Origin of the sequence: Acinetobacter sp. 1294243, from assembly GCF_000588015.1 — a bacterium.
GTDB classification, from domain to species: domain Bacteria; phylum Pseudomonadota; class Gammaproteobacteria; order Pseudomonadales; family Moraxellaceae; genus Acinetobacter; species Acinetobacter pittii.
The window spans coordinates 57,672-140,088 of the sequence record NZ_JFXG01000012.1 but is presented as its reverse complement, the minus strand read 5'-3'; the positions used below and the strand labels follow the sequence as shown (position 1 = coordinate 140,088).

Here is an 82,417-nt window from a genome sequence, read left to right as displayed (position 1 = left end):
TAAGGTACACCAACCTGACGAGAAAGAAGGATGTGTTCACGAGTTTGTGGCATTGGACCGTCAGTCGCAGCACACACAAGGATCGCGCCGTCCATCTGAGCAGCACCAGTAATCATGTTTTTAACGTAATCGGCGTGGCCCGGGCAGTCAACGTGCGCGTAGTGACGAATTGGAGAATCGTATTCTACGTGTGAAGTATTAATTGTAATACCACGTGCTTTTTCTTCAGGTGCTGAGTCGATTTGTGAGTAATCTTTCGCTTCACCGCCGTAAGTTTTTGCACAGATAGTTGCAATCGCAGCAGTTAAAGTTGTTTTACCATGGTCAACGTGACCGATTGTGCCCACGTTTACGTGTGGCTTATTACGTTCAAACTTGGCTTTAGCCATGATGATCTTCCTTTATAAACTACTCATGGAGGGTCACCCCATGAGCACTTGGTTTTTAACTAAGAAATTAGTTTGGGCTTATAGTAATCGAAAGATTACTCGTCGTCACCTTTTTTACCGCCAGCTTGGAATTTAGCGATGATGCCTTCAGCCACGTTACGTGGAGTTTCAGCATATTTAGCAAATTCCATAGAGTAAGTCGCACGACCTTGAGACATAGAACGCATTTGAGTCGCGTAACCAAACATCTCAGCAAGAGGAACTTCTGCACGAATTGCTTTTGTTCCACCAGGAAGATCGTCCATACCTTGAACCATACCACGACGACGGTTTAAGTCACCCATGATATCGCCCATGTAGTCTTCTGGAGTTTCTACTTCAACTTTCATGATAGGTTCAAGAAGGATAGGATCCGCTTTCATGAAACCATCACGGAAGGCATAAGAACCTGCCATTTTGAACGATAATTCGTCAGAGTCGACGTCATGGTAAGAACCGTCGAATAATGTCGCTTTAATACCAACAACAGGGTAACCAGCTAATACACCATTCTTCATACGTTCTTGAATACCTTTGTCAACCGCGCCAAAGAATTCTTTAGGTACTACACCACCAACAACTTCTTCAACGAATTGGTATTCTTTACCAGCTTCTTCAACATCAAGCGGTTCAAGACGTACATATACGTGACCAAACTTACCTTTACCACCAGTTTGACGTACGAACTTACCTTCTTGTTCAACAGACTTTTTGATCGTTTCACGGTAAGCAACCATTGGTTTACCAATGTTAGCTTCAACACCGAATTCACGCTTCATACGGTCAACAATGATGTCAAGGTGAAGTTCACCCATACCAGCAATAATTGTCTGACCAGATTCTTCGTCTGTACGAACACGGAACGATGGATCTTCTTTAGCCAAACGACCTAAAGCGATAGACATTTTTTCTTGGTCTGCTTTAGTTTTTGGTTCAACAGCCAATGAAATTACTGGCTCTGGGAATTCCATACGCTCAAGAGTAATGATGTTTTTCTCATCACATAATGTATCACCAGTTGTAACGTCTTTAAGACCTACACACGCTGCGATATCACCTGCACGGATTTCATCAAGATCTTGACGTTCGTTCGCATGCATTTGCACGATACGACCGATACGTTCACGCTTAGCTTTAACTGGGTTATAAACCGGATCACCTTGTTTAAGAACACCAGAGTAAACACGTACGAATGTTAAGTTACCTACGAATTTGTCGTTCATGATTTTGAACGCAAGTGCAGAGAACGGAGCTTCGTCAGATGCTTCACGAGACGCTTTAGTTTCGTCTTTGTCGTCAAGGATACCTTCGATCGCTTTAACTTCTGTAGGTGATGGTAAGAATTCAATTACAGCATCCAACATACGTTGAACACCTTTGTTCTTGAACGCAGAACCACAAAGCATTACTTGAATTTCAGAAGCTAATGTACGAGCACGTAAACCAGCGATGATGTCTTCTTTAGAAAGATCACCTTCTTCTAGGTACTTGTCCATTAATTCTTCAGAAGCTTCAGCCGCAGCTTCAACCATTTTTGTACGCCATTCGTTAGACGTATCAACTAGGTCAGCTGGGATATCAGCATATTCAAACTTCATACCTTGAGATGCTTCATCCCAGATAATCGCTTTCATTTCGATAAGGTCAACAACACCCTGGAATGTATCTTCAGCACCAATTGGCACAACGATAGGAACAGGATTACCACCTAAACGAGTTTTAACTTGCTCAACAGCACGGAAGAAGTTTGCACCAGTACGGTCCATCTTGTTCACGAATGCTAAACGAGGCACTTTATATTTGTTCGCTTGACGCCATACAGTTTCAGACTGAGGTTGTACACCACCTACAGCACAGTAAACCATGCACGCACCGTCAAGAACACGCATAGAACGTTCAACTTCGATTGTGAAGTCTACGTGTCCCGGGGTGTCAATTACGTTGATACGGTGTTGTTCGAATTGGTTACCCATACCAGACCAGAAACAAGTCGTAGCAGCAGAGGTAATTGTAATACCACGCTCTTGCTCTTGTTCCATCCAGTCCATTGTTGCTGCACCGTCGTGTACTTCACCAATTTTGTGAGATACACCTGTGTAGAACAAAATACGTTCAGTTGTAGTTGTTTTACCTGCGTCAATGTGCGCAGAAATCCCGATGTTACGGTAACGAGTAATTGGGGTTTGGCGAGCCATGATGTCTACATTCCTAAATGTTATATTTAAAACAGGACGCACCAATTAAATTGATGCGCGCGAATATCCAAACAGGCAACTTAAATACCTGCAAAGCCCCCACTTTGATAGAGAGCAATGTTGAATCGAGCTGCTGTACGCATGAATATTCTCCTGAATAAGGCCTGTTTTATCCGCTTAGAAACGGTAGTGAGAGAAGGCTTTGTTAGCTTCAGCCATACGGTGCACATCTTCACGTTTTTTGATTGCTGCACCTTTACCTTCAGCTGCATCAAGCAACTCACCAGCAAGACGTAAAGCCATCGTTTTTTCAGAACGCTTAGCAGCAGCATCTACTAACCAACGCATAGCTAAGGCAGTACGACGGGATGGGCGCACTTCCATAGGTACTTGATAAGTAGCACCACCAACACGGCGTGCTTTTACTTCAACCATAGGACGAACTTTTTCAAGAGTAGTCTCGAAAAATTCAACTGGGTCTACTTTGTTTTTTTCTTGAACGCGTTCTAAAGCACCGTAAACGATACTTTCTGCAATAGATTTTTTACCATCTTGCATTACGTGGTTCATGAATTTAGCGATTGTTTGGCTGCTAAATTTTGGATCTGGAAGGATCTCACGAGCAGCGACTACGCGACGTCTTGGCATTTTAATACACCTAATAATATGACACTTCAGGATGATCCAGCAGTTTGTACAAGTGTCATGTACACGACGCTGGCCTTACTATACGTCGCTTGAATTACAAATCTATGAAGAATTCAAACAAGCGAAACGCTAAAGGGCTTATTCGACTAGTTTCCTAGAATTACTTCTTAGGACGCTTAGTACCGTATTTAGAACGTGATTGATTACGATCTTTAACACCAGCACAGTCTAATGAACCACGAACGGTATGGTAACGTACACCCGGTAAGTCTTTAACACGACCACCACGGATAAGAACAACACTGTGCTCTTGTAAGTTATGGCCTTCACCACCGATGTAGCTAGATACTTCAAAACCTGAAGTTAAGCGAACACGGCAAACCTTACGCATAGCTGAGTTAGGTTTTTTAGGTGTAGTTGTATAAACACGTGTACAAACACCACGACGTTGTGGACAAGCCTTCAACGCAGGAACTTTGGATTTTTCAACCAAAGTCGTACGACCCTTACGGATCAACTGATTCGTTGTTGCCATATGGCAATTCTCCCGTTATTAAAAAACCTTAAAAAGAAAATACCTCTTTTTAAGGGCACATAATTGTAAGCCAAGATGCAAAAATGGTCAACACGGCAATACTTACCAAATGTTGACCATATCAATGTTTGACAGCACGATTTACAAATTTAAATAGAGGCTATTTTTACTTTTTAAACCTTCACTTTGTAAGCGTATTGTTAAGAGTATTTTTTATCTTCTAATATCTCGTCATCATCCTCTGGTGTTAGAGCAGGCTTTTGTTCAGTATGCTCATGTTCTGTCACATGTTTGTCAGCAAGTTTTTCTAAGCCCTTATGAACATTTTCCTGAACTTTCTCTTCACTTTTTTCGCTTTCTGTAGGTTTTAACACAATAGATACTTTCGAGATTACCTCGTGATTTTCTACTTTATGATGATGAGCAGCATGAATATTGCCATCTTCGCCTACATTTAAAAGTCTTGGGCTTGCTTTTTGAATGAGTGTAACCGCAGCATAATAAGCCTGTAGTGGAGATAAATGCTCACTTGGATGTTCGTTTAAATAATGTCTTGCAGCTCCAAAAATTGCCTGAGCTTTATGTCCTACATCTTCTTGTAATTTCCAGCTATATACTGCACTTAAAACAGCCCCTGCAACTGGAGTAAACTTACCAAAAGCTGAAAGTTTAGGAATACGATTTAACCATTCCCATTTAAACTCCCCTTCTTCATCTGTTAGCCAGCTCTTTAAAGTATCTATATCTGTGGTTGAACCTAATACTTGCTGAAATTGATGAATATCTTGAGTTTCCAACATATTTCGCAATGTTTTTAAAGCCAACAAGAGAGTTTGTTTCTCTGCAATCAGGCTAATGTCAACTTCTTTAAAAATAAACTCAACAACATCTTGGTCTGCTACCTCCAGCAGATCAAAGCCATGTGACCTTCCTGTCTGGTAAATAGTTCTTAAAACCAAAACCAATGAAACTGGAATATCTACAGCTGCACCAACAACGCCTGATACACCTGTAATTGCACCTTGTACAGTCGCAATGAGCTTGTTTTGTTCTATAAGCGCCTGACTTAGACGTTGAGAACGACCTGTATCTTTAGTTAATTCAAATAAATCTTTAGCACCGGCTTCTTCTAGGATTTTTTCAGTTAAGGTACTTTTTGAACTAAAGTCATTTAACCAATTAAATAAATGGCCTGAGATTTTTTCATCCCAATCTGGCGAAAGAAATGTAGCAACACCATTTACTTTTTTAAAATGTCGACCAAATACCTGACGTGTGACTTTTGGTAAATGTTCTCTTAGCATTTGTTGAGGACTTTCATATTGCTCAACTTCAAATGGGCTTTTTGTTCTCGATCTACCTTCAACAGTTTTTCCAGTTGGGATTGGTTCAATTACCTTACTGACGTCACCTGATTGGTTCTGTTGCAAGATACTCAATCCTGTAGAACTGAGCTTTTTAGCCACTCCGAAGACCTGAGAAAACAAATTGTCAGATTGATTATTATTAAATTTTGTCATCAAGTACCTCGATTTTTTAATTTATCTAATTAGAGATAAATACTAGGTGGAATGTGGATTTATCTCAACTTGAATGTGTGTATTTTAGTTAACCCTAAATGCAACATACTATGTATTTGGTTATTTTTTTTAAATGTAAAATTGTCATAAAGATTTGCCATAAGAAATAAAAATCCTTTCTGCTATCATGTTAACAACGAAAAACATGAGTCCCGTTTTCTTACAGCTATATTCTCCTATTCATTTTCATAGCTGTTGAACACGATAGACTCTTAAATATCACCATAAAGGGACCTGTAGATGAAACGTGTTGTAATCACTGGTATGGGTATTAACTCATGTATCGGTAACTCTTTAGAAGCAGTTACTCATTCACTTCAAAATGGAATCTCCGGGACACGTTTTAACCCAACTTATGCTGAACTCAATTTTAAAAGTCATGTCAGCGCTGCTGCAGAACAAGACTTTGATAATATCGACCGTAAATTAAAACGCTTCATGGGCGTATGTGCGATGTATGCATACAACGCTGCTGTAGCTGCAGTTGAACATGCAGGCCTTACTCCTGAACAACTTGCTGGTAATCCACGTTATGGTATTGCAGGTGGTTCAGGTGGTGGCTCAACTGCTTCTGTTGTTGAAATGACAGAATTATTAGAGACTAAAGGCGCACGTAAAGTGGGTCCATTCTTCGTACCACGTAACATGTCAAACACCATTACTGCAAACGTAGGTGTTGCATTTAAACTACAAGGTATTTCACATACTATTACAAGTGCTTGCGCAACTTCTGCAGATGCAATTGGTTATGCGTACAACTTAATTCAACTTGGCAAACAAGACCTTATGCTTGCTGGTGGCGGTGAAGAAGATCACTGGTCTCAAAGTTTATTGTTTGATGCAATGGGCGCACTTTGCTCGAAATATAACGACTCTCCAGAAACAGCATCTCGCCCATATTCAGCAGACCGTGACGGCTTCGTTATTGCTGGCGGTGGCGGTTTCGTAGTACTTGAATCACTTGAGCATGCGCAAGCACGTGGTGCGAACATTTTAGCTGAAGTAGTAGGTTATGCTGCGAACAGTGATGGCGCGGACATGGTTGCTCCAAGTGGTGAAGGTGCTACACGTTGTGTATTAATGGCACTTGAAGAAGCTAAGCAACACGGCGTAGAGAAAATTGACTATGTAAATACACATGGTACTTCTACTCCAGCCGGTGACATTACAGAACTTAAAGCAATGGAACGTGCATTTGGTGAAGGTAACGTACCTCCTCTTAGCTCAACCAAATCTATGACAGGTCATAGCTTGGGTGCAGCTGGTGTACAAGAAGCTATTTACTCAGTGCTAATGATGCAAAATGACTTTATTGCACCAAACATCAACGTGACTGAACTTGATGAAGGCGCAAAACCTTTTGATATCGTACTTGAAAAACGTGATGCAAAATTGAATACTGTAATGAGTAACAGTTTTGGCTTTGGCGGTGTTAACGCTTGCCTTATTTTCAAGAAGTGGGATGCATAATCCCACCTAGGATTATCGATGGATGCACCTTCTGATGCTTTTTTGTGGGTAAAAGCATTACATATTATTGCCGTGGTTTGCTGGTTCGCTGCTTTGTTCTACTTACCACGTCTATATGTTTATCATGCTATGAGTGAAGATGCTGCAAGTCATCAACGCTTTGAGGTAATGGAACGCAAGTTGTATCGTGGAATTATGTGGCCTTCGATGATTGCTACATTAATTACCGCCCATTTCCTTGTAGAGTGGGGTGATGCAACTCGACATTACCATCAAGCGACTTGGTTTTACCTCAAAGTTGGATTAGTGGCTTTATTAGTGATTTATCATTTGGTATGTGGCTATTATCGTAAAAAGCTCATCGGAAATGCTCACTATAAATCACATAAGTTTTGGCGCTTCTTTAATGAAATGCCAACCTTAATTTTATTTGCTGTTGTGATTTTAGTTGTTGTAAAGCCTCAGTTCTAACTGGGGCTTTTACTTTTCTTATCTAAGAAGTCTTATATTCACAATAATAAAATTATGAAATTCATTTAAAGTTTTATGAAAACAGAACTATAAACTAATGAATAGCCACGGCTCTTTATTTAATAACACATGATCTATACTATGCTAAACAAATAGATGAACTCATTTAATGGCAAAGCTATGCTAACTTTTAGTGCCCTTAAACGCTTAATCCATACACAATTTATTCTTCTTATACTTTTTATTTTCCGTCACTTAAAAAACTATCCGATTAGACATTTGTCTGCTCAAGAAAAATTATTGGCACAAATGGTTTTCGGCGACATGCTCGATTGTGAACGGCCTAAAATTATTGCTACGCGCTACCTCCCTTGGCAAAGTTGCGGTATTTTCATGGCCCCAAATGGGAATATTTATGTCAATCCTGCTGATTACAGCGAAAATTACGCTCTAGAGTCTAAGTTTATGCAGGGTATTTTTATTCACGAACTCACCCACGTCATGCAATATCAAAAAGGCATTCATGTACTATTTAAAGGTGCTTTATTACAATCAGCCTATTACCTCAGCTTTAAAAGTTACAATCCCTACAAATATACCTACCACCCTGACAAGGCATTTAGTACGTATAATATTGAACAGCAAGGCGAAATTGCACGCGACATTTGCTCTGGGAAAATCCCAAATATTATCTGTTCACCTCAACTTCATTTGTAACTAAATAATCAATCTCGCTGTGAACGTAACATTTTTTGCGTAATGTAAATAAGAATTCTTATAAATCAGAAATACTTATCTAAACTATAAAAGTGGGCTTATTCAATTCAAATTATTGAAAAAAATAGAACAGACTTATTCCAAATTAGCTTGTGATAAGGCAGTATACAAACAATAAAAATAATGAAGCCTGTTTCTATTCTATACAGAAAATCTCGTTATTTTTACGCAGAAAATATGGGATTGGTATATATTATTGATCTTGACATTTTTGTTTACTATTTTAATTGTTTACTATCGTATCATACACATCGTTGAAAAATTATATCCATAAAAATCAACACCGTGTGTATCTATATTCGTTATGATCTAGGATTAGGTTTGAATGAAAAGTTTTAAAGTTGCCCTTGCTCAGTTTTCTCCGCATATTGGCAATATTGACTCAAACACCCAAAAGATGATTGAGCAAGTAAATCAGGCGAAAAAACAAGACGCTGACCTGATTATTTTTCCCGAGCTTTCTGTTATTGGTTATCCAGCTGAAGATCTATTGTTACGTCCAAACTTAAATAAACGTATGCAAAAGGCTTTTGCACAACTTGCCGAAGTTAAAGATATTGTTATGGTTTTCGGGTTCGTAAACCAGACAGAAGATGGTCAACGTTATAATTCTGCTGCTGTCATGAAAGACGGTCAGGTTTTGGGTGTTTTTAACAAACATAATTTACCAAACTATGGCGTCTTTGATGAAAAACGTTATTTCCAAAAAGGGCATCAGCATTTGGTGTTTGAATATCTTGGACATAAGTTTGGTGTATTAATCTGTGAAGATATCTGGTCAATTAATACGGTTAAACAGTTGAGCCAATTAAATGTTGATACAGTTCTTGTACTCAACTCATCACCATATGAAGTCGGCAAACCACAACACCGTATACAGACCTTAAGTGAACTTGCAAAACAACTTCATCTAAATATTGTTTACGTTAACCAAGTGGGCGGACAAGACGATTTAATTTTTGATGGTACAAGTTTTGTCAGTAATCAAAATGGTGAGATTGCTTTACAAGCACCGAGCTTTAAAGAAGATATTTATATTGCTGAATTTGACCGTGATACAAAGTTATATAAAGTCACTGAATCTGCTCCTGCATTAGAAACATTTGCAGAAATCTATCAAGGTTTAGTCATGGCAACTCGTGACTATGTAGAGCGCTCAGGCTTCCCAGGTGTGATTCTGGGTCTTTCTGGTGGTATCGACTCTGCCCTTACACTTGCGATTGCTGTGGATGCAATCGGTGCAGAAAAAGTGCAAGCTGTAATGATGCCTTATACTTACACTTCTCAAATTAGTGTAGAAGATGCGGCTGAACAAGCTCGCCGTATGGGTGTGACTTTCGGTATTGCTGAAATTCACTCAATCGTAAATAGCTTCATGCAAACGCTGTATCCTTTCTTTGGTAATTCACCAGCTGATGCAACTGAAGAAAATTTACAAGCGCGTGCTCGTGGCACATTGCTTATGGGTTTATCAAACAAGTTTGGTAATTTAGTCCTTGCTACAGGGAATAAATCTGAACTTTCAGTTGGCTACTGTACGCTTTATGGCGATATGGTTGGTGGCTTTGCGGTTCTAAAAGATGTTTATAAAACTATTGTATTTGAATTAGCAAAATACCGTAACAGCTTAAGCGAAACCCCTGTGATTCCTGAGCGTGTGATTACCCGCCCACCTTCAGCAGAACTTCGCCCAGATCAAAAAGACCAAGACTCTTTACCAGCATATGATGTATTGGATGCCATCCTTTACGCATACATTGAAGAAGATTTAGGTCAGGCCGACATTATTGCCAAAGGTTTTGATAAAGAAGTTGTTGAAAAAGTCATCCGTTTAGTTGATCGTAATGAGTACAAACGTCGTCAAGGTGCGATTGGCCCGAGAATTACCTCTCGTGCATTTAGTCGCGAACGACGTTATCCGATTGTCAACGGTTGGACAGCGAATGACTGAGCAGAAAAACTCATCAAAAACTACAGCACTTGCTCAAGCACTTTTGCTTGAGCAGGTGGAATTTTTCAAAAAACAATTATCTATAGAAAACTCACCTATTTATTTCCAGCAGTTCATTCAGTTGTTTATGCAACATGCTGACGAAATCAAGCTACATGAAGTTGTTGATTTAGAGCAACTACAAGCCGTTGTGAAACGCTATGCTTTTGAAATGCAGCTAGGTGCTGGTTTACTTGAGTTTATTGGGGAAATCGCGCAGCGTATTTATTTATCTGCTATGAAGTCTCCAATTCAGTTACAAGACTTGGTCTCTGACCACCAATTTGAAATGTGGCTTTCTAAATTTTTAGAAATGGAACATATTCCTCATTATCTTAATCAGTTTTTAAGAACTAGCCCTTCTGTACAACAGCTTTGCCAATATATTGCAACCTCGACTCTAGAACAAAAATTACCAAAACTTCTAACTGCATCTAGAGTAGATGACTACCATTTTGAATGGCAACATAAGCTCAAAAAATTCTCTTTTTTACAACAACAACGCCTCGAGCATAAACTTGAAACTTGGATTGCCAGTTTTATTCATGAGCAACTTACAGAATTAAGTCTTTTATCGAGTGAAGATTTAGAAAGTCTAGTACGTCATGTTTGGGAAGATATTAGACATAAAAAAATGTATGAATTTATGAAACAGCTCACTCCTCTCGATGTAGAAGAGTTCTTTGTTTTAATTTACGAATACTGGAAAGAATTACGCCAATCGCAATTTATGCAAGATCTGATTTTGTATGGTGTCGAAGTTTTTTATGACTTTTATAAAGATCAGAGTTTATTTGAAGTATTAAGTGAGATTGGATTAACCGAAAGCGACTTACAAACAGAAGCTTTACGTTTTTATCCGAAGGTTATGGATGCCTTTAATGAACACGGTATTTTAGAACCATTACTTCAAGCGCTTTTAGCTCCTTTTTATCAAAGCTCAAAAACACTCGATATGATTGAAAAACATTTTAATGAGTAAAAAATAGATAAAAAGAAACCACGCAGGAGCGTGGTTTTTAAAATGGTGGCTATGACGAGACTTGAACTTGTGACCCCCGCATTATGAGTGCGGTGCTCTAACCAACTGAGCTACATAGCCGTAAACTGTGTGCGCATTATCTATAGTTCTGTATAGCAGGTCAATAGGTAAAAACCCTTAATGCCCATCAATTGAACAAATAAGATTCAGATCATCATTATTTGTTCTTTTTTTAGCATTTTTTGCTTTAAACAATTGATCGGCCACAGAAATATATTAAAGATCTAATACTAGTTTTTTACCTTTAGCTCTCGACACACAAATCATCATGCTCTTCTGTGAAGCCTTTTCTGCATCACTTAAGTATTGATCAAAGTGATCTGCTTCGCCTTCTAAAATAGCAGTTTCACATGTACCACAAACCCCTTCTCGGCATAGACATTCCACATCAATATTTAATGTTTCAATAGCTTGTAAAATCGTCTGATTACTTTGTACTTCAATTTCTTGATTAGATTTGGCAAGTACCACTGTAAATGCTTCACCATCTTCAGGAACTGTTGAGGCAAATTGTTCCCAGTGAATGTATTCATCGCGGTAACGGTGCTTATTACAGCAATCAATCACAGCATCAATCATGGGTTTCGGTCCACAAACATACACATGTGTGCCTTTAGGTTGTGATGAAATCAGTTCATCCAGCTTCAATGAGCAACCTTCTGAGTCAACATAGCTAAATACATGTTCTGCATGTTTCTGCTTTAACTCATCTAACAAAGCCGCATGTTCAGGCGAGCGATAAGCATAATGTAGCTCAAAATCTGCACCGCGTGCTGCAAGCTCATCCATTTGAGGCAAGAATGGTGTAATGCCAATTCCACCTGCAATTAAAATATGTTTATTCCCTGTTTCGGCTAATGGAAATAAATTTTTTGGTTCTGAAATCTGAATTTCACAGCCTTCATTGCATTGATCATGCATAAACACTGAACCACCCTTACCTTCCACATCTTTACGAACGCAGACTTGGTAAGTCGATAGGTCTTGTGTACAACTCATCAATGAATATGCATTTGAAAGCTGTTCATTCATTTTGACAATAATATGGCTTCCCCCACTAAATCGAGGAAAGTTCTGCCCATCTTGACGTTTGAACGTAAACCGTTTGATTAAAGGGGTTAGTTGCTCCACATGAGTAACAACCGCTGGGAACATTTCATAATGACTAGCCATATTAGAATCCTTCTTTTACCACATATTCTTGTTGTTAGGGCTTATCCTTAAAGCCCTAAACACATGTATTTAATGGTCATGAATTCTTCAAGACCATACTTTGAGCCTTCACGCCCAACACCTGATTGTTTCACACCACCAAATGGTACAACTTCATTTGAAATTGCTGTGGCATTCATACCGACCATTCCATATTCAAGCTGTTCTGATACTCGCCATAAACGTGAAATATTTTCACTATACACATAAGCAGCCAAACCAAAGATCGTGTCATTTGCTTGAGAAACGACGTCTGCTTCATCTGTAAAGCGAATAAGCGGCGCAACTGGACCAAAAATTTCTTCTTGGACAATTTCCATTGTACGGTCTACGTTCGTTAGAACCGATGGCTCATAAAAGGTTTGTCCTAAAGCATGCTGCTTACCACCGCAAGCCACCTTAGCGCCTTTGCTCACTGCATCATCAATCAACTGCTGTGCTTTTAACACTGCTTTTTCATTAATTAATGGGCCAATTTGCACGCCATCTTCAAGCCCATTACCAACTTTAAACTTTTGTACTTCTTGTACAAACTTCTCGGCAAAAGCTTGATAAATATTGTCGTGTACATAAATGCGGTTAGCACAAACACAGGTCTGGCCTGCATTACGGAACTTGGCAAAAATCGCACCTTGTACAGCTTTATCTAAATCGGCGTCATCAAACACAATCAGAGGAGCATTTCCGCCCAACTCAAGCGCTAATTTTTTAATGGTACTTGAGCACTGCTGCATCAGTAGGCGTCCCACTGGAGTTGAGCCAGTGAAGGTCAATTTTTTCACTTTTTCATGTGAAGTAAATACCGAGCCAATTTCTTGAGACTTACCAGTAACGACGTTAATCACACCCGCTGGAATACCTGCTTTTTCTGCAAGCTTCGCAATCGCTAAAGCACAATAAGGCGTTTCATTCGCTGGCTTAATCACGACCGTACATCCAGCTGCTAAAGCCGGTGCTGCTTTACGGGTAATCATGGCGATTGGGAAATTCCACGGCGTAATCGCAGCCACCACACCCACAGGTTCTTTACTGATAATAAAGCGCTGCTGGTTATTGACGGTTGGAATCACATCACCATAAATACGCTTGCCTTCTTCGGCAAACCATTGAATAAATGATGCAGCATAACGCACCTCACCTTTCGCTTCTGCCAGAGGTTTTCCTTGTTCAATAGTCATAATTAAAGCAAGTTCATCGGTATGATCGAGAACTAGTTTGTACCAAGCCAATAAAATATCTGCACGGTTTTGAGCGGTCAAAGCCTTCCAGCTTTGCAAAGCAGTATAAGCAGCTTTAACTGCTTGTGTAGCTTCAGCCGCTCCCATATTTGGAATTGTGCCAATTTCTTCGCCTGTTGCTGGGTTAGTCACTGGAACCGATGCATTGGACTGTGCAGCTAGCCATTGTCCGTTAATATAGGCTTGTTGCTGAAATAATTCTGTGCTTTGTAAACTCGACATATTATCTTCCTAACTGAAGAATCAGGTGTAAGTCATCTTTACACCTGAATAAATCCATTTGTTTTATTTGTGATGCTGCGCCACTAAATGCTGGAAGTAAGCAATACCATGCTCACTGATACCAGAGCGTTGCTTGTCGGTCATAATACGACCTTGACCACGATAACCACGTGATTTCAAACCACGTTGTACGCTTTCGACCAAGTTCAAATCTTCAGGACGGAATACATTGCGATACCACTCAATTAAGTCTTTCTGATCTTGAGTGAGTTCTTCGTTCGTGAAGTAAATATCGTAATGCTGCAAAGTCGTTTCTGCATCTACTGGGAACTCATAGATCACAGTCATGAAATTGCTGCCCGGTGGTACATTGAACATCGTGCAAGGCCAAGTCCAGAAACCGTGAAATTCAGGATCTGTTACTGATGGATCAAGCTTAAATGACTTCTCAGATGAGCGAGCAAAGCCATATTGCAATGTCCAGTTCTGATGTGTGGTATGCCAATATTTATCAACTTGTACGGAGTCAGCAAAACCAGGATGCGCTGGTCCACAGTGATAGCACTCTAGATAGTTATCAACAATCACTTTCCAGTTTGCTGGAGTTTCTGTCACAAAACGTGCTGCCAGTTTCAAATCTTTAATTACGCTACATGCTTGATTTAAACGCTCAGCAAATTCCGGAAGTTGGTCTTCTACACAAGTCGCATTTTCATCCATATTAATGAAAACAAAGCCTGCATATTCCTCAACTTTTAAAGGCACCATGCTTGAATTTTCTTTGTCAAAAGATTCGACATGGTCACAGTTACGCGCCAAGGCTAAGCTACCGTCTAGCTTAAAAGTCCAAGCATGATATGGGCAAGTAATTACATTTTTTGCTTTACCACTGCCACTTAAAAGCTCGTGACCACGATGTGGACACACATTATAAAACGCACGTAAAACGCTATCTTTACCACGAATGATGACAATATTTTCACCAATTACTTTACGGGTAATATAGTCATTCGGTTGTGCCAATTCACTGCCATGTGCAACACAAATCCAGCTTTTAGCAAAGATTGCTTCTTTCTCATGCTCAAATACTTGCGATGAAGTATAGAAAACTTTAGGGAAAGTCCATGCAACATCTGGGTTTGCGCAAAAATCTTCAGGTAATTTTTCAACTGCACTCATGTTATTACTCCATTAAATTCTTTTCGTCCAAATGACTCGATATTAAATTCATATCTTTTCGACACTGCCAAACATGCGACGTATCGCACTCAGCATGTTTTGATATAACTGTTGAACTTCAGGACAGTCACGCATCAGACGTAAACTGCCATGTAATAAACCTTTGCCTAAATGGAACTCGTTAGGGATACCTACTTGTTCCAATTTTTGGGTAAGGAAATAACCGTCATCACTTAAAGGGTCATATTCTGCAACCGCCACAAAACTTGTAGGCATATCTGAAAAATCAGTTGCCAATAAAGGTGCTAGACGTAAATCCTGCCAATCTTGTGAATTCGGTGCATACTCCTTTAAATAAAAATGCATATCTTCCGTTGTGAGTAACGGCGCATGGGCATGCTTTTGTGCGGCTGGTGTATCAAGTGCTGTAGTTAAACACGGATAAACCAAAGCCAGACCTTGAGCTTGTAAACCACTATGCTGTAGATGCACTGCAAGGGCTGCTGCTAAGTTACCGCCTGCGCTATCGCCTGCTAGAACGATATTTTCACTATCAATCTGCCAGTCAGAACCATGTTGTTTAAGCCATTGATAAACTGCTAAACAATCTTCAAAAGCTGCTGGAAAGCGATGCTCTGGTGCCATGCGGTAATCCACACCAATGACAACTGCATTTAGGTCCTGACATAAATAACTGGTAATAAACTCATGTGAATCGAGTCCACCGACCATCCAACCGCCACCATGTAAATACAACACACATGGCCAACCAGCTTCAGGTCGTTTAGTTTTTGGTGAATAGATGCGAACAGGTACAGGATGCTCTGCATTTGCAACAACTCGGTCTTCTACTTCGATCTTGCCATCACGAGGCAAAGTGTAGTGTCGACACATCGCGTCATAGGCCGCGCGGACTGAGTCAATATCTGCATCTGCTGGTGAATAAATGCTGCTCCAATACACAAGGCTTTGCATTTCTTCACTTAAAACATACGTGGTCTGTTCACATGTAGTCATTACCGTTCCCTCTAGCTGGTTTTTCTGTCCAGTTTGATTGAGCTTGCAAGCTCAAGCTGCATCCGTTTTGCATGTTCATCTTGAGTCTGGTTTAAACCAATTTCCACATCATCATAACCTTGTTGCTCAATTAAATGTGATGGGACTTTGGCATAATCCTGAATCAACCATTTCACTAAACCATAGGTTTGAATCAGAATAATCACAATGAATGGTAAAGCCGTCACAATAGTTGCTGTTTTCATTGTGTCTAAAGGTGCCTTACTAAAGATCATGGCAATTGGAACCAAAGTCAGCATGACACACCAGAACAGACGTGCGTTTGGCGATGGATCTTGCCCTTCACTTAAACCGCGTGTACATGTTGCTGAAACCGCATACCCAACCGCATCCATATGTGCTGCCAAGAACACCACCATAATGCCGAGGAAAATCCACATCATCAGCTTTCCAGCAGGTAATAGGCTGAGCAATTGACCAATTGCAACCTCACCACCCTGTTGGCTTAAGATTTGCGGTACATTTACAGCCCCATGAATAAAGCTATAAACACTGTAGTTTTCAAACACACCAAAGATGAACCAAAGACCAACACTGCCACCAATCACCATGGCAAAGATCACTTCTTTAATAGTACGACCTTTAGAAACACGTGTTACAAACAGTGCCACACCCGGTGCATATGAAATCCACCATAACCAGTAGAAAACAGTCCATTCACGAGTAAACTTGCCATCGCCCATTGGGTCGGTAAACAGACTCATATCAACAAAGTTGGTTGCCATTAACCCGAAACTCATTAATGAGTTATTCAAAATGAATTGCGTTGGACCAAAACAAAGTACATAAATCGCAAATAACACCACACCTAAGCACACCATGTGACTTAAACGTTGCATGCCCTTGTCCATACCTACATACGAACTTAGTGCGAATAGAACCGAAACACCCAAAATAATGATGACCTTGGTCATAAAGGTATTTGGAATACCCGTGAGCTGAGACAAAATATTGGTAAATGTCACGGCAGTGAGTACTAATGAAATCGTCAATGCACCAAACATGCAAAGCAAGAACATAAGATCGACTAAACGTCCAACCACGCCAGTTGATTTAAAGCCTGTCACAGCTTCAATCACAGAAGCCAAACTTAAGCCTTTGTTTTTTCTAACATGGTAGCTGTAGCACAAAGAAATTGATGCCAAAGCATAAATTGCCCATGCACTTAAACCTGAGTGAAAAAACGAGTAAGCCACGCTATATTTCAATGCTTCTGCTGACTCAGGCGGTAAGCTCAAACCCGGAGTTTGATAATAATAAGCCCAGTCCAGAAAGCCCCAGTACAATGTAGAAGACCCGATACCCGACAAGATGAACATAAAAATCCATGACATCGTGGTGTATTGAGGCTTTCCTTCACCTAGTTTGATTTTGCCGTATTTACTAAAAGCTAGACCAAAAGTAAAAATAATAGCTAAAAAAGCAAACAGTAATACTGGGGTGGTAAATACCGATGTCGTCCACTGCATCCATGTTGCAGCAATCTTTATCGACTCTTGCGAATAAATCGCCAAACCAGCAACTGAAATAAATACAAACAGTAAACTGGTTACGGCAAGAACTTTATCCGTATAAATTTTTGTGTTTTGATTATCCATATCCATACATCCATTTTTGGATGGCGTTATTCCATAGCGAACACGTCCATTTTAATTTGGGCTACACATGATGCAATTGCATCTCCTACCTCATAAGTTTTTGCCTGACCGCCGATATCGGCTGTCTTTGGCCCATTAATTAATACATTCTCAATCGCCTGCATAATGTCCTGACCTGCTTGAATGCAGCGTTCATCATCTTCGCCAAAGAATTCGAACATCATGGCACCTGACCAAATCGCAGCGATTGGGTTGGCAATTTGTTTACCGTAAATATCTGGTGCCGAACCATGTACAGGTTCAAACAATGAGGGGAATTTTCTTTCTGGGTTTAAATTTGCCGAAGCAGCTAAACCAATAGTTCCTGTACATGCCGGGCCTAAATCGGAAAGAATATCACCAAATAAATTTGATGCTACAACCACATCAAAGCGTTCAGGTTGTAAAACAAAACGAGCTGCTAAAATATCAACGTGCTGTTTATCGGCCTGAATTTGTGGATATTGTTTTGCCATCGCATCCACACGTTCATCCCAATAGGGCATGCTGACCGCAATACCATTAGACTTGGTCGCTGCTGTAATTTTTTTCGCGTCACGCTGATTTGCAAACTCAAATGCATAACGCAAAATGCGATCTACACCATGACGTGTAAATACAGCTTCTTGTAAAACAAACTCTCGATCTGTTCCTTCAAAAGCCTTACCACCAATGGCTGAGTATTCTCCTTCACTGTTTTCACGGACCACGTAGAAGTCGATATCGCCCGGTTTTTTACCTACTAGGGGACATTTAACACCCGGCATTAAGCGCACTGGACGTAAATTCACATATTGGTCAAAACCGCGACGGAACTGGAGCAGCGAACCCCATAGTGAAATATGGTCAGGTACTTTATCTGGCCAGCCTACAGCGCCAAAATAAATTGCATCATAGCCCTGCAAAGTTTCAAACCAGTCATCTGGCATCATTTTGCCGTGCTCAAGGTAGTAATCGCAGCTTGCCCAATCGAAAGCATCTAACTGAAGCTCAATACCATGCTTCTCTGCTGCTGCCTTTACAACCTTAATGCCTTCTGGTAGAACTTCTAAACCAATGCCATCGCCTGCAATCGTGGCAACTTTATATCTTTTTGCCATAAGCTTCCTTCACACCTTCGACTAATATCCTTGTATGGCTTAAACATGATGTTTTAAGCAAAAATGATCAACAACAGAACTATCACTCCAATGGACACGGATCGTGAACAATCTACCTAACCTATCGGATTTAAAGGTTTTTTGCACAGTCGCCAAACTAAAAAGTTTTGTCGAATCTGCTGAGGAACTAGGGACTTCGCCTGCTTTTATTAGCAAGCGAATTAATATTTTAGAAAACACGTTAAGCTGCAAACTTTTTCATCGCAGCACGCGTCACGTTAGTCTGACAGAAGATGGCAAACTCATCCTTGAGAGAGTTTCAAATATTCTTGAAGAATTTGATGAAGTCTGTGAACTGGTAAATAACCCACTCAGTACGCCTACCGGTCGTATGGATATTATTAGTAGCTTTGGTTTTGGCAGAAAGCATATTGCACCAATTCTGTCTAAATTAATGATGCTTTATCCAAAACTTCAGATTCATTTTGACACCATCGACAATACCAAAGACTTGATTCAACACAGTATTGATTTGGATATTAGAATTGGTAATGAAATTGCGCCAAACATGATTGCGAAGAAGTTAGCTTCTAATTTTCGAATTTTATGCACAGCACCGAGCTATTTACTTAAACACGGCGTACCAGACAGCATTGAAGACTTGCAAACACATGATTGTTTGACGATTAGTGAGCGTGATCAATCGTCTGTGCTATGGAAATTTAGGCATGCTTCTGAAGATGTCTCAGTGCATATCAAACCACGTTTTGTTTCGAATAACGGCGAAATTATTCATCAACTTGCCATAGAAGGCCACGGGATTATTTTCCGATCAATTTGGGATGTTGCAGATGAATTAATTACAGGTCAACTCCAACACATTTTGCCCGAATATTGGCAAGATGCTGATGTTTGGGCAGTTTATCCATCACGACTCAAAAGCTCATCTAAATTACAAACCTGTATTTTGTTTATTCAAAACGAATTGCTCAATCGTTTACAGCATGTACAAAACCTAAGTCGTGGACAACTCATTTCACCAGCCTTCAAACGAGATCCACCACCTGAAAAAGTCTTTCTATAAAAAAGCCCTAAGTGAAGTGTATTCACTTAGGGCAATAAATCGCTTTTAAATTTTAAAAATAATATCCGATTGAAAGATAAAATAATTTATCCCAATCATTACTGCTACCTTGTGCAAGGCCATCAGCCCCACCACCAACCATTGGATCATTTTTACTCATAATGTATTCACCCTGAATACCAATGGCTTTGTAATTAAAATAAACCCCTGCAATTAAGCGTTCAGAGTCTTTATAACCATTCTCATCTTTAAAGAAGCGGCTATGAGAGATATAAGGTTTAATATTTTCAAGTTTGTGAAATGGCTGAGCAAAGGTATAGTTGATTTCATTGACCAGATATTTGCCTTTATTAGCAACTTGATATGGATAGTCGAACGCACCAATCGTTGAACTATTAGGGAATAAATCGTCGCCATTCGTGACATCTTGCTTGCCCGCTAAGAACATCCATTGCCATGCTTGATATTGTGTTTGAGCAAAAACGTTCCATGACTTGCGGTGTCCATCTTCGTCTGTTCTTTTATTTTCTAAATCAGAGTACCAAACTGAACCACCTAACTCGGTCGAAAATTTTTGAGCTTTATCAAGTTCAAATTTTCTAGATCCTCGAGCAATCCACATATTCTTTTCTTCGATATTAGTACCTGTGGTTAAATCATCAGCTTCCACAAAGTTACCACTGTATCTGCTTGAGTCCTTTGAAGTTCCCTTATAATTTCCGCCATCAGTGGGATAGAATCCTAGGGTCAAATTATATTTATCATCTGCAAATTTATATTTAATCCCCAGATTATCGATATCTTCTAAACCGACAGTATTTAAAAGAGTTTCGTAATAGCTACTTCCCCAAAATTCGCCAAAGCCAAAATCAACGGGTTGTAACCCTGCCGTGATTCTCTGCTGATCAGATAATTTATAACCTACCCAAGCTTTTTTTAGAAAAATCGCATCACACAAGCGATCATATTGATAACAACGGGCATCCGCACCTGCAATCCAATCTGGATTTTCATAACCTAGCACTAATTTAATATCAGTTAATCGCCAATCATCATTTTGAGAACCTTCATTTGCATCAACTACATAATCTTTATGCAAATAGCGGGAACGTACTGCGCCAGAAATTTTAAACTGACCAGAATCTAAAGTTGGATCTCCCCAACTTAGATCAGCCGCAGAAGCCTCTACTCCCGCCGTTAAACTTAAAATTCCTAAAAATAATAATGACCTTTTCATGTCTTCAACATCCTTGTTAAGTGTTATAAGAACATGAAGAAATTGATCTAGACAAACAATGCCATAACTATAAAGTCGGTCTTTACAAACTGTGTTTAATCAAAAAATGAGCATAAAAAAAGACCACGCAGGAGCGTGGTCTATAAAATGGTGGCTATGACGAGACTTGAACTTGTGACCCCCGCATTATGAGTGCGGTGCTCTAACCAACTGAGCTACATAGCCGAAAACTGTGCGCGCATTATCTTAACTTCTTTAACGCACGTCAAGAAAAATTTTAAATAAAATGAGGTGAAGTGAGCCTATAAGCCGGGTTCTGTCGAGGATGGTCATTCCTCTAGGCGCACAATCACTCATACGCTCAAGCGACCTACCCGAATCCAGTACGGGCCGTACCTCAGGATTCCTATTTGGTCTTGCTTCTGGTGGGGTTTACCATGCCGTGAACTGTTACCAGACACGCGGTGCGCTCTTACCGCACCCTTTCACCCTTACCTCACGAATGAGGCGGTCTACTCTCTGCTGCACTTTCCGTCGGCTTTCACCGCCCAGGCGTTACCTGGCACCCTGCCCTATGAAGCCCGGACTTTCCTCCCCTGCTTCAGTCACGAAGACCTCCACAGCAGCGACCATCCAGCTCACTTCAGGGGCGCATATTAACAAATTTATTTACTAATTGCTTGTGCTTTTTTGAGCAATTAATTTTTTGTATTTGTCGAATAGCTCATCTTCCGTCTCCACATGCTGCGGATCTTTAGGAATACAGTCCACTGGACAAAATAACTGACATTGCGGTTGGTCATGATGACCAACGCATTCAGTGCATAAATCCGGATGAATTTCATAAATCACTTCACCCATGAAAATAGCTTCATTTGGGCAAACTGGTTCACAAACATCACAGTTTATGCATTCATCGGTGATATATAACGACACTTTACCAACCTTGTTGATGTTTACGTTCAAAGGCCTCAACCACAGCTTGCGGAACAAACTTGGTTACATCCCCTTTTAAACGAGCAATTTCCCGAATCAATGTCGAAGAAATAAATGAATACTGCTCAGATGGCGTTAAAAATACTGCTTCAAAATGTGGGTCAAGTTGACGGTTCATATTGGCAAGTTGAAATTCATATTCAAAATCAGAAACTGCTCTTAAACCACGAAGTACTGCTGTTGCCTTCTGCTCTTTGAAAAAATTAACTAGCAACCCATCAAATCCGACAAATTCAACATTTGATAAATGGCTGAGTGATGTTTGGGCCAGTTCAACTCTCTCTTCTAGACTGAACAAAGGGTTTTTATGATGTCCAATTGCAATTGCTACTACAACCTCATCAAACATTCTTGATGCTCTAGTAACTAAATCAACGTGTCCATTCGTGATGGGGTCAAATGTTCCAGGATAAATTACACGCGTTTTAGACATCCGCTAGTACTCTAATTGTATTGTGAACCTATTTTAGCAAAAGTTATACATGAGGCGAAATATTGACGTGCAGGAAAAACTTCACCTTAGCATCAGTTTACGGCACAATAGGGGCAATTGTGGAAGTTTGAATTATGGCGAAAGCAACAGTAGTGAAAAAACATAATGGTGGAACCATCGCAAAAAACAACCGTGCCCGCCATGATTATTTTATCGAAGAAAAATTTGAAGCTGGTATGTCTTTACTCGGCTGGGAAGTAAAGTCTTTACGTGCTGGTCGCATGAGTTTGACAGAAAGTTATGTCATTTTTAAGAATGGTGAAGCGTTTTTATTTGGTGCACAAATTCAACCGCTCCTTTCAGCATCTACTCATGTAGTACCTGAAGCTACACGTACACGTAAATTATTATTATCACGCCGAGAACTAGAAAAGCTAACAGGTTCAGTTAACCAAAAAGGTTACTCATGTGTTCCTTTAGCATGTTACTGGAAAGGTCACTTGGTTAAACTTGAAATCGCGCTTGTGAAAGGTAAACAGCTTCACGACAAACGTGCGACTGAAAAAGATCGCGATTGGCAGCGTGATAAAGCTCGTATATTTCATAAGTAATTAAATAAAAAGCCTCTTTTTAGAGGCTTTTTTATATCGCGGAATTTATTAATTTAATCTATATAAGAGTCCAGCAATATATTCGCCAAACCATTTAGCTGTATCTAAATCACCTTGTGGAGGAGTAATTTCAACAGGTGCATTATCTGACTGCGTCATTAAACCTAAACAACTCGATAATCGATTTAAATCTTTTTCACTATGCCCAGTCGTCATTAAAGGTAAACCTGACCAAAGCATGCCATGTTGCATCGCAAAAATATTTAATTGTTGTAATACCGCTAATTTATCGCCGCTTAGACCACCTGAGTTTGCAAAGCCAGCTGCAAGTTTGCCTTGCCACAAACGCTCTTTCCAACGTTTAGAAGTACTGTCCATAAACTTTTTAAAGTCGGCAGTCATACTTCCCATATAAGTAGGCGAACCAAAAATAATACCATGCGATGCATCAAGCGCATCCCAATCAATATGTTCAATATTCATTAAATGTACTTTTACACCCATCACCTCTGCCCCAGCAGCAATAGCGGAAGCTACCTTCGCGGTATGACCATATGGACTGTGGTAGACAATAGAGAGATGTTTTTCAGGCAAAGACATAAGATTAAAATTTTGAGCGATTTTTTCTATTTTATCATTTTATTAACACTTGCTAAACCTTCATCTATAAATATGAAATATAAGGTTTTCACTAGTACATACTATAGAAATATTTTCAAATTAAATAAAAAACTCTCCTATTTTTAATAAATATAAAATAAGAGAGTCATTTAAGGAAGTTATCAAAACTTACATAAAAACAAACGTAGCCATACGTCCTGTCTTCGCATCACGACGATAAGAAAAATACTCATCACCCTGTTGATAAGAACATTGATCTCCACCTAAGACTTGCTGTACACCTAGACTTTGCAAAATAAAACGAGCAATGGCATATAAGTCTGCATGAAATTTATTTGGAGCCACGCCCTCAACAAAAGCTGTTTCCAACTCTGGATATTTATCACAAAAAGCAGTTTTTACTTCGGCCCCAATTTCAAAACAAGGTTGACTGATTGCAGCTCCTAACCATGCCCAAGTTGGAGGATTTTGCATAGCCGTAACTGTATTTTCAATAATGCCACCTGCTAAACCACGCCAACCCGCATGCAAATTAGCAACTTCACTGCCTTCGGCATTTCCCAACACGACAGGTAAGCAATCAGCCGTCATCATCATTAAAGCATGGCCTTTTGTTTGGGTGACCAAACCATCGCCAATTAAAGCTTTAAAAGGAATTTGTTCATTTACAGTATGGCAAATCGTACTATGCGTTTGAGTCATCCATGTCATTTTTTTAACACCAAATTTCGCAAACTCATCTAACAATATCATTCGATGCTGTTGAACACGTTGTGCCTCATCTTTGACATGTAAAGCCAAATTAAAGCCAGATAATTCAAGTTGATCCGTTGGTAATGCCAAAGGATGTTGAACACGTGTCTGCCCTACAAATACGCCTTGAGGTAAACCTTGAACAAATTCCATATGCACGTCCTTAATATGCAGCGTTTTCTGAACGCAACACATTCACTAAATGTGTAAAATCTTCAGGCCACGGCGCTTCAAACAGCATTTCTTCACCAGTACGAGGGTGTTTTAAGCCCAATTTCGCTGCGTGCAATGCCTGACGTTTAAAACCACGTAAAGTTTCAATGAGCAACTCAGATGCACCAGCTGGCACTCGTACACGGTTCATATAAACCTGATCGCCAATCAAGCCATAACCAATGTAACTAAAATGCACACGGATCTGATGTGTTCGTCCTGTTTCAAGACGAGCTTGTACACGAGTAAAATCCTTAAAGCGTTCTTTTACATTGTAGTGAGTTACCGCATCTCGCCCACCCGGTAAAATTGCCATTTTCACACGGTCAACTGGGTGGCGTTTGATTGGTTCATCAATCGTACCGCCAGCAATAATATTTCCATAAACAACCAAATCATATACACGGTAAACCGTTTTATTTGCCAACTGTTTACTTAAAGAAAATTGAGCTTCTAGGCTTTTAGCGACAACCAGTAAACCGCTGGTATCTTTATCAATACGGTGTACTAAACCAGCGCGCGAAAGTTCTGCCAATTTTGGGAAATGGTAAAGCAAAGCATTCACTAAAGTTCCAGAACTATTGCCTGCTCCTGGATGTACCACCATGCCCACTGGCTTATTAATGACTAAAATATCATCGTCTTCATAGACAATATTAAGTGGAATATTTTCAGGTTGACTCGTCGTCTGGGCTTCGAGCTCTACTTCAAGCGTAAGTAGCTCTGTTCCTTCACAACGGTGCTTAGGCTTGACAATGTTACCATTCACCAACAGATGGCCATCCTTCAACCATTGCTTGAGCTTTTCACGCGAAAACTCGCTCCACACCAAAGCTGCTACCTGATCGATACGTTGTCCCAGATAGGTTTCATCTAGCTGAACTTGCAACGATAAACGTGTTGCAGTTGTATCAGAAGTATGGTTATCTGCATCCTCAGAATCTTCAAGTAAATTGAAGTCGGTTTCAGAGAAGTTTGTGTTTGAAGATTGTGCTGAAGTCATTTGATCATTGAGATAAAAGTGGTTTAATAGCGCAATTGTAGCTCATTGCCCAACATAACAGAGGAGTTTTTATGTCGCTACCACGTTATAAAATTACGATGCTTGCCTTATCTTTAGGCGTAGCGTCTGCATTTGTGGGCTGTAGCAGCAATCCAAGTAAAAAAGAAGTGGTCGATACTGGCCCTCAATCTAGTGAACAAGCTTACTTCGAAAAGGCCCAAAAGTCGCTTGACCGTGGTCAATATCTTGATGCGACCAAGTCTTTAGAGGCAATCGATACTTATTATCCGACTGGACAATACGCTCAACAAGCACAACTTGAACTTCTATATTCGAAATTTAAACAAAAAGATTATGAAGGCACCATTGCCTTAGCAGAACGTTTTATTCGTTTAAATCCTCAACATCCAAATGTGGATTATGCTTATTATGTTCGTGCTGTTGCCAATATGGAGCAAAACTACGACAGTTTGATGCGTTATACCTCTTTGCAACAGTCACATCGTGATGTGAGTTATTTAAAAGTTGCGTATCAAAACTTTGTTGATTTAATTCGTCGTTTCCCAAGTAGCCAATATTCTGTCGATGCTGCTCAGCGTATGAAATTCATTGGGCAAGAACTTGCCGAAAATGAAATGACTGCTGCCCGCTTCAACGTTAAACGTAAAGCTTGGATCGCAGCTGCAGAACGTTCGCAATGGGTGATTGAACACTATCCACAAACACGTCAAATTCCAGAAGCTTTAGCCACTTTGGCATATAGCTATGACAAGTTAGGTGATAAAGCTACTTCGCAACAATATATTGAAGTTTTAAAACTTAATTATCCAAGCCTTGTGAAAAAAGACGGCACAGTTAACATGCGTGCTGCTCGTAAAGAAGGTAACTGGATCAACCGTGCAACTTTAGGTATTTTCGGTCGTGAATCGACTGCTGCAACGCCAGAGAGCACAACTGAAGCAGAAGCTCCAAAACGTGGTTTCCTCAACCGTGTTAGTTTTGGTTTAATTGGTAATTCAGATAAAGAAGAAACTGAAGCACCAGAACAAACACCTGTTGAAGCTCCTAAGTCTGAACGTAGTTGGACAAACCGTTTAAGCTTCGGTTTATTAGACAAACCTGAGTCACAAGCAGCAGAAAATACAACTGTTGCACCAGCTGTAACCTCTACTGAAGCTTCAACTGATGTTCAATCAGATGAGGCAACACAAGGTGCGGATGACGCTGCTCAATAAGTTTAAGCTTTAAAAAACATCAACAAACAGGCAAGTGATATCACTTGCCTGTTTGTTTTTATAAAATATTAAAATATTTATTGGGCATATCTCGATTCATCATGTCAGAATATTCTGACTCACTGTCTCATCAAGTTTTAATACGGTTATCTGAATTATGGCAATTCCACAACATACGATTGATCAAATTCTAGATCGCACAGATATTGTCGATCTGATTGGTCAGCGTGTGAAATTGAAAAAAACCGGACGTACATATTCCGGCTGTTGCCCTTTTCATCAAGAAAAAACGCCATCATTCCATGTCTACCGTGACAAGCAGTATTATCACTGCTTTGGTTGTCAGGCTAACGGAAATGCAATCCGTTTTCTTATGGATATTGATAACCGAAACTTTATTGAGGTAATGAAAGAATTATCGAGTAGTACTGGAATTGAATTACCCAAAGATAATACTGAAAATAAAAAACTGTCTTATACCCGTCAGGTTACAAAGCCACCTGTTACTAAAACAAATACGGCTGAGCCTGTAACTTCACAGCAGCCATCAGATGAAAGCTACAACACACTTGAACCCGTATTTTTTGATGACCCTTTTGCTCAGTTCGAACAGCCGTTTAGCTTTGATGAACCAGTTCAAGAAGGTAATTTATATGACTTACTGGAAAATGTTGCTCAGTTCTATGAACAACAATTACCTCATAGCCAAAAGGCAAAAAATTACTTTAAACAGCGTGGACTAACCAATCAGACGATTCAATTTTGGCGCTTAGGCTATGCCCCAGAAGACTGGCAACACCTAGAGAAAGCCTTTCCCTATGACATTGACGGCTTAAAACAACTTGGGCTTATCCGCTCGAGCGATAATGGCCGTGATTTTGACCTATTACGTGACCGCGTTATTTTCCCAATTCGCGACCCTAAAGGTCGAGTCGTTGGTTTTGGTGGGCGTGCATTAAATGATGAAATCAAGCCCAAATATATTAACTCGCCAGATTCAGAAGTCTTTCATAAAAATCAGCTACTTTACGGACTTTATGAAGGAAGAAAGCTTAAATCCAGTGATTGGTTAATGGTTGAAGGTTATATGGATGTCATTGCGCTTCAGCAATATGGCATTACTGGAGCTGTAGCAACGTTAGGGACTGCAAGTAATACTGAACACCTTAATATTTTATTTAAACAAAATAGTCGTATTACGATTGCTTTTGATGGCGATGCAGCCGGTCAAAAAGCTGCACGTAGAACTTTAGAAATTGCTTTACCACTTCTTAATGATGGTCGTGAACTTAAATTTTTTGTTCTACCCAATGATCACGACCCCGACTCTCTCATCCGTCGAGAAGGACTCGAAAATTTCCAAAAACTATTACAACAAGCCCCTCTTCTGTCCGATTTCGTGTTTGCGCACTTAACAGGTCAACACGATATCAGTACGCCTGAAGGGAAAAGCTTAGTCATGGGAGAACTCAGAGAACTCACCGAGTTATTGCCAAAACAAGGTTCTTTCCGTTACTTACTTACTCAATCTTTCCGTGAAAAACTCGGACTTGGTAAACGTTTTACCCCACAAATCAGCCACGATGCCTCGCTCTCATTTAACATCCATACAAAAGATGAAGACTTTGCGATTGCAATTTTAATGCATCATCCTTTTCTTTATATTCATTTCGAAGGATTACGGGCTTATATACAGCAAGATGAATTATTGGCCAAAGTACTGGCAATCTTAAACCGTATTTTTGATGATTTACCGGATGATCAAGAGCTGGCAACTTATTATGTGCTTGGTGCTTGTAGTAGTTACTGTCATGAAATCGCCGATATTATGCAAAGAACCAATATTCAGGCATTAACACAGGCACCTGAGGTAGCTGACAAGTTAGCTAAGGAATATTCGCTAAGTCTGCAAGAAAGATATTTACGTCAAAAACTGAAATCACCGATTTCTTTAATTGAATCAAGAAATCTAAGACAACAGCTCAATGAGTTAACAAAACAAATTAGCTTAAAGCTGTTGTCTTAATGTTTTGGCTTACGCTCATGATCAAATACATCCTGTAAATGCTGTTGTAACCATTCAAAATAATCAGGATTTTCTGCTTTAGCAGCTTCACGTAACAAGATAGATGTGGGATGCATAAGTTTTTGCGTCAAACGGTGAGCAAATTGCTGTAACACCTGTTCGGCATTCTCACCATGATGCAAAGCTTCTAACGCATGTGTAAGCTCTTGTTGACTAATCTCTTCACTGTGCTGGCGGTAAGCATGAATTGTACTCCCCGCCTCTTTAACCTTTTGATGCGTAATAAGCTGAGTAGCTAATTGATTAACCATGACCTCTGCTTCAACAGCCGCCTGACGACGTTGAGCAAGGTTCTCATCAATCACACTTTGTAAATCATCAACACCATATAAATAGACCCCATCAAGTGCTTCAACTTTAGGATCTATATCACGTGGTACCGCTAAATCAACCATTAACATTTGTTGGTAGCGACGTTTCTTCAATGCGGCCTTAACATCAGAATAAGCAATAACTTGATATAAACTACCAGTACAGCTCGACACGACATCAGCACGATATAAATTTTCTGCTAATGCTGAAAACTCAATAATTTCAACTTCAACCTGATGTGCAATCTCCTGAGCCAGCTGGTCAGCACGCTCACGGCTACGATTACAAATAATAATCTTCGCGACACCCATTTCAGCCAAATGTTTAGCCACCAAGCTATTCATTTCACCCGCAGCAACCACCATAACAGTAAGCTTTTCAGGCTTACTAAAAACCTGTAAGGCCAGTTGTGCAACTGCATAACCCATTGAAACAGCATGACTACCTACCGCTGTTTCGGAACGTACCCGTTTAGCTGCATAGAAAGCGTATTCAAAAACACTATTTAATTCAGGAGAGACCGTTTGCGCTTCTTTAGACAATGCCAAAGCGCTTTTGACCTGCCCTAAAATTTGTGGCTCACCAAGCATGAGAGAGTCTAGACCACTCGCCACTCGCATTAAATGTGTAATCGCCTGCGTATTCTCGTAACGATAAACATGATGAATTAACTGCTTTACATCAATATTATTGGCATCGGCTAACCATTTTAGAAGGCTTTCGGCGTTTTCTGCCATGGCATAAACTTCTGTACGGTTACAGGTCGAGACGACCACCAAATCCTTTAAGTTTTGGTGATGGCGTTGTTCGGCAAGCAAACGACTTAATCGCTCTGCATTGAAAGCAATTTGTTCGCGGAGTTCTACAGAAGCTGTTTGATGGTTGACACCCAATGCAAAGAAAGACATATCAGATCATCATTTCGCTAAATTTATGCTATTGTGCAACATCGGTGTCATAAAAAGCATTACTTTGGATCAATAAAAATTGCGTCAAATGAATAGCCGTATTAATTTTAACGGTGCTTCGATAAGACAGTATTCTACCACATTCTTGTTGTTAGGTAGCATGTCCTCGTATGTCTATGCACGTCCTGTGCAAGAGACCTATGCCGTTCATTCATTTGATCAGGCCCTAGAGCAAACAATGGTCGCTGAATTTGCTCTAGCTTATGACGATATTCCAAACGCTTTGCATAATTACACAGTGCTCGCAATTAAAAGCAACTCTACATCAATTAAGCAGAGAGCTTTAGACGTTGCACTTGAATATAATGATTTACAAGCTGCGTTAAATATTGCTACTCATTGGGTAGCTCAAGAGCCTAAAGATGTACCAGCTTTATTTTATTTGTCACACATTGCTTTAAAAACGCACGAATATCAGCTTGCTGCTGAGACATTAGATAAAATTTTAAAGATAGATCCCACTGCCGATTTAGAACAAATTTTAGCTAGCATTGCTCCAGAAAATGCGCAAGATCGAGAAGTACTATTAACAGCTTTACGTTCTAGCGCAGAAAAAGACAATCCTTCTATTTTGGCACTCATCGCCAATTTAGAAGCTCAAAATGGCCAATTACAAACTGCGCTAACCAACATTAACAAAGCATTACGTCGACGTCCTAAAGTAACGAGCTTTATTTTAATGAAAGCAAACTTACTTATTGCTCTCAGCGATCAAGAAGGTGCGCTTAAATGGTATGCAAAGTCGAGTCGTAAAAATAAGAAAAATTTAGATATTCGATTAGCTGAAATCCGCTATCTCATACAAATTAACCAATCTCAGCTTGCGTTAGAAAAACTTGAAAAGATTATAGAAACTAACCCTAAAGCTGAAGAAGCCTTATTTATTGCAGGCTTAACAAGTATTGATTTAAAGCAATATGACAAAGCAGAACAATATCTTGTTGACCTACGAAACTCGGCAAAATATCAAAATGAAGCGTATTACTACTTAGCTATTAATGCGGAGCGTAAACAGCATTATGAAACTGCAAAAGCATACTATCGTTTAGTTGATGGCAGTTTATATGTGGTATCTAGACGAAACTTGATCGCAATATATGATAAACAAGAAAATTTACACGATGCTTTACGGTTCCTTACTCAAGAACGAGTAAATTATCCTCAACATGCAAGTTTCTTATATCAAGCCCAAGCTGAAATCTTAAAGAAAATGGGCAATAAAAAAGCTGCACTAAATCTATTAGATGAAGCAATTAAAAACCTACCCGACGACCCAGAACTAATTTACGCGGAAGTTTTATTACTTGATCCATATACGGACCGTGACAAGCTGGACAAAACCTTAAAACAATTATTACAACTTGAGCCCAACAGCCCAACGTATCTAAATGCATATGCTTATACACTGGCACTGCAAAACCGTCGTTTAAAAGAAGCACGTCAGTATGCAGAGCAAGCATTAGAATATGCGCCTGAACAGGCTTCAATTCTTGATACGCTAGGTTATATTGCATTTTTACAGAATGATTATGAAGCTGCGGCGGAAGCCTTAGGCAAAGCGTATGAACTTAGCCATAATATAAATATTGGCGTTCGTTATGCTAAAGCTTTGTATATGCAAGGGTCACTCACTCAATTTAGCTCAGTGTTACAACAACTGAAACAAAAACATGCCAATGATCCACAATTACAACAGCTTGATGCGTTAATTTTACCTACATCTGCAAAAAAGAGTTAAATATATGAGCAAATTTGCCCAACTGTGCACAGCGATCTGTGGATCAAGTGTATTATTTCTAACCGGTTGTCAGCATTTTACTCAACCAAAACCTGCGGTTACCCAACAAGTTCAAGACGAAAAACACTTTAATTTGCAAGGTAAGATTGGGGTTCGTACACCACAGCAAACTGGTAGTGCTTTTTTTACTTGGCTTCAACAGCAAGATAATTTTGATATCGAATTAAGCGGTATTTTAGGCGTTGGAAAAACCCAAATTCAGGGTAAACCGGGCGAAGTAACTTTAAATAGTTCTAAAACAGGACTTATTAGCGCAGCCTCTCCAGAAGAACTTTTAGAGCGAGCAACGGGTTGGCAAGCCCCGATTACACACTTAACGAGCTGGATTTTAGCAAAACCAGCAACGCTAAATGCTCAAATTACGAAAGACGCTGCAAATCGAGTGAGTCAACTGATTGAAGATGGCTGGACAGTTAATTTCAGTTACGATGGTGAACAAACTTTGCCAAACAAACTGGTTTTAAAGCAAGCTCTTGCTGAAGATAAAGAAAACCGTATTACAATGGTCATCCAAAACCGCTAAGTCTAATTATATAAATCTATGATTCGAGTTCCTTCCCCTGCTAAGCTCAACCTGTTTTTACATATTACAGGCCGACGTGAGAATGGTTACCATGAGCTACAAACCATTTTCCAACTGATTGATTTATATGATTGGATGACATTTACACCGACTTTGGGCGAAGAAATCAAAATCGATGGGTTAAGTGAAGTTCGTGCTGAAGAAAACTTGATTTATCGGGCAGCTCAAATACTAAAACCACATGCGAAAAAATTTTGTGGCTTTCACATCAAAATTGAAAAAAAAATTCCAATGGGTGCAGGTCTAGGTGGCGGTTCATCTAATGCCGCCACAACGCTTATTGTGTTAAATCAATTATGGGAATGTGGCCTAAAGCAAGAACAACTTGCGGACTACGGTGTAAAGCTCGGTGCTGATGTTCCAATTTTTATTTATGGTAAAAATGCATGGGCTGAAGGCATCGGTGAACATTTATCATTCATAGACTTAGATCAAAAACAGTTCATTATTTTAAAACCTGATTGTTTTATCAGCACTCAATTGCTTTTTTCACAAAAAACATTGACAAGAGACTCTAAGACCACTAAATTTTGCGCCTATCAGTTAGAACCTTCTAATTTTGGAAATAACTTTGAGCCACTGGCTCGGCAGTTATACCCTGAAGTAGAAGAAGCAATGCAATATTTAGATCAATTTGGTCAAGCAAAGCTTACAGGTACAGGTGCTTGTGTTTTTATTGAAGTAACGAATGAAATGAATATTGATGAAATTCTTAAGTATTCACCATGTAAATCTTACTTGGTAAATAGTTTAAATGAATCTCCTCTTAATCATTTTAAGGTTACACGTTAGGGGCGTCGCCAAGTGGTAAGGCACCGGGTTTTGATCTCGGCATCCGTTGGTTCGAATCCAGCCGCCCCTGCCAACCTCACCTGTAATGATGACTATATTAGGGGCGTCGCCAAGTGGTAAGGCACCGGGTTTTGATCTCGGCATCCGTTGGTTCGAATCCAGCCGCCCCTGCCATCATATATATCATCGAATTTAGGGGCGTCGCCAAGTGGTAAGGCACCGGGTTTTGATCTCGGCATCCGTTGGTTCGAATCCAGCCGCCCCTGCCATTCTCTTATTTTAAAGACAGACTTAATTGCTATGCTTTTTGTTGATTAATCTTGACATTGCATTGCAAAAATATTAAAGTTCTGCCGCATTAGGGGCGTCGCCAAGTGGTAAGGCACCGGGTTTTGATCTCGGCATCCGTTGGTTCGAATCCAGCCGCCCCTGCCATTCTCTTATTTTAAAGACAGACTTAATTGCTATGCTTTTTGTTGATTAATCTTGACATTGCATTGCAAAAATATTAAAGTTCTGCCGCATTAGGGGCGTCGCCAAGTGGTAAGGCACCGGGTTTTGATCTCGGCATCCGTTGGTTCGAATCCAGCCGCCCCTGCCATCTATTTCATTACATACCAACCGCCAAGGGTGCTTCATGCCCAATCTTGTCGTTTTTAGTGGAAATGCTCATCCACAGTTCGCTCAAAAAGTCGTAAGTCACTTACATATCCCTCTAGGTGCTGCATCAGTCGGTCACTTTTCTGATGGAGAAATTTCAGTAGAAATTACTGAAAATGTTCGTGGTAAAGACGTATTTATCGTTCAGCCTACTTGTGCCCCTACCAATGATAACCTTATGGAAATCTTGGTTATGGCAGATGCTTTGCGTCGTGCAAGTGCTGGTCGTATTACCGCTGTTATCCCTTATTTTGGTTATGCTCGCCAAGACCGTCGTCCACGTTCTGCACGTGTGCCGATTACAGCTAAAGTTGTCGCAGACATGCTTACCACTGTTGGTATTGACCGTGTCGTGATGATCGACTTACATGCTGACCAAATTCAAGGTTTCTTCGATATTCCAGTCGACAACATCTACGGTACTCCTGCTTTGCTTGCTGACTTACGTCAACAACAACATGACAACCTTATGGTGGTTTCTCCTGACGTTGGTGGTGTAGTACGTGCTCGTGCTGTTGCCAAACAGATGGGTGACATCGATTTAGCAATTATTGATAAACGTCGTCAAAAAGCCAACGAGTCGCAAGTTATGCACTTAATTGGTGACGTAAAAGATCGTGATTGCGTTATCGTAGACGATATGGTCGATACTGCTGGTACATTGTGTAAAGCAGCTGATGCGCTTAAGCAATTTGGTGCACGTCGTGTAGTTGCATACGCAACTCACCCTGTACTATCAGGTAAGGCTATTGAAAACTTACGTAATTCAGTTATTGATGAACTGGTTGTAACTGATACCATTCCTCTTTCTGAAGAAGCATTGACCTTAGGCAAGATCCGTCAGGTTTCTGTTGCTAGCATGGTTGCTGAAACGATTCGTCGTATTAATAACGAAGAGTCTATCAGTGCAATGTTCGATAGTTTATAATATTGCAGCTTTTTATAAACCCTAGCCTTGGCTGGGGTTTTCTATCACTAAACTGGTCGCAAGTTTAGTCTTTTAAACTTTAATGAGGATTTACTCATGGCAAACTTCGTATTAAACGCTCAAGCGCGTGCTGAAGACAAACAAGGGAAAGGTGCGAGCCGCCGCCTTCGTCGCGAAGCTTTAATTCCAGCTATCATTTATGGTGGCAACGCTGAGCCTGTAACTGTTACTTTAGAACTTCGTGAGCTTGTAAAAGCTTTAGAAAGCAATGCTTTCTTTGAAGAAGTTGTAGAAATCAAAGTGGGCGACAAAGTTGAAAACGTTAAAATCCAAGCGTTACAACGTCACCCATCTAAAAACACTCCTATGCACGCTGACTTCAAACGCGCATAAGTGTTTAAAGGCGTAGATTAGTGTCAAATATTTCGCTAATTGTTGGTTTGGGCAATCCTGGTTCAGAATATGCCCAAACCCGCCATAATGCAGGTTTTTGGTTCATTGAACAGCTTGCAGACAAATATGGCATTACATTAAAAAATGATCCGAAATTTCACGGAATCAGTGGACGTGGTAATATAGAAGGACACGATGTCCGTCTACTTCTACCCACTACATTTATGAACCGTTCTGGACAAAGTGTAGTTCCATTTGCAAAATTTTATCAAATTGCTCCCGAAGCAATTTTGATTGCTCATGATGAACTTGATATGAACCCAGGTGTAATTCGTCTTAAAACAGGCGGTGGACACGGTGGTCATAACGGTTTACGTGACATTGTCCCTCATATTGGTCCAAATTTTCACCGTTTACGTATTGGTATCGGACATCCTGGCTCGAAAGAGAAAGTTTCAGGTCACGTACTTGGAAAAGCACCAAGTAGTGAACAAAGTCTGATGGATGCAGCAATTGATCATGCCCTTTCTAAAGTGAAGCTACTTGTTCAAGGACAAGTTCCACAGGCCATGAATCAAATTAATGCATATAAACCCACTTAAATTGTTGAACAATCATGCTTGCTATCTTGCTTTTTTAGGAGCAAAATGCGCATCAGCCACTTTGCCAACCGCAAAAGCTAAAGATTTCACCATAAGATCTACATCTTAGGTCTACTCAGGAGACGCTAGCCATGCTATCTCGTTTATTAAAATGCAAAATTCACCGTGCAGTTGTAACCCATGCTGAACTTCACTATGAAGGTTCTTGTGCAATTGATGGCGTATTGATGGACTTAGCTGGTATTCGTGAATATGAAGAAATTCATGTTTGGAATGTAACCAATGGCAAACGCTTCACAACTTATGCGATTCGTGGTGAAGATAACTCTGGAATTATTTCAGTAAACGGCGGTGCTGCACATCAAGCAGACGTTGGCGATTTAGTAATTATTGCTACATTTGGTGATTTTACTGAAGCTGAAGCAAATATTCATAAACCACGTTTGGTATATGCTAATCCAAATAATACAGTCAACCACACAGCAAATTGCATTCCTGTTCAAGTTGCCTAATTTATTTTAAGAATAAAAAGCCCGCATTGACGGGCTTTTATTATTTTATAAATCCTTAATAGTTCCTTCCCACCAGTTCTTTTGTTTTTCACAATTTAATGGTTGAAGCTGCTCTCCTCGTAATTCGAACAATATCGCCTCTCCTTCAGGATTTACCTTAAATTCAGCATATTTGGCTTTTTCATAACATTGAGCCAAGCCTTCTGCAAACAAGAAACTGCGAGAGGCAGGATATAAAGCCTGCAAACGATTTTCAGGATTTTTTAAAATTAACCTCTGCCCAGCAAATGAATTATTGATATCTAAAATGGTACGAACTACGCGATTTTGTGAATCCAAAATAACTTTTGCGGGAACGGAAGAGCGATTAAAAATCACCTGTTCCAGAGCCTCACCTTCACTTCCTGCAAGAGCTTTAAGAGATTGTAAATGTAATTCATAAGCCAGTGCCATATAGTCACCTTGTAAAATTGAACGAGGATCAACTGGTTTAAGCTCAATAAAAATACTTTTACTATGGTGCAAATGCCATTCGTTTTTCGCCACTAAGCCTGCAAAAAATAATAGCGCAATAAAGGCAAGAATAAGAGAAAAATACTTTTTCATTCTTTCTCTCCTTTAACAAGATCATTTTTATTTTCACGTTGAAGTAACCAAGACAGAGCCAACAAAACAATACCCGAAATAAAAATAGATGCACTCTTAGCTAGAAAAGTTATTTGTAGGTTGTAATAGAGCTGCCAGAACACAAAAACGAATACTGTTAAGCTCACTCCATACACAATATAATCTTTCTTTTTTAATGCCCACGTTAAAATAATAAGCAGGATGAAAATTTCAAAATATCCCAACACAATAAGTAACACACCAAATATTAAAAAGGCGCAAAAAGTGAGTGTATTAAGTTGTCGATATAAATGAAGAACACTAAAGCAAAGTAACCAGATAGCAGGTAGCAAATATAAAACCCATACCTGCTGATCTATCGAATTTTCTGGTACCACCCCCATAAAAGTATCGAAAAAAGAAGCTACAAGAATTACGACCAGCACGCATAAAAAAATACTACGCTCATATAGAGCTATTGATTTCTTCTTAGGTAAGAGTACCAAACTAAAAACCAAGTAACTGAGCAAAGTTAAATTTAAATAAGTCTGAGTAGAATGTATCGACCACAATGAATGGTCCAGTTGTAACAAATAGATAAAAGCTATGCCATACGTAGCAAGCATTTGAATTAAAATGAAGAACCAATGTGGTTTAAGAAAACAACTGATACATAGAATAAAAATCTGTGCAATTAAAACCCATAGAATTTGATCTGTTTCTGAACCAAGATGAAATAAGAAAGCGGTCTGCCCACTGATAAACAAACAATAGGCAAATTGCCGAAAGAAATAGCTTTGTGATTTCTTTAAAAGAATAAACGCCAATCCAACAAAAACAACTCCAATAACTAAAGAAATAGCTTCCCAAAACACCAGCGTAAAAGCTGCAAGTGCCAAGCCAGCAAGCCAAGCACCAATTGCCAATGGAATGATATAAAAGCGGCTTTGACGAAAAATTTTTATTAAAAGATAGCTAATCAGCGCAAACCAAATAAAAATAATGCCTGCAATCAATAAAAATATGAACTCATTAGAGTCTTTAAATAGGTTATTAATCCCATCTACAAGCCATATGGTTGCGGTCACGCCCAGAACAGCAGCCATTAAACTGGCACATAACTGATCGTCTTTTTTGAAGAAATAATAAAAAGCGATTATTCCTGAAAAGAAGGCAGAAATTAGATAAGGAATATTCTCATTCGATAAATATTGAATCATTCCAATAATCGAAATAACGGCGAACCAAGCGATAAAGACAAACCTTAAAGCACGATATTTCTTTATACATACCCAAAACTCAATAAGGCTTAATAGATTTAGAGCGATTAAATATAAATAAGGAAACTTTTCAGACCAGAAAGTCTGTTTAAAAAATAAAAAAAGTGTAAGTTGGCTGGTAATACAAATTAAAGCAAAGATTCCAATATTCGGCCGATATAACCACGGCAATAAAAGCAATGTCCAAATTAAAAAAAGCAAATAACTGTCTGCACCAGTTTGATAAACCTGTCCAATTACAGCCAAGCTTAAACCTATCATCAAACCACAAACGCTATGTAAGGTCTGCCTAACCCCATCACTTAATGTATCTTTTATGCTGAACCAAGCTGTAACAACTAATATAACGGGCGGGATCGCGAGTTGAATACTGTTTGGAAGCATAAACCAGTTGGCAGCAATTAAATAAAGGATACTTACTGCCATAAATACATAACTGAAAATATGGAGATGCTGAATAAATGAGCTATTGGTTAGAGGATAATAGTCTCTTATCTGCATGAAACACCTATTTTATTTATAATTTTCTATAAAAAACATAGCATTCCATTTTCATATCAACAAGTAAGCTCTTGTTAAAAAGCCTATTTCGATTTATGAAAATGCTTATTCATAAAGAAACTTAGCATTCTATAAAAGCATCTAGCCAATTTTATCAAGCGCGCTATAATAAAACCCATCGCTTCAGGGCGGGGTGTAATTCCCCACCGGTGGTAGAGTTAATTTTTATAAATAGATTAACAAGCCCACGAGCTTAAATTGTGTAATTTGAGCAGATTTGGTGAAACTCCAAAGCCGACGGTATAGTCCGGATGAAAGAAGACGACGAACTGGGATAAATCCGTTTTATTTCAGTGCCAGCCTGTTTTTACATCAGTCCTGAAATGTTCAACCGTATTTTTACGAGAGCGTTTCATTATGTCTAGCTTAATTCAACCAGAACTTTTTTTCTCAGCCCTCTCTCCTGCTGAGCAACGCATTCAACAAGCATTAGAAGATATCCGTCAAGGCAAGCCTGTCTTGGTTATGGACGACTTTGATCGCGAAAATGAAGCAGATTTAATTGTTGCAGCCGAAACTTTAACGGTAGAAACAATGGCACGTATGATTCGTGATGGTTCAGGGATTGTATGTTTATGCCTTACAGAAGAGCTAGCAGACCATCTAGAACTACCACCAATGGTTTCTCAAAACTCGAGCCAGTTTCATACCGCTTTTACAGTGACCATTGAGGCAGCTCAAGGCGTTACCACTGGTGTTTCTGCTAAAGACCGTGTAACAACTATTCAAACTGCTATTAAAGATGGCGCTGTTGCAAGTGACTTAAATCGTCCGGGTCACGTTTTCCCATTACGTGCACGTAATGGTGGAGTCCTTACTCGTCGAGGTCATACCGAGGGAACAATTGATCTAGCAAGACTAGCTGGGCTTAAACCCGCTGGCGTATTATGTGAATTAACCAATCCAGATGGCACGATGGCGTCGGGCATTCAAGTTTTAGCATATGCTCATACTCATCACTTAACGGTGATTACGATTGAAGAACTTGTTCAATACCGCCAGCAACACGGTATTTAAATAAAAAAGGTTTGGCTTTAGATCAAAGCCAAACCTTCAAATTAAAACTTACGTATATTTAAGAAACTTTCTTTTGTGTTGCCAGTTCTTCAACATAGTCCAAAAGCTCAGAAAATTGCTTAATCATTGCTTTTGGCTGTGCTTGAGCAAGTTCCTCTGCTGTTCCGTAACCATACGTCACCGCTACCGCCTCAATACCATTATGACGAGCACCCAAAATGTCATATTGACGGTCACCGACCATTAAACACTCTTCTGGGTTTAATTGCTCATGCTCAAGAATATAATGGATAAGATCAGCTTTATTTGTGCGCTCACCCGTTAACTCACTCCCATAGATATGTACAAAGTATTGACTTAATTCAAAATGGTCCAAGATACGTTTTGCATAAATCGTTGGTTTAGCAGTTGCGACAAATAAACGATATCCTTCTTTTTTTAAAGCGCTAAGCGTTTTGGCAACAGATGGATACACTTCATTTTCGAACAGGCCAACCACCGAAAAACGCTCGCGATAAGCAAGTAAAGCTTGTTCAGCTAAAGCATCATCTTGAGTAGCTAATAATTTTGCGAGTGATGGCTTTAATGGTGGGCCAATTGTCCAATCAATATCTAAATCAGCAGCCAATGGATAGCCTAATTTCTCCATTGCATAGCGAATTGAAGTATGGATTCCAACTTTTGGGTCTGTTAAGGTTCCATCCAAATCAATCAAAATATGTTTTATAGCCATTCAATCATTAACCCAGTAAAGTATTTAATTCAATTGGTCGAGAGTTTAATCAAACTCTCTTATACTAACGTAAATTTAAATTGAAAAGGAAATAACCGTGCGTCCAACCGTACTTTGTTTCTCGGGTTTAGACCCTTCAGGGGGTGAAGTTTAAAAGCCGATATCGAAGCAATTGGACAAAGTGGTGCCCATGCAGCAATTGCATGTACTGCCCTCACCATTCAGAACTCACAACAAGTATTTGGCTTCGAAGCAACCTCAAAAGAACTCTTATTAGCACAAGCAAATGCAGTTGTAGGTGACTTACCCATTAAATGTGTTAAGTCAGGCATGCTTGGCACGACAGATAATATTGCGGCACTAGCTGAATTTTTACGTGCTCATCCTGACTATCAATATGTACTTGATCCTGTTTTAGTCGCAAACAGTGGCGGCTCTTTAGGTGATCAGGCAACTCTCGTTAAAGCGTTCGTTGAACTTATTCCTCTAGCCACAATTATTACTCCAAATACCGTTGAATTACGTGCTCTAACAGGTATTACTGATTTAGATCAAGCCACTCAAAAGTTTTTTGAAATGGGTGCTAAAGCTGTTCTAGTGAAAGGTGGACATGAAGATACACCAGATCATATTAAAAATAGTTTATACATAAATGGTGAACTAGCAGCGAGTAGTAGCTGTCCTCGCCTTGAAGGTGAATATCACGGCTCAGGTTGTTCTTTAGCTAGCTTTATCGCTGGCCGTTTAGCTTTAGGTGATTCTTTAAAAATTGCAGTACAGCATGCTGAAACATGGTTATTCGGTGTTTTAAAAAATGCAGACACCCCTGTACCAAACGGACAAAAGATTCCAAAGCGTTTTTAAAAGCACAAAAAAGGCGCTTAAAGCGCCTTTTTTTATTAACCTCGATTATTGAGGAATACGTAAAACTTGCCCCGGGAAAATCTCATCAGGATCTTTTAACATTGGTTTATTTGCTTCAAAGATTTTTGGATATTGATTTGCATCACCGTAAACTTCTTTCGCAATTTTTGAAAGGTTATCACCAGATTTCACTGTATAAAATTTACTTTCTGGTTCAGGAGTTGCCACTGTCATCTGGTCATCTACTTGAGCCACATGATCAATGTTTCCAACAATAAGAATAATTTTCTCTTTATCTGCTTGGCTTTTTACCTGCCCTTTAATAATTGCAGTATCAGTAGTACCGTTATAGGTTACAGATAAGCCTTCTACCCCTAAGCCCAAACTTTTAATTAAACCTAATAATTTATTTGCAACTTCTTGTGCAGAAGGTTCTGCTGGTGTTGCTGGAGCTGGTTGTGGTTCTGCTGGTGCGGTATTTTTCTTACCAATACCTTTTACAAAATCAAAAAGACCCATCTTTTAGTCCTCATATTATTGTTTATAGTAAAGTCATTAAACTGACCTTTATTGTTATACTTCAAAAAAGTTATACCTCTGCTATCAATTGAGGTTGATCTTGTAAAAATATGTATCTCTTAAATTTTTTCTAAAATAAAAAAAGCCACCTTACGGTGGCCTTCTTTTTATTCAGCAATATGCGAATTAACCAAGTTTTTTAGTTACATAGTCAATTGCAGATTGAACTGTAGTGATTTCGTTAGAATCTTCATCAGGGATAGTGATGTCGAAGTCATTTTCGAAAGACATAACAAGTTCAACTAAATCTAAAGAGTCAGCACCTAAGTCATCCATAAAAGATGCTTCGTTTTTAATCTCTTCAGCTTTAAGACCAAGTTGTTCTGCAACCGCTTGTTTAACGCGTTGTTCGATATCGCTCACAGGAATTCTCCTCATTGCTTGTGGCGTTTAATTTGCCACTAGTTTAATTGAATATAAAAATTTTTAAAAGTTTATACATCGGCGTTAGGCCATGTATAAACCACCATTTACATGTAATACCGTACCGGTAATGTAACCTGCTTTATCACTTGCAAGGAAACTCACCGCATTTGCGATATCTTGTGGCTCACCTAAGCGATTTAAAGCCACTTGATCACTCATTTTTTTGCGAATGTCTTCACTAAGTGCATCTGTCATTTCTGTTGCAATAAAGCCTGGCGCCACACTGTTTACAGTAATTTGGCGGCTACCCATCTCTTTTGCAAGGCTACGGCTGAATGCTTCAATACCTGCTTTAGCAGCAGAATAGTTCGCTTGGCCTGGGTTTGCAAAATGAGCTACAACAGAACTGATATTAATAATTCGACCAAAACGCGCCTTCGTCATACCCTTAAGCACACGTTTAGATAAACGATAAACTGCTTTAAGGTGAATGTTGAGAATGTCATCCCAATCATCTTCAGACATACGAAGCAACAAATTGTCTTTCGTAATACCTGCATTGTTAACTAGAACAAGTACAGGACCATAGTTCTGTTCAATATGAGAAACGACTGCTTCAATCTCATCGAGATTACGCACGTCGAGCGCCAAACCTGCACCTTGTTCACCAAAGCTATCACTTAACTTTTGTGCACCAGATTCAGAAGTCGCAGTACCTACAACAAAATAACCGTCTTGAATAAGTTGCTGGGCAATGGCAGCGCCAATACCCCGACTCGCGCCCGTTACTAATGCAACTTTGCGTTCTTGTGTCATGCAATTTTTCCTTCTGCCACTAAAACAGCATTTAGGGCATCTTCCATTTTGCTCTTACTATCAATAGAAAAAGCTTTTTCAATATTTGGTAAACGCTTTGCGAGGTTACTCAATACTGTACCTGGACCACACTCAACAATGTATTGAATACCTTGGTCTTGTAGAGACTGCATGGTACGTGTCCATTGTACTGATTGGTACAATTGTGCAGTTAATGCCTGACGCAATTGAGCAACATCGTTAGCTATTCCCGCGTTGACATTTTGTATTACAGGAATGGTAGGTAGCTCAATGGCAGTTTGTTCCAAAGCTTCTGCAAATTTCTCAGCGGCAGGTTTCATCAACGAACAATGAGAAGGAACTGACACTGGTAAAGCAATTGCTTTAGCTGACTGCTCTTTTGCCAAAGCCATGACTTCTTGTACAGAAGCTGTACTTCCTGCAATCACAACTTGACCTTGTGAATTATAGTTTGCAGCTTCTACAGAACCTTCACCTGACGCACTCACGGTTTGACAAAGTTCAACCACTTTTTCATCAGCCAAACCAAGGATTGCAGCCATAGCCCCTTGACCCTGAGGTACAGCACTTTGCATGAGCTTGCCACGCAAGTTAACTAATTTAACTGCATCTGCCAAGCTCATAGAGCCTGCAGCTACCAATGCACTGTATTCACCTAGTGAATGTCCTGCAAGGTATTTAGGTGCCAGACCACCTAAATCAAGCCATACACGCCATAAAGCGATACTGGCAGTTAATAACACAGGTTGGGTATTTTCTGTTTGGTCGAGACCTTCGCCACTTTGCGCAATATGCCAAAGATCAACTCCAAGAGCATCTGAAGCTTCTGCAAAAGTTTGCCCGACCCCACTAAACTGTTCTGCTAGTTCAGCAAGCATACCGACTTTTTGTGAACCTTGACCAGGAAACACAAATGCAGTTTTTGTGGCTAAAGCTACTTGTTCAAGACGTTTAGCAGACATAAGAAATCCTTTTTTGGGTTTTCACTCATTTCTGGAGCGGAAATCTAACATGTTATTTATATATTTATAATTGCGAAAAACAACAAAAAAAGGGAGCTTTCGCTCCCATTTTTTCTATACTTAAGCATCACGCTTAATGCATATCATGCAATTATTCAGCATCAGCTGCTTTAGCGAATAATTGACGACCACGGTAGAAACCGTCTTTAGTCACGTGGTGACGACGATGAGTTTCACCAGTTGCTTGGTCTACTGTTAATGCATTCTCGGTTAAAGCGTCATGTGAACGGCGCATGTCACGGCGAGAGCGACTTTTACGGTTTTGCTGAACGGCCATGATGGCTCCTTACAAAGATCGAAAAAATGGATCAGAACAAATTCAGTTGTCTTATCTCACAATTATAACACAAATTATGAGTTAAGTTTACCCTTCAAACCTGCCAAAACATCAAACGGATTATCCCGTTTTTCTTCGACAACATTCTGAATGGTAGGTTGATGTTTATGTTCACAAGCATCATGCTTGGGAGATAAAGGCATCAACAATAACAGTTCATCTTCTAGTAATGCGAGTAAGTTAATCGAGGCAGGCGTATCATAATCGCCTTTCGTCGAAGACTCACTTTCACCTAAAACGATGAAATCAGCATCCTCATCCAAGCGCTCTATCAGTGACTCATCATCCACTAATGCAATATGGAAGTCTAAGACAAGAAGCATTTCAACAGGTTCCAAACAACGTTGGCACTCCATTGGAACTTTCGTGTCCATGTGACCGTCCATCCACACAATGCGATGATATGCATCCATTGATAGCTTACAGTCTATGTTGATCAATTGGTTATCAATTGATCCAACAGCTTCACGAGCGATACGAGCAAAGCGAGACAAGGGCAGTTGACCTGACCATGTAAAGCCTTGTTCAGCCCATTTAAACGGCTCAATCTGTGCCGGAAAGGTATTTGCTGACATAATTAAGGCGGCAATTCTACAAATTCATCGGTACTCTGTCAAAGATTAAGATACAATTTTGCACTTCTTTAGACAGAACTCGGGGTAAATTAAGCAATGCACCTGTTGCAGCCGCAACCTGAAGTTAACACTTCATTACTCGTTTGCACCCATTCAACTCATCAGAAAACCTTTGTACCTGACCTAGTGCAACTCTCACCATGGTCAAGCTCAAAATCGGAGTCTGAGCAAGTTGATTGGCTTATTTTACACTTTAATCACTGGTTTTCCCACCATAATGTGACATTAGTTCGTGGTGATTTTGAACCTGAATATTTTCCAGCGACAAATAAAGAACCAGCCAAGATCCAATTTGCTCACGGTTTCTTTAATAGTGCTTTGCATGAAATTAGTCACTGGTCTATTGCAGGTGAAAAAAGACGTCTATTACCAGATTTAGGTTATTGGTATGCACCTGATGGTCGCACCCAAGAACAGCAAAGTTTATTTGAACAAGTAGAAATTAAGCCACAAGCAATTGAATGGTTATTTGCGCAATCTTTTGGCCGAAAATTTAGAGTTTCACTCGATAACCTTACAGGTGATAGCGGTGATGGCAAACTATTTAAAGATAACGTTTATGCTCAAGTGCAACGTTACTTTTCGGGTGAAGCTAAGTTGCCACGTGATGCAGCAGCATTTATTGGTTTTATTTGCCAATGTACACGTTCGGGTACACCTTTACAATTAAATGAATTTAAACGTGAACTCCTTGATTAATTGACAAAAAAGCTACGTTAATTGCTTGCCTAGGCCATTTAAAAAGCCTAATAATTATTTTTAACACTGGCGTGATGGAGTCTCTAAAATATGATGCATTTACATGTACATCCTGAAAATCCACAGCAACGCCTCATTGCCCAAGCGGTTGAACGTATCCGAGCAGGAGATGTTGTGGTCTACCCTACCGATGCTGCCTATGCGATTGGGTGTCAAATCGGTAATAAAAATGCCATGGAACGTATTGCACAGATTCGTGGCTTAGGGCCTAAACATCAATATGCCATTATGTGCTGTGACTTATCTGATATTGCAACTTATGCAAAAGTTGATAATGCGACATATCGTTTATTGAAAGCGAATACACCAGCTATTACTACATTCATTTTACCTGCAACAAGTGAAGTTCCTCGTAGATTGATGCACCCTAAAAAGAAAACGATTGGTTTACGTATTCCAAGCAACCCGATTTGTCAGGCTTTATTACAAGAACTTGGTGAGCCGCTACTCACCAGTACATTAATTTTACCGGGTCAAGAAGACCCTCTAGATGACCCTTACGATATTGAAAATCAGTTAGATAAACGAATTGATGTATTTATTGACGGAGGTTTTGGTACCTTGACCAGTACAAGTATCGTTGATTTATCGGGCGAACATCCTGAAATTATCCGCCGTGGTGTTGGCGATGTAAGTGCTTTTGAATAAGCACTTACTTTTTTACCAATAGTTTAAAAAAAAGTATTATCACTCAAAAAAATACTCTTTATTTATTTTGGATTTTTTTTACACTTTAGTCGTTAAGTAATTTATTAAAAGACACAATTCATTTAGAATGATTTTCACTATCTGCTGTTCTTCTACTTACAGCTGTCTAGGACTTGAATAACAAGTCTCATGCTTTTGAAAATTCGCGTGGCTTATAATCGTAATGAATCAATCACTTCATCAATCCATGGAAGACGCTCCACACATCCGTGTTTTAGATGAGTGGCATGACAAAATTCCAGAAGATCTCTATATACCTCCAGCTGCATTTGAGATTTTGCTCGAGCGGTTTGAAGGTCCATTAGATTTTTTAATTTATCTGATTCAGAAAAACGGTTTCGATTTAATTCAACTCGATATTGCTCCTATAGCGACTCAATATTTGGCCTATATGGATAGCATGAAATCTTTAAATATCGAGTTGACAGCAGATTATATGGTGATGGCTGCTTTATTGGCTGACTTGAAGTCTCGCCTACTTCTACCAAAACCTACAATTATAAGTATTGAAAAAGATCCTAAGCAGGAGCTTATTGATCGTCTTGAAAGCTATCTACGCATTAAGCAAGCAGCTGAGCGTTTAGGTCAAATGCCAATTCTTGAGCGCGATACATTTAGTGCCAATGTAAGCTTAGGGCATATCTCTCCTGTTTATGAAGGTTACGATATCTCAGCGCTACATGATGCGTTGTTCTGTGTATTTAATCGCCCTGAACCTATTACCCATGTTGTCGCTCAAGAACCTGTTTTGCTCGAAGAACGTATTGCATATATTGAAGAGAAATTAGAGTCTGGTGATGTGTTAAGTTTTAAAGAATTACTCAATCCCCAGCAAGGTCGTATGGGAATGGTTGTTACTTTTATGGCAGTTTTAGAATTGACTCGCCAACAGAAAATTAAAATTATTGCCACTGGTATTGAAGCCCCGTTAGCAATTCAAGGATCTTCAATATGAGTAGTTTTGAACAAAATAATAGTGATTTGTCATTAGCTGACATACATCATGAAGTCTTATTACAACTTGAAGCAATTATCTTTGCCAGTGAAGCGCCTGTTTCAATTGCCCGCTTAAAAGAAGCATTTAACAATCAATATAATAAACAACAGCTTCGTCAGCTCTTGCAACAGCTCGCGCTATTACAACATGGTCGATCTATTGAGCTGATTGAAACAGCACAAGGGTTTCGCTTTCAGGTAAGATCTAAATATCGTAGTATTATTGCGCAAATTTGGCCAGAGCGACCAACAAAACTGTCGCCTTCATTACTAGAAACCCTGGCTGTCATTGCTTATCATCAACCGGTTACCCGAGCTGATATTGAACAAATTCGTGGTGTATCTAATAATAGTCAGATTCTTAGAACACTATTTGACTGGAACTGGATTAAAGAAGCCGGTTTTAGAGATTTACCCGGAAGACCTGCGTTGCTAATTACAACGCCTCAGTTTCTGAATGCTTTTGGTCTAGCCTCTCTAGGCCAATTGCCTCCCCTACAGAACGCCAAGGAAGCCTTTATGGCTCTCGATGCAAATGCACCGAAATCATAAAGAGGTGGACTGTTGATCATTATGTCTAAGGTTGTGCTGTCATGAGTGAAAAATTGCAAAAAGTATTAGCGCGAATCGGATTAGGTTCCCGCCGATATATGGAAGAGGTTATTGCCGCAGGACGCGTGAGTGTAAACGGTCGTGTTGCCCAAGTGGGTGAGCGCATTGAACCAGGCGATGAATTACGCATTGATGGCCGTAAAGTTCAGTTTCAGATTGAAGACGAAATTCGTCGTCGCGTACTGATTTATTATAAACCTGAGGGTGAAATCTGTTCACGTAATGATCCTGAAAAACGCCCAACCGTATTTGATCATTTACCACAAATTGCCAATGACCGCTGGGTAATGGTAGGTCGTCTGGATATTAACAGTACTGGTTTATTACTATTCACAAATGATGGTGAACTTGCTAACCGCTTAATGCACCCATCTAATGAAATCGAACGTGAATATGCTGTTCGAGTAATGGGTGAAGTAACGCCAAAACTACGCCAAAACATGGTCAACGGAGTAGAGCTCGAAGATGGCCCTGCCAAATTCGAATCATTCTCTGAAATTGGTGGTGAAGGTATTAACCGCTGGTACCAAGTTGTAGTAAAAGAAGGTCGTAACCGCGAAGTACGTCGTATTTTTGAATCGCAAGATCTTAAAGTAAGCCGTTTATTACGTACACGCTACGGCACAGTTATTTTACCGCGCGAATTACGTACTGGTCGTTGGATGGAACTCGACAAAACTGACATCGACAACTTAGCCAAATCGGTTGAGTTAAAACCACGTCAAGGTACAGGTTTATTTGGTATGGCAAAACGCCGTACTGATCGTATGACTGAAAAACCAATGGCAGCACGTCGTGGCGGATACTTACGTCAACAACGTCGTGATGATGAAAAAGAAGCTCCTGTTAACACAGGGAACCAACGTAAATCGACTGGTTTTAACCGCGGTTCGAAGAAATTCTAAGCTATTAAAAAGATGTAAAAACCGCTCAAATTTGAGCGGTTTTTTTATAGCCGTTTAACTTAATTCATTTTTGCCAGTTCAATCCATTCAGCTTCGGGAAAATGAATAGCTAAGTAATCTTTCAAATAATTTGAAGTATCTTGAGAAATTAATGGATCTTTTGATTCATCTTTTAGGTTATAAACCAAGGCATGCAACTTCAACCCACGAGACTTAAGCGCTTCAAGACTAAGCAAAGTATGGTTAATACTTCCTAAACGACCAGATGTTACTAAAATAACGGGAAACTGATGCTGAGCAACATAATCAATGGTCAGCAGACTGGTGGTTAATGGCACCATTAAGCCTCCAGCACCTTCCAACAATACGATTTCAAAACGCTCCGCCAATGTTTGGATCGCATCTTCAATTTTTTGAAAATCAATTTCTCGGTTATCAAGACGTGTTGCAAGATGAGGTGAAGCAGGATAACTGAAGATTTCAGGCATGGTTAGCTTGTCATGATCTTCTTGAAACCAGCCCTGTCCCATAATTTCACGATGCTTTTCAATATCCTCAGAAACATCAGCGTTACCTGTTTGAATGAGTTTTTGGGTAATCACTTTTTTACCCTGCTCAGTCCATAATTTTGCTAAGAAACCTGTCGCGTAGGTTTTACCAATTTCGGTATCAATCCCACTCACAAAATAGATCTGACCACTCATTTACTTCACTCTCCGGGCAATACAATAAATCGGATGATATGTTAGGGAATATCCCTCGACACACTTAAACCGATCATAATCTTGATAAAACTGTTGTAAAGTTTGCTTAGTCCAACGATGCTGAGCCGTTGCGGTTACACCTGTTGCTTTTAAATGTTGCAACACAGCTTTAGGTGAATCGAAATAGAGTTGAGTTTCTGATTCTGACAAATGCAAAATCTCAAAACCAGCCTGAGTTAAGGCACTACTCCAATTTTCAACTGACCAGTAACTTAAACCCTGTCCTGTTAATTCTTTAATCTCTAATAAGTTTTTATAGCCAAATGTTGAAAAGCATAACCAACCTCGCTCAGTTAAAGCCTCATTACAACGTTCGAGCAAATGCGGTAAATCTTGCATCCACTGTAAAGCTGAACCTGAAACAATCATATCCAGCTGCTGAGGGAAATCTAAAGTTTCAATATCCCCAATCAACCATTTTAAATTTTCTTGATGACTAAAGTGCTGCTGCACATCTGCATATAGATCATTCAAAATTAACTCTTCAAACTGAAAAGATGTAGCAAGAAGACGAGTTAAATTGCCAGAACCACAACCAATTTCAAAGACACACGACATCGTAGTCGGGCAGAACTGCTGAACTAAACCTGTTAAATTTTGGCAAATCTGTTTTTGAACAATTGCATGCTCTGAATAGCTTTGCCCTGCTTTGGCAAAACGCTGGGCAACTAAGTTTTTATTCAAACTCACAGAAAACTCACCAATTCTTCAAGCTCATGTTGCTGCACCATTGACGTTAAAGAAATACGCAAACGCGAACTGTTTTTAGGTACTGTTGGTGGACGCACAGGCATGGCATAAAAACCACTTGCCTGAACCTGCATCGCTTTATTGATAGCAGCCTGACTTTCTCCAACAATGACTGGAATAATATGGCTGGTGGATGGGCTATCGTAGCCCTTCTGTACAACAGCTTGTTGAAGATATTGGCTAATATTTTTTAAGTGTTCACGTTGAGATTGAGCGAGTAATACTTTCTGAAAAATAAAGTTTGCCCATGCCATAACAATCGGAGGCTGTGCAGTACTAAAAATAAGTGGGCGCATTTTATTAATGAGATAATCTTTAATAATTGGATCGCAAATAATGTAACCACCGACCGCCGCTAATGCTTTACCTAATGTACCAACCAGAAAATCAATTTCCTGAATCACATTATATTGTTCAGCACATCCTAAGCCTTGCTGACCACGAACGCCAATTGAATGCGCTTCATCAACATATAACATAGTTTTAGCAAACCGTTTTTTTAGCTGAACTAAAGCGGCTAAATCCGTCTCATCACCGTCCATACTAAAAATACTTTCTGTGACCACAATGATTCGTTCAATCTTGTCATCATCATGATATTTCTGGAGGAGTTGTTCCAAGTGTTGTAAATCGTTATGTCGATAACGCACATACTGAGCGCCAGATAAACGTATACCGTCAATCATACTGGCATGAACTAACTTATCCGCCAATATTAAAGTTTTACTATCAGCAAGAGCTGGCAAAATACCAATATTCATATGGTAGCCACTATTAAATAATAGTGCCGCGCGACCACCAAATGCTTGGCTTAGGCTATTTTCTAATTGTTCATATTCATCAAAATTGCCCGTTAATAGACGTGAAGATGATGAACTAAAATAGCTACGCTCGATTGGAAAGCTATCTAAAAACTCTTGACGAAGATTGATATCAGCAGCCAACCCAAGATAGTCATTTGAAGCTAAGTTGAGCATCGTTTTATTTTGAATCGTAATAAAACGTCCGTGCTGCACATTTTGGGTAAATTGTCTAAAGTTACCTTGTTGCTTTAACTCATCTAATTCGGCAGAAAAATGATCAAGCAATGACATCTTAATTCGCTCCCTGCATCGTTTGAACAACTTCAACCAATTGTTCGAGCAAATCGCTTAACTCTTGATGCGTGATGACATACGGTGGCATCACATAAACCAATTTTCCAAAAGGACGGATCCAGATTCCGCGGTCTACAAATTGTTGCTGTAAAGTTTTCATATCAACATTAAAGGTGAGTTCTACTACACCAATTGCACCCAGCACTCGCACATCGGCAACATAATCAAGCTGACTTAAAGGCGTTAAATATTGGCTAAGCTGTTGTTCAATTCGCTCAATATTAGCCTGCCAATCTTGCTCAATTAATAATTGGGTACTTTTTAAAGCGACCGCGCAAGCAAGTGGATTGGCCATAAAAGTTGGGCCGTGCATAAATACCCCAGCCTCACCGCGACTAATGGTTTCTGCTACATACTTTGTCGTTAAAGTAGCAGATAACGTCATGTAGCCGCCCGTTAGCCCTTTACCTAGGCACATAATATCTGGCTCAACTTGTGCATGTTCCCAAGCAAAAAGCTTACCTGTACGACCAAAACCAGTGGCAATTTCATCAAAAATTAATAACAGATTATATTGTTCACAAAGTGCTTTCGCCTGACGTAAATATTCAGGATGATAAAAACGCATCCCCCCTGCACCTTGTACAATCGGCTCAATAATCAGTGCAGCAAGGTTTTCATGATTTTGCTGAATAGCTTCTTCTAGCTCGGCAATATCTTCTTGGTTCCACTCTTCATGAAATTTGGTTTGCGGTGCTGCTACAAAAAGACGGTTCGGTAAACTTGTACCAAAAATTTGATGCATGCCTGTCACTGGATCACAGACCGACATCGCATTCCATGTATCACCGTGATAACCAGAACGTGTAGTAATAAAATTTGTTTTTTGTGGTTGGCCTTGTGCTGTCCAGAATTGCACAGCCATTTTCAAAGCAACTTCAACGGCAACCGAACCTGAATCTGCATAGAAAATTTTATCGAGACTTGGCGGCGTAATTTTTAAAAGAATTTTTCCAAGTTCAATTGCAGGATCATGAGTTAAACCACCAAACATGATATGCGACATGTTCTGTAATTGATCTGTCACTGCCTGATTGAGTTCAGGGTGGTTATAGCCGTGAATTGCACACCACCATGACGACATCCCATCAATTAAAGTCTTCCCATCATCTAGTTCAATCGTTGCCCCATAGGCACGTTTAACTTTAAACGTTGGTAAAGGTTGGGTCATTGAGGTATATGGATGCCAAATATGTTCCAAATCAAAATTATCGGTCATCCTCTATACCCTTTTACAGCAATTAAATCTTTCATTTAGCATATGTTAAACCTGTTAAGAATGAAAGAAAATTGCGAGATCAACCAAAGCTTATTAACTTTACTGATGAATTGTTAAAAATTGGCAGATTTCTTCAATTGTTCGATCTACTTCTAGGTATGGAAAAGCATGAGTAGCGCCTTCTAATACTTTATAACTCATGTTTTCTGTCGCGATATCCTTGAAATTTTCACTAATTTTGCAAGGAATGACATTATCTTGCTCGGCAAACACATGAAGCTGCGGACCTAGATAGTTTTTTAAGTTATTTACCAAATTTAGTTGCTCAAGCATTTGCAAACCTTCTGATAGCAATTCACTTGAAGGCGGATTTGCTATGTTTTGCATGCTTATCCAATCTTGTTTAGCCTGAGATGAACCGAGTGTAATTAAATAATAAAAACGCTTTAAAGTGGCTTTCGGGGTTTGTAAAAAAAAAGTCTTAAATTGACTAAACACATCAGCAGGCATAGCAGTCTGCCAATTATCGTTGGTAACAAAACAAGGATTTGAAGCGAGCGTAATTAAAGTTTTAGTTTGCCCTGTTTGTTCATAAAAAGTATTAACCAGTTGAGTTGCTAACTGTCCACCTAAAGACCAACCTATTAATACATCAACCTCAGTAACTAAATCAAGCTGGGCACAATAGTTAGCATCTAAAATATTAAAAATATTAATAAGTTGTGTTTGATAGCCAGCTTTTTCCAATTGCAATTTAAGGGACTGCAAAGGCTCCACTCCTACTCCCCAACCTGTAATTAATAAAATTTTATTTTGTAACTTCATATGCCTGTCCAAAGCCAACTTTATAAGGATTATATAATAATATCGAGTTAAAATATCTTTTAAAATCAATATAAAGAGTAAATTTTAGAGCATAAAATTAAGCATTTATAATGAGTTAATATTCTGAAATATATTGATAAGTAAGACCCGCATTATTCATAGTAAATATACAAAAATTTAATTATCTAAACATTGAAGCCAATCAAAAAACAACATACTCCACACTTCGCCTATAAATCCATTATGCAATGTAATTAATGTTAATACTTATGTTTTTTTATTAAAAAAAATGACTCACCAATTCATTTTAATGCTAGAAGATTAATTATTGATCAAAAAGTATTAGGAAGGCTAATATGAACAGTCAAAACACAATATCTGATGGGAGAGAAAAAAATACATCTTTTGTTACACCCAACGATATTATAAATAACTTATCTTTAGATAAAAATTACTGCTTATTTTTGGATATTGATGGTACATTAGCACCCTTTCAAATTAATCCTGAGCATAGTTTTATTCCACAAACTACCTTAGACGTTATAAAAAAAATTACTAAATTAAATATACCTGTTATTGCTGTAACAGGTCGTGATGTAGATACAGCAAGCAAACTACTACATCCTATTGAAGTTCCAATTGCTGGTTTACATGGTTTAGATATTTATTTTGATTCAGGAAACTATATTCGACCAGATTTAAGCAGTATTAATTTCAAAAATTTAAAACAAGATATTACCAAAAATTGTGATAAATATCCCGAATTATTAATTGAGGATAAAGGATATTCTATTGCCTTACATTACCGTAAAAATCCTAATTTAGAAAATAATGCCATTAATATTATGCAGAAAATTAATCTCAATTATCCTCAATTAAAAATAAATAGAGGAAAATTTGTTGTTGAATTAATTCCAAACCAAGCTGATAAAGGTAGAGCAATTGAAACTATATTAAATCATCTTGATTTACCTGCTGTATTACCTATTTTTATAGGCGATGATTTAACAGATGAATCTGGTTTCACTTACATTAATCAGCAATCTGGCCTTAGTATTAAAGTAGGTCCGGGTGAAACACAAGCAAAATATAGATTAAAAGATATTGATAATGTCGCGGATTTTCTTCTTTTATTTAAAAACAGAATAAAAAGCTTATATGTCAAAAATAGCCAAAATCAGAATGGAGAAAAATTATGTCTAAATTAATCGTATTATCAAACCGGATAAGTATGCCATCGGGTAAAGCTTCAGCAGGTGGTCTTGCTGTAGCTGTACAAGATGCACTAAATGATAGTAACGGCATCTGGTTAGGCTGGAATGGGCAGCAAATTACCGATAGCGAAGCACCAGAATTTGAGCAGGCTTATTCTCAAGGAATTGACTACATTACCTGTCCCCTCACTCATCAGCAATATGCCCAATATTACTGTGGATTTGCAAATAAAGTTCTCTGGCCAGCAATGCATCATAGAGATGATCTGATTGAGTATGATGCAGAAGAGTACAATACTTATCAAAAGGTTAATCGATTATTTGCTCAAAAGCTAAAAGAGCTTGCTCAGCCTGAAGATCTTATTTGGGTGCACGATTACCACTTTTTTAGTGTGGCTCGCTATTGCCGTGAATTAGGCATGCAAAACAAAATTGGTTTCTTTTTACATATACCATTTGCTAGCCTCAATATCTGGCGCAAAATTCCAGTGGGCCGAGAATTAATTCAAGACTTGAGTCAATATGATGTTATTGGTTTACAAACCCAAATCGATCAAAATGCATGTATGCAAACTTGTCTAAATTTACTCGAAGCTCAGAAAATACAAAGTAACAGTATTAGCTACAAGAAACGTCAAATATTAATTAAGTCATACCCAATTGGTGTTCAGCCTGAACTTATACAAAAACAAGCCCAACAAGATTTGGCGACCTCTTCGGTGTTTAATTTTGAAGAAATTCCACGTCAAAAAACTATTATTGGAGTTGATCGTATTGATTATTCAAAAGGTTTACTCGAAAGATTTAATGCATTTGCAACGTTCTTGGAAACCAGCCCTGAATATCATGGCTTAGTTCGACATCTTCAAGTGGCAATCCCTTCTCGTACTGATATTCCAGCTTATCAACGCTTATACCAACGTTTTAAAACCAAGCTGGAGTTAATTAACGAAGAGTTTGCGCATGAAGACTGGAGGCCAGTAGATTGCTGCTATGACACGGTACAACACCATAATCTTATGCACATTTATCGTCATTCAGATATTTGCTGGATCAGTTCACTACGTGATGGGATGAATCTAGTGGCTAAAGAATATATTGCGGCACAAGACCCTGAAAATCCAGGTGTGCTCATTTTATCTAAATATGCTGGTGCTGCTGAGCAGATGTCTCAAGCCTTGATTGTTGACCCACAAGATAGAGCGGCAATGATGGATGCTTTAAAAATGGCTTTAGAAATGTCTAAAGCTGAGCGTATTAATCGTTATCAACAATTGATAGAGGGATTAACATCATCTGATCTTACCCATTGGCGAAATAATTTCTTGGATGATTTAGAAAAGACACCAACTTTACTAATGAAGCCTCAGCGATTATTACAAGATAATTATCAATCTATTTATCAGGTTTTATAAATCTAAATAAAAGAACATCGAGAAATTCAATTTCTCGATGTTCGCTATTTGGTGATTATTATTTATAAATTAATTTGTCTTTACTAATGTAAAGCGGTTAAGTAAAGCAATAATAAATAGTAATACAGCGACGCCTGTTAAAACTGTACTTAAACCAGTCCATTCCCCAATTAAACCGATTAAAGCTGGTCCACTTAATGAACCGGTATAGGCAATTGTTGATACTAAAGATAGTGCTGCTGCTTTAGGCATATTGTTTTGTCGACCAACACGAGAAAACATCACGGGTACAATATTAGAACAGCCTAATCCTAACAGTGCATAACCCAATACAACCACTTGCCACACTGGTGCAGTTACAATAACAGTCATACCAATAGCGGCTCCAATTGCACTATAAGTCACAATATTTTTTTCACCCCATTGCTTAAGCAAGATATGACCTGCAAAACGACCAGTCGTCATGCTAAGCGCAAAGAAAGTGTAAGCTAAACCAGCAAAAGCAGGATTAAGCTGATATTTACTTGTTAAATAAATACCACCCCAGTCCATTGCTGCACCTTCTGATAAAAAGGCGATAAAACACATCATACCAATAAGCAGAATAATGCCATCAGGACGATAAAGTTTTTTGGGCGCTTGAGTGGTATCTTCAAGTGGCTTTTCATCCTGTTCAAAAGACGTTAAACAAGATGGAATCGCAACGCCACCAATAACAAGTAAAATCATAACGACTGATAAAGTACTCATTAGAGGTGAAAGCCCTACTGCCAATAATGCTGTCACAAGCATAGCGCCCGTTAAGCCACCAAGACTGCACATTCCATGGAAGCTAGACATAAGAGCTCGCACACTATGTTTTTCAACAACTACTGCTTGTAAATTGATAGCTACTCCAAGACATCCTGCTGCCGATCCAAAAATAAACAATGCTACGGCCATCGTCACAATGCTGCTCCACATCGTAAGGCTAGGCAATAAAACCATTAACAACATCAATGCCAAAGCAATTAACGGACGACATCCCCAGCGCTTTACTAAAGCACCAGTCGCAGGCATAGCAATCATTGACCCGATACCCATACACAGCAAAAGTAAACCAAAATCGGCATGATTTAGGTTTAAACGCTGCTGTGCAAAAGGAATAAGAGGTGCCCAAGCTGCAGTCGCAAAACCTAAGCTAAAAAAGCTTAGTCGTGTTGCAAGACGCTGTGTACTTAGGAGAGTAGCTGTATCTAAAACAGCAGGTTTGGTAAATAACATATTTCGCGAACTCACCATAAAATCATTGGCGATCCATACCAACCGATTTTCCATAGAAAAACCCTTGCCTCATTAAATTTCTAGGCAAGGGTTTTGTTGGCGAAATTATAAACAATTTCATAAAAAAAACAGGGGGTGTGATACAATTTTTCTGACTTTTTTGTAACTGCCAAAGCCTTATATAGTAAGGCTTTGAATATGTTCAATTTGACAAAATCAACATCTAAGTCAAGACTTCATTTTATTAAAATGAGCCAATAAAAAACCCAGCCTGAGCTGGGTCTTTTTATTAAATTTGAGATTGAATATAGTTTTGTAATCCAATCAACTCAATTAAACGTAATTGCTTTTCTAACCAGTATGTATGGTCTTCTTCAGTATCTGATAATTGTTGACGCAACATATCACGGCTAATGTAATCGCCCTTCTCTTCACAAAGTTTGATACCTGTCGCTAACTTTTCACGAACATGATATTCAAGCGCCAAATCAGCTTTTAAACAAGATACAACGTCTGTACCAACATTGATATCTTCACGGTGCATGTTTGGTTTAGCACCTAAAAACAATACACGGCGAATGATCGCATCAGCATGAGAAGCTTCTTCTTGCATCTCATGATCAATACGTTCATAAATTTTATTTAAACCCCAATCTTCATACATACGAGAATGGATTAGATATTGATCACGGGCAGCCAATTCTCCGCCAATGAGCATATTTAAATAGTCTATGACTTCTGGATTGCCACGCATAATAAATCTCCTATCGTATGAGAACTATTATGGGCAATCTTAAAAGTGATTGCAAAACAAAAAATGGTTAAGTTTATGATTTTTATCAAATTAAAATGAGAAACATACGCATTTGCAGTTTAAGTTATTTAAATTTCCTCTGCAAAAAGAAACGCTTGTCCAATTTATAAGTTCAGACAAGCGTTAAAATATGGCTCAAACCATCAATTTATAAATTTGTAACTAAAATCAATGGTTCTTATTTCGGTAGATCTATTCGCTTAAAGTCTGCCCGTAGCTCGCCATAAGTGATAAGAAATCAGTCTCATTCATAACAGCAATACCTAGTTTTGCTGCTTTTTCTAATTTCGAACCAGCCTTCTCACCCGCAACAACACATTTGGTTTTACTCGATACACTACCGCTTACACGCGCACCTAATGCTTGTAGCATTTGAGTTGCCTGATCACGCGTCATTTGCTCTAATGTGCCCGTTAACACCCAGCTTTCGCCATTTAATGGCTGTCGTGTTGGTGCAGTCGGTGCATCCCAATGAATACCCGCAGCAATTAAGCGATCAAGCACTTCAATGTTGTGCGGTGCCAAGAAAAAGTCAGCAATCCATTCTGCAGTAATATCACCAACATCTGGTGTTTTCTTTAAAGCTTCAACATCAGCAGCTTTAAGCGCTTCCAAAGTTTGGAAAGTATTGGCTAACATCCGAGCTGTTGTTTCACCTACTCCACGAATTCCTAAAGCATAAATAAAACGCGCAAGCGTTGTCTTTTTACTAGCTTCAATCGCATCAATCAGATTTTGTACCGATTTTTCGCCCATTTTTTCAATCCCGAGTAAAGTTTCTCGGTGTTCGTGCAAATGGTAAATATCGGCAACATCTTTGAGCAAATCGAGGTGTAATAAAGACTCTACCCAACGATCGCCTAGGCCTTCAATATCCAGAGCTTTACGTGATACGAAGTGACGAATCGCTTCAATACGCTGTGCAGCACAGTACAGTCCACCAGAACAACGTGCTAAAGCTTCCCCTTCAGGCATTACAACTGGTGAAGCACAAACAGGACAGTTTTCAGGTAAATGTACAACTTCGGCATCAACAGGACGGAACTCTGGCCAAACTTTTTCTACTTTAGGAATAACATCGCCTGTACGATAAACACTCACCGTGTCACCAACACGTACATCTAGGCGATGGATCTCACCAATGTTGTGTAAAGTTACATTGGAAACCGTAACTCCCCCTACGAACACAGGGTTTAAACGCGCTACTGGAGTCAAAGTACCTGTACGCCCTACTTGCCAATCAATCTGATCAACCGTAGTTAATGCAGCTTGGGCAGGGAATTTATAAGCAGTTGCCCAACGTGGTTCACGACTTAAAAAACCAAGTTGTTGCTGTTGCTTTAAGTCATCAACCTTTACAACCATCCCATCAATTTCAACTTGTAAATCTGAACGTTCTTGCTGAATTTGCTCATAACGTTGCTGTACTTCTTGAATTGAATTACAAAGATATTGACGTTCAGCAATTTCAAATCCAAGTTTTGTGAGCCATTGCAGACTGTCATGCATGGTAGTTAAGCCATGATTAGGTTCACATTGAGCGATGCCGTAAGCATAAAATGCTAAAGGTCGAGCCGCAGCAATATTAGGATCGAGTTGTCTTAAACTACCAGCTGCGGCATTACGCGGGTTTGCAAATGTTTTATCGCCTTTGGCTTCCTGTTCAGCATTGAGTTTTTCAAAACCAGACTTTGGCATAAGTACTTCACCACGAACTTCCAGCAAATGTGGAATTTCAAAGTGATCTGAATGTAACACTTTAGGCAAATTACGAATCGTTTTAATGTTCTGCGTAATGTCCTCCCCAGTTTCTCCGTCACCACGTGTAACGCCACGTATTAACACACCATTTTCATACCAGAGAGAAATCGCAAGACCATCAAGTTTTAGTTCGACTTCGTATTGTATTTTTTGATTAGGCAAACGCTCTTCAACACGACGTGCAAATGCAAACAAGTCTTCCTGATTAAAAACGTTCCCCAAAGAAAGCATCGGAACTACATGAGTCACACTTTGAAATTTAGAGAGTGCTTGTCCACCTACTTTTGTTGTTGGTGAATCTGATTGAACAAGATCAGGATATTGCTCTTCTAAAGCTTTTAACTGGTGAAATAAATGATCATATTCACTGTCCGAGATTGTCGGCTGATCCATGACATAGTAGGCATGGTTATGCTTTGCAATCAGTTGAATAAGCTGACGCATCTGTTCGATCACGGAAGTTGTTGCCATTATGTTATTCACCATAAAAAAGGGTGGAAATTTCTCCACCCTGAGCTGCGACTAGATATGTTGCAATTATCGCAACGAACGTAAAAAATTAAAACTAGGCGGTCGCCTGTGCCGGACGATAATCAATCACATGATGACGCCAATGCTCTTTTAATTGTGGCGTAAATTCAAGATTATTCTCATCGTAAACTTTGCCATCAATTTCGCGAGCAATTAAACCTGCAATACTCGCCATCATGTCAAAACCAGTCACGGCTTTACTGTTTGGAAGGGCAAGGAAAAATGCTAACCCTTGAACTTGTTCAGTAGATAGAGTTTCAAGATCAAAACCAGCTGGTCCATTGTCTGTCATACGTAATACAGAGAACATGAGTACACTCGGCTCATCGGTATTTTCATAACGATGGAAGCACGACATTTCACCGTAGCGTAAACCATATTTTAACAGCACTTTAAGCGCTTTATCGCCAGACAATGCACGACGAGGGTTTGGATACACATTTAGCGCAATAATCTGTTCAGCCATCGCTAATGCACTTTCATCATCATAACGTTGCTGTTCATGTAAATGCACATCCAGAATATTACTCTCGCCTTCAAACTCAGCAATTTCGGCAGTTTCAATATTCGGGTTTAAACTCAACTCAGGCTCAGTTTTTTCGCTTTCAGCTTCCAGATTTTCTTTTGCTAAAGCTTCAGCTTCCGGTTTAACAGAAACTGTATCAACCAACTCAACTGAACCATCTTTATGAATGGTAGAGCTTGGTACTGTTTGTTCAGATTTAATTTCTTCTACAGAAGCATTTTCAACAACTGCTTGAGTTTGTTCAGTTTGAATTGCTTTAGCGGGTTCTACGGTCTCAATTTCTGACTGTTTTGTTTCAGGTACTTGTGACGGCGCAGCTTCGCTTAAAGTCGGTTCTACTCGCTCTGCACTAGTCACCGCTACAGATTCAGCTTCAGTTTTCTCAAGCTGATCTCTCACGTGCCTAGGTATAACCGGTTGATTACTATCAGGATTGATATGCAAATCACTGTCTAATGAGGGTTCAGCATGGTTTGGCTTTTTTAAAATCATTTTTAAGCCAATTAGCATAATTATAATGGCAACAACGATGCCAATAATCGTATTGATTTCCATTCTATGACTCCGAAACTAACCCGTATTCTTTTGCCTGTTCTAAATCGACAGTGACTAATTTTGATGTACCCGGTTCAGGCATGGTCACACCCAACAAATCAGTTGCCATGGTCATCGCCAGCTTATTATGTGTAATGTAAATGAATTGTACATGTTCAGAAAGTTCTTTTACCAAATTACAATATCTCTGAACATTCGCATCATCAAGTGGTGCGTCCACTTCATCTAGTACACAAAACGGTGCCGGATTTAATCTAAAAATCGCAAATACTAATGCTAACGCTGTTAAAGCCTTTTCTCCACCGGAAAGTAATGCTAGAGAACTATTTTTCTTACCCGGTGGCCTTGCCATCAGTTTAACACCAGATTGCCAGTCATCTTCAAGACTTAAACTCGCCTCACCACCATTAAAAACCTTTGGAAACAGGTTTTGCAACTCCTGATTGATCTGATCAAAAGTTGTCATAAACAGCTTACGGGTTTCCTGGTCAATGCTTTTCATCGCATCTTTTAATTGAGTTACCGTATTTTCCAAATCTTGAATCTGGTGACTCAGCTCATCAAAACGCTGAGAAACTTCTTCAAACTCTTGTGAAGCGGCAAGGTTAACCGCTCCAATTTTTTCAAACTGTTTCTGTACTTTTTCCAGTTTTTGCTGGTGCTCGGCTAAATCTATTTGTAAGCCTTTTTGGAGTTCGGCATTTAGCTCTTTAAGCTGCTCTTGATAATGCTCACGATCTGACTTGGCTGCTTGCCATGCCAACCGTTTCGCTTCAAGTTGTTCTCTAAGCTGCTCATCTTTTTGTTGATATTGATGACGCTGATCGGTCAAAGTCTGCTGTTTTTCCTGCACACTATTGAGTTCAAGCTGCCATTCATTCCAGTTCTTTTGCAACTTTTCAGTTTGAGCAAATTGTTGCTGAAACTCTGACTCAAGATTTGGTAGCTCTAATTGAATAGGGTCAACAAACTTTTTCGCGTGTTCCATTTGAACTGCAATTTGCTGATATTGGCTCTGCAAGAACGAGATATCTTTTTCAAGCAACTCAATCTGTTGAGTTGTCTGCGTGCTATTACGGCGTAAAATTTCACGTTCTTGTTGCTGATGTTGCAGAGCTTGTTGCTGTTCCTCAAGCTGCTCTGTTAATTCTTCTACCCGAAATTGCAAAGTTTTATAGTCAGGTAAAATGGTTTCAAGCTTGATTGCCAATGCATGCAAATCAATTTCAAGATCATCTTTTTGCATTGCATCTTCTTCAAGCTGCATGTCTAACTGACCAAGTTGATCTTTTAATTGCTGTTTTTGCAGTAAAAATGCTTGTGCTGCGGTTTGTTGCTTGGCAATTTGCACATCAAGCTGTTGTAAGTCTTTTTGCTTTTGTTTCACAACCTGCTGCTTGTGCTGCACACCTAACTGTAATTGCCCTAAATCATCTTTTTGCTGAACTATAATTTGATCTAATACTTGTAATTCTGGTTGCTGCTTTTGAAGAGCTTGTTCAATTTCATCTAGACGAATACGGTGGCTCAGCATACCTTGTGCACTTTGACTTTCGTCATCATACATAAGGGCAATCACCCAATCCTGCCCGACATGATAGCCATCTAAAGTCAAAACAGACTGGCCATGTTGCAACTGCTTTTGCTCATTTAAAGCTTGAGTCAAATCTTGTGCAATCGCTACATTTGCAAAGATTGATAGCTGTGGCGATGCAATCCACTCATTTAAACAAGCCAAGTTACCTTTAAATTTACTTGTTTGCTCTGAAGGTTTTAGCTGGCGAGCAACTCCTTCTTGAAAGACTTGTTCAGTCTCAAGAATATGAGCTTGTAACCATTTTGCTAAAAACTTCTCAACAATCTGCGCATGTGGTTTACCTTGCTCTGTTAACTCTAGAGCCTGCATTAAACGTAGCGTATCTTGGTTTTGCTTTGGATTTTGTTTAGCAACAAGCTGGCTTAGGTTTTTCTGCTCTGATAATAAAACTTGGATTTCTGTTTTCAGCGATTGCTGCTGATTTTTGCTTGACTGATGTTGTTGTTGAGATTGCTCTAAATGTAGCAACTGTTGCTCAATTTCAGTTTCAAGCATCGAAATTTCACTACGCAACTGCTGTTGTAGTTGCTCAAGCTCACCCTGCCCATCTTCATAAACATGCGATTGAATTTGGTTTGCTTGATGCTGCAAAGTTTCTTTTTGCTGCTCAATACGCTGAACATTTTTACCCAACTGTTCAATTTGAGCTGACATCTGCATTTTTTGCTGCTGTTGTTTTTCAACCTGAGCTTTTACTTGTTCAAACTGTTGTTGTGCTTGTTTCTGCTGAGATTGTAAATCAGCAAAGTTTTGTTCAGCCTCCGTTGCTGTATGCTCAACTCCAGCTAAAGCTTCTGTTTGTTCTTCTAGCTGATTATTCAGTGTTTCAAGTTGCAATTCAGAAAGCTGTAAACGTTCTTTAGTTTGGAATCTTTGCTGCTCTAACTGAACGAGAGTGGTACTATTTTGCTGGTATAGACTCTGTTTTTGTTCAAGAGTCATTTTCAGCTCAGATAGTTTCTTTTCAGCTTGTTGCCATTCTTGTTGTAGCGGTGAAGATTGCTGAATAAGTCGCTGAAACAAAGCACTGGTTGCTTCTAAATCATGTTCAATCGTGCTTAATTCTGAGCGAACCAATTTAAAGGTTTCACCCAATTCATTCATTTGAACGGTATATTCTTCTTGTAGGCGTACACTTTTCTCTGCCTGAAAAGATAAAATTTCAATTTTAAGCGTACGAATCTGGCTTTCTAAAGTTTTATATTGAACCGCTGCTTCCGACTGACGTTTAAGCGTTTTAAGCTGCGATTTTAACTCTAGTGCAATATCGTCTAAACGTGAAAGGTTTTGCTCTGTATGTTCAAGATGCTGCAAAGTTTCACGGCGACGAGCCTGATAACGAGAAACACCCGCGGCTTCCTCAATGAACACACGCATTTCTTCAGGCTTGGCATCAACCAAGCGGTTAATCATGCCTTGCTCAATGACCGCATAAGAGCGTGGTCCTAAGCCTGTTCCCAAGAAAATATCGGTAATATCACGGCGGCGACAACGTGTACCATTCAAGAAATATTCTGATTTACCTTCACGCGTGACCTGACGGCGAACAGCTAACTCATTATAAGCATTATACGATCCGCCCAACTTTCCATAAGTATTATCAAAGCGTAGCTCAACACTGGCCACACCAACGGGTTTACGTTTGGAAGTTCCCGTAAAAATAACATCTTGCATGCTACCACCACGGAGCTGACGAGCGTTTGACTCACCCATCACCCAGCGGATTGCATCGATTACATTGGATTTGCCACAACCATTTGGACCAACCACTGCTGTGCGGTTAGCCTTAAAATTTAAGGTTGTACTATCTGCAAAAGATTTAAAGCCGGAAAGTTTTAAACTGCTTAAACGCATAATGCCCTAACTAGCGGCGTGAGCGTCTTGCCCAAGCCAATTCAATCTGTTTCATTCGTGTCAGCGATTCCAACACAAGGTTACGTAAGTGTCGACAAAAATCTTCCATAAATAAAGCGGCTTGTTGTGATTTTCGGATTAAAATTGCATCAGTCACGAGTTTAAATAATGCAAATGCTTCTTGTAGTTCCCGCTTAGAGGTATTTAAGGTCAAAAAATAACTGCGACGTAATGAAGGTAATAACTCTTTATAAAATTTCATTAGATAAGGATTCCCCACCATATCTTGCTGTTCAGCTAAATATTGGAAGACTCCATCATAAAATTTTTCGATATCACCTGCTTTGACATGCTCAAGAAGTTGCTCTAATAGCAACTGTAATTGATCTGCTTCATGCGCACGCCATGTTTCGCTCATGCGTTGTACAATATGCCCCAATAACATCATATTTGTATCAAACAACGCTTTAACTTGTTGTGCAGACATTTCTGAAACAATTGCCCCACGGCGTGGAAAAATCTCAATTAAATGAGTACGCTCTAATAATAACAATGCTTCACGAACTGATCCTCGGCTAACGTCAAGTTCTTTGGCAATACGTAGTTCTTGAATACGTTCGCCTTCTACTAGCTCGCCACTAATGATCTGTTCGCTAATATATTTGACAATTTGCTCAGAAAGACTTTCTGTCTCTTCGAGATTCATAAATCACCCGCTACTTTTTATATGCATTAATCCATGCTTTTCTTTCGCATCCTTGTTTTTAACTGATCCCATCGATTAAAAACTATGTCATTGTCTGACAATTTTATTGCATTTTAAGCCAACTCATTTAAAAACAACACCAAAATCAGATGAATAAAAGCTTGGAACGCTCTTATATTTTATAAATAAAAAAAGCTCGAATTCCTAAAAATTCAAGCTCTTACACCGCAGTCTTATAAATTTGAGATTTTAGTCTCTAGTGCATAATGCCTTTATAAATAAAATAACTACCCACCACGACTAACAAACAAGCAAAGCATTTTTTTAACATCTGCGGCGACAACGCATGAGCAACCTTTGCTCCAAACTTCGCCGTGACAAAACTCATGACACTAATGCCAATAAACGCATAGATATGTACGTAACCAATCGTGTTAGGCACTGAGATTTGTTCTTTTGCACCAAACCACATAAAGCCAATCGCTCCAGCAACCGCAATTGGTAAACCGCAAGCGGCAGAAGTCGCGACTGCTTTTTGCATGACCACGCCATGACGGTTTAAGTATGGAACGGTTAAACTTCCTCCCCCAATTCCAAAAATTGCAGAGGCAATACCAATTCCTCCACCCGCCATGAATTGCATAGGGGTTGTAGGAAGCTGACGCGTTGGATCAACAACTACATGTGCTCCTTTAAACATCCGATAGGCCATCACAACCGCAAAAATACCAATAAGAAGTTGCAAATGCTGGCCAGACATCAGGTCAGCAATCCCCGCCCCTAAAAATGAACCCAACACCAGTCCAGGAGCTAAATTACGAAAAACAGGCCAAAGTACTGCACCCTTTTTATGATGAGCTGAAACAGAACTAAAAGACGTTACGATAATAGTTGCAAGCGATGTTCCGACTGCAATATGCATGATTACCGCTGGGTCATAGTGCAATTGGGTAAAAACGACATAGAGGATTGGTACAATAATTAGTCCACCGCCTACCCCAAACAATCCGGCAGTAAAACCAGCAATTGCGCCAATGAGTAAATATATGATTAACTCCATAAATGTTTTACCACTCTGCTCATATTCAACATGGATTTAGAGACTCGCCAACTACAACAACTTTTAAGCGCAAAAAACCAGCTTCCAGAAGTGGTTTTATTAAAAGCAACCACAACTTCGACCAATGATGATATTCGTGAAATTGCCCAAAAAGGCATTACAACGGGCTTGGTTTGCAGTGCTCAACAAACTCAAGGGCGAGGTCAACATCAACGGCAATGGATTTCACCTGAAGGAAACATTTATTTAAGCACATTGGTGCAAACTCGAACACCCTTAGATGGTCGCTTAGCACTTGAAGTTGCTCTGAATATTTTACAAATCCTCCAGTTACAAGCTCTGAATCTGCAAGTGAAATGGCCAAACGATTTATATAGTGCTCAGGGCAAATGGGGTGGAATTTTAGTCGAACCACTGTCTCAGCACCAGGCTATTGTAGGTGTAGGTATTAATTTAAAAACACCACCAGTGACTGATAGTGATCAGCCAATTACCTCTTTAGAGGATTTAGGTCTAGAGCAAATGGGTCGTCTTGAGTTAATTTCAGAGCTTTATGTTGCTATTCAAAATGCTGCTCGCTGGTTTGATCATGGCTGCTACAACTTGGCTGGACGTTTTAACCACCACGCTGCATGGCTTAATCAGTTAGTTCAATTCGAACATAGTCAAGGACTGATACATGGCCGTTTCGTTGGAATTTCCAATGAAGGTGCAGTAATTCTTGAAACTCCAGAACCACAGCAGTTTTATCAAGGTCGCCTAAGACCACAAATAACTCAGTAATCAGGTATTTTCCCCATGAAAAGTTTATGGCTTGATATCGGAAACACCCGTTTAAAATACTGGATTACTGAAAATCAGCAAATTATTGAACATGCAGCTGAGCTACATTTACAGTCTCCTGCCGATTTATTACTTGGGTTAATTCAACACTTTAAGCATCAAGGCCTGCATCGCATAGGGATTTCTTCGGTACTTGATACCGAGAATAATCAACGCATTCAGCAGATTTTAAAATGGCTTGAAATTCCAGTAGTTTTTGCGAAAGTTCACTCTGAATATGCAGGTTTACAGTGTGGTTATGAAGTCCCGAGTCAGCTCGGAATTGACCGCTGGTTACAAGTACTCGCTGTAGCTCAAGCAGATGAAAACTATTGCATTATTGGTTGCGGAACAGCGCTCACAATTGACCTAACTCAAGGTAAACAGCATTTAGGAGGTTACATCCTGCCTAATTTGTATTTGCAGCGAGATGCTCTTATTCAAAATACCAAGGGTATTAAAATTCCAGACTCCGCTTTTGACAATCTAAATCCGGGTAATAACACTGTAGATGCAGTACATCACGGTATTTTATTAGGCCTGATTAGTACCATTGAAAATATTATGCAGCAATCACCTAAAAAGCTGCTGCTGACTGGTGGTGATGCAAAACTATTTGCCAAGTTCTTACAAAAATATGAGCCTGTGGTGGAAACCGACCTTTTACTCAAAGGACTACAGCAATATATTGCTCATTATCCTAAAGACTAAAATACACAACAAAATAAAAGGCGCTATATGCGCCTTTTATTTTATGGATTTATTTCTTTTGGTCGTTGTTACCAAACAGTGGACCCATTCCGCCACCGCCACCGCCAAATTGCTTTTGCATATTGCCTAATGAACGCATCATTTTGCTCATACCAGATGGATTGGCAAACTTCTTCATCATTTTGGCCATTTGTGCTTGTTGCTTGATAAGTTTATTCACTTCAGCAACATCCATACCACAACCTGCCGCGATACGCTTTTTACGACTTGGGTTCATCAAGTCTGGGTTACGGCGCTCTTTAACAGTCATTGACTGGATAATCGCTTCCATCTTCTTGACTTGTTTTTCAGGGTTCGCTTGCTCAATCGCTTGCTGAATTCCTGCACCGCTCATGCCAGGCAACTTGTCTAAGAAGCCCATCATACCGCCCATTTTTTTCATTTGCTCAAATTGCATCAGCATATCTTCAAAGTTGAAGCTACCGCCTTTTTGCAATTTTTTCGCCATTTTTTCGGCTTTTTCTTTGTCGATTTTACGTTCAACTTCTTCGACTAAAGAAAGTACGTCACCCATGCCTAAAATACGTTGAGCAACACGGTCTGGATGGAATGGTTCTAAAGCGTCAAGCTTCTCACCCATACCCAAGAACTTGATTGGCTTACCAGTAATGGCACGCACAGAAAGCGCTGCACCACCACGTGCATCACCATCAGTTTTAGTAAGAATCACACCGGTAAGTGCTAAAGCATCATTAAATGCTTTTGCTGTATTTGCAGCATCCTGACCTGTCATGGCATCAACCACAAACAAAGTTTCAGTCGGCTTAACTGCTGCATGCAATTCTTTAATTTCATCCATCATGTCTGCATCGACATGTAGACGGCCTGCCGTATCGACAATCAATACATCAGCAAACTGGATTTTTGCCTGTTCAATTGCACGATTAACAATATCAATTGGCTTTTCAGAAGGATCTGAAGGAATAAAGCCTGCACCAACTTCATTTGAAACAGTTTCTAACTGTTTAATCGCTGCCGGACGGTAAACGTCGGCAGAGACAGTCATTACTTTTTTCTTTTGACGTTCTTTTAAGAAACGTGCCAGCTTGGCAGCAGTTGTGGTTTTACCTGCACCTTGTAAACCAGCAAGTAATACTACAACAGGAGGTTTCGCACTTAAATCAAGTGTTTCATTCGCCTCACCCATCATCTTGGTGAGTTCGTCATAAACAATTTTTACAAATGCCTGGCCTGGTGATAACTGAGTCATCACTTCTTGGCCCAATGCCTCTTCCTTAACTTTCGCGATAAATTCACGAGTTACAGGTAACGCGACATCGGCTTCAAGAAGTGCCATACGTACTTCACGTAAGGTATCTTTAATATTGTCTTCGGTCAGCTGCCCTGAGCCAGTAACATTTCTTAAACTCTGTGTGAGTCGTTCTGTTAAGGTATCAAACATTGCAAAATCCGCTTAAAATGGCTAGTTGCAAAAAAATCTTTCTCGAAATAGAAAATTTATGCATAGAATGCTATAGGATACTTTAGTTCGCAGCGAATTTATATCTTATATAGATGAATTAATCCTGAAAAAGGTTTGACATGATTAGCCTCCCCTTGGTTTATACAATTTTGGCACTCATCGCATATACCACTTCTTTCTGGTATCTGTTTATTCGTTTAATGTCAAAACGTGAACCAAACTCATGGTTATTTGCTTTTGTTACTATCTTGGCATTAGTACTGCACGGCACAGTTTTATGCGATGCCATGCTTACACCAGCAGGAATTAACTACGATGTATTTAACCTGATGTCTTTTACATCAGGGCTTATGTTATTGTTAAGCTTAATTTTTAGTACTTTTCGCCCTATTCTGCCATTAAATTTGTTAGGCATTCCTGTCGCAGCTATTGGTCTTATTTTAGGGTTTGCCTTTAGTCGACCAGATCAATTTATTGAACAGCATTCGTTAGGACTTGATACTCATATCATTCTTTCGCTTTCTGCCTATGCAGTTTTACTGATGGCAACCATACATGCGATCTTGATGTGGTTCCAAAATCGTGAACTCAAAAAGAAACAAAAAAAACGTTTCTGGGTCAACTTACTCCCGCCAATTCAAGCGATGGAATCTTTATTATTTGACCTAATCATTACAGGTTTCATTTTATTAACGATTGCGCTTACATTTGGTTTTTTAACAATTGATAGCTTCTTTGCTCAGCATCTCGCTCATAAAACCGTATTTAGTATTATTTCTTGGTTTATCTATGGCTCATTACTGATCGGCCATTACAAACTTGGCTGGAGAGGCCAAAAAGCAATTCGTTTTACCTTAATGGGTTTTGTACTTTTAGCGATTGGATTTATCGGCAGTAAATTTGTACTTGAGATGATTTTAGGGCGCTAGAGAAATTATAATTTAATCGATACTAGACAGCGTTATGCATATCCCGTATAACGCTGTTTTCGTTTTACTCAGGTGACACAGACTGTGAAACTCATACTCGCTCCAATGGAAGGTTTAACTGACCCGATCATGCGGGATACACTCACATCTGTTGGTGATTTCGACTGGTGTGTGACCGAATTTATTCGCGTTACAGACAGTATTTTGCCAGACCACATCTATTATAGTTTTTGTCCTGAACTAAAAAATGATGGTAAAACAGCAGCCGGTACCCCTGTTCATGTTCAGTTCCTAGGTAATAATCCAGATATGCTGGCAGCAAATGCAGCAAAAGTTGTTGAATTGGGTGCACCTGCAATCGACCTTAATTTCGGTTGTCCTGCAAAAACCGTTAATCGACATCGTGGTGGTTCAGTCCTTCTTGATGAACCAGACGTGGTACATCTGCTGATTAAAGCAGTGAGAGATGCTGTACCTGCTCATATTCCTGTTTCAGCAAAAATGCGTTTAGGTTACCTCGATGAAAACCATACAATGGAAAATGCCCACGCTGTCGAAGATGCAGGTGCAAGCTGGTTAACTGTACACGCTCGAACTAAAGCAGATGGCTATACACCACCAGCTTATTGGGAAAAAATTCTACCTATTAAAGAAGCTTTAAAAATTAATGTCATTGCTAACGGTGAAATCTGGACCAATGCTGATGCTAGAGCCTGTCAGCAACAATCTGGCTGTGAAGACTTAATGATTGGCCGTGGTGCGGTAACGACTCCAGATTTAACCCAATGCATTCGCCAAAATATGGATGAAGCATTATTTAGTTGGGAACAACTCGTTGACTTACAAATTCGCTTTTTAAACGGTCAAGCAAAAACAGAAATTGGGATGGTTGGTCGTTATAAGCAGTGGTTAGGCATGATGACCAAAGCCTATCCTCAAGCGAAAGAATTATGGGATCAGGTGAAACGTATTAAAGCTTTAGATGAAATTGTTCAACAATTAGAACACACCAGATCAGATACTATTTAACTCGGCATAGCCTTTAAAAAAAAGAGGGCGATTGTTTTCACAACTGCCCTCTTTCGTATTTCAGGTTAAGCTATTATTCTTTTTTAAAAGCCGCTTACTTTCATTTTAAAGTCAGTTACAGAAACGCCAGTAACACCAAAACTCCCCATAGAACCATTAGGTAAATTATTAAACGTTGTTGTATTTTGAGTACCCATATTCCCTAAAGTGACATTATTAAGTGAAGCATCAAATTTACTAGATGCGCCTGTATTCCCAAAAGTTAATCCAGTTGGATCAACTCCTGCATAAAAACCATCTAATACAAAACCAGTTGAGGTATTTGTTCCTGCAAACTTAAACCCAAATGTAGCACCCGTATTATCGGACACTAAAGTAATTGGACAACCCGTAGCAGCAGAACAAATAGATTGAATTGCCCCACCAAATTTAACCATGACGGACTGCGCAGCATGGCCCAGTTGAATATTTAAACGAGGTTTATTGGCTTGTACAAAGTTAATATCTAGATTTCCAGTAGAGCGAATGATTTCTTTTACACCCGTATTTACTGTCGTTCCCGAACTAAAAATTGATTTTGGTGCATAACTTGTTAATGCATAATCGGATGGGCTAGATAAAGATGTACTTGGGGCTAAATAAACTGAAAAAGGTAGAAGTCGAATTCCGTTTACATCATTCCCCATAGATATAGCTAAATTTAAAAAAGGATTTCCCCCCCCAGCATCGGTATCCATTGCAATATTAAAAGAAGGATTACCCGATACAGCGGCTTTAATAAACTCTATACCAGAAACTGGATTAGTAGAGTTTCCAGCAATAACAAAACCAGCCTTGCTGTTATAAGAAGTTGAAGCAATACCGTTAGTATCAATGAGTGCGACTTGATTAAATTTAACTTTATCGGCCTGAATTCCTAAAGTTAAACCATTTTGGCCCGTCGTTGCTGCAAGGCTTTGATCATCCAAAGGTTGCATTGCAAAAACACTTGAACTACTGACAAGTAGCAGCCAAAATCCTATATTTTTATTCTTCATGTCGCTCTAATCCTTAAGAGACAAACGCTTATTATTTGTTCAGACTATCAGAATAATATTCAAGTACAAAGCAATTATCTCTATAACCCGACGAATGCAAATCCAATCACACTAAAATAAAATTTATATAAAAAAGTGACGATAATCGTCACTTTTTTATATTAGTTAAAGGCCCCATTTCTAGGCACAATACTAAAGCTACTATTTAAACGTCCACCCGTAATTGCAAGCTCACCTAAACGTGCTCCCGCTCCTGTTGAAGGCGGATAGAAATTAATATCTTTAACACGTAACGCGCCGTCAATACTCTTATCAGGGTTGAAATAAACCGCTGTATTTACCCCAACTTTACCTAAACCACTTGTTGTATCTTTACCCACAACCAAAGCGGTATTAAACGCTAGCTTTCCTGTAATATTGTCAAAACCAATTGCAGAACCATCAATCGGATCACTAATTTGAACCGTATTTCCAGTTGCTGTCGCAGGCACTGTGAAATCGCCGAGTACAGTTAAAGCACTACCATCTGCAATTGAACTATTTGGCACAATTGATAAGTTAAGATCGCCACCTAAACGGAGTTTTAGACCAAATAAGACATCATTATTTTTGGCAAAATTATCAATAGGTGAAGAACATGAACCCGTCGCTGGACAAGTTTTATATTTAGCCCCTGGTAAATAACCAGCTGCAATTTCTGTTGATAAAGCAAGTAGCATCTCTTTTAAACTAATATTAAGACTGCCATTTTCTAAACCAATACTTCCATTACCTTTGAGGAACATATCAATATTACGTAAGCCCATGTAATAATCAGTAGGACTACCACCATTATTAGCATTTGGAGAACCATCAATTAATAAAATTGAGGTTGTTTTAGTTCCAGTCGCATCACGTCCCGTAGTTCCAGCAGCAATACCAAAACCTAAACGCGAAGTCGTTCCAGATGCAGCTACAGCATTTCGAATAGGCTTACCATTTGCATCTTTTGTATAGTAATAAGCACTATTTGCCGGTGCATCTAAACCATATACAGCAGCGTTAGCATTTAAATTATAAAAAGGTAAGGCTAAGCCCCACTGGTTATTTGCACCATTATCTGCAAACTGATTGGCAGCAGCAACATTTGCACTTGTAGTAAAACGACCGCGTCTTGAAAATGCTTGAAACTCTGCTCCACGCATCGCAAGAATTAAGCTAAACGGATTAGTCACCGTATCACGGTGAATATTATGCTGATAATCAGCAGCTGTTGTTAAAGTACCCGACCCTAAACGAATTGCATTTAAAGTCGCGTTGTTTGGCATTAATAATGTTTTTGTATCAGCAAGATTTAAATAAATATTTCCGCTGTCAAAATAACCGCGTGTAGCTGAGTTAAGACCTGTTAAATTACCAAATTCGAAACCATAGGCATTCAGACCTGCTCCACCAATTTCTAAAGTGGTTGCTTTGCCATCTGAGCCTAGCATTGAGTCATTGTCTTTAGTGAATTCACCTTTCATACGAAAGGCAATTCCAGAATTACCTAAAATACTATTACTTGAGCCCGTACCCGTAGCGGTATTTGCAGTGCCTAAAGTGGTGGTATCCGCCGTACCATCCATACCACGGACTTGTAAATAACTATTTACCATACGTCCGCTAGCACCTAAACGAATCAAACCTTTTGCATTCTGTGGGCTATTAGTTGCATCTAAAGCATAAGGATTAGTTTTATCTACATTCGAACTGAGCATCACCTCAATATTCAGGCCTGAATTGGTTACTTTGCCACTACTGTCAACATAAGTACCCGCAGTTAAACCAGAAGCTGAATCTGCTACACGGTTAAAATCAACATAGCCATAGGTAGTATTCGGAGTTTGTCCTACACCAGCAACATTAGTTCCAGTATTTGTCTGTAAAACCAAGCCACGAGTTGGGTCAATCAACATGGCTCCTTTACCAACAAAATTAAAGTTAAAATTTCTTAAAATTAATTGATTTAACTGGCTGCGAGCATCCAATTGCCCTAGATAAATATTGGCATTATTAATACCAAGTGTCATGCTTGACTGGCTATTTGCATTAAATAAGCCATCTTGGGTTGTAAGTGCCAAATTTAGTGGGGAAGTTGTTTGAATAGCCAGCTGGCCCATTGTTGGTGAACAAGTAGCAGAGGTATTACATACTTTAACGCTATTTACGGTAATAAGTGATGGACTGCTTTGCATAGAAAAGTCGAGTCCAGTTTTACCCGTAGTTGGGTTACTCCCTACATCTAAACGGTAATTTGTACTTAAAGGCTGACTAGATGCATTACTTTTTTGAACTTTTATCCCGCTCGCTTGAGCTCTTAAGACCTGATCTGCACTACTAGGTGTACCTGCATGGTCATCCCAGTAAGCATTATCAATATTGATTTCATTAAACGTCGTTTGAATCGAAATCCCATCTTGTCCATTAACAGCACTCAAGTCAGCATCTGTTAAAGCTTCTAACGCAAAAACATGTCCGCTCACTAACAACATGCTGGTTGTTAATGCGTTTAAAATAAACTTTGAGCTGTGATTTTCTTTATTTTTTTTCATCACTTCAGTTCCTTTGAAATCTACATTACCCCTTAACAACGAGGATGGCTGCCATCACAGCTAAAGACCATGACTTTTCCTTGGATAGCCAAATTCCCATTCATCATCAAGCCCATAAAACCAGTTTCACGTCCATGGTCATACACCGATGGTGTTGCAGTAGCAACTTGCTGGTTTGCACTATTAGCAGTGGCCGCATAAGTTGGCTTTTTGAAATATGCATAATCATACATATTTGCACTCGAACCTTGCGCTGTCGTTGAGCTGGTAAAGTTATCTTGCTCAATTGATAAAGCATTAAAACCAAAGTTACGAATTAAAATTGGCTGTGCTGCACTAAAACTCAGTTGAATCGCAGGCTTAATCATTTCAGTATTGTTTTTATCCAAATACTTTAAATCAGCGCCATCCAAACCCATTTTTTGAATATTTAAAGTACCTTGTACGCCTTTAAATACGAGCCAAAGTTTATTACCACTATCACTATTTTCGGCCCAACCACTTGGTTTGGTCGCATCTGCTTGTACAAAACGCTTATTAATTGCCAAGCCAATATGGCAAAACTCTACGTTCTCACAGACACCACCACTACTATTGTCAAATACACCGTTAGCTGTCTGGTTTAAATTGAGCATTAAAGATAAATCAGCACCCGCCTGACCATTAATCGCCTGTAATGCTTCATTATCTAAAGTTTGTAGCTCTGCATGAGTCACCGTTGCACACAGAGCGAGGATTAAAGTACTTATTTTTTTCATAGCATTCTCCTCCTCTTATAGACCTTTAGTTGTAAGTTTCAAGTGCTGGATTAAAACACCGTCGATTGAAGCAGATCCCAAGTTATTTAAAGGACTAATGTTAGACAAAGCTGGAGCTTGATTAGCTGTAGGAATAACGTACCCAGTTGTGCCATTACTACTACCAATTAAATCGTTGACGACAGCATTTCTTGAAGTCAACCATGGAATAGCGGAGTTAGTCCAATCACGATTCGAAGTAGCTCCATACATTGGAGTTGAACCTGATGTGCTCGTACATCCTAGTGCACCAGAGCACTTCGGAGCATCAGCTGGTTTTGGCGTTGGATTTGTAATGACCCAAGCACCAGTCCCTTTGTTATACTCCCACTGATAAAGATAACCCGCTGTTTTATAGCCACAGTTTGAATTAAATAAACCACAACTATATTCTTGATTCCATATTTGGGTATTCTGTTGTCTTTGTTTAAAACGGACCTCTGTCATTGTGGCAGAAGTGGTACCAGAAACAGAATTAGTCAGTGATACCAAACTACCAGCAGAAGTTCCAGAAACTTGTGTTCCAGTTGAAATTAAACGCCCAAAGGAAACTCCAATTGCGCCTTCACCAGTATTTGCTAATAAGGTTTTTCCATTATCAGGACTATATACGGTACCAATCGTGATACTACTATGCGTAGGGTTAACACACGAATAAACGTTACATGTAGAACCTTTGTAAGTCGTGTCAGCACCAGTGTAATCAGTATAAATCTGTTTATATATTTCTGGTTTATTTGCAATTCGTGCAATTTCAATACTAAAGTTTTTGCCGTCGGAACCTAAAATAAGTGGTTGATATAAATTACCTAATACCAAGTTAATATTTGGGTTATAGAGATATAAGCCTTCACTATCAGCAAACTTTGGTGCTACGGCGCCTGCAGAGTCAAATGCAGGAGTATATAAATTGTTTGAGGCATTTGGTGAGTCTGAAGTTTCACGTGTACTAAAACGTAATACCTTGCTCGTATCATTAAAGGCAATTCGTGTTTTATTTGATGTTTTTGTATCTGTTCGGGTTCGATTTTCTACATAGTAACGGCAGCCACGTAATGTACTAAAACTTCCAGTACCACTGTTACCACAATCTCCAGTAGTATTTGTGCTTAAAGTAGAGTTTGCACCTGCATGTACTGTTTGCCATCCATTATTACTACTTGTGGCGTATGTCTGGGTCTGGCTCGTAACATTTTCAGTCACAATACTGGTATTTTTGCTATCACCCGTATTTAAGCGAACTAGTCCAGACATTCCTAAAGTATTATTATAAAAAGGGCTCATTCCTCCAGCAGTAGTTGCGCCACCTAATGTTTGAAACAAACTGATCTGGCTACCATTTAAACTAAAGCCATTTAGAATGCCTTGCAAACGTAAACGGTTAGCACGAGTTGTATCAATACTGGCACCAATTAACCCGTTACTATTACCATATTGAAATTGGGCTAGAGAGCCATTTGTTGTAGCAACAACATTGGGATTCCGTACAAATGCATCAGCCCATAGCCCTAATTTTAAATTATATGCATCAGCTCCCTCTGCCCCATCAATTAATGGTTGATATAGAGGAGCTTCTAAAGATAAATACGTTACTGGGTAAACACCGCTATCTGTTGTACTAAAATTAGGAACATTCGTAGCAGTTTTTACCTTAAATATCCAAGGATTGGCTCCTGTGCCCCAACTCGAAATCGCTGCTGCGGCTGAGGTGTTAGCAATCCGCGAATTTGCATCGCCATCTGACTTAGATAATGCTAATCCATAAAGAAATATATCTGCTTTACCTACTGCGCGGTCTTCTGGCCCAACAGTACCATTACCACTGGTATCAGCTGCAGCAACACTCAAAGGCCCCACAGGTACATAGTTAATATAACCAGTATCTTTACTACGATCGGTAATAATTTGATTTACAGATTCATTTGGACCAGCGCCACGAAATACCATGAATGTATTTTGCGGTAATATCGCAATACCTTCGCCTGTAGTTTCACTTAAACCAGCATCAGAAAGTTCTTCAAGAGCAAAGCTAGACTGACTTAAAAAAAGTCCAATAAAACTTGCTAAAACGGTTTTTTGAAACCTTACCGTATAATTAAGTGTAGTCATCGTGACCTTCCTGTTTTATACGATGCCGCGCACCATATTTATTTTTCTTTAACAGTCCTTGATGCGAGATGAAATTATTTCCTTTTTCTTCTCACAAGGGGCAAACTTTAAAATTGCCAACCTTTCCACATTCCCATTATGCTGAATATTTACTCAAATGCAAAATTAAATAAACAAAAACTCATTTTTCCGATGAACGAAAAATAAGAGATGCATTTAACAGAATTTTAAAGAACCATAACAGTTAGAAGAAAAACTCTGTTTCTGCAACACAACATTAGTTAAAGCCATAGAAGCAGGGGTTTTCCCTGTTAAATCGACTGTTCCAACTGGAAGATTTCCTGCAATTAAACAACTACTGGCCAAAAGTCCACAGTCCACAGGATTTTTGTCTAAATACGCGCTTACCTGCCCTAAAGCATCCACAATAGTAGAGAGCGCAATATCAACGCTACCAGCAGGAGTAATTTGACCAATATCAATCGGATTTGTAAGCTCTAACCACCATCCTGTTTGTGCAGTAGATGCAGCCTCGGGCCATAGAATATTTACACCTTGCACTGATAGGTAACCAGCAGATCCATTTAATTGCGCAGCATGGAAGTAACCTAAACTTTGTTTAATAGCTACATTTACATCAAGATTATTCACTGTTCCAGTTACATTACCAGAAATAGGAATAGGAAGCCCTAATACAGAGGCTGTAGCATCTAGAGTTCCAGTAATAGCTAGCCCACCAACTCTTGCAGTCGCATTTAAGTTGGCTGTATTAATACGTTTACCTGTAATAATTTGTTGCCCCATAGACAATGTTCCACTACCTGCCCCCAAATTCAAGTTATAACCAGTAGATGTAAACGGGACAGTATATAAATTACCTAAAACGGTTGCTCGACCAGTAATTGCCGTATTTGTCTCATCTTGGGTAATACCGTAGTAAGGATTCGTAGTTACGGTCCCCCCTGTTGGTTTAGTGACCATATATCCACTTAATGAATTAATACCACTAGCAGCATCACCATTTTCTAAACCAAAAGTAAGTAACCCCGAAAGTGACTTAGCACTTAATCGAAAACCTTGGATCTCACGTGTAGAAGCCGAGTCTGGATTTTTAACAGCAAATTCTAAAAATGGATTGGTAATGATAGCGGAAGAAGAGGCACGCTCAGTACTAGTACTATCTACTGTGCCACCACTTAAACTCAGATAATCAATGTCAATATCACAGGCACCAGCGCCATTTACACCACCACAACCTAACTGTAATTTTTTAATATTGGCATTAATTTCTAATTGGGCATCTAGTGCAAGTCGGTAAAACCCCATATTTCCATTTGAACTTGAGTTACTTGCAGAATCTGTAGGCGCAATATAAGACATACCCATTAAAGCTTGACCACGCGTCGCTGATAGTTCAGCATCAGACATAGGCACCAGTGTAGAAGCAGCGTAAGCTGAAGAAAAACATAAGCTTCCGAGTGTCAAAAGTGCTACTCGAAGAGACGTAAACTGTCGCATGGCCGACCTCCGTATCCGTGGGGGCATAATCCTGTTTAATTTCTTTTTATTTGGCCTATATACATTTGATCATGTATTTAACTAAACATTATCAAAGAGAGCCTATATCCACTTTATTTGCTTTTAAATTCTGTGATACAGAGCAAAAAACAAATCAATCATTGATCATTTTATATCATTTTTTACAAAAGGAAACTGTCGTTTATCATAATTCCGATAAACGCTTCTCATAAAAATTTTATGTATAAAATTGGGCCACCTCAGTGACCCATTATTTTTAAAATCTTTTCATCGAGGGAACATTAAGTTTTAGGAAGTGTAACACCTGTTTGACCTTGGTATTTACCACCACGATCTTTATAAGAGGTTTCACATACTTCATCACTTTCAAAGAATAGCATTTGTGCTACGCCTTCCCCAGCATAAATACGTGCAGGTAAGTTAGTGGTATTTGAAAATTCTAAAGTAACGTGACCTTCCCATTCAGGTTCTAATGGAGTCACATTTACAATAATACCGCAACGAGCGTAGGTCGATTTACCTAAGCACACTGTCAACACATTGCGAGGTATACGGAAATATTCAATTGTACGTGCTAGGGCAAATGAGTTTGGCGGAATAATACAAACATCAGACTCAATATCGATAAAACTTTTGTCATCAAAATTCTTTGGATCGACAATTGCAGAATGTACGTTTGTAAAAACCTTGAATTCACGGGCACAGCGTACATCATAACCATAGCTAGAGACCCCGTAGGAAATCAACTTTTCACCATTTTCATCAAAACGGACTTGATTCTCTGCATAAGGTTCAATCATGCCGTGTTTTTCGCTCATCTCGCGAATCCAACGATCAGACTTAATGGCCATGTATTTTCTATCCAAAAGGTAAATTCATTGATTTCGACGTACTTTAACTTAAAAAACCAATTATGAAAACAACACAGAGCTACTCAAATAAATAAGAATAGCTCAGCTGCACATTTAGAGGTTCAGTAAAGCAGAATAACTAATTGGAATTGAAAAGCTGACCAATACAAGTGAAGCTGTTTTTTGCAAGTTAGTTTGATTTAACCAACCCACTTTCTTAGATGCTAAAACCGATCCCAAAAAAATCCAGAACAATGCAATTGGGGTAATAAGTGCCAAGTAAGCCATCATATGAATTAAATAAATATGAAAATTACTCCATGCAGCTACTGGGAAAATTGCTGAGGCAAAGAGTAATGCTTTTGGGTTTAATAAAGTGGCGCAGAATAACTCACGAGCACGAATCGTTGGCTGATTTAATTCAACTTCTTGATTTGCTGTATGCCATAACTTGATGGCTAAGAAAATAATATAGCAAGCGCTCAATAGCTTTAGAATAGGCGGCAGCATTGGTAGTGTGCTAGACACTTTTCCAATCAGCATTCCCCATGCAGAAATAGAGATGACATAACCCAAAACTTCTGCTGGAATAAGTTTTACTGACTTCCTTAAGCCCACTTGTACCCCAGAAGAAGCGAGCAGAGTATTGGTTGGACCTGGAGTAAGTAAAATTGTGGCTACTAAGCCAATAAAAAGCCATGAAATCATTGAATGACCTCACAATATAGTCATCTCAGATTAATAGATATCCTGTCACAAGGCAAAAGGTAATTGTAAGACAAAGTATTTCAAATTATTTTTAAGACAAAAATAAAGTATATAAAAACAATTATTTATACAAAAATCACATAAAGTCGAGAAGAAAACTTTACGGTCAGTTGTTATACTTTTCAAATAGATTATGAGTTAAGTAACATAAGTATTTTTATTTTAAGTCTATTTTTCCATCAAAAGTCTTTATAATAAAAAATATATAGCAATGGTAAGTTTAAATTTTAAGCTTTTAATAAGTTTCAATTCATATATTGTTTCTGATTTTTTTATATAGAGCATCGCGCTTTACTACCCTTAATGATTATGGCAAAGCA

Annotated in this window: 76 protein-coding genes, 7 tRNA genes, 1 other RNA gene, 1 pseudogene and 1 riboswitch (1 of these 86 running past the window's edge); of the genes and pseudogenes, 35 read left to right on the top strand and 50 right to left on the bottom strand. The window is 39.2% G+C overall.

The features are described from left to right. The 5 genes from J655_RS18660 to J655_RS18640 form a co-directional block, all read right to left on the bottom strand. Positions 1 to 389: GTP-binding protein (locus J655_RS18660; protein ID WP_032052761.1), on the bottom strand; the 389-nt coding region annotated here is incomplete at its 3' end. A gap of 95 nt (positions 390 to 484) precedes the next feature. Next, the gene (fusA, locus tag J655_RS18655; protein ID WP_002120436.1) at positions 485 to 2,623 is read right to left on the bottom strand and encodes an elongation factor G; all 2,139 of its coding nucleotides are present in this window, start codon (positions 2,621 to 2,623) and stop codon (positions 485 to 487) included. Positions 2,624 to 2,800: 177 nt separating this feature from the next. Next, positions 2,801 to 3,271: a 30S ribosomal protein S7 gene (gene rpsG / locus J655_RS18650; RefSeq protein ID WP_001138055.1), complete on the bottom strand. Its 471-nt coding sequence runs from the start codon at positions 3,269 to 3,271 to the stop codon at positions 2,801 to 2,803. A gap of 160 nt (positions 3,272 to 3,431) precedes the next feature. Continuing rightward, on the bottom strand, positions 3,432 to 3,806 hold the full coding sequence (gene rpsL, locus J655_RS18645) for a 30S ribosomal protein S12 (RefSeq protein ID WP_002050319.1): 375 nt from the start codon (positions 3,804 to 3,806) through the stop codon (positions 3,432 to 3,434). Positions 3,807 to 4,006: 200 nt separating this feature from the next. Next, the gene (locus tag J655_RS18640; protein ID WP_017399816.1) at positions 4,007 to 5,326 is read right to left on the bottom strand and encodes an EcsC family protein; all 1,320 of its coding nucleotides are present in this window, start codon (positions 5,324 to 5,326) and stop codon (positions 4,007 to 4,009) included. 300 nt (positions 5,327 to 5,626) lie between these two features. Here J655_RS18640 and J655_RS18635 point away from each other — a divergent pair, with 300 nt between their 5' ends. From J655_RS18635 to J655_RS18615, 5 genes are all read left to right on the top strand, one after another. Further along, positions 5,627 to 6,856: a beta-ketoacyl synthase N-terminal-like domain-containing protein gene (locus J655_RS18635; RefSeq protein ID WP_002120440.1), complete on the top strand. Its 1,230-nt coding sequence runs from the start codon at positions 5,627 to 5,629 to the stop codon at positions 6,854 to 6,856. Between the two features lie 18 nt (positions 6,857 to 6,874). Next, positions 6,875 to 7,327, top strand: a complete 453-nt coding sequence (gene hemJ / locus J655_RS18630; protein ID WP_002120291.1) for a protoporphyrinogen oxidase HemJ — start codon at positions 6,875 to 6,877, stop codon at positions 7,325 to 7,327. 156 nt (positions 7,328 to 7,483) lie between these two features. Next, a complete protein-coding gene (locus J655_RS18625) occupies positions 7,484 to 8,044 on the top strand; it encodes a hypothetical protein (RefSeq protein ID WP_032052760.1) in 561 nt (186 codons plus the stop codon). Between the two features lie 385 nt (positions 8,045 to 8,429). Next, a complete protein-coding gene (locus J655_RS18620; protein ID WP_005803179.1) occupies positions 8,430 to 10,055 on the top strand; it encodes an NAD+ synthase in 1,626 nt (541 codons plus the stop codon). Next, on the top strand, positions 10,048 to 11,076 hold the full coding sequence (locus tag J655_RS18615; protein ID WP_002120422.1) for a hypothetical protein: 1,029 nt from the start codon (positions 10,048 to 10,050) through the stop codon (positions 11,074 to 11,076). Before J655_RS18620 ends, J655_RS18615 begins: the two co-directional genes overlap by 8 nt. 43 nt (positions 11,077 to 11,119) lie before the next feature. Here J655_RS18615 and J655_RS18610 read toward each other — a convergent pair. The 7 genes from J655_RS18610 to J655_RS18580 all read right to left on the bottom strand — a co-directional run bounded on the left by J655_RS18610 (position 11,120) and on the right by J655_RS18580 (position 18,801). Continuing rightward, positions 11,120 to 11,196: transfer RNA gene (locus tag J655_RS18610), tRNA-Met, on the bottom strand. Between the two features lie 156 nt (positions 11,197 to 11,352). Then, positions 11,353 to 12,309, bottom strand: coding sequence for a carnitine monooxygenase, reductase subunit CntB (gene cntB, locus J655_RS18605; protein ID WP_005803183.1), 957 nt, complete (start codon positions 12,307 to 12,309; stop codon positions 11,353 to 11,355). Positions 12,310 to 12,356: 47 nt separating this feature from the next. Next, positions 12,357 to 13,808: an NAD-dependent succinate-semialdehyde dehydrogenase gene (locus tag J655_RS18600; protein WP_005803184.1), complete on the bottom strand. Its 1,452-nt coding sequence runs from the start codon at positions 13,806 to 13,808 to the stop codon at positions 12,357 to 12,359. Between the two features lie 63 nt (positions 13,809 to 13,871). Continuing rightward, positions 13,872 to 14,987, bottom strand: a complete 1,116-nt coding sequence (cntA, locus tag J655_RS18595) for a carnitine monooxygenase subunit alpha (RefSeq protein ID WP_002120432.1) — start codon at positions 14,985 to 14,987, stop codon at positions 13,872 to 13,874. Between the two features lie 48 nt (positions 14,988 to 15,035). Then, complete coding sequence (locus J655_RS18590; protein WP_005803187.1) at positions 15,036 to 16,004, bottom strand: alpha/beta hydrolase; 969 nt, start codon at positions 16,002 to 16,004, stop codon at positions 15,036 to 15,038. 11 nt (positions 16,005 to 16,015) lie between these two features. Next, on the bottom strand, positions 16,016 to 17,668 hold the full coding sequence (locus J655_RS18585) for a BCCT family carnitine transporter (RefSeq protein WP_023187688.1): 1,653 nt from the start codon (positions 17,666 to 17,668) through the stop codon (positions 16,016 to 16,018). 20 nt (positions 17,669 to 17,688) lie between these two features. After that, positions 17,689 to 18,801, bottom strand: coding sequence for a tartrate dehydrogenase (locus tag J655_RS18580; RefSeq protein WP_005803190.1), 1,113 nt, complete (start codon positions 18,799 to 18,801; stop codon positions 17,689 to 17,691). A gap of 103 nt (positions 18,802 to 18,904) precedes the next feature. Here J655_RS18580 and J655_RS18575 point away from each other — a divergent pair, with 103 nt between their 5' ends. Beyond that, positions 18,905 to 19,885, top strand: coding sequence for a LysR family transcriptional regulator (locus tag J655_RS18575; protein WP_032052759.1), 981 nt, complete (start codon positions 18,905 to 18,907; stop codon positions 19,883 to 19,885). A 52-nt stretch (positions 19,886 to 19,937) separates the two neighbouring features. Here the strand turns inward: J655_RS18575 and J655_RS18570 are convergent, their stop codons facing one another. The 5 genes from J655_RS18570 to coaD all read right to left on the bottom strand — a co-directional run bounded on the left by J655_RS18570 (position 19,938) and on the right by coaD (position 22,551). Continuing rightward, entirely contained in the window at positions 19,938 to 21,122 is a 1,185-nt protein-coding gene (locus tag J655_RS18570) for a porin (RefSeq protein WP_005803193.1), read from the bottom strand. Positions 21,123 to 21,270: 148 nt separating this feature from the next. Continuing rightward, positions 21,271 to 21,347 (bottom strand) — tRNA-Met (locus J655_RS18565). A 64-nt stretch (positions 21,348 to 21,411) separates the two neighbouring features. Next, positions 21,412 to 21,767, bottom strand: an RNA gene (rnpB, locus tag J655_RS18665) — RNase P RNA component class A. 27 nt (positions 21,768 to 21,794) lie between these two features. Beyond that, on the bottom strand, positions 21,795 to 22,058 hold the full coding sequence (locus J655_RS0104680; RefSeq protein ID WP_005070936.1) for a YfhL family 4Fe-4S dicluster ferredoxin: 264 nt from the start codon (positions 22,056 to 22,058) through the stop codon (positions 21,795 to 21,797). A 1-nt stretch (position 22,059) separates the two neighbouring features. Then, positions 22,060 to 22,551, bottom strand: a complete 492-nt coding sequence (gene coaD / locus J655_RS18560; RefSeq protein WP_005070938.1) for a pantetheine-phosphate adenylyltransferase — start codon at positions 22,549 to 22,551, stop codon at positions 22,060 to 22,062. 134 nt (positions 22,552 to 22,685) lie between these two features. Between coaD and smpB the strand changes: the two genes are divergently transcribed. Next, positions 22,686 to 23,162, top strand: coding sequence for an SsrA-binding protein SmpB (gene smpB / locus J655_RS18555; RefSeq protein WP_032052758.1), 477 nt, complete (start codon positions 22,686 to 22,688; stop codon positions 23,160 to 23,162). Between the two features lie 48 nt (positions 23,163 to 23,210). On the opposite strand, the gene J655_RS18550 is transcribed toward smpB, so the two are convergent. The 3 genes from J655_RS18550 to rluD form a co-directional block, all read right to left on the bottom strand. Further along, positions 23,211 to 23,762, bottom strand: coding sequence for a flavodoxin family protein (locus J655_RS18550; protein ID WP_005075275.1), 552 nt, complete (start codon positions 23,760 to 23,762; stop codon positions 23,211 to 23,213). Positions 23,763 to 23,951: 189 nt separating this feature from the next. Then, positions 23,952 to 24,689, bottom strand: a complete 738-nt coding sequence (gene pgeF, locus J655_RS18545) for a peptidoglycan editing factor PgeF (RefSeq protein WP_005075273.1) — start codon at positions 24,687 to 24,689, stop codon at positions 23,952 to 23,954. Between the two features lie 10 nt (positions 24,690 to 24,699). Beyond that, positions 24,700 to 25,752 carry a 23S rRNA pseudouridine(1911/1915/1917) synthase RluD gene (gene rluD / locus J655_RS18540; protein ID WP_005075271.1) on the bottom strand — a complete coding sequence of 351 codons (1,053 nt, stop codon included), beginning with the start codon at positions 25,750 to 25,752 and terminating at the stop codon, positions 24,700 to 24,702. Positions 25,753 to 25,823: 71 nt separating this feature from the next. On the opposite strand from rluD, the gene J655_RS18535 reads away from it, so the two are divergent. Both J655_RS18535 and J655_RS18530 read left to right on the top strand, forming a co-directional pair. Further along, positions 25,824 to 26,987 carry an outer membrane protein assembly factor BamD gene (locus tag J655_RS18535; protein WP_032052757.1) on the top strand — a complete coding sequence of 388 codons (1,164 nt, stop codon included), beginning with the start codon at positions 25,824 to 25,826 and terminating at the stop codon, positions 26,985 to 26,987. 157 nt (positions 26,988 to 27,144) lie between these two features. Beyond that, a complete protein-coding gene (locus J655_RS18530) occupies positions 27,145 to 29,013 on the top strand; it encodes a DNA primase (protein ID WP_002120311.1) in 1,869 nt (622 codons plus the stop codon). Here J655_RS18530 and hemA read toward each other — a convergent pair. Next, entirely contained in the window at positions 29,010 to 30,293 is a 1,284-nt protein-coding gene (gene hemA / locus J655_RS18525; RefSeq protein WP_005803203.1) for a glutamyl-tRNA reductase, read from the bottom strand. The two genes, J655_RS18530 and hemA, sit on opposite strands and share 4 nt — an antisense overlap. 88 nt (positions 30,294 to 30,381) lie before the next feature. On the opposite strand from hemA, the gene J655_RS18520 reads away from it, so the two are divergent. The 12 genes from J655_RS18520 (at position 30,382) to panD (ending at position 36,621) form a co-directional block, all read left to right on the top strand. Next, entirely contained in the window at positions 30,382 to 32,091 is a 1,710-nt protein-coding gene (locus J655_RS18520; RefSeq protein WP_212752017.1) for a tetratricopeptide repeat protein, read from the top strand. Between the two features lie 4 nt (positions 32,092 to 32,095). Beyond that, entirely contained in the window at positions 32,096 to 32,674 is a 579-nt protein-coding gene (gene lolB, locus J655_RS18515; protein WP_005070955.1) for a lipoprotein insertase outer membrane protein LolB, read from the top strand. An 18-nt stretch (positions 32,675 to 32,692) separates the two neighbouring features. After that, on the top strand, positions 32,693 to 33,526 hold the full coding sequence (gene ispE / locus J655_RS18510; RefSeq protein ID WP_032005742.1) for a 4-(cytidine 5'-diphospho)-2-C-methyl-D-erythritol kinase: 834 nt from the start codon (positions 32,693 to 32,695) through the stop codon (positions 33,524 to 33,526). Next, a tRNA-Gln gene (locus J655_RS0104675) sits at positions 33,525 to 33,599 on the top strand. Before ispE ends, J655_RS0104675 begins: the two co-directional genes overlap by 2 nt. Positions 33,600 to 33,625: 26 nt before the next feature. Beyond that, positions 33,626 to 33,700: transfer RNA gene (locus J655_RS18505), tRNA-Gln, on the top strand. Between the two features lie 20 nt (positions 33,701 to 33,720). Then, positions 33,721 to 33,795, top strand: a tRNA-Gln gene (locus tag J655_RS18500). Positions 33,796 to 33,886: 91 nt separating this feature from the next. Then, positions 33,887 to 33,961, top strand: a tRNA-Gln gene (locus J655_RS18495). A gap of 91 nt (positions 33,962 to 34,052) precedes the next feature. Next, positions 34,053 to 34,127, top strand: a tRNA-Gln gene (locus J655_RS18490). Positions 34,128 to 34,163: 36 nt separating this feature from the next. Beyond that, positions 34,164 to 35,114 carry a ribose-phosphate pyrophosphokinase gene (locus J655_RS18485; protein WP_002120445.1) on the top strand — a complete coding sequence of 317 codons (951 nt, stop codon included), beginning with the start codon at positions 34,164 to 34,166 and terminating at the stop codon, positions 35,112 to 35,114. Positions 35,115 to 35,210: 96 nt separating this feature from the next. Then, positions 35,211 to 35,507 (top strand): 50S ribosomal protein L25, encoded by a 297-nt coding sequence (gene rplY / locus J655_RS18480; protein ID WP_002120443.1) that lies wholly within the window; start codon positions 35,211 to 35,213, stop codon positions 35,505 to 35,507. A 20-nt stretch (positions 35,508 to 35,527) separates the two neighbouring features. Continuing rightward, positions 35,528 to 36,109 carry an aminoacyl-tRNA hydrolase gene (gene pth, locus J655_RS18475; protein WP_002120328.1) on the top strand — a complete coding sequence of 194 codons (582 nt, stop codon included), beginning with the start codon at positions 35,528 to 35,530 and terminating at the stop codon, positions 36,107 to 36,109. A 131-nt stretch (positions 36,110 to 36,240) separates the two neighbouring features. After that, positions 36,241 to 36,621, top strand: a complete 381-nt coding sequence (gene panD / locus J655_RS18470; RefSeq protein ID WP_002120296.1) for an aspartate 1-decarboxylase — start codon at positions 36,241 to 36,243, stop codon at positions 36,619 to 36,621. Positions 36,622 to 36,666: 45 nt separating this feature from the next. Here panD and J655_RS18465 read toward each other — a convergent pair whose 3' ends face one another. Beyond that, positions 36,667 to 37,227, bottom strand: coding sequence for a GDYXXLXY domain-containing protein (locus tag J655_RS18465; RefSeq protein WP_005803211.1), 561 nt, complete (start codon positions 37,225 to 37,227; stop codon positions 36,667 to 36,669). Then, entirely contained in the window at positions 37,224 to 39,008 is a 1,785-nt protein-coding gene (locus tag J655_RS18460; protein ID WP_032006744.1) for a DUF2157 domain-containing protein, read from the bottom strand. The genes J655_RS18465 and J655_RS18460 overlap by 4 nt, the downstream gene beginning before the upstream one ends. A 176-nt stretch (positions 39,009 to 39,184) precedes the next feature. After that, positions 39,185 to 39,335, top strand: a riboswitch (FMN riboswitch). Positions 39,336 to 39,425: 90 nt separating this feature from the next. Here J655_RS18460 and ribB point away from each other — a divergent pair. Continuing rightward, a complete protein-coding gene (gene ribB, locus J655_RS18455; RefSeq protein WP_032006742.1) occupies positions 39,426 to 40,085 on the top strand; it encodes a 3,4-dihydroxy-2-butanone-4-phosphate synthase in 660 nt (219 codons plus the stop codon). A 58-nt stretch (positions 40,086 to 40,143) separates the two neighbouring features. Here the strand turns inward: ribB and J655_RS18450 are convergent, their stop codons facing one another. Further along, positions 40,144 to 40,818, bottom strand: coding sequence for an HAD-IA family hydrolase (locus J655_RS18450; RefSeq protein ID WP_014205944.1), 675 nt, complete (start codon positions 40,816 to 40,818; stop codon positions 40,144 to 40,146). Between the two features lie 97 nt (positions 40,819 to 40,915). On the opposite strand from J655_RS18450, the pseudogene J655_RS0104670 reads away from it, so the two are divergent. Beyond that, positions 40,916 to 41,682: pseudogene (locus tag J655_RS0104670) on the top strand (hydroxymethylpyrimidine/phosphomethylpyrimidine kinase). A gap of 45 nt (positions 41,683 to 41,727) precedes the next feature. Here J655_RS0104670 and lysM read toward each other — a convergent pair. The 6 genes from lysM to J655_RS18420 form a co-directional block, all read right to left on the bottom strand. Further along, complete coding sequence (gene lysM, locus J655_RS18445) at positions 41,728 to 42,201, bottom strand: peptidoglycan-binding protein LysM (RefSeq protein WP_002120434.1); 474 nt, start codon at positions 42,199 to 42,201, stop codon at positions 41,728 to 41,730. A gap of 186 nt (positions 42,202 to 42,387) precedes the next feature. Further along, positions 42,388 to 42,624: an acyl carrier protein gene (acpP, locus tag J655_RS18440; protein ID WP_001279871.1), complete on the bottom strand. Its 237-nt coding sequence runs from the start codon at positions 42,622 to 42,624 to the stop codon at positions 42,388 to 42,390. Positions 42,625 to 42,708: 84 nt separating this feature from the next. Continuing rightward, on the bottom strand, positions 42,709 to 43,443 hold the full coding sequence (gene fabG, locus J655_RS18435) for a 3-oxoacyl-ACP reductase FabG (RefSeq protein WP_002120395.1): 735 nt from the start codon (positions 43,441 to 43,443) through the stop codon (positions 42,709 to 42,711). After that, entirely contained in the window at positions 43,440 to 44,426 is a 987-nt protein-coding gene (gene fabD / locus J655_RS18430) for an ACP S-malonyltransferase (RefSeq protein ID WP_032052755.1), read from the bottom strand. The genes fabG and fabD overlap by 4 nt, the downstream gene beginning before the upstream one ends. A 151-nt stretch (positions 44,427 to 44,577) precedes the next feature. After that, positions 44,578 to 44,763 carry a 50S ribosomal protein L32 gene (rpmF, locus tag J655_RS18425; RefSeq protein WP_000290730.1) on the bottom strand — a complete coding sequence of 62 codons (186 nt, stop codon included), beginning with the start codon at positions 44,761 to 44,763 and terminating at the stop codon, positions 44,578 to 44,580. A 74-nt stretch (positions 44,764 to 44,837) separates the two neighbouring features. Next, the gene (locus J655_RS18420) at positions 44,838 to 45,398 is read right to left on the bottom strand and encodes a YceD family protein (RefSeq protein ID WP_005803225.1); all 561 of its coding nucleotides are present in this window, start codon (positions 45,396 to 45,398) and stop codon (positions 44,838 to 44,840) included. Between the two features lie 96 nt (positions 45,399 to 45,494). Here J655_RS18420 and J655_RS18415 point away from each other — a divergent pair, with 96 nt between their 5' ends. The 5 genes from J655_RS18415 to rluB all read left to right on the top strand — a co-directional run bounded on the left by J655_RS18415 (position 45,495) and on the right by rluB (position 49,438). Beyond that, on the top strand, positions 45,495 to 46,157 hold the full coding sequence (locus J655_RS18415; RefSeq protein ID WP_005803226.1) for an elongation factor P hydroxylase: 663 nt from the start codon (positions 45,495 to 45,497) through the stop codon (positions 46,155 to 46,157). Between the two features lie 90 nt (positions 46,158 to 46,247). Further along, on the top strand, positions 46,248 to 46,865 hold the full coding sequence (locus J655_RS18410; RefSeq protein WP_002120255.1) for an L-threonylcarbamoyladenylate synthase: 618 nt from the start codon (positions 46,248 to 46,250) through the stop codon (positions 46,863 to 46,865). A 223-nt stretch (positions 46,866 to 47,088) separates the two neighbouring features. After that, entirely contained in the window at positions 47,089 to 47,880 is a 792-nt protein-coding gene (locus J655_RS18405; RefSeq protein ID WP_005803227.1) for a segregation and condensation protein A, read from the top strand. Further along, positions 47,877 to 48,473, top strand: coding sequence for an SMC-Scp complex subunit ScpB (scpB, locus tag J655_RS18400; RefSeq protein WP_002120355.1), 597 nt, complete (start codon positions 47,877 to 47,879; stop codon positions 48,471 to 48,473). Before J655_RS18405 ends, scpB begins: the two co-directional genes overlap by 4 nt. Before the next feature lie 41 nt (positions 48,474 to 48,514). Next, positions 48,515 to 49,438 (top strand): 23S rRNA pseudouridine(2605) synthase RluB, encoded by a 924-nt coding sequence (rluB, locus tag J655_RS18395; protein WP_002120431.1) that lies wholly within the window; start codon positions 48,515 to 48,517, stop codon positions 49,436 to 49,438. A 59-nt stretch (positions 49,439 to 49,497) separates the two neighbouring features. Here the strand turns inward: rluB and bioD are convergent, their stop codons facing one another. From bioD to J655_RS18370, 5 genes are all read right to left on the bottom strand, one after another. Continuing rightward, entirely contained in the window at positions 49,498 to 50,142 is a 645-nt protein-coding gene (gene bioD / locus J655_RS18390; protein ID WP_005803230.1) for a dethiobiotin synthase, read from the bottom strand. Beyond that, the gene (gene bioC, locus J655_RS18385) at positions 50,143 to 50,892 is read right to left on the bottom strand and encodes a malonyl-ACP O-methyltransferase BioC (RefSeq protein WP_005803231.1); all 750 of its coding nucleotides are present in this window, start codon (positions 50,890 to 50,892) and stop codon (positions 50,143 to 50,145) included. Then, positions 50,889 to 52,046 (bottom strand): 8-amino-7-oxononanoate synthase, encoded by a 1,158-nt coding sequence (locus tag J655_RS18380; RefSeq protein ID WP_005803232.1) that lies wholly within the window; start codon positions 52,044 to 52,046, stop codon positions 50,889 to 50,891. The genes bioC and J655_RS18380 overlap by 4 nt, the downstream gene beginning before the upstream one ends. 1 nt (position 52,047) lies before the next feature. Next, the gene (gene bioA / locus J655_RS18375) at positions 52,048 to 53,328 is read right to left on the bottom strand and encodes an adenosylmethionine--8-amino-7-oxononanoate transaminase (protein ID WP_032006740.1); all 1,281 of its coding nucleotides are present in this window, start codon (positions 53,326 to 53,328) and stop codon (positions 52,048 to 52,050) included. A gap of 99 nt (positions 53,329 to 53,427) precedes the next feature. After that, complete coding sequence (locus J655_RS18370; RefSeq protein ID WP_032052754.1) at positions 53,428 to 54,153, bottom strand: alpha/beta fold hydrolase; 726 nt, start codon at positions 54,151 to 54,153, stop codon at positions 53,428 to 53,430. Between the two features lie 356 nt (positions 54,154 to 54,509). Here J655_RS18370 and otsB point away from each other — a divergent pair, with 356 nt between their 5' ends. Together otsB and J655_RS18360 are read left to right on the top strand one after the other, a co-directional pair. After that, positions 54,510 to 55,361 (top strand): trehalose-phosphatase, encoded by an 852-nt coding sequence (gene otsB, locus J655_RS18365; RefSeq protein WP_032006738.1) that lies wholly within the window; start codon positions 54,510 to 54,512, stop codon positions 55,359 to 55,361. Beyond that, positions 55,349 to 56,782, top strand: a complete 1,434-nt coding sequence (locus J655_RS18360; protein WP_032006737.1) for an alpha,alpha-trehalose-phosphate synthase (UDP-forming) — start codon at positions 55,349 to 55,351, stop codon at positions 56,780 to 56,782. Before otsB ends, J655_RS18360 begins: the two co-directional genes overlap by 13 nt. 69 nt (positions 56,783 to 56,851) lie before the next feature. Here the strand turns inward: J655_RS18360 and J655_RS18355 are convergent, their stop codons facing one another. The 7 genes from J655_RS18355 to J655_RS18325 all read right to left on the bottom strand — a co-directional run bounded on the left by J655_RS18355 (position 56,852) and on the right by J655_RS18325 (position 67,449). Continuing rightward, on the bottom strand, positions 56,852 to 58,045 hold the full coding sequence (locus tag J655_RS18355) for an MFS transporter (protein ID WP_023187685.1): 1,194 nt from the start codon (positions 58,043 to 58,045) through the stop codon (positions 56,852 to 56,854). 289 nt (positions 58,046 to 58,334) lie between these two features. Continuing rightward, positions 58,335 to 58,799, bottom strand: a complete 465-nt coding sequence (ftn, locus tag J655_RS18350; RefSeq protein WP_001214863.1) for a heteropolymeric bacterioferritin subunit Ftn — start codon at positions 58,797 to 58,799, stop codon at positions 58,335 to 58,337. 252 nt (positions 58,800 to 59,051) lie between these two features. After that, positions 59,052 to 61,091: an NAD-dependent DNA ligase LigA gene (ligA, locus tag J655_RS18345; protein WP_032052753.1), complete on the bottom strand. Its 2,040-nt coding sequence runs from the start codon at positions 61,089 to 61,091 to the stop codon at positions 59,052 to 59,054. Between the two features lie 94 nt (positions 61,092 to 61,185). Then, positions 61,186 to 62,232 carry a cell division protein ZipA C-terminal FtsZ-binding domain-containing protein gene (locus J655_RS18340; protein WP_017399785.1) on the bottom strand — a complete coding sequence of 349 codons (1,047 nt, stop codon included), beginning with the start codon at positions 62,230 to 62,232 and terminating at the stop codon, positions 61,186 to 61,188. 1 nt (position 62,233) lies between these two features. Further along, positions 62,234 to 65,683, bottom strand: coding sequence for a chromosome segregation protein SMC (gene smc / locus J655_RS18335; protein WP_032006735.1), 3,450 nt, complete (start codon positions 65,681 to 65,683; stop codon positions 62,234 to 62,236). Positions 65,684 to 65,693: 10 nt separating this feature from the next. Next, the gene (locus tag J655_RS18330; RefSeq protein WP_016144478.1) at positions 65,694 to 66,389 is read right to left on the bottom strand and encodes a GntR family transcriptional regulator; all 696 of its coding nucleotides are present in this window, start codon (positions 66,387 to 66,389) and stop codon (positions 65,694 to 65,696) included. Between the two features lie 256 nt (positions 66,390 to 66,645). Further along, on the bottom strand, positions 66,646 to 67,449 hold the full coding sequence (locus tag J655_RS18325) for a sulfite exporter TauE/SafE family protein (protein WP_032006734.1): 804 nt from the start codon (positions 67,447 to 67,449) through the stop codon (positions 66,646 to 66,648). Between the two features lie 30 nt (positions 67,450 to 67,479). Between J655_RS18325 and J655_RS18320 the strand changes: the two genes are divergently transcribed. Together J655_RS18320 and J655_RS18315 are read left to right on the top strand one after the other, a co-directional pair. Next, positions 67,480 to 68,232, top strand: a complete 753-nt coding sequence (locus J655_RS18320) for a biotin--[acetyl-CoA-carboxylase] ligase (protein ID WP_032006733.1) — start codon at positions 67,480 to 67,482, stop codon at positions 68,230 to 68,232. A gap of 15 nt (positions 68,233 to 68,247) precedes the next feature. Next, positions 68,248 to 68,982, top strand: coding sequence for a pantothenate kinase (locus J655_RS18315; RefSeq protein ID WP_032006732.1), 735 nt, complete (start codon positions 68,248 to 68,250; stop codon positions 68,980 to 68,982). A 49-nt stretch (positions 68,983 to 69,031) separates the two neighbouring features. Here the strand turns inward: J655_RS18315 and ffh are convergent, their stop codons facing one another. Then, positions 69,032 to 70,444, bottom strand: a complete 1,413-nt coding sequence (ffh, locus tag J655_RS18310; protein WP_002120334.1) for a signal recognition particle protein — start codon at positions 70,442 to 70,444, stop codon at positions 69,032 to 69,034. A 140-nt stretch (positions 70,445 to 70,584) separates the two neighbouring features. On the opposite strand from ffh, the gene J655_RS18305 reads away from it, so the two are divergent. After that, positions 70,585 to 71,394, top strand: a complete 810-nt coding sequence (locus tag J655_RS18305; RefSeq protein WP_002120294.1) for a cytochrome C assembly family protein — start codon at positions 70,585 to 70,587, stop codon at positions 71,392 to 71,394. Between the two features lie 84 nt (positions 71,395 to 71,478). Then, on the top strand, positions 71,479 to 72,423 hold the full coding sequence (locus J655_RS18300; RefSeq protein ID WP_025464116.1) for a tRNA dihydrouridine synthase: 945 nt from the start codon (positions 71,479 to 71,481) through the stop codon (positions 72,421 to 72,423). 83 nt (positions 72,424 to 72,506) lie between these two features. Here J655_RS18300 and J655_RS18295 read toward each other — a convergent pair whose 3' ends face one another. From J655_RS18295 to J655_RS18265, 7 genes are all read right to left on the bottom strand, one after another. Next, positions 72,507 to 73,460, bottom strand: a complete 954-nt coding sequence (locus J655_RS18295; RefSeq protein ID WP_032006731.1) for a DUF6160 family protein — start codon at positions 73,458 to 73,460, stop codon at positions 72,507 to 72,509. Positions 73,461 to 73,621: 161 nt separating this feature from the next. Next, positions 73,622 to 76,033 (bottom strand): DUF6160 family protein, encoded by a 2,412-nt coding sequence (locus tag J655_RS18290; RefSeq protein WP_019767931.1) that lies wholly within the window; start codon positions 76,031 to 76,033, stop codon positions 73,622 to 73,624. A gap of 32 nt (positions 76,034 to 76,065) precedes the next feature. Continuing rightward, positions 76,066 to 76,791, bottom strand: coding sequence for a DUF6160 family protein (locus tag J655_RS18285; protein ID WP_005803249.1), 726 nt, complete (start codon positions 76,789 to 76,791; stop codon positions 76,066 to 76,068). A 15-nt stretch (positions 76,792 to 76,806) separates the two neighbouring features. Further along, positions 76,807 to 78,939, bottom strand: a complete 2,133-nt coding sequence (locus tag J655_RS18280; protein WP_032052752.1) for a hypothetical protein — start codon at positions 78,937 to 78,939, stop codon at positions 76,807 to 76,809. A 216-nt stretch (positions 78,940 to 79,155) separates the two neighbouring features. Beyond that, positions 79,156 to 80,457, bottom strand: coding sequence for a hypothetical protein (locus tag J655_RS18275; protein ID WP_019767933.1), 1,302 nt, complete (start codon positions 80,455 to 80,457; stop codon positions 79,156 to 79,158). A gap of 302 nt (positions 80,458 to 80,759) precedes the next feature. Then, complete coding sequence (gene dcd, locus J655_RS18270) at positions 80,760 to 81,329, bottom strand: dCTP deaminase (RefSeq protein ID WP_003653416.1); 570 nt, start codon at positions 81,327 to 81,329, stop codon at positions 80,760 to 80,762. A gap of 114 nt (positions 81,330 to 81,443) precedes the next feature. Continuing rightward, complete coding sequence (locus J655_RS18265) at positions 81,444 to 82,037, bottom strand: LysE family translocator (RefSeq protein WP_005071033.1); 594 nt, start codon at positions 82,035 to 82,037, stop codon at positions 81,444 to 81,446. Between the two features lie 363 nt (positions 82,038 to 82,400). Between J655_RS18265 and J655_RS18260 the strand changes: the two genes are divergently transcribed. After that, positions 82,401 to 82,417: the start of a DUF2062 domain-containing protein gene (locus J655_RS18260; protein WP_005803254.1), read on the top strand. Its footprint extends 550 nt past the window's final position; only the first 17 of its 567 coding nucleotides appear in the window; the start codon lies at positions 82,401 to 82,403; the stop codon falls past the right edge of the window.

What these genes read in the sequence shown, in the direction of transcription:
- rpsL (WP_002050319.1), bottom strand. Translation starts at nt 3,806, where the DNA reads ATGGCAACAACGAATCAGTTGATCCGTAAGGGTCGTACGACTTTGGTT.
- hemA (WP_005803203.1), bottom strand. Translation starts at nt 30,293, where the DNA reads ATGTCTTTCTTTGCATTGGGTGTCAACCATCAAACAGCTTCTGTAGAA.
- J655_RS18285 (WP_005803249.1), bottom strand. Translation starts at nt 76,791, where the DNA reads ATGAAAAAAATAAGTACTTTAATCCTCGCTCTGTGTGCAACGGTGACT.
- J655_RS18600 (WP_005803184.1), bottom strand. Translation starts at nt 13,808, where the DNA reads ATGTCGAGTTTACAAAGCACAGAATTATTTCAGCAACAAGCCTATATT.
- J655_RS18305 (WP_002120294.1), top strand. Translation starts at nt 70,585, where the DNA reads ATGATTAGCCTCCCCTTGGTTTATACAATTTTGGCACTCATCGCATAT.
- smc (WP_032006735.1), bottom strand. Translation starts at nt 65,683, where the DNA reads ATGCGTTTAAGCAGTTTAAAACTTTCCGGCTTTAAATCTTTTGCAGAT.
- J655_RS18325 (WP_032006734.1), bottom strand. Translation starts at nt 67,449, where the DNA reads ATGGAGTTAATCATATATTTACTCATTGGCGCAATTGCTGGTTTTACT.
- ftn (WP_001214863.1), bottom strand. Translation starts at nt 58,799, where the DNA reads ATGCGTGGCAATCCAGAAGTCATAGACTATTTAAATATGCTCATTGGC.
- J655_RS18485 (WP_002120445.1), top strand. Translation starts at nt 34,164, where the DNA reads ATGCCCAATCTTGTCGTTTTTAGTGGAAATGCTCATCCACAGTTCGCT.
- J655_RS18415 (WP_005803226.1), top strand. Translation starts at nt 45,495, where the DNA reads ATGCACCTGTTGCAGCCGCAACCTGAAGTTAACACTTCATTACTCGTT.
- J655_RS18420 (WP_005803225.1), bottom strand. Translation starts at nt 45,398, where the DNA reads ATGTCAGCAAATACCTTTCCGGCACAGATTGAGCCGTTTAAATGGGCT.
- coaD (WP_005070938.1), bottom strand. Translation starts at nt 22,551, where the DNA reads ATGTCTAAAACGCGTGTAATTTATCCTGGAACATTTGACCCCATCACG.
- ligA (WP_032052753.1), bottom strand. Translation starts at nt 61,091, where the DNA reads ATGGCAACAACTTCCGTGATCGAACAGATGCGTCAGCTTATTCAACTG.
- J655_RS18290 (WP_019767931.1), bottom strand. Translation starts at nt 76,033, where the DNA reads ATGAAAAAAAATAAAGAAAATCACAGCTCAAAGTTTATTTTAAACGCA.
- rplY (WP_002120443.1), top strand. Translation starts at nt 35,211, where the DNA reads ATGGCAAACTTCGTATTAAACGCTCAAGCGCGTGCTGAAGACAAACAA.
- rluB (WP_002120431.1), top strand. Translation starts at nt 48,515, where the DNA reads ATGAGTGAAAAATTGCAAAAAGTATTAGCGCGAATCGGATTAGGTTCC.
- fusA (WP_002120436.1), bottom strand. Translation starts at nt 2,623, where the DNA reads ATGGCTCGCCAAACCCCAATTACTCGTTACCGTAACATCGGGATTTCT.
- J655_RS18330 (WP_016144478.1), bottom strand. Translation starts at nt 66,389, where the DNA reads ATGAATCTCGAAGAGACAGAAAGTCTTTCTGAGCAAATTGTCAAATAT.
- scpB (WP_002120355.1), top strand. Translation starts at nt 47,877, where the DNA reads ATGAGTAGTTTTGAACAAAATAATAGTGATTTGTCATTAGCTGACATA.
- J655_RS18275 (WP_019767933.1), bottom strand. Translation starts at nt 80,457, where the DNA reads ATGCGACAGTTTACGTCTCTTCGAGTAGCACTTTTGACACTCGGAAGC.
- dcd (WP_003653416.1), bottom strand. Translation starts at nt 81,329, where the DNA reads ATGGCCATTAAGTCTGATCGTTGGATTCGCGAGATGAGCGAAAAACAC.
- J655_RS18460 (WP_032006744.1), bottom strand. Translation starts at nt 39,008, where the DNA reads ATGCAGATAAGAGACTATTATCCTCTAACCAATAGCTCATTTATTCAG.
- panD (WP_002120296.1), top strand. Translation starts at nt 36,241, where the DNA reads ATGCTATCTCGTTTATTAAAATGCAAAATTCACCGTGCAGTTGTAACC.
- J655_RS18530 (WP_002120311.1), top strand. Translation starts at nt 27,145, where the DNA reads ATGGCAATTCCACAACATACGATTGATCAAATTCTAGATCGCACAGAT.
- J655_RS18410 (WP_002120255.1), top strand. Translation starts at nt 46,248, where the DNA reads ATGATGCATTTACATGTACATCCTGAAAATCCACAGCAACGCCTCATT.
- J655_RS18380 (WP_005803232.1), bottom strand. Translation starts at nt 52,046, where the DNA reads ATGTCATTGCTTGATCATTTTTCTGCCGAATTAGATGAGTTAAAGCAA.
- J655_RS18360 (WP_032006737.1), top strand. Translation starts at nt 55,349, where the DNA reads ATGTCTAAATTAATCGTATTATCAAACCGGATAAGTATGCCATCGGGT.
- cntB (WP_005803183.1), bottom strand. Translation starts at nt 12,309, where the DNA reads ATGGCTAGTCATTATGAAATGTTCCCAGCGGTTGTTACTCATGTGGAG.
- J655_RS18450 (WP_014205944.1), bottom strand. Translation starts at nt 40,818, where the DNA reads ATGGCTATAAAACATATTTTGATTGATTTGGATGGAACCTTAACAGAC.
- J655_RS18625 (WP_032052760.1), top strand. Translation starts at nt 7,484, where the DNA reads ATGAACTCATTTAATGGCAAAGCTATGCTAACTTTTAGTGCCCTTAAA.
- J655_RS18340 (WP_017399785.1), bottom strand. Translation starts at nt 62,232, where the DNA reads ATGGAAATCAATACGATTATTGGCATCGTTGTTGCCATTATAATTATG.
- J655_RS18640 (WP_017399816.1), bottom strand. Translation starts at nt 5,326, where the DNA reads ATGACAAAATTTAATAATAATCAATCTGACAATTTGTTTTCTCAGGTC.
- J655_RS18590 (WP_005803187.1), bottom strand. Translation starts at nt 16,004, where the DNA reads ATGACTACATGTGAACAGACCACGTATGTTTTAAGTGAAGAAATGCAA.
- hemJ (WP_002120291.1), top strand. Translation starts at nt 6,875, where the DNA reads ATGGATGCACCTTCTGATGCTTTTTTGTGGGTAAAAGCATTACATATT.
- bioA (WP_032006740.1), bottom strand. Translation starts at nt 53,328, where the DNA reads ATGACCGATAATTTTGATTTGGAACATATTTGGCATCCATATACCTCA.
- bioD (WP_005803230.1), bottom strand. Translation starts at nt 50,142, where the DNA reads ATGAGTGGTCAGATCTATTTTGTGAGTGGGATTGATACCGAAATTGGT.
- ffh (WP_002120334.1), bottom strand. Translation starts at nt 70,444, where the DNA reads ATGTTTGATACCTTAACAGAACGACTCACACAGAGTTTAAGAAATGTT.
- lysM (WP_002120434.1), bottom strand. Translation starts at nt 42,201, where the DNA reads ATGGGTCTTTTTGATTTTGTAAAAGGTATTGGTAAGAAAAATACCGCA.
- J655_RS18520 (WP_212752017.1), top strand. Translation starts at nt 30,382, where the DNA reads ATGAATAGCCGTATTAATTTTAACGGTGCTTCGATAAGACAGTATTCT.
- rluD (WP_005075271.1), bottom strand. Translation starts at nt 25,752, where the DNA reads ATGACTTCAGCACAATCTTCAAACACAAACTTCTCTGAAACCGACTTC.
- J655_RS18465 (WP_005803211.1), bottom strand. Translation starts at nt 37,227, where the DNA reads ATGAAAAAGTATTTTTCTCTTATTCTTGCCTTTATTGCGCTATTATTT.
- J655_RS18370 (WP_032052754.1), bottom strand. Translation starts at nt 54,153, where the DNA reads ATGAAGTTACAAAATAAAATTTTATTAATTACAGGTTGGGGAGTAGGA.
- J655_RS18280 (WP_032052752.1), bottom strand. Translation starts at nt 78,939, where the DNA reads ATGACTACACTTAATTATACGGTAAGGTTTCAAAAAACCGTTTTAGCA.
- J655_RS18615 (WP_002120422.1), top strand. Translation starts at nt 10,048, where the DNA reads ATGACTGAGCAGAAAAACTCATCAAAAACTACAGCACTTGCTCAAGCA.
- J655_RS18570 (WP_005803193.1), bottom strand. Translation starts at nt 21,122, where the DNA reads ATGAAAAGGTCATTATTATTTTTAGGAATTTTAAGTTTAACGGCGGGA.
- smpB (WP_032052758.1), top strand. Translation starts at nt 22,686, where the DNA reads ATGGCGAAAGCAACAGTAGTGAAAAAACATAATGGTGGAACCATCGCA.
- J655_RS18355 (WP_023187685.1), bottom strand. Translation starts at nt 58,045, where the DNA reads ATGTTATTTACCAAACCTGCTGTTTTAGATACAGCTACTCTCCTAAGT.
- J655_RS18635 (WP_002120440.1), top strand. Translation starts at nt 5,627, where the DNA reads ATGAAACGTGTTGTAATCACTGGTATGGGTATTAACTCATGTATCGGT.
- J655_RS18320 (WP_032006733.1), top strand. Translation starts at nt 67,480, where the DNA reads ATGGATTTAGAGACTCGCCAACTACAACAACTTTTAAGCGCAAAAAAC.
- ribB (WP_032006742.1), top strand. Translation starts at nt 39,426, where the DNA reads ATGTCTAGCTTAATTCAACCAGAACTTTTTTTCTCAGCCCTCTCTCCT.
- rpsG (WP_001138055.1), bottom strand. Translation starts at nt 3,271, where the DNA reads ATGCCAAGACGTCGCGTAGTCGCTGCTCGTGAGATCCTTCCAGATCCA.
- pgeF (WP_005075273.1), bottom strand. Translation starts at nt 24,689, where the DNA reads ATGGAATTTGTTCAAGGTTTACCTCAAGGCGTATTTGTAGGGCAGACA.
- J655_RS18535 (WP_032052757.1), top strand. Translation starts at nt 25,824, where the DNA reads ATGTCGCTACCACGTTATAAAATTACGATGCTTGCCTTATCTTTAGGC.
- ispE (WP_032005742.1), top strand. Translation starts at nt 32,693, where the DNA reads ATGATTCGAGTTCCTTCCCCTGCTAAGCTCAACCTGTTTTTACATATT.
- J655_RS18405 (WP_005803227.1), top strand. Translation starts at nt 47,089, where the DNA reads ATGAATCAATCACTTCATCAATCCATGGAAGACGCTCCACACATCCGT.
- J655_RS18585 (WP_023187688.1), bottom strand. Translation starts at nt 17,668, where the DNA reads ATGGATATGGATAATCAAAACACAAAAATTTATACGGATAAAGTTCTT.
- J655_RS18265 (WP_005071033.1), bottom strand. Translation starts at nt 82,037, where the DNA reads ATGATTTCATGGCTTTTTATTGGCTTAGTAGCCACAATTTTACTTACT.
- J655_RS18550 (WP_005075275.1), bottom strand. Translation starts at nt 23,762, where the DNA reads ATGTCTTTGCCTGAAAAACATCTCTCTATTGTCTACCACAGTCCATAT.
- lolB (WP_005070955.1), top strand. Translation starts at nt 32,096, where the DNA reads ATGAGCAAATTTGCCCAACTGTGCACAGCGATCTGTGGATCAAGTGTA.
- otsB (WP_032006738.1), top strand. Translation starts at nt 54,510, where the DNA reads ATGAACAGTCAAAACACAATATCTGATGGGAGAGAAAAAAATACATCT.
- J655_RS18295 (WP_032006731.1), bottom strand. Translation starts at nt 73,460, where the DNA reads ATGAAGAATAAAAATATAGGATTTTGGCTGCTACTTGTCAGTAGTTCA.
- rpmF (WP_000290730.1), bottom strand. Translation starts at nt 44,763, where the DNA reads ATGGCCGTTCAGCAAAACCGTAAAAGTCGCTCTCGCCGTGACATGCGC.
- J655_RS18315 (WP_032006732.1), top strand. Translation starts at nt 68,248, where the DNA reads ATGAAAAGTTTATGGCTTGATATCGGAAACACCCGTTTAAAATACTGG.
- J655_RS18580 (WP_005803190.1), bottom strand. Translation starts at nt 18,801, where the DNA reads ATGGCAAAAAGATATAAAGTTGCCACGATTGCAGGCGATGGCATTGGT.
- J655_RS18620 (WP_005803179.1), top strand. Translation starts at nt 8,430, where the DNA reads ATGAAAAGTTTTAAAGTTGCCCTTGCTCAGTTTTCTCCGCATATTGGC.
- fabG (WP_002120395.1), bottom strand. Translation starts at nt 43,443, where the DNA reads ATGACACAAGAACGCAAAGTTGCATTAGTAACGGGCGCGAGTCGGGGT.
- fabD (WP_032052755.1), bottom strand. Translation starts at nt 44,426, where the DNA reads ATGTCTGCTAAACGTCTTGAACAAGTAGCTTTAGCCACAAAAACTGCA.
- cntA (WP_002120432.1), bottom strand. Translation starts at nt 14,987, where the DNA reads ATGAGTGCAGTTGAAAAATTACCTGAAGATTTTTGCGCAAACCCAGAT.